Here is a 113,847-nt window from a genome sequence, read left to right as displayed (position 1 = left end):
CGGCCGGCTACACCCACCGGAACGTCACCGTCGTCGGCTACCCCTCGCACCGGCACAACAGCGCCGGACGCGCCGTCAGGTGCACGGTCCCGACCACCCAGCTGCGCGGCTACCGGCAGCTGTCGATGACCTGCGGCGGCTACTACGGCGGTGTCTCCGGCAGCCCGTGGATCACCGACTACCAGGACGACGCCCGCACCGGGCACGTCATCGGCGACCTCGGCGGCTACAACGGCGGCGGCAACGACGCCGACGCCGACTACATCAGCTACGCCGCCGCGTTCGGCGCGGATGCCGCGAACCTCCTCGCCGACGCCGTCGCCGACCAGGCCCCGCCCGCCGACCTGCCGCCGTACCGGGGCCTGAAGGGCAGCCTGCCCGGCGGCGCGGCACGCTGGCGCAAGGCCGCGCTCATGGCGTCCGGCGACTACACCGGCGACCGGCACGGCGATCTGCTCGTGGTCTGGCCGGACGGCGGGGTCACCCTGCACCCGGGCGACGGCAAGGGCGGTTTCCTGGCCGAGAAGCGGCTGCGGCGGGCCAACTCCACCTGGACCCACGCCCGCACCCTGACCGGCGGCACCTTCACCGGCGGCACCCGGTCCGGCCTGCTGGTGCGCTGGTCCGACGGCGAGGTCACCCTCTACCCGCAGCCGGGCCCCTCCGGCCTGGGCCGGGAGATCCGGATGGCACCGCCCGGCCCGGCGTGGAAGAAGGCCGTCCAGTTCACCTCCGGGGCGTTCCGGGCGGACGGGGGCACGGGGCTGCTGGTGCGCTGGGCCGACGGCGCGCTCACGCTGTACCCGCGGATCGGAACCGGTGGCCTCGGCACCGGCACGCGGCTCGTCGCGGCGAACGGCACCTGGACCAAGGCCGCCCTGCTGGCCGGCGGCGACTTCGACGGTACGGCCGGCGGGGACCTGCTGGTGCGCTGGGCGGACGGCGCGCTCGACACGTACACCGGCACCTCGGCGGCGGGTCTCGGCACCAGGACACGGGTGCGCGGCCCGAACAGCCTGTGGCGGCACGCGCAGGCGCTGACCGTCGGCGGCTTCCGCCACGGCGACCCGGGGAACGACCTCGTCGTGCGCTGGTCCGACGGGGAGACGACGCTGTACGCCGACACCGGCACGAAGGCGGTCGGCACCGAGCACACACTGGTCCATCCCGGCACCTGACCGCGCCACCACGTACCGTCCAGGGGGAACCATGCGCGTGACCACTCGCCTCGCCGGCGGCCTGGCCCTGCTGACGGCCGGCCTGACGCTGACGGCCTGCGGCACCGGCACGACCGCCGCACCGGACGCCACCGCACCGCCCTGCCGGACCGGCTCACTGGCCTGGACGCTGTCCCTGCTCGACGGGGACGGCACGGGCGCCGGCCGGGCCGACGCGCGGCTCACCGCCGTCAACAAAGGCCCCGGCGCGTGCGTGTTCGCGGGCTTCCCGGCCCTGGAGATCCACAACGGCAAGGCGGAGAGCGTCGAGGGCACCGGGCAGGGACGTCCGGCCCCCCTCGCCCTGCCCGTCAGGGCCTCCGTGACCGTGGACCTCCGCTACACCCGCCGTGGCACGAAGGGCGCGGACACGCGGTGCGTGCGGCAGACCGAGGTCTCGGTCCGGGCCCCGCACGACACCCGCGGCGCGGTCGTCCCCGTCACGGACGCGCACGGGAAACCCGCCGCGATCGACGCCTGCGGGGAGACCCTCGCCATGGCGGTGCCGCGCCGCACACCGGCCGGGTCCTGAGCCGGCGGGCGTCCGGACCGCGAGCCGCCGCGCGAAGGCCGTCGCCCCGCGGACCGGCCGTCTGGCGCAGTCCGTCCTGCGGGCGGCGGGCGCCCTGTGCCACCGTGCCGTCATGGGTGACCTCTTTCTCGTGCGGCACGGTGAGACCGAGTGGTCGCGGTCCGGGCGGCACACGGGCCGGACCGACGTACCCCTCACCGAGCACGGGCGGGAGGAGGCGCGCCGGCTGGTCCCGCTGATCCGCTCGCACCGGATCGGGGCGGCGTTCGTCAGCCCCTTGCAGCGCGCCCGCGAGACCGCCGAGCTCATCGGCGTCCCGGACGCCCGGGTCGACGCCGACCTCCACGAGTGGGACTACGGCGGCTACGAGGGCGTGACCACCGTGGACATCCAGCGGAGCCGGCCCGGTTGGTTCCTGTTCACGGACGGCGTCGCCCCCGGGCCGCCGGACCACCCGGGCGAGACCCCCGAGCAGGTCGGGGAGCGCGCCGACCGGATGCTGGCCAAGGTCGACGCGGCGCTCGGCAACACCGAGGGGGTCGTCGTACTGATCGCCCACGGCCACTTCCTCCGCGTCCTCACCGCCCGCCGCCTGGGCCTGCCGCCCCGGCACGGCGCCCTCTTCCAGCTCGCGACGGGGGCACTGTGCCGACTCGGCACGGAGCACGGCCGGCCGGTCATCGCGGGGTGGAACATCCGGCCCCCGGGGGAGTGAGGGCCGCCGCGGGTGGAGCCGGCGTTGTCGGACCCGGGCCGTACTCTGCGAGTGGGTCACCCGTTCGGCAGGAAGGAGCCCTCCGTGAGCCGACCGCCCACCCCCGCGCAGCGGCGGGTGATCGAGGACGCCGATCCGGTCACCGGCCGGCTGCGCGGTACCGACGCCCAGCTCGCGGCGCTGGTGAAGCGGGGGCTCGCCTTCCGGCATCCCCGGCCGCCGCACGACCACTTCCTCACCCCGGCGGGCCACCGGATACGGGACGCGGTGCCCGAGCCGCCGGCGGAGCCGGCGCGGGACACCGGCGTGTTCACGGCCCGCGTCGGCGGCGAGGAGGAACCGCCCGCGTCCGGTCCGGCGCGGCGGCGCGAGGTGCACAGTGCCTGGCAGGGGCTGCTGGAGCTGCGCCGGATGACGAATCCCGACGGCGCGGCGGACCGGCCGTGCGGGTGGGAGCGGACGCATCTGGTGCGGGCCGCGGCGCTCGCGCTGGAGGCGGCCGGGCACCGGCCGGCGGACGCGGACGCGGACGGCTACCGGGTCCGGGCGACCCCGCAGCCGGAGGCGGTGGCGGTGTACGCGCCGGACGCGCGGACGCTGGCCGCCTGTGCGGTCACGCTGGAGCGGGCCGGCTGGCAGGCGGGCGAGTACACCGAGCCCCGGACGAGAGCGCGCTATCTGCTGGCCTCGCCGCGCCGGGTGTGACCGGCGTGTCAGGATCGGTCGACCGGAGAACCGAACAGGAGAAGGGCAAGCAGTGGCCGAACCGTTTTCCGTCCGTGTGACCGTCCGCGGCTACGAGACCGATGTGCAGGGGCACCTCAACCAGGCGGTGTACCTCAACTACGCGGAGCACGCCCGCTGGTCGCTGCTCCAGGCGGCCGGGATCAGCCAGGCCCGGCTGGTGGGCCGGGGCGTGGGCCCGGTGGCGCTGGAGACGACCATCCGCTACCGCCGTGAGCTGCTCGCCGGCGACGAGGTCGACGTGACCTGCGCGTTCGAGTGGGGGGAGGGCAAGACCTTCCGGATCCGGCAGGAGATCGTGAAGGCCGACGGCACCCTGGCGGCCGAGGTCGTCGCGGTGGGCGGCCTGATGGACCTGGCCGCGCGCAAGCTGCTGGCCGACCCCCGGGAGGTGTTCGGGGAACTGGCGACGGACCCCGGCCTGTTCGGCCTGTAGGCCCGCCGGGGGCCTACGCGTCGAGCGACTCCGGCCGGTGCTCGGCGTCGTAGGCCGCCCGCGCCTCGGCGACGTACACCCGGTTGCGCTCGGCCCAGTCGGTCAGCCGTTGCAGGGTGTCGTGCAACTCGTGGGCGACGGGCGTGAGTTCGTACTCCACCTTCGGCGGCACCGTCGGATGGACGGTGCGGGTCACCAGGCCGTCCCGTTCCAGGTTGCGCAGGGTGAGGGTCAGCATGCGGCGGCTGATGCCCTCGATGCCGCGCTCCAGCTCCGTGAACCGGATGGGGCCGTGCGCGGCGGCGACGAGGATCTGCACGCTCCACTTGCCGGCCACCCTGTCAAGAACTTCGCGGACGGGGCACGCGTGCGCGTTCACTGCCTGGACGGTAACACCGGTGTTCCCCTGGGACATCGGACTGCCTCCTTACGCCGGCCCTCATGGTCACCCACGATGATCCCCGTTACAAACCGTGCACCAAGGTGCGCGGGAAGAACCGGAGAACGCGGGAAGAACGGGGAGGCGGCACACGATGTCGGCCATGATCGAGAACAGTCCGTCACCGGTGGCGGTGGCCGCGGGAGCACGGTACTCCCGCTGGACTTCCCTCGCCGTGCTGTGCGCGGGCACGCTGATGACGGTACTGGACGGCAACATCGTCACGGTGGCGATGCCCGCCGTCCAGAGTGACCTCGGCTTCAGCGGGCCCGGGCTGGCCTGGGTCGTCAACGCCTATCTGATCGCCTTCGGCGGACTGCTGCTGCTGGCGGGACGGCTCGGTGACCTGGTGGGCCGCAAGCGGATGTTCACGGCGGGGCTCGCGGTGTTCACGCTGGCGTCGGTGCTGTGCGGGACGGCGACCGGGCAGGGCATGCTGATCGCGGCGCGGGCGGTGCAGGGCGCGGGCGGGGCGATGGCCTCGGCGGTGGTCCTCGGGATGCTGGTGGCGCTGTTCCCCGAGCCGCGCGAACAGGCCCGGGCCATCGCGGCGTTCAGCGCGGTCGGCGCGGCGGGCGGCGCGCTCGGCACCTTCCTCGGCGGCGCTCTGACCGAGGCCCTGAGCTGGCACTGGATCTTCCTGATCAACCTGCCGATCGGGGTGGCCGCGTGGCTGGCCGCGGTGCGGGTGCTCACCCCGGAGCCCGGCGCCGGGCTCGGCCGGGGCGCCGACTACCCCGGGGCCGCGCTGGTCACCGGCGCGCTGATGCTCACGGTGTACGTGATCGTCGGCGCGGGGGACCGCTCCCGCACCGTCACCCTGCTGCTGGCCGCCCTCGCCCTCGCCCTGTTCGCGGCGTTCGCCCTGCGCCAGGCCCGGGCCGCGCGCCCGCTGCTGCGGCTGCGGCTGTTCCGCTCCCGGCTGCTGACCGGCGCCAACGCGGTCCAGGTGCTGATGATCGCCACGATGTACGGCTTCCAGTTCATCGGCGCGCTGTATCTGCAACGGGTGCTCGGCTACGGCGCGCTCGCCACCGGCACCGCGTTCCTGCCGGCCCCGATCACGATCGGTGTGCTGATGCTGGGGCTGTCCGCGCGGACCGTGGCCCGGTTCGGCGGGTACCGGGTGCTGCTGACCGGCCTGGTGCTGATCACGGCGGGCATGGCCCTGCTGGGCCGGGCGCCCGCCGACGGCTCCTACGGCACCGATGTGCTGCCGGCGATGCTGCTGCTGTCCGCAGGGTTCGCGGCGGCCATGCCGGCACTCACCGGGCTGGCGATGTCGGGCGCCCGGGCACAGGACGCGGGACTCGCGTCCGGGCTGTTCAACACCACGCAGGTGGTGGGCGGTTCGCTGGGCCTGGCGGTCCTGTCGACGCTCGCGGCGAGCCGCACCGAGGGCCTGCTCGCCGCCGGCACGTCCCTGCTGCCCGCGACCGCCGAGGGCTACCGGCTGGCGTTCACCGTGGCCACGGGCATCGCGGCGGCGGCCCTGCTGCTGGCGGCCCTGGTCCTGCGCGAACGCCGCGCCTGAGGCCGGGCGGCGCCGTGTCGAGCCCAGTCCGTACCTCTCCGCCGGCATCGAGGCCGACGGTCCGACCGCCGAGGGTACGACTGGACGTTCCCGGACTGGTACCTGGTCCGCCCGACCGGGAGCGCGTGGCCGGGGGGACGGCGTCGCCGCCGTCTCCCCCGGCCGGTTGAGCTCCGACCGCCGGCCTCAGTGCGCGGCGGCGATCTCCTGGCCCGACTCCATGGGGTGGGTGACGTCGTGGGCCTCGCGGCCCTTGCCCAGGTGGTTGAAGAGGAGGTTGAGCACCACGGCGGTGACGCAGCCCGTGGAGATGCCCGAGTCCAGGACGATCTTCGCGGTCTCGGGGAACGCGTGGTAGAACTCCGGCGCGGTGATCGGGATGATGCCGACCGCGAGGGACACGGCCACGATCAGGACGTTGTTGTCCCGGTCCAGGCCGGCCCGGACCAGGGTCTGGATGCCGCTCGCGGCGACCGAGCCGAACAGGACGACGCCGGCGCCGCCGAGGACCGGCCGGGGTACGACCGCGATGAGCGAGGCGGCCATCGGGCACAGGCCCATCAGGACCAGGAAGCCGCCGCCGGTCGCGACGACGTACCGGCTGCGGATCCTCGTCATCGCGACCAGGCCGATGTTCTGGGCGAAGGCGCTGCACATGAAGCCGTTGAACAGCGGGCTGATCGCGGAGCCGAGGGTGTCGGCGCGCAGGCCGGCCGCGATGGTCTTCTCGTCCGCGGGACGCTCCACGATCTCGCCGAGCGCCAGCATGTCGGCGGTCGACTCGGTCATCGAGACCACCATCACCACGCACAGCGAGAGGATCGCGGCGAGCTGGAACTGCGGGGCGCCGAAGTGGAACGGGGTGGGGAAGCCGACCACGTCCGCGTGGGCGACGGGGCTGAAGTCCGTGACGCCGAACGGTATCGCGACGAGCGTGCCCACGATCAGGCCGAGCAGGACGGCGATCTGCTTGACGAAGCCGCGGGTGAAACGGCGCAGCAGCAGGACGATGAGCAGGGTGATGCCGGCGAGGGTGAGGTAGGTCGTGGAGCCGTAGTCGTCCGCCCGGGGATCGGGGCCCTGGGCCCAGCCGAAGGCGACCGGCAGCAGGGACACACCGATCAGGGTGATGACGGAGCCGGTGACGACGGGCGGGAAGAAGCGGACCGCCTTGCAGAAGACGGGCGCGGCGAGGAAGCCGAGGAGGCCGGCGACGATGACCGCGCCGAAGATGATCGGCAGGGCGTCGGACTTGTCCTCGGTGGAGGCGACGATCGCGGTCATGGGGGCGACACCGGCGAAGGTGACGCCGTTGACGAAGGGCAGCCGGGCGCCGATCTTCCAGAAGCCGAGGGTCTGGAGGAAGGTGGCGAGGCCCGCGGTGAACAGGCAGGCACCGGTGAGGAAGGTCAGGTCGGTCGCGCTCAGGCCGATGGCCGCGCCGACGATGAGCGGTGGGGCGACGACCCCGGCGTACATGGCGGCCACGTGCTGAAGGCCGCTGGTCGCCATGTTCAGGGCGGGGAGTTTCTCGTCTACGGGATGGTCGGCCACGGCGGGTCCTCCGGGCGGGTAACACGTCGTCGACGACGTGGGTTTCATGGAGGTGGTGCGGGTGGGCATGGGGGCACCTCCCTGTTCGAGCGAAGCCGAGAACTGGGGGAGGGACCTGGGGGGCGAGCGGTGGGGGGCGAGCGGTGTGGGGGTGACCGTCCCCGGGGCGCGTGTGTGCACCCGCCCCGGGGACGGCTGCCGTGGATCCCGCTCGGATCCACGGGTCCCGGCCGGGAGCCGTCCCTCCCGGCCGGAGTCTGTGCGGGCCCGAGCCGGATCAGGCCTGTGCGGCGATACGGGCCAGGCGCTGGGCCTCCGCGCGGGTGGCGACGGCGATGGCGTCCTCGTCCACGGTGAGCAGGCGGCCGTTCCGGACGATCTGCCGGCCGTTCACGAAGGACGCGGTGACCGGTGCCGCGGCGCCGAAGACCAGTGCGGTCACCGGGTCGGCGATGGAGGCGTGGGCGAGGGTGTCCATCTTCCACAGCACCAGGTCGGCGAGTTTGCCGGGCTCCAGCGAGCCGATCTGCTCCGCCCGGCCGAGGACCCGGGCGCCGCCGTGGGTGCCGAGCCGCAGCGCCTGGCGGGCGTTCAGCGCGGCCTCGCGGTGGGCTCCGAGGCGGTTGATCAGGAGGGCGTTGCGCAGTTCGGTGTGGAGTTCGCCGGACTCGTTGGAGGCGGTGCCGTCGACGCCGAGGCCGACCGGGACGCCCGCCTTGAGCATGTCGGGGACGCGGGCGATGCCGGCCGCGAGACGGGCGTTGGAGGACGGGCAGTGGGCGACGCCGGTCTTCGTGCGGGCGAACGCGGCGATGTCGGAGTCGGTCATGTGGACGCAGTGCGCCATCCACACGTCCTCACCGAGCCAGCCGGTGGACTCGAAGTAGTCGGTCGGGCCCATGCCGAACAGCTCGTGGCAGAACTTCTCCTCCTCCACCGTCTCCGAGCCGTGGGTGTGCAGCCGTACGCCGAGACGGCGGGCCAGTTCGGCGCCCTCGCGCATGAGTTCGGTGGAGACGGAGAACGGCGAGCAGGGAGCGACCGCGACCTGGGTCATCGCGTCGAAGGAGGCGTCGTGGTGCTCGCGGACGGTCTCCTCGGTGGCGGCGAGGGCGCCCTCCAGTGTCTCGACGGCGAAGTCCGGGGGCAGCCCGCCGTCCTTCTCGCTGCGGTCCATCGAGCCGCGGGCCAGCGTGAAGCGGACGCCCGTCTCGGCGGCGGCCCGGATGATCGAGCCGGACAGGTCGCCGGAGCCGTGCGGGTAGACGTAGTGGTGGTCCATGGCGGTGGTGACACCGCCCCGGGCCATCATGGCGAGCGATCCCCGCGCGGCGGCGTACGTCATCTGCTCGTCGATGCGCGCCCACGTGGGGTAGAGCGCGACCAGCCAGTCGAACAGGTTGTGGTCGGTGGCCAGGCCCCGGGTGATCCACTGGTAGAAGTGGTGGTGGGTGTTGACCAGGCCGGGCGTGGCCAGGTGGCCGGTCGCGTCGATCCGGCGCACCACGTTCTCCAGACCCTCCGGGGCCTTGCCCGCGCCGACCGACTCGATGCGGTTGCCGGCGAGGACGAGGTGTCCGCAGGCGTACTCCGTGTCGCCCGCGTCCACGGTCGCGATGGCGCAGTTCTCGATGACGGTGCGCTCGGCTGCCGATGGAGCCATCGTGCTTCCTTGTCTTTCGGTGACGGCCCGTGGCCGGGGGAGGTCCACGGGAAGGGCACGGCAGGACCCTAGGAGGATTTGAGTGCCGGGGCGGGCTGCCCGCTCCGGGTGCCGAGGTGGTGGAAGAACAGGTTGAGCAGGACCGCGACGAGCGCGCCGGCGCTGATGCCGGAGCCGAGCACGGTCTGCGCCCAGGCCGGGAAGCCGGCGTAGAAGGTCGGCGCGGCCAGCGGGATGATGCCGGCGCCGAGGGCCACGGCCACCAGGATGATGTTGGAGCTGTCGTCCAGGCCCGCCTCGGACAGCGTACGGATGCCGCTGACGGCGATCGAGCCGAACAGGACGATGCCCGCGCCGCCGAGGACCGGCATGGGGACCAGGGAGACGACCGCGCCGAGGACCGGGAAGGCGCCGAGGACCAGCAGGGCCCCACCGGCGACGGCGACGACGTACCGGCTGCGCACCCGGGTGAGGGAGACGACGCCGACGTTCTGGGCGAAGGCGGAGGTGGGGAAGCCGCCGAAGACGGGGCCGAGCAGGGTGGCGATGCCGTCGGTGCGCAGGCCGCGGGTGATGGTCCGCGCGTCGGCGCGGCGGTCGCAGATCTCGCCGAGGGCGAGCATGCCTGCGCTGGACTCGGTCATCAGGACCAGCGTCACGATGCACAGGGAGAGGACGGCCGCGGGCTGGAACTCGGGGGCGCCGAAGGCGAACGGCGTGGGCAGCGCGGCGACGGGCGCGGACGTCAGGCCGCTGAAGTCGGCCATGCCGAAGGGGATCGCGGCGAGGGTGCCGATGAGCAGCCCGGACAGCAGCGCGATCTGCCGGACGAAGCCCTTGCCGAAGCGCTGGATGAGCAGGATGACGGCGAGGGTGAACCCGGCGAGCGCGAGGTGCCGCATGGCGCCGAAGTCGGCGGCGGTCTTGTCGCCGCCCTGTGCCCAGCCGACCGGCACGGGCATCAGCGTGACGCCGATCAGGGTGATGACGACGCCGGTGACCAGGGGCGGGAAGAAGCGGAGCAGCCGGCCGAAGAACGGGCCGAGGGCCAGGCAGAAGGCGCCGGCGACCATCACCGCCCCGTAGATCGCGGGGAGTTGGTGGCCCTTTCCGTTGCTCTCGGCGATCGCGAGGATCGGGGCGATGCCGGCGGAGGAGGCGGCGTTGACGAAGGGCAGCCGGTTGCCGACGAGGCCCTTGACGCCGAGGGTTTGCAGGACGGTCGCGACACCCGCGATGAGCAGGCTCGCGGCGATCAGCCGGGTGCGGGCCGCGATGTCGAGTCCGCAGGCCTGGCCGATGATGAGCGGAGGAGTGACAACGCCCGCGTACATCGCGGCGATGTGCTGGAGCGCGGCGGGGACGAGCCGCGGGAGGTGGAGCTTCTCGTCCACCGGGTGCACGGACGTGACGGCGTCCTCGGTGTGCTCCGGCGGGGTGGAACTGGGGGCTGTGGCGGGCCCCTTCGCAGGCTGTGCCATTTCGTTCCCTCCGGTGTGGCGGGCCCCCGGGCCCGGTGGCGGGGCCGGGGGCGCGCGTCCCGCGTCAGAGGTTGGTCATGTCGACCGGGATACGGGCCTCACAGCCGTCCCGCAGGATGGTGGCCTCGATGAGGCCGTAGGGGCGGTCGGCGGCGAAGTAGACCTCGTTGTCGTTCTTCAGTCCGAACGGCTCCAGGTCCACCAGGAAGTGGTGCTTGTTCGGCAGCGAGAAGCGGACCTCGTCGATCTCGCCGCGGTTGTTGATGATGCGCGCGCCCATCTGGTACAGCGTCTGCTGGAGGGAGAGGGAGTACGTCTCGGCGAAGGCCTGGAGCATGTGCTTCTTCGTCTGCTCGTAGGACTTCTCCCAGTGGGGCATCTTCTGCTCGTCGTCGGTCCAGTTGAACCGCCAGCGGCCGGAGACCTCGGTGGCCAGGATGCGGTCGTACGCCTCCTGGAGGGTGGTGTACTTGTCCTTGACGTAGCCCCAGAACTCGGAGTTGGTCGAGTTCATCACGACCAGGTCCTTCAGGCCGGAGATGACCTCCCACCGCTCGCCGTCGTAGGTGATCTGGGTGAGGCGGGTCTCCTGGCCCCTGCGGACGAAGGAGTGCTTGACCTCGTCGGCGCCGATGAACCGGGAGTTGGCGTCGGAGGTCTCGATCCGCTCCCAGCCGTACTCCTCGATCCGGATCCGGGCGCGGTGGATCGGCTCCTGGCTGGTGACGAAGTGCCGGGCGAGGTGGATGCCGAACTGCTCGGCGGACTCGATGCCGTACTCCTTGGCGAACGCGTACACCGTGTTCTTGGTGGTGTCGGTCGGCAGGACGTTGGCGTTGGAGCCGGAGTAGTGGACCTCGTCCATGTCGCCGCTCAGTGCGACGGAGACGTTGAGGTCCTTGATGTGGTGGGTGGCGCCGTCCCGCGTGATCTTGACGACTCGGTTCTCGGCCTTGCCGTACTGGTTCTGTCCCAGGATCGTGGGCATGTGTCTGCTAGCTCCCTCGGTAAACGGAGTAGCCGAACGGGTTGAGCAGCAGCGGTACGTGGTAGTGCTCGCCCGGTACGACGGCGAACGTGATCGCCACCTCCGGGAAGAACACGGACGACGCACCGCTGTCCCGGTTCGCGGGGGCGTCCTGCTGCGCATCGGCTTGCTTCTTCGCGAAGTACGGCTCCACCTCGAAGTCGAGCCGTACGTGGGTGGTCCCCTCCGGCAGGGCCGGCAGGTCCTTGCACCGGCCGTCGGTGTCGGTCGCGGAGCCGCCGAGCGCCTGCCAGTCCGCCTTCCGTCCGCTGCGGGCGAAGAGGCGGACGGCGACGCCCTCGGCGGGGCGGCCGATCGAGGTGTCCAGGATGTGCGTGGACACGGAGGCGGTGGTGCTGGTGCTCATGGTGTCAGGCGTCCTCTTCGACGAGTCGGGCCAGCCGGATGCGGTTGATCTTGCCCAGCTCGGTGCGGACGATCTCCCGCTCCTGCTCCGGCGCGTTCCCGATCCGCTCCTTGACCGCGTCCCGCATCTGCTCGCCGGTCCGCCCGGTGGCGCAGATGAGGAAGACGTGGCCGAACTTCTCCTGGTAGGCCAGGTTCAGTTCGAGCATCTCCGCCTTGAGCGCGTCGGAGGCGCCGGCCATGCCGCGCTGTTCGCGGGCGGAGGCCGGGTCGCCGGGCTTGGGCCGCCCGATCGGCGGGTGCCCGGCCATCGCCTCCTCAAGGTCCGCGGTGGTCAGCTCGGCCATGGCGGCGTCGCTGGCGGCGTACAGGTCCTCCGGCGTGGCGTAGGGGCGGGTGGCGAGCAGCCGCCGGGCCCACTCGGTGGAGGCGCACGCCTCGTGGAGGGCGGCGAGGGCCGCGCGCTCCTCCAGATCGTTGAACCGGGCCAGGCCCGGGGGCGTGGAAGTCGACATCACGGGAGCCTCCGTGGCCGCGTTGGGCCGTCGTGCTGATCGGGCTGCCGATAGCTAACGCCCTCGGAAACATCACGTCAACACTTTGTTGAAGATTCCGCGTAACAAGCCGGACCGGGCCCGGACGGCACCACGAACCCCGCTTCCGGCCCGGTCAGGAACCCTTCTCCCGGTTCAGATAGTTGTAGACCGTGAACCGGCTGACGCCGAGCGCGCTCGCCACGGTCTCCACGCCGTGCCGCACGGCGAACGCGCCGCGCGCCTCCAGACTGCGCACGACTTCCTGTTTGGCCTTGCGGTCCAGGTCGGCCAGCGGCCGGCCCTGCCGGCGCTCCATGGCGGCGAGGATGTGGTCCAGGGAGTCGGCGAGCTGGGGCAGGCGTACGGCGACGACGTCGACGCCCTCCCAGGCGAGCACGACGTCCTCGGGGCCGGCCTCGTCGGGCGGGAGCATCTCCCCGCCCATGGCGTCGACCAGGGGCTTCACGGCCGCGATGAACGGCTCGTCCCCGCTCACCTGCCGCCCTCCGCGGTCCCGTCGCCGTGCACGTCGCCGATCACGTTGACCTGGAGCGAGACCCGGGTGGCGCCGGCCTCCAGGGACTTGCGCAGCAGCGCGTCCACCGCGGTGAGCACGCGATCGGCGACGCCCTCGGCCGTGTTGCCGAACGGGCCGACGTCGACGGCGTCCAGCCCGGCCGTCTCGATGACCTCCCGCGCCACCAGGGCGTGCGCGGGCGCCTCGTCCAGGTCGAAGGGTTCGGTCGTGAACTCCACTCTCAATCGCACGCGCTCAACCTAACGCCCGGCGCGGATTTTCGGGCGGCCGGCGACCGGCCCCCCTTGACAAGCTCCGACACCCGACGGCAATCTTCCATTAAGCAGAAACAAACTTCCGCAATACGGAATCTCGACCACGGAAGGGAGCGCGGCCCGAATGCCGGGTTTCGAGTGGAGCACCGCCGCAGACCAGCGCTTCAACGTCAACCTGTCGATCCTCTTCACCGAACTCCCGCTCCTGGAGCGTCCCGCGGCAGCCGCCGCGGCGGGCTTCTCCGCGGTCGAGCTGTGGTGGCCCTGGGTCGACTCCCCCACCCCCGCCCGGTCCGAACTGGACGCCCTGAAGAAGGCGATCGAGGACGCGGGAGTCCGGCTCACGGGCCTGAACTTCTACGCCGGACGGCTGCCGGGCCCGGACCGCGGCGCCCTGTCGATCCCGGGCGAGGAGTCGGAGAGGTTCCGCGCCAACATCGACGTCGCCGCGGACTTCGCGGCCTCCCTCGGCTGCACGGCCCTCAACGCGCTGTACGGCAACCGCGTCGAGGGCGTGGCCCCGGCCGAGCAGGACGCGCTCGCCCTGGAGAACCTGGCCCTCGCGGCCCGCGCGGCCGACCGGATCGGCGCGGTCCTGCTGATCGAGGCCCTCAACAAGCCCGAGTCGCCGCTGTACCCGCTGGTGAGCGCGCCCGCCGCCGTCGCGGTCGTGGACCGGGTCAACGAGGCGACGGGCCTTGGGAACGCGAAGTTCCTGATGGACCTGTACCACCTGTCCATGAACGGCGAGGACCTGCCCGCGGTCATCGACCGGTACGCCGCGAAGACCGGCCACGTGCAGATCGCCGACAACCCGGGCCGCGGCGCCCCTGGCACGGGCTCGCTGCCGCTGGAGGACCTCCTCGGCCGGCTGAGGAAGGCCGGTTACGACGGCTGGGTCGGCCTGGAGTACAAGCCGGGCGACCGCCCGAGCGCCGAGGCCTTCGACTGGCTGCCCCGCGCGGCCCGCTGACCACCCCGCACTGAGAAAGGCACCCCCGATGAGTCTTCCCAAGATCGCCTGGATCGGCCTCGGCATCATGGGCTCCCCCATGTCCGAGAACCTGATCAAGGCGGGCTACGACGTCACCGGCTACACCCTGGAGCGGGAGAAGCTGGACCGGCTGGCCGCCGCCGGCGGTACGGCCGCCGCCTCCATCGCCGAGGCCGTGCGGGACGCCGACGTGGTGATCACCATGGTGCCCGCCTCCCCGCAGGTCGAGGCCATCGCCTACGGCCCGGACGGCATCCTGGAGAACGCCAGGCCGGGCACCCTGCTGATCGACATGTCCTCGATCACCCCGCAGACCTCCGTCGACCTCGCGCAGAACGCGAAGGAGAAGGGCATCCACGTCCTGGACGCGCCCGTCTCCGGCGGTGAGGCCGGCGCCGTCGAGGCCGTACTGTCGATCATGGTCGGCGGCGAGCAGGCCGACTTCGACCGGGCCAGGCCGGTCTTCGAGGCGCTCGGCAAGACCATCGTGCTGTGCGGTCCGCACGGCTCCGGCCAGACCGTGAAGGCGGCCAACCAGCTGATCGTCGCCGTCAACATCCAGGCGTGCGCGGAGGCCGTGGTCTTCCTGGAGAAGTCGGGCGTGGACCTGAAGGCCGCGCTGGACGTGCTGGGCGGCGGCCTCGCCGGCTCGACCGTGCTGGCGCGCAAGAAGGACAACTTCCTGAACCGCGACTTCCAGCCGGGCTTCCGCATCGACCTGCACCACAAGGACATGGGCATCGTCACCGACGCCGCCCGCACCGTCGGCGCGGCGCTGCCGGTCGGCGCCGTGGTCGCCCAGCTGGTCGCGTCGCTGCGCGCCCAGGGTGACGGCGGCCTGGACCACTCGGCCCTGCTGCGGGCCGTGGAGCGCCTGTCCGGCGCCCAGGTCTGACGGTTCCTCGCAGACTTCCGGGCCGCGGCGCCGCCGACACCTGTCCTGTCGCGCCCAGGCGGCGCCGCGGCCCGGAACCACCTTCGCCCCGGCTCGACCCCGGCACCGATTTCGGTTCAACAAACTGTTGACGCTCAGATCGCCCCGCTTCTAGGCTCCACGAAGCGGAAACAGGTTTCCGCTGACACCCGCACGGAAGGTCCACGATGTCGCAGCGCGTGCTCACCACCGAGTCCGGCGCCCCGGTCGCCGACAACCAGAACTCCGCCTCCGCCGGCGTCGGCGGCCCGCTCCTGATCCAGGACCAGCACCTCCTGGAGAAGCTCGCGCGCTTCAACCGCGAGCGGATCCCGGAGCGTGTGGTGCACGCCCGTGGCTCCGGCGCGTACGGCCACTTCGAGGTGACGGACGACGTCACCGGCTACACCCACGCCGCCTTCCTCGGCGAGATCGGCAAGCGCACCGAGGTGTTCGTGCGCTTCTCGACCGTGGCCGACTCGCTCGGCGGCGCGGACGCCGTCCGCGACCCGCGCGGTTTCGCGGTGAAGTTCTACACCGAGGAGGGCAACTACGACCTCGTCGGCAACAACACCCCCGTGTTCTTCATCAAGGACCCGATCAAGTTCCCCGACTTCATCCACTCGCAGAAGCGGGACCCGTTCACGGGCAGGCAGGAGCCGGACAACGTCTGGGACTTCTGGGCGCACTCCCCCGAGGCCACGCACCAGGTGACCTGGCTGATGGGCGACCGCGGCATCCCGGCGTCGTACCGGCACATGAACGGCTACGGCTCGCACACCTACCAGTGGACGAGCGCCGAGGGCGAGGCCTTCTTCGTCAAGTACCATTTCAAGACGAACCAGGGCATCCGCTGCCTGTCCGCCGAGCAGGCGCAGGAGCTGGCCGGCAAGGACCCCGCCTCCCACCAGACCGACCTGCTCCAGGCGATCGAGCGGGGCGTGCACCCGTCCTGGACGCTGTACGTGCAGATCATGCCGGCGGCCGAGGCGGCGGACTACCGCTTCAACCCCTTCGACCTGACCAAGGTGTGGCCGCACGGGGACTACCCGCTCCAGCGGGTGGGCCGCCTGGTCCTCGACCGCAACCCGGACAACGTGTTCGCCGAGGTCGAGCAGGCCGCGTTCAGCCCGAACAACTTCGTGCCCGGCATCGGCCCGTCCCCGGACAAGATGCTCCAGGGCCGCCTGTTCGCCTACGCCGACGCCCACCGCTACCGCCTCGGCGTCAACCACACCCTGCTCCCCGTGAACGCCCCGAAGGCGGTCCCCGGCGGCGCGCGGAACTACGGCCGGGACGGCTTCATGGCGCTCAACGCGCAGGGCCGCCACGCCAAGAACTACGAGCCGAACTCCTACGACGGCCCGGTCGAGACCGGCCGCCCCCTCTCGGCTCCCCTGGCGGTCTCCGGTCACACGGGCACCCACGAGGCGCCCCCGCACACCAAGGACGACGACTTCTTCCAGGCGGGCGAGCTGTACCGCCTGATGTCGCCGGAGGAGAAGTCCCGCCTGGTCGCGAACATCGCCGGCGGCCTCTCGCAGGTCTCCCGCGACGATGTGATCGAGAAGAACCTGGCCCACTTCCACGCCGCCAACCCCGAGTACGGCAAGCGCGTGGAGGAGGCGGTCCGCGCCCTGCGCGAGGACTGAGCACCGGGAACCGCCAAGCGGCGTACGGCATCTGACGGGAGGTCACGATGTCCGCACGCGGCCCGCGCGGCACGCCGGACGGCCCGGATGAGGGGTGGCCGCCGGGCGGAGCGCGCGGGCGGGGCGAGGACCGCGGTGGCCTGCGAGCCAGTGCGGTGGTGAAGGACCCGCGTCCCCTTCTCGACCAGAGGGAAGGGCACCCGGTTCCGTCGCGTCCACCGCGGTCCCACCCGGCCCCTCGCGAGGGGCCCACCCACCCCGTCCGGCGGCGCGAACGACCTGTCGCGCCCAGCCTCGCGCCGTCGGACGGCTACCAAGCGCTCCCGGCACCGGGGTCACGTCCCCCGGCGAGGGAGCGTTCGGCGTTGTCCAGCAGCTCTTTGTAGGTGAGCACCTCGACCCGGGTGACGTGCGAGTTGAAGGTCCGCAGGGCCTCGTTGACCTCCCGTTCCGGTACGTCGGGGTGCAGACCGGGATGACCGACGAGCACCAGCGCGCCGGCGCGCCGGGTCTCGATGCCGAACTCGTCACGGATGCGGGTGCGGTGCTCGTCCAGTCCGACCAGGTAGTTGACGGCCTGACCGACGGCCTCGTGGACCTGCGCCGCCGGCACCCAGGCGTTGCGCTGGCGTTTGACCAGCGGGGGCGTGAGGCTCATGGCCCGCTTGAGCTCGACGACGTACAGCGCCCCGTCACCACGTATGAGCGGGATGTCCACCTCGTCCCCGGGCACCAGCCGGCGCCGCGCGGCCTCGCCGACGAACCGGCCGCCGAAGATCCAGTGGTTCCCTTCGAGGGCGCGTTGGAGATCCGCCTCGGTGGCCGCGCGGTCCTCCACGACAGCCCGCAGCGCCTTCAGCCGCTCGGCGCGACGCCGCAGCTCGGCGGCCCGCAGGACGAGCTGTCCCGCACGGTCGGCGGCGAGCAGGGAGACGGCCTGCGCCGAGCCGGCGATCCTGCGGGCCGACTCCGCCGGGTCCGCGACGTCGATCCGGTCACTCCTGAGCAGCCGCTCCAGCCACAGCGAGATCTCGGCCGCCCCGCGGGGGATCACATAGCGCCCCGGGCGTTCCTCGGGGGCCCGCAGGAACGCGGCGTCCTCCCCCTGGGCCCGGAAATGGTCCAGCGTCTCCTCGGCGCCCGCACCGGGATGATCCCTCAGGTAGGCCTCGCCCGCGGCGACCATCCACTGGTGCATCGCCCGCAGGCTGCTCGCCACGAAGTCACGGGACTGCTCCCTGCGCGCCCCGTCCTGGAAGATCCGGTACCGCTCCTGGAAGTCCTGTTGCAGGATGCGGCCCTCCGCGTAGTCCAGCGAGTCCTGCAAGAGCCGCACGACGTGCCACTCCCCCGCCTCCGCCGCCGTGCCCCGGGCGGCCTCCATGAGCCTGACGAGTTCCCTGCCCTGTCTGCGTCGGCCGCGGCTGCCGCTGCCCATGTAGGTGAAGACCGCGTCCACCGCCGACCGCACGGCCTCGCCGGCGGCCACCCCGCGCACCTGCCCGAGCTGCCGCTCCAGCACCATGTCGCTCCGCACACTCATGGACGGCAGTGTGCACGCCGCCACTGACAGTCGCCGTCCCGGCGTGCAGATCCGCCTCCCGCGCCGCAGGCTGAAGGCATGGCCAATCCGACCGACTACCCGCACATCGTGGTCCACCCCCCGGCCCTGGACGGTTCCCGGCGGGTGACCGAGGGGGACGTGACGCTGGGGATCGCCTCGCATCTCGACGACGTCGTGGAGATCCTGCGGCTGGCCGATCTGGACCGGATCGAGGTGGAGCAGAGCGATTTGATCGAATGGCAGGGCGGCGGCCCGGACGACTGGCCGGGGCTGTCGGAGCACGAGTGGTGACGGCGGCGCGTACGGCAGCGGTCGTAGACCGGGTGCGCAACCCTCAAATCAACCTCTGAAGACCGCGGCGGGGGGCTTCAACCACCCCGGTGCCAGGGCACATTAACGGCACACGGGGCCCGTCGGCACGGGGGCGACGGGCCCCGTACGGGGGGGGGGTGTCTCATGAGCCGTACGACGTCGAATCCGGCGGACCCTCGCGCGGTGGCGCTGTTGCGCGGGGGCGATCGCGCCGCCCTCACCGTCGCCGTGCTCGGGATGCATCTGCGCGGGGCGGTCGAGGCGGGCCGGCCGGGCACGCTGCGCAAGACCGCGACCGGCAGCGCCGAGCCCCTCCGGCATCCGCTGGAGAAGGCCGTGCGCACCGCCCTCTACCGGCCCGCCGGTCCCCGGGAGCTGCCCGCCCGCGCGGTGGTGCGGCGGGCCCTCGCCCGGATGCGGGCCGAGTTGGCGGCGGAGGGGCTGCTGCGGGTGCTGCCGCCCGGCCGCACCCGTGCCGCCCGCCGTCTGCTGGCGGACCTCCGCGAGCGCCGTCCGCTCCCCGAGGGGCCGGACGGACTGGCGGAGGACGAGGTGCTGCTCGCCGTCGCGCTGTACGGCGAGCGGGCCCTGACCGCCCTCGCCCCGCGTTTCGCCCGGGAAGCGGGGCTCACCGGCCGGGGCGCGTTCGCGGACGAGGGCCGCTTCCCGTTCGGCCGGGGCAACAGCCTCCGCCACATCACGGGGGGCGAAGGCGCGTACGACGGCTGGGACGGCGGTGGGTACGGCGGGCACGACCACGGGGGCCACGGCCACGGCGGGCACGACTACGGGGGCCATGACTACGGGGGCGGGTTCGGCGGAGGCGGCGGGTTCGGCTGAGGGCCGGGCGGGTGCGCGTACGACGCGGGGGCGGCCCGTCCGGATGACGGGCCGCCCCCGCGGTGCGCGGTGCGCGCGGTCGGTCAGACCTTCAGCGGCTTGACGGACGTCGGCGCGTGGCCGGGCTCGGTGGCCAGGTCCTCGAACTCGCTGATGTCGCTGATGTCCATGGTGCGGCTCATGGAGATGTTGGTGATCCGCTCCAGGATCGCCTCGACGACGACCGGCACCCGGTACTCGGCGGCCAGCTTCTTCGCCTGCTCGAAGGCGGCGCCCAGCTCGTCCGGCTCGGTGACCCGGATCGCCTTGCAGCCCAGCCCCTCGGCCACCTTGACGTGGTCGACGCCGTAGACCCCGATCTCGGGGGCGTTGATGTTCTCGAACTCCAGGTTCACCTGGAAGTTGATGTCCAGGCCGATCTGCGCCTGCCGGATCAGGCCCAGGTAGGCGTTGTTCACCAGCACGTGGACGTACGGGATCCGGTGCTGCGCGGCGACCGCGAGCTCCTCGATCAGGAACTGGAAGTCGTAGTCCCCGGAGAGTGCGACGACCGGGGAGTCCGGGTCGGCCTTGGCGACGCCGATCGCGGCCGGGATGGTCCAGCCGAGCGGGCCGGCCTGGCCGCAGTTGATCCAGTGGCGCGGCCGGTAGACGTGCAGCATCTGCGCGCCGGCGATCTGGGAGAGGCCGATCGTGGTGACGTAGCGGGTGTCCGGGCCGAAGGCCTTGTTCATCTCCTCGTACACGCGCTGCGGCTTCATCGGCACGTTGTCGAAGTGCGTACGGCGCAGCAGCGTGGCCTTGCGCTCCTGCGTGGCGGCGACCCAGTCGGAGCGGTCGGGGAGCCTGCCTTCGGCCTTGAGCTCCTTCGCCACCTCGACGAAGAGCTCCAGCGCGGCCCTGGCGTCGGAGACGACCCCGTAGTCCGGCGGGAAGATCTTGCCGATCTGGGTGGGCTCGATGTCGACGTGGACGAACGTGCGGTCACCGCGGTACACGTCGAGCTTGTAGCCGGTGTGGCGGTTGGCCCAGCGGTTGCCGATGCCGAGGACGAAGTCGGAGGCCAGGAAGTTGGCGTTGCCGTAGCGGTGCGAGGTCTGCACCCCGACCATGCCGGCGTTCAGCTCGTGGTCGTCGGGCAGCGCGCCCCAGCCCATCAGGGTCGGGATGACCGGGGTCCGGGTCAGCTCGGCGAACTCCACCAGCAGGTCGGTGGCGTCGGCGCCGATGACGCCGCCGCCGGCGACGATGACGGGACGCTCCGACGCGAGGAGGAAGGCGATGGCCTTCTCGATCTGGGCCCGGGTCGCGGCCGGCTTGTAGACGGGCAGCGGCTCGTACGTCTCCGGGTCGAACTCGATCTCGGTGAGCTGGACGTCGATCGGCAGGTCGATCAGGACCGGGCCGGGGCGGCCGGAGCGCATCAGGTGGAACGCCTGCTGGAAGACGCCGGGGACCTGCGCGGCCTCCAGGACGGTCACCGCCATCTTCGTCACCGGTTTGGCGATGGAGGCGATGTCGACGGCCTGGAAGTCCTCCTTGTGGATCACGTGGGTGGGCGCCTGGCCCGTGATGCACAGGATCGGGACCGAGTCGCCGATGGCCGAGTACAGGCCGGTGATCATGTCGGTGCCGGCCGGGCCGGAGGTGCCGATGCAGACACCGATGTTGCCCGGCGCGGTCCGGGTGTAGCCCTCGGCCATGTGCGAGGCGCCCTCGACGTGGCGGGCGAGGGTGTGGTCGATGCCGCCGCCCTCCTGGAGGGCCTTGTAGAACGGGTTGATCGCCGCGCCCGGCACACCGAAGGCGTCGGTGACGCCCTCGCGCTTGAGGATCTCAACTGCCGCGCGGGCAGCGGTCATACGAGCCATCGAGTACTCCTGCTTCGGCTGTCGGATGCGTACTCCCGTCGCGCCCCGCGGTGAGCACCCACACCTTCCGCATAGCGGAAACTGACTTCTACTATCTGGAAGCAATGTAAGGGGGTGGGACAAGGCCGTCAAGAGTGCTCCGGACACCGGCAAGCGCCGGACAGGAGCGGCCGGAGAGGAGCACCATGGGAGCGCCGTCCCGACGCGACGCCTTGGAGTGGGCCATGCCCGAGAGCGTTCCGGTGCGTTGCCCGGCCTGCCGGCGCGCACACGTCTACACCGCGCCGGCGTATCCCTGCGCGTGCGGGGCACCGACCGCGCCCCGGCTGGATCCGGCGGCCGAACCGGCCGTGGCGGCGCACCGCGCCTGGGACGACGAGTGGCTCACGCTGCCGTGCGCCGTCTGCGGGCGCCTGGGCCACTGGCCCCACCCGGAACTGGGCTGCCCGTGCGGCACGGTCCTGCGCATCCCGGTGACGGGGGCTCGGGCGGCGGAGCCGACGGCGGGGGCACGGGGACCGGCCGGCGCATGGGGATCACCGGGGACGCGGGAACCGGTCGGACCCCAGGCCCCGGCGGACCCACAGGGACCCGCCGGCCCGCACCGTCCCCCCTTCCAGCCCCGCACCATCCGCACCGCCCGGGACGCCGTCACCACCGCCGCGCTCTACCTCCGCTGGCTCGGCTACCGGGACATCCGCCGGGCGGACCAACGGCCGCCGAACGGCATCGGACTCGCCGCCCGCGGGCTGCTCGCCCAGGTGGACCCGACCGTGCGGCCGGCCGGGCCGAGGGACGTGGAGTGCCTGTGGCTGACGGCGATGACCGAGTCCGCCGCGTGCGCGTACTTCTCCCTCGCCGGCTACACCGACGCCGCCCGGTGCGGCGCGGACGCCCTCGTCGTCCCGCTGTTCGTGCTCGACCTCGCGGGCGTCCCGCAGCCGGTGAACGACCCCGCCGACACCCTGCGCACCACGGGCGCCCCGGAACGGGGAACGAGGGCCCGGGACGGACTGGCCTGACCTCCCCTTCGCGTGGCGGAGGCGGTAGCCCCCCCCCCGACGCTCCCCCGGCGCTCCCCCGACGCTCCCCGGGCCGAGCGCGCCGCCGACCGTGCGCTCGCCCGGGGACCGCCGTGGAACATTCACCGCCTGCTCGTTCCCGGCCGTTTCACACCCGGGATCACACCGCGTACGTGTCCCGCAGTTCCACCTTGCGGACCTTCCCGGACACCGTCATCGGGAAGGCGTCGAGGAGCTGGAGCCTGCTGGGGACCTTGTAGTGCGCGAGCCGCCCCGCGCAGAAGTCCCGCAGTTCCTCCAGGGTGAGGGGGTCGGCGGGGTCGCTCGGGATGACACAGGCGAGGACCTCCTCGCCGTACCGCTCGTGCGGCACCCCGACGACCTGGACGTCCCGGATCTTCGGGTGGGCGTACAGGAACTCCTCGATCTCGCGCGGGTAGATGTTCTCGCCGCCCCGGATGATCATGTCCTTGATCCGGCCGACGATCTCGACGTACCCGTCCTCGCGCATCACCGCCAGGTCCCCGGTGTGCATCCAGCGGCCCGCGTCGATGGCCTCCGCCGTCTTCTCCGGCTCGTTCCAGTAGCCGAGCATCACGCTGTAGCCGCGCGTGCACAACTCTCCCGCCGCGCCCCGCGGCTGGGTGACCCCGGTGGCCGGGTCGACGACCTTGACCTCCAGGTGGGGCAGGACCCGGCCGACGGTGGCGGTGCGGTGCTCCAGGTCGTCCTCGATCCGTGTCTGCAACGACACCGGGGACGTCTCCGTCATGCCGTAGCAGATGGAGACCTGCTCCATGTGCATCTCGGCCACCACCCGCTTCATCACCTCCACCGGGCACGGGGAGCCCGCCATGATGCCGGTGCGCAGGCTGGAGAGGTCGTAGGAGGCGAAGTCGGGGAGGTTCAGCTCCGCGATGAACATGGTCGGGACGCCGTACAGCGACGTGCACCGCTCCCGCTGCACCGCCTCCAGCGTGGCCGCCGGGTCGAAGGACCGCGCCGGTATGACCATGCAGGCGCCGTGCGAGGTGGCCGCCAGGTTGCCCATGACCATGCCGAAGCAGTGGTAGTAGGGCACCGGGATGCAGATGCGGTCCTGCTCGGTGTAGGCGATCGACTCGCCCACGAAGTACCCGTTGTTGAGGATGTTGTGGTGGGAGAGGGTGGCGCCCTTCGGGAAGCCGGTCGTGCCCGAGGTGTACTGGATGTTGATGGGGTCGTCGCAGGACAGCTCCGCGTACGGCGCCTCGGGCGTCGCCCGTCGCAGCAGTTCGTCCCAGCTCGGGTCGCCGATGTACACGACCTCGCGCAGCTCCGGGCAGTTGCCCCGCACCTGTTCGGCCATCGCCCGGTAGTCGCTCGTCCGGTGGCTGAGGGAGGCCACCAGCAGCGAGACGCCCGACTGCCTGAGGACGTACTCGGCCTCGTGGGTGCGGTAGGCCGGGTTGATGTTGACCATGATGGCGCCGATGCGGGCGGTGGCGTACTGCACCAGCACCCACTCCGGGCAGTTGACCGCCCAGATGCCCACCCGGTCGCCCTTGGTGATCCCGCCGGCCGCCAGGGCCCGCGCCAGCTCCTCGACGTCCGCGCCGAACTCGGCGTACGTCCAGCGCCGCCCGGACGGCACGTCGACCAGGGCCTCGCGGTCCGGCCAGGTCGCCACGGCCCGGTCCAGGTTGGCGCCGATGGTGTCGCCGAGCAGGACGGTGGGACTCGTCCCGTGTGTGTACGACAACCGCGCGGTCACCGGAAGTCCTCCTCGCGGTACTCGCTCTCCGAGCCGGCCGCGGTGGCCTCGCGCAGTTCGATCCGGCGGATCTTGCCGGAGACGGTCTTGGGCAGCGCGCCGAACTCCAGCCGGCGGATGCGCTTGTACGGCGCGAGCACGTCACGGGAGTGCTCGAAGATGACCTTCGCGGTGTCCGGGCCGGGCTCCCAGCCCTCGGCGAGGACAACGTACGCCTTGGGCACCGCGAGCCGCAGCTCGTCCGGGGCGGGCACGACCGCCGCCTCGGCCACCGCCTCGTGCTCCAGCAGGGCGCTCTCCAGCTCGAACGGACTCACCTTGTAGTCGGATGCCTTGAAGACGTCGTCGCTGCGCCCGATGTAGGTGAGGTACCCCTCCTCGTCCCTGGTGGCGATGTCCCCGGTGCGGTAGTAGCCGCCCGCCATGGCCTCCGCCGTGCGGTCCGGGTCGCCGTGGTAGCCGGTCATCAGGCCGACCGGGCGCGCGGCGAGGTCGAGCGCGATCTCGCCCTCGGTCGCGCCGGGCGCGCCGGAGACCGGGTCCAGGAGCTCCACCCGGAAGCCGGGGCTGGGACGCCCCATGGAGCCGGTCTTCAGCGGCTGGCCGGGGCTGTTGGAGACCTGCACGGCCGTCTCGGTCTGCCCGAAGCCGTCCCGGACGGCCACCCCCCAGGCGCGCCGGACCTGCTCGATGACCTCGGGGTTGAGCGGCTCGCCGGCGGCCACGATCTCGCGGGGCGGGGTGCGCAGCTGCCCGAGGTCGGCCTGGATGAGCATCCGCCACACGGTCGGCGGCGCGCAGAACGTGGTCACGCCGGCCCGGTCCATCTCGGCCATCAGCCGGGCCGCGTCGAAGCGGGTGTAGTTGAAGACGAAGACGGTCGCCTCCGCGTTCCACGGCGCGAAGAGGTTGGACCAGGCGTGCTTGGCCCAGCCGGGCGAGGAGATGTTCAGGTGGACGTCGCCGGGCTTGAGACCGATCCAGTACATGGTGGCCAGGTGCCCGACCGGGTAGGAGGTGTGGGTGTGCTCGACCAGCTTGGGGCGGGCGGTCGTCCCGGAGGTGAAGTAGAGCATCAGCGGGTCGTCGGCCAGCGTCGGGCCGTCCGGGACGAACTCGGCGGGGACCGCGTAGGCGTCCTCGTACGGCTCCCAGCCCTCCTGCGGCAGGCCGCCGACGGAGATCCGGGTGTAGGCGCCGGGCACGTCGGCGAACTTGGCGGTGTCCTCCGCCCGGACGACGACGTGTTTCACCCGCCCCCGCTCCACCCGGTCGGCGAGGTCGGCCGGGCCGAGCAGCGGGGTGGCCGGGATGACGACCGCGCGCAGCTTCATCGCGGCCAGCGCGGTCTCCCACAGCTCGGCCTGGTTGCCGAGCATGACGAGGACGCGGTCCTCGGCGGCGACCCCGCGCTCGCGCAGCCACCGGGCCACCCGGTCGGACCGCTCGGACAGCTCCGCGAAGGAGAGCCGGGTCTCGGTGCCGTCCTCCTCGACGATGTGCAGCGCGGTGCGGTCGTTGCCGTCGGCGATCTCGTCGAACCAGTCCAGCGCCCAGTTGAAGTGCTCGGGCCGGGGCCAGCGGAAGCCCTCGTAGGCGGTGGCGTAGTCCTCACGGTGTTCCAGCAGGAAGTCCCGGGCCCTGCGGAACATCTCCGTCGCCGTCGTCATCGGTTCTCCTCCTATGCTCCGGACCATTGCCGGGCGGCTCTCTGGCATCGTCTAATCCGTGATGCGGGTCTCACTACCCCCGAACGGGGGTGTGGGCGGCCGAAAGGGCGAACGGGTGACGGCAGACGCGGTGCAGGCGGTGGAGATCGGTGGCGCGCTGGCACGGCTGCGGCGGGCGACGGGACTCCCCGTGGCCTTCGGCGGCCTGGTGGAGTCCGGCCGGCCGCAGATCCGGATCAGCGAGCTGAGCGGCACGACCACGGCCGCGCTGCGCTCGCTCGCGGTGACCTCCGGCAGCGGGCTCGGCGGCAAGGCGGTGGCGCTGGCCCGGCCGTGCGCGGTGACCGACTACTCCAGCTCACGGCAGATCAGCCACGAGTACGACGTGCCGGTGGCCGCCGAGGGCATCCGCGCGGTGCTCGCCGTGCCGGTGGTGGTGCGGCGCCGGGTGCGCGGGGTGCTGTACGGCGCGCTGCGCTCGGCCCGGCCGCTCGGTGACCGCGCGCTGGGCGCGGCGGTGGCGGTGGCGCGGGACGTGGAGCAGACGCTGGTGGTGCGGGACGAGGCGCGGGAGCTGCTGGCGGCGGCCCGGCCCGAGCGGACCCGCACCGGTGAGAACGCCGTGTGGGAACAGGTGCGCGAGGCGCATGCCGCGCTGCGGGCGCTGGTCCCCCGGATCGCCGACCCGGAGCTGCGGGCCGAACTGCTGGCCGCGTGCGGGCTGCTGACCGCGCCGCCGCGAGCCGGGGGCGTGACCCTGGCGCCACGCGAGGTGGACGTGCTGTCCTGGGTGGCGGCGGGGGCCACCAACGCGGCGGTGGCCGAGCGGCTGGGCATCGGCCCGGAGACGGTCAAGGCATATCTGCGTTCGGCGATGCGGAAGCTGGGCGCCCACACACGAGGGGAGGCGGTGACCGCGGCGCGCAGGGCGGGACTGCTGCCGTAGCCCGAAGCCGGCCGGGAAACCTGACGGTCACGAAACCTGTCGGTCAGGAAACCTGACCATTCATCCGGCGCCGCTTTGAATTTCCCTCTGCTTGACCGTTTGTTATTTCCCTCACCAGGGCTTCCGTCCGAATTTCAAGGATCGTTGCCTAGAATTTGGTCCGGACACGACACACGAGGGGAGCGGTGACCGTGCGACGGGACTTCCAGGAGCCTGCCAGGTGCCGCCCCGACCTGGTCATCGGCCGCGAGGAGCTGTTCGCCGGCGCCCGTGGGCAACTCGCCTCCGGGGGCAGTGTGCTGCTCCACGGCCCCGCCGGAATAGGGAAATCCACCGTCCTGCGGGCTTTGGCCGAGGAATACGGCGCCACCGTGCGCACGGTCTTGCGCTGCTCGGCGACCGAGTCCGAATCCCACCTCCCCTTCCTCGCCCTCGCCGACCTCCTCGGCCTGGTCCTCGACGAGGTCTCCGGGCGGCTGCCCGCCGCCCAGCGCACCGCCCTGGAGTCGGCGCTCACCGGCCGCGGCGAGTCCAGCCTCCAGCGGGACGGACTCGCCCTGCGCCTGGCCGTGCTCTCCGCGCTGCGCGCCCTCGCCGCCCACGGCCCGGTCCTGGTCGTCGCCGACGACCTCCAGTGGCTGGACCCGGCCAGCGCCGAACTCCTCGGCTTCGCCGCCCGGCGCCTGGAGGGCACCCCGGTGCAACTGCTGTGCGCGGTCCGCACGGAGGGCCGGCAGAGCCAGGAGTACGACCGCCACCTGCGCGCCTGCCCGCCGGGCACCCTCGCGGTCCGGCTCGGCCCGCTCTCCCGCACCCAGGTCGCCGAGCTGCTCGACCACCGCGGCCACGGCTGCCTGTCCCGCTCCACGGTCCGCGAGATCCACCGCACCAGCGGCGGCAACCCGCTCTTCGCCCTGGAGCTGGGCCGCGCCCTCGCCGACAGCCCCACCCCGCCCCGGCCGGGCGAGCCGCTGCCCGTGCCGACCTCGCTGCGCGCCCTGGTGCTCAGCCGGCTGGACATGCTCTCGGTGGAGGCCCGCCGCACCCTGCTGGTGGCCAGCGCCGGCGCCCGCCCCACCCCGGCCCTGCTGCACGCGGCCGGCCGGGAGAACGCCGAGGCCGAGTGCGCCCAGGCCGCCGAACTCGGGCTGCTGGCCACCGAACCGGACGCCCCGGCCGTACGGTTCGCGCACCCGCTGATATCCGCCGCGCTGTACGCGGAGGCGCCCGCCCACGAACGGCGGGCCGCGCACGCGGCGCTGTCCACCGCCGCCTCCGACCCGATCGAACGGGCCCGGCACCTGGCCCTGGCCACCACCGGCACCGACCCGGAGGTCGCCACCCGGCTCGCCGAGGCCGCCGCCCTCGCCCGGGACCGCGGAGCGCCCTCGGTCGCCGCCCAGCTGGGGCTGCTCGCCGCCCGGCACACCCCCGCCGACGGCGCCCCCAGCCCGCAGGAGCGCCGGCTGACGGCCGCCGAGGACGCGATCACCGCCGGCGAGGTCGACCTGGCCCGGGACATCGCCCGCGAGGTGCTCGCCCGGGCGACCGTGCCCGCCGACCGGGTGCGGGCCTGGATGATCGTCATCGACACCGCCGGCCACACCATGGCCGAGGTCGACGCCGTCTTCCCACAGGCCCTCGCCGACGCTGGCGACGACCCCCGGCTGCTCGCGCTGGTCCACTACCAGCTGGCCTGGCGGGCGCTCATCGTGGAGGGTGACTTCACCGAGGCCCGGGAGGCCGCCGCGCACGCCGCCGAGCTGGCCGCCCGCGGCGAGGACCGCCGCACCGAGCTGCTCTCCCTCGCCTTCCAGGCGCAGACCGAGACCCTGATGGGCCATCCGGAGGCGCCCCGCACCATCAAGCGGGCCCTGAAGGAACCCCAGGACCCCCGGGTGGCGTGGCATCACAACGGCGCGGGCAGCGCCCGGTTCCGCTGGCTGGTCATGGGCGACCAGCTGGCCGAGGCCCGGACCACCGTCACCGCGCTGCTGCGCGAGGTGCGCCGGCGCGGCTCGGTGGAGAGCGAGGTGCACTTCCTGCGCGGCCTCGCCGAGACCGAACTGCGCGCCGGGCACTGCGGACGCGCCCTGGAACTGGCCCGCGACAGCCTGCGGCTCGCCCGGGACTCCGGGATCGGCGAGACCGCCTCGGCGATGCTCACCTCGCTCGCCGAGGCCTCCGGCGGCGATGTGGACCGCGCCCTGGCCCTCGCCCGGGAGGCGGTGGACCACGCCGAGGAGGACGGCGACCAGATGTACCTGTCCCGCGCGCTGGGCGCCCTCGGGTACGCCCAGCTGGTGGCCGGGGACCCTACGGGCACCGTGCGCTCGCTGCGCCGGGTGCGCACCCTGGAACTGGGCCTCGGCATCACCGACCCGGCTCGTGGCCGCTGGCACGGCGACCTCGCCGAGGCACTCGTCCGGACCGGTGAGGTGGCCGAGGCGCAGGACGTCATCGACGTCAGCCGGGAACACGCGCTGCGGCTCGGCCGGGAGAGCGTCCTCGCCGTGCTCGACCGGTCCGAGGCGCTGGTGCGCGCCGCCCGGGGCGACCTGGAGGCCGCGCTCGCCCAGCTGACGTCCGCTCAGGAACGGCTCGGCAAGCTCGGCTACGGCCTGGAGGAGGCGCGGGCCGCGTTCGCGCTGGCCCGGCTGCGGGGCGGCCCACGGCCCGGATCGGCGGTGTTCGACGAGGCCACCCGGATGTTCCGGCGCTGCCGGGCGCTGCCCTGGCTGCGCCAGGTGGACGAATCCCCGGCCGCCGCCGAACCGGAACCGGAACCGGCCGCACCCCAGGCGCCGGCCGCGCTGCTCGCGCTGGCCGCGATGGAGCGTCAGGTCGCCGCGCTCGTCATGGAGGGCGCCACCAACCGGGAGATCGCGGCCCGGCTGTTCATCAGCGTGAAGACGGTGGAGGCGACCCTGACGCGGGTCTACCGCAAGCTGGGGATCCGCTCGCGGGTGGACATCGTCCGATTGGCGGCAGGTCACCGCGCGCCCTGAGCGGTGCTCTTGTTAACTGAACCGGACCGAGGGTTTTCCCTCACCCAACCCCCTAGGGGGTTCCCTCATTGGGAGCCAAGGGTTCCGGGTCCTAGCGTAATGGGCGTGCCGCTCGCCCGGGCACATGGGGGTCGGTCCCGCGACCCCCATGCAAACCCCCCACACAGACCCGCGCGACCCCCCACCGGTGCAACCCCACTGAGGAGACTCATGTTCGGGCTCACACGTGCAAGAAAGACCGCCGCGACCGTGGTGGCCACCGCCGCCGCGGCGGCGTCCGCGCTGCTCGCCTCCCCCACGGCGAGCGCCGCCCCCCAGCCCATCGTCGGCGGTACCACTACCACGACGACCGCGTACCCGTTCATGATGCAGATCACGGACGCGTCCCAGAACCAGTTCTGCGGCGGCACCCTGGTGGCGCCCAAGAAGGTGGTGACGGCCGCGCACTGCATGGTCGGCGAGACCACGAGCAGCGTCCGCGTGGTCGGCGGCCGGACCTACCTCAACGGCACCAACGGCACGGTGAGCCGGGTCAGCAGCATCTGGATCAACCCGGACTACACGGACGCCACCAACGGCGACGACGTGGCCGTGCTGACCCTCTCGACGTCGATGCCGTACACCGCGGCGAAGTACGTCTCCTCCTCCCAGACGAGCGTGTACGCGGCCGGCACCACCGCCCGCATCCTCGGCTGGGGGACCACCTCGGAGAACGGCGGCTCCTCCAACCAGCTGCGGACCGCGACCGTCCCGGTCGTGTCCGACTCCAGCTGCCGTTCCTCCTACGGTTCGGACTTCGTCCAGTCCGACATGGTCTGCGCCGGATACACGTCCGGCGGCGTGGACACCTGCCAGGGCGACAGCGGCGGTCCCCTGCTCATCGGGGGCGTCCTGGCAGGGATCACTTCCTGGGGCGAGGGGTGCGCGGAGGCCGGTTACCCGGGTGTCTACACCCGGCTGACCACCTTCTCGGACCTGGTGACCGCGCAGGTCGGCTCGTGACCCGGAAGACTTCCCGAGCACCCCTCGGGTGACAGCCGGGGGGCGTTGCGGGCCACCACGAGCGGCCCGCAACGCCCCCTCTCCACCGCTCCGGTCGCATCGGCCGGCGCCCTCACCGCCGTACGACGTCCCCGAACCGGATGGCGTACGCGGACGCGGTCGGCGTGGGAGAGCGGGAGGCCGTCCCGTCCTGGCCGCGGACCGCGCGGGGTCACCCGGACGAGCGGGAGCGTGCAGCGGGCCGCGACGGCGAGGGCCCGCCGGCCGGCTCAGCGCGGCGGTTGTCCCTCCGCCGTCTCCTGTGGTGTCGTACCCGGAGATCGGGGACTTCGCGGAAGGGGCGGACATGGGCGAGGCGTTGGTGCTGGGCGGTGGGGGTGTCGGCGGGATCGCCTGGATGACCGGGGTGCTGGCGGGGCTCGCCGAGGCCGGGCGGGACGTGACCGGCGCCGATCTGCTCGTGGGGACCTCCGCCGGGTCCACCGTGGCGGCGCAGGTGGGCAGCGGGCTGGAGCTGGAGGAGCTGTACGCCCGGCAGGTGGATCCCGCCCGGCAGGCCGCCGAGATCATGGCCGAGATGGACCTGGAGAAGTTCGCGGCGGAGATCGGCGCGGCCATGGAATCGGCCGCGTCCATGACGGAGTTGCGACGCGCGGTCGGGCGGGTCGCCCTGGACGCGCGGACGGTCTCCGAGGCGGAGCGCCGCGCGGTGATCGAGTCCCGGCTGCCGTCCCACGGGTGGCCGGAGCGGGCGTTGAAGATCGTCGCGGTGGACGCGGAGAGCGGTGAGCCGCGCGTCTTCGACCGGGCCTCGGGCGTGCCGCTGGTCGACGCGGTCGCCGCGAGCTGCGCCGTGCCGGGCGTGTGGCCGCCGGTGACGATCGGCGGGCGCCGGTACGTGGACGGCGGGGTGCGGTCCGTCGCCAACGCCGACCTCGCCGCCGGTGCCGACCGGGTGCTGGTGCTGGTGCCGCTGGGCGCCACCGAGCCCTTCCCCAGCGAACGGCCGCTGGAGCGGTCCGTGGCGGAGCTGCGCGAGGGGGGTGCCGAGGTCGTGGTCGTCGCGCCCGACGAGGCGTCCGCCGCGGCGATCGGCGACAACGCCCTCGACCCGGCCACCCGCCGCCCGGCCGCCGAGGCGGGCCGCGCCCAGGGCCGCGCGCTCACGCTCCCCTGGACGCGGGGCTGACCCGGAAGAACGTACGCCGGCCGCTCACGGGCCGCGGTCGCACACGGACGGCAGCCAGGTCAGCCCCGAGGTGTGGCTGAGGGTGTCCAGGGAGTGCAGGAGGTCGTCCAAGCGGCCGGGGTGGGCGAGGAATTCGATCGCCGCCTCGGCGAACGCGTCCCGTACCGCGGGCGGCATCGCGTCGGAGGCGTCGAAGCAGTGCACGGCCCGCCGGTCGCGGAGGGTGAGCGCCAGGGAGCGCCGCCAGTCCGGGTCGGTGCCGCCGGCGGGCGGGACGCCGGTGTGGACGGAGAAGCCGGACTGCTCAGCGCTCCAGGCGCGTTGGGCGTCGGCGGAGGCCAGGTAGCGGATCAGCTTCCTGGCCGCCGGGGTGGCGTGCAGCAGGACGACCAGGTCTCCGGAGACCTCCCACGCGCGGTTGGCGGGGGCGCCGAGGAGCAGCCGGGCGGAGGGCTCGTAACGGCCGTCGACGTCCTTCCAGGCGTGCTGGCGGCCCCGGATGAACGAGGCCTGGTGCTCCAGCGTGCAGCCCCGCGGGCGCGCGGTGACCGGTCGTGACGCCGCCTCGTACGGGGTCTTCAGGGCCCGCCGGACGAGGTCCGGGTCGCCTCCCGCGCCGACCAGGTCGCGCCAGGTGGTCCAGGCCGTCCTGACCTGCTTCGACCTCCAGGGCAGCGCGCCGCGCGCCCACTGCTCGTAGACGCCCGGACCGTACCGTTGCAGCAGGATGTCCTCGATCCAGTCGGTGCCGGGCCAGCCGCTGGTGGCACCGGAGCCCATGCCGACGCACCACGCGGCCGGCCGGTGCGCCGCCTGCCGCCGCTCCTGCTCCCCGACGTCGGCCGGGTACCAGACGATGCTCTTCAGGTCGGCCTTCAGGGGGAACCAGTACACGTGCCCGTCCGCCAGCGGCATGGCCCAGGACGGGCCGAAGTCCGCCTGGTCCACCAGGTCTTCCAGCGGCAGCAGGTGCTTCTGCCGGGCGTACTCGGCGAGTTCGCCGGGGCCGGTGAGCACCACGACGTCGGGCGGTGTCCCGGCCTCGACGTCGGCGCCGAGCACCTGGCTCTCGGCGTTGCTGCCCTGGTAGTCGACATGGATGCGGTACTTCCGCTCGAAGGGCTCGACGACCGCCTTCCGGAAGTCGTTCTCGTCCTCGCCGGTCCAGTTGGCCAGCAGGGTGACGGTCGGCTCCTGCCCGAGGGCGCGTACGCCCACCACGACGGCCGCCGCCAGCAGGGCCAGGCAGCTCGCGACCACCGTGACGATGCGGGCCGGGCGGCGGGAGGGGCGGGACCGGGTGCCGGGGGCGGCCGTCGCGGAGCCGCCGGGGTGCGCGTTCACCGGGGCCTGAACCGGTAGTCGTCGATGTGCCGCCGCAGGCCCGTCTCGGCCAGTGCCATCAGCAGGACGCCTCCTATCAGGATCCACACCGCCGCCGACGCGCGGAAGCCGGTGTGCGAAAGGTACGAGGCGGTGTCCCGCCCCGCGACGGGTATGAGCCGCCCGGGCAGCGGGCTGTCGAGCAGCTGCCGGGTGTCCGCCATCCCCCGCTGGGTCCACACGGTGAACAGCACGGCGGTGGCGACACCGGCCGCCGACAGCACCAGGGCGGCCAGGAGCTGGCGGTTGTACCGGCGCCGGAAACGGCGGCGCAGGAAGAGCTGGGTCTCCAGCAGCGCGGCCCAGAGGGCGAGGGCCAGCAGCAGGGCGACGCTCCAGGCGAGCCACAGCAGCGGCCCGAACGAGGTCTGCCGGTGCACGGCCGCCCGCTGCTGCCGTTGCAGCGCCTTCAGTCGGTCCTGTATGCCCGTGCCCTTCTCCGTCAGGATGCTGGTGGCATAGCTGCGGTAGGCCTCGCGCATCAGGCTGCCGTCCGGCTGGAGCTGCGACTTCTGGACCTTGACCGCGTAGACCGTGATCAGCCCGGCGATCGTCTGGAGGGCCTGCCGGCCCGCCGGCCCGCCCACGTCGTCGTCCGCGGCGGCGGCCGACAGGCTCTGCGCGGCGACCGAGATCTGCTTCTGGAAGTCGCTGGTCGGGGCGGGTGCGCCGGCGTCCCGCTCGGCCTGGCCGAGCGCGTACAGCGCGGTGTCCAGGGACAGGACGGCCGGGGCGGTGGAGGTGCGCAGCGGGTTCGCGTCGCCGTGCACGCCCTGGTACGACACGAACAGCGACAGCGCGAGCAGGGCCGACAGGGCCAGCAGCAGGCGGTGGCGGACGGTCAGGTCGTGGGCGGTCGTGCTGCCGCCGTCCGCCGGGCGCGGCCCGGCACCGGGGAGCCGGACCCACGGGGCCGCCCTGCCGGGGGCGCGGCGGTCGGCGGGGCGGGCCCGTGCGGGGCGTGGGGCGGGCGGGGCCGTCGGCCGCGCGCCGGTCGCGGGGCCGGTGCCGGGTGTCGTCCCCCTGCCGGTGGTCATGCGGGCGCCCCTCTCAGCGGCCGGCCGCACCTGCCGCCGCAGTAGACGGAGTCGGCCGGACCGAGCCACTCGCAGCCCGGACACTCGACGAGTCCGTCGGGGCGAACGGGGAGGGACGGCCCGGCGGAAGCGGGCGGGACGGCTCCCTGCGGCGCGACCGGGCCGGGCGAGGCGGCTCCCTGCGGCACGGCGGAGCCCGGCGGGGCGGCTCCCTGCGGCACGGCGGAGCCCGGCGGGGCGGCTCCCTGCGGCACGGCGGAGCCCGGCGGGGCGGCTCCCTGCGGCCCGATGGACCCCGGCGGGGCGCCGGAACCCGGCGGGGTCCCGGCGGCCTCGGCGCTCCGCGCGGCTGCACCGCCCTCCGCCGGGCCCACCGCCGACGCTTCCGGTGGCGTCGTCAGGGCGCTGGAGAGGATCAGGTGCTGCCAGTCGACGTCCTTCAGCCCGGTCCGGACCCGGCCGGTGCCCGGCGCGGCCTCGACCAGCCGGAGCGCGCCGAGCAGCTGGGTGTCGCCCAGTTCGGCGGCCAGCGCGAGCGCGCGGGTGAGTTCCCGGTCCGCGGTGTCACGGCCGTCCGTGCCGCGCAGCCAGGCCCGGTAGGCACCGGCGACGGCGGCGCCCGCCCGCTGGTACAGCTCGTGCCGGCGGACCCCGGGGTGCTGCCGGGAGGCGTCCAGCGGGTTGTCGGTCCAGCGCACCAGGACGGGCTGCGGCGCGGGCAGCCGTACCGGCCGGCCGAAGTCGGGTACGGCGATCTCCACGGCGGCGAGCTGGAGGTCCTCGCCGGTCTCGCGGCCGGTCGGGTCGGCGGTCAGGACGACCTGGAAGTGCCGTACCTCGTCGCCCCAGGCGCGGGTGACGTACTCCGCGCCGCGTCCGCCGGAGCCGGCCGGGACGGGCGGCAGTTCCTGTTCGCTCGGCACCACCTGCTTGACCTGGCGGATCACCGTGCCCGGGGTGGGCGTGAGCCGGATGCGCAGCTCGGGCACCGCCGTGCCGAGCAGCCCGGCCACCAACTCCTCGTACGCGGTGGTCAGTTCGGACTCGGCGCGGACGGCGCGGGCGCGGCCGTGCAGCCGCCGGGTGATGCGCAGCAGCAGGTCGGCGTCCCAGTCGTCGCCGATGCCCCAGGCGTCGCAGACGAACCGTCCCTCGCAGGCGTCGAGCGCGGTCTCCAGGGACATGGCGGCCCGGTGGTCGTGCTCGTTGCGCCCGTCGGTGAGCAGCAGGACGTGTTTCACCGGGGCGGGGTGGTCCTTGAGCAGCCACCGGGCGAGGTCGAGCCAGGTGCCGATGGCGGTGCCGCCGTCCGCGTCCAGGATCCGTACGGCGCGTTCGGCGGCCTCGCGTTCGCCGGGACCGGCGACGGCGAGCACCGCGCTGCCGGCTCCGGGGTGGACGAGGGTGGCGTCGAACCGTCCGGAGAGCACGGCGAACGCGGTGCCGTCGGGCAGCATCCGGACCGCCGCGACGGTGGCGTCCTTGGCCGCGTGCAGTTTGGCGGCGGGGTGGAGCATCGAGCGGGAGGTGTCGACGATCAGCACCTCGGCGAGCGCGGGCCCGGTGCCGGGCACGGGCGCGCCGGGGCGTTCCGGGCGGCCCCGGCTCCTGACCCCGATCTCCAGGATGGCGTGCATCCGAGGGTCGGGGTGCCGCCCGGCGGGGTCCGGCGCGACCGGCAGTTCCTTCTGCTGGCCGACCGCGAGCGTCACCTCGGTCTCCTCGGCCACGGTCATCGCTGCCTCTTCCCAAGTGGTCCGGAATCTCGTCTCCTCCGGGCGTCGCTCCCGGAGGGCCGTGCGGGTTCAGAACGTGGTGATCGGCCGGACCGCGTGGGCCAGGTCGAGGAGCCGGCCGTGTTCGCCGGCGGTGCGGGCCTGGGCGGCCAGTTGCCGGAACGAGTGCTCCAGCCGGGTGCGCAGACCGTCCTCGTCTCCGGGCCCGAGGAGCTCCCCGGCGGGGAAGTCCGGGCCCCAGCCCTGGGCCGGCCGGCCGTGCAGGGCGTTCTCGCGGACCTCCGCGACCAGCCGGGCCCGGGACTCCCCGGCCGTCGCGCCGCCGTCCAGGCGCAGTTCGGGCAGTCGCCGGACGGCGTCCCGCAGGCCGGCCGGGGTGGGCGGGTCGCCGTGCAGGACGCCGGCGCGGACGCGGACGGCCGCGATGCGGGCGGCGTCGTGGTGCCGGGAGGTGGCGGGCACCTCGTCGAGGACGTGGACGGCGGCGTCCCGGTCGCCGCCGGCCAGGTGGCCGCGGGCCAGGCCGAACGCGGCGGCGGTGTGTGCGGAGTCCCGTTTCCAGACGGCTTCGTAATATCGCATGGCCCGCGTGGGGCGCCCACGGTCCGCGGGCCGGGGGCCGGTGTGTTCGGCGCAGTAGCCGAGGGCGAGCTTGGGCGCGTACTCGCCGGGCAGGGCCCGGTAGACGGCGTCGAAGCGGGCACCGGCCGGCTCCACCTCGCCCTTGCTGAGGTGCAGCACGCCGTGGTGCCAGGCGATGCGCCAGTCATGGGCGGCGCGTTCGCCGAGCTGGGTCTCGGCCTCGGCAAGCCAGCTCTCCGCCGCCTGCTGCTCGCCCTTCCTGAGGTAGGCGCGGCACAGCCACAGCGCGGTCTCGGGGGTGCCGAGGCGGGATTCGCGCGGCCACTGCCGGGCGACGCGGTCGGGGGCGTCGGGCGGGAAGGTGTCCAGGAGCAGGGCGGCGCCGTCGTCGGGGTCGGGCAGCGGCTCGGGCAGGGCGCCGGCCACCTCGGCGGCGGCGGGCGGGGAGACGTCCAGGCCGACGGGCCGCTCGCCGGGGCGGGTGGTCCAGTGGTCCAGGGCGGGGATGGCGCCGAGTCCGGCGTCGAGGCCGGCGCCGGTCGCGCGGAACCGGGTGGAGCTCTCCGGCAGCTGCTCGCCGAACTGGAGCGAGCGGAACTCACGGAGGACTTCCCACAATTGGCGGGACATCTCGGCGGCGGAGCGGAACCGGGCGCGGGGTTCGGCGTGGGTGGCGCGGGCGATGAGGCGGCGGAAGGAGTCGGGGGCGAGGCCGCGGGCGGGTTCGGTGTTCCGGGCCAGGGCCTGGAGGGTCATGCCGACGGTGTAGAGGTCGCTGTCGACGTGCCAGCCGCGCCGGTCGATCTCCTCCTGGGGCGGGGCGTAGCCGGCCGTGTGGACGTGGGCGGAGGTGCGGTCGCCGATGGCGCGGACGGCGCCGAGGTCGATGACCTTCAGCGCCCGTCCGAAGTGGATGACGTTGGCGGGCTTCATGTCGCAGTAGAGCAGCCCGCGTTCGTGCATGTACTGGAGGGCGCCGAGGATCTTGCAGCCGTAGGTGAGGACGTGGTCGAGCCGGGGGCGGCCGTGGAAGATCCGCTCGACGTCGTCGGCGTCGAAGAGCTGTTGCAGGGAGCGTCCGCCGATGTAGTCCATGACCAGGTAGCCGGTGGGCGGACGGCCGGGGGCCCGGTGTTCGGCGTAGGTGATGATGCGGACGATGTCGGGGTGGTGCAGGTCGGTCAGGGAGCGGCGCTCCTCGACGGCGGTGCGGCGGGCGAGGGCGTCGTGGACGTTGATCTGGCCCTTGAGGACGACCCGGTGGCCGGCGGCGCGGGTGTCCTCGGCGAGGTACACCCAGCCGAGGCCGCCGTGGGCGAGGCAGCCGAGGACCTGGTAGTGGTCGGCGACGATGTCGCCGCGGGTGAGCTGCGGCCGGAAGGAGTAGGGCGTGCCGCAGCGGGGGCAGCGGCCGGTGTCGGGAGCGGGCTGGCCGCCGTAGCCGATGCCGATGGTCATGGTGCAGCCGTTCGCGCCGCAGCGGCGGCCCCCGGTGGGCGGTCGCGGGTCCTCGACGAGGACGTCGTCGGGGACGGGGACGTCGGGCAGGACGACCAGTCCGTGCTGGTCGAGTTCGCCGGTGCCGGCGACGGCGTGCACGGCCGCCGGGCCGGGGGGCTCGGGCTCCTCGGCGGTGCCGGCCGGGGGCCGGGCCGGCGGTGCGGTGCGCGGTTCGGCGTGCCGGTGGCCGCAGGTGTCGCAGTAGCCGGTGCCCATGATGCGGCCCGCGCAGCCGGGCCGGACGCACGAGGTCACGAGGCGCCCTCCTCACCGGGTGGGGTGGCGGAGCAGAAGCCGACGAACCGCTCGACGGCGGCCTCGGCCCGCTCGATGTCGCAGGGGGTCTGCCGCAGCAGCGAGACGGCCTGTTCGTAGAGCCGGTACGCCGCCACGACCCGGTCGCCCTGCGCGGCGGCCCGCTGCCGGCACAGCGGCCACTCGGCGCCGACGCGGCCGAGGAGTTCCTCGCGGCGGCGCAGCCGGGCGTCGAGCAGGTCGACGGCCTTCTCCAGGCGGCGCCGGCGGCGGCCGACGGCGTCCTCGAAGGTGAACAGCAGTCCGGCGCGCGCGGGTGCGCGTTCCTGTTCGGGAGCGTGGTCGATCCAGGCGCGCAGCATGCGGCTGCGCCGGACGCCGGCCTCGGCCCGGTCGATCAGCTGCCGGGTGCCGGGCGGGGGCAGGACGCGGTCCCGGCGGGTGTCCAGCTCGGGCCCCAACGCGTCGGTGATGCGATCGAGTTCGGTGTGCAGGCGGGCCCAGCGTGCGCGCAGCGGCCGGTGCACGAGGAACTCGGCGGCCTGCTCGGCGCGTTCCGCCTGGCCGCGGAAGACCAGCAGCAGCCGTGCCCCCTGCCGGGCGAGCCGGTCCAGCAGACCGAGCAGCGCGTCGGGTTCGGCGGCCTCGTCGACGGCGACCAGGACGGCGGCGAGCGGGAGGCGCAGCGTGCCGAGCCGTTCGGGCCGGGGGTCGTCGCGGATGCCGAGGCGTTCGGCGATCCGGTCCATGACCTCCGCGGCCGTCAGTCCCCTGACGTCCAGGGCGAGGTCGTGGGCGCCGGCGGGGGGCACGGTCTCGGGCGGGTCGTGGCTGACGGCGCTGGTGTTGCGGTGGGTGCGCAGTTCGCGGTCGGCAAGGGTGACGGCCCGTTGCAGGGTCCAGGCGCGGTCGCCGCGCGCGGGGACGACGGTGACGAGCACCGGCCAGCCCTCGCCGCGGAACCAGGAGGCGAGTTCGGTGGCGAACGGGACGTCGAGCCAGCCGGCGCCCGCGCCGGTGCCGGTGCGCAGCCGGGGGTCGACGGCCTCGGCGCCGTCGGTCCAGGCGGCGACCTGCGGCAGATGGCTGAGGATGGTCTCGGTGGGGCTCATGTAGCTGAAGGCGGAGCCCGGGCCGTCGTCCACGCTCAGGACGATGCCGATGACCTGGTCGGTGGCGTGGTCGACGACGCCTCCGCCGCTGAAGCCGTCGTCGGCGAGTTCTTCGGGGGTGAGCGGGCGCAGTTGCACCTGGCTGTCCCGGCCGCGCGCGGCGACCAGGGTGGCGCCGTGCCAGCGCCCGCCGTCGTCGCCGCGCGGGAATCCGTACATGCTGACGGGGCCGTGGGGGGCGGCGAGCCGGTAGAGCCGCGTGGTGTGCTCGGCGGGCAGTGGTGCGTCCAGGCGCAGCAGGGCGAGGTCGCCGCTGCGGTCGCCGAAGGTGTCCTCGCTCTGCGGTACGTGTTCGTCCGGGCGGACGGCGGCGGTCACGGCGGCCAGGCCGGGCACGCCGACCAGGCGGACGGTGTAGCGGTGGCCGGGACGGACGACGTGCGCGGCGGTGAGGACCCGCTCGGCGGCGAGCAGCACGCCCGCGCCCAGGACCCGGCCGTCCGGTGTCTCGATGCGCGCGATCCAGGACGGTGTCCGTAAGCGCGATGCGACGACTCGCTCCCCCGTGCGCGTCATGGTCGTGAGGTTACTCCGCGTACCCGTCCGGTACTACTGGTGTGCACGGGGTCGTCGCGGAAGCCGTACGGCAGGGCTCGAACGCGTGCACTATACACACGGTGTATAGTCCCGGCATGCCTCTGACGACCGACACGAACTCGACGCCGCCGCACGCGACCACCGACGCACCCGGGAAGATGCGCACGACGGGCCGGAGGTTGCGTGGCTGGGCGCTCGCGTCCGCCGCCGCCTGCCTGGCGCTCACCCTGTCCGGCTGCGCCCAGGTCGACACGACCGCCCCGAGCACCGCTCGCGCCGAGGCGGCGCACGGGGCACCGGCCCGGTTCGGGACCGTCGACTGCCGCCAGGCCAAGTGCATCGCGCTCACCTTCGACGCGGGCCCCAGCGAGAACTCGGCGCGGCTGCTCGACATCCTGAAGGAGAAGAAGGTCCCGGCCACCTTCTTCCTCCTCGGCAAGCGGCACATCGAGAAGTACCCGGAGCTGGTCAAGCGGATGGCGGCGGAGGGCCACGAGGTCGCGAGCCACACCTGGGACCACAAGATCCTCACCCGGATATCGGACGAGGAGATACGTGAGGAGCTCAACCGGCCCAACGAGGCGATCGAGCACCTCACCGGGCACAAGCCGACGCTGATGCGCCCTCCGCAGGGCCGCACCGACGCCAACGTGCACGAGATCTGCAAGGAGCTGGGCCTGGCGGAGGTGCTGTGGAGCGTGACCGCCAAGGACTACACCACCGACGACTCGGCGCTCATCACCAAGCGGGTCCTCGACCAGTCGTCCCGGGACGGGATCATCCTGCTGCACGACATCTACCCCGGGACCGTGCCGGCCGTGCCCGGCATCATCGACGCGCTCAAGGCGCGGGGCTACGTCTTCGTGACGGTCCCCCAGCTACTGGCACCCGGCAGGGCCGAGCCCGGCAAGGTGTACCGCCCGTAGCCCCCGCCCCGGCTCAGAACACCACCGACCAGCCCTCGCGGGATGCCTGTTCGGCGGTGTAGGAGACGCCGTGCACCTTCAGGCCGGCCGCGTCGAGGAGCGTGATCTCGCCGCCCTGGTTGCCGAGCGGTGCCTCGGCGGTGAGCGGCACGGTGAGGCAGTCGCCGGGCGCGAGCGGGGCCGTGGCCGGGACCGGTGAGCCGTGGCCGAGGCGGCTGACGAGCCGCCAGCCGGTGAGATCCGCGGGCTCCGGCGAGGCGTTGAGGAGGGTCACGGTCTCCGTCTCGGGGGCGGGGCCCTTCGGGTTGACCCTCGCCGCGATGATCATCACGGGCTGCGCGCCGGTCGTGGGGCGGGTGCCGTCGACGTCCTCCAGGGTGTGCCCGGTGGTGTCGTCGGTGTGCCAGGACTGGCTCTGGAAGGCCAGGAAGATGCCGACCCAGCGGGACTGCGCGGGGAAGCGCAGCAGGAGTCCGCCGTCCTGCCACACCCCGTCGTCGCCCTTGAAGCGCCGGCTGTTGCCCTGGTTCATGTGGACGTCGTGCACGCCGTTGCCGGGCAGGAAGCCGAACACCTTGTCCTTGACGGCGGGTTCGGGGCCGAAGCGGGAGCCGAAGACGTACGCCCGCGCCTGCGGGTCCGCCACCGCGCGCTGTACGTAGTGGTCGAGGAGGTCGGCGAGGTCGTTGTCCGGTCCCTCGACGTCCGGTGGGAGCGTGCGCATCCCGGCCGGGTCGAAGAGGTTGCCGCGCACGAAGTCGAGGGTCGGGCCGCCGGGGCCGGCCGGCAGGGTGTTCCAGCCGCCGGGCAGGCCCTCCAGGGCGGCGGTCAGCGGGTGGTGGAAGTCGTCGGCGACCAGGTAGAGCAGTTCGGAAGGGTGCTCCTGGGAGAGCACGTTGACCGCGGCGCGGTAGTGCGTGCCGTGGTCGTCCGTGAGGTGGATCTGGTAGTGCGGCGTCTCCCGCGCGCCCTCACGCCGTGTCTCGACGGCGCGGGCGATCAGAACGCCGTAGTTCTTCACCGGCATGACGATCAACTCCCCCGTACGACGGGCCGCTTGACCGGCCCGTGGCAGGAAGCGTAGAAGCAGGATCCCCGTGGCGCCGCCCCGCGCACCCACTGTTCCAGAATACGACTCCCCCAGGACACCTGCTACGCGAGCGGCACGGCGCGGCGGGTGAACGCGCAGGTGACCGGCGCCCCTTGCCTACGATCGTGCCGTGCCCACCTTCTCCTTCGCACGCACGGTCCCGCTCCCGCCCGACGAGGCGTGGCGCCGGCTCACGGACTGGCCGCGCCACGCCGAGGCGGTCCCGCTGACCCGGATCCGTGTGCTCACGCCCCCGCCGACCCGCGAGGGCACGCGCTTCGTGGCCCGGTCGGGGTTCGGCCCGCTCGCCGTCGACGACGTGATGGAGGTGACGGTGTGGCGCCCGCCGGCCGACGACGCCCCCGGCCTGTGCCGCCTGGAGAAACGCGGCCGGCTCGTCCTCGGCTGGGCGGAGATCGAGGTCCACCCGGAGCCCGGGGGCCGCAGTCGCGTGGTGTGGCGGGAGGACCTGGGCGTCCGCTTCCTCCCCGGGGCCTTCGACGGCCCGTTGAAGTCGGCGTCCCTCCTGCTGTTCGGCCGGGCGGCGGACCGGCTGCTGACACGGGGGTGAGCCGGGGCGGGTGCGTCCGTGCCCTCAGTCCTTGCGGCCTGTCAGGGCCACCGTCACGCCCAGGCCGATCATCGTCAGGCCGCCCGTGCCGCCGACCGCGGACAGGCGGCGGGGCGAGCGGGCGAACCAGTCGCGGGCGGCCGAGGCGGCCAGGCCCCAGACGGCGTCGGAGATCACCGCGATGGCGTTGAAGACGAGCCCGAGCAGCAGCATCTGCGCGGGCACGTGACCCTGCTCGCGGTCCACGAACTGGGGCAGTACGGCGGCGAAGAAGACCATCGTCTTGGGGTTGGCCACGCCGACCGCGAACCCCTCCCCCAGGGTGCGCAGGCCGCCGCGCGGCGGGCCGGACTCCGCGACCGAGGCGCGCAGCGAGCCGCGCTGCCGCCACGCCTTGACGCCGAGGTGCACGAGGTACGCGGCGCCCGCGAGCTTCAGCGCGGTGAAGACGAGGACCGAGCGCTCGACGACCGACCCGATGCCGAACGCCACCGCGACGACGAGCAGGTACGCGCCGAGCGTGTTGCCGACGACGGTGGTCAGCGCGGCGCGGCGGCCGTGGGCCAGGGCCCGCCCGATCACGAACAGCACGCTGGGGCCGGGGACGATGACGAGCAGGAAGGAGAGGGCGGCGAAGGCCGCCAGACGGTCGGGGGGCACCATGCCGTCATGCAACACAGGGGCGACGGCGGCCGGCAAACGCTTTTCAGGCCACCGACCCGATCCGCCCCGCCAGCCGCGTGGCCGTGTCGTGGTGAATGGGGGTGTGCGCGCCGGTCAGCGACACCCCGCTGCCCCCGCGCCGGCCCGCGACGATCTCCGCCGCGATGGACAGCGCCGTCTCCTCGGGTGTGCGGGCGCCGAGGTCCAGGCCGATCGGGGAGCGCAGCCGGGCCAGCTCCAGCTCGGTGACGCCGACCGCGCGCAGCCGCTCGGCGCGGTCGAGGTGGGTGCGGCGGGAGCCCATCGCGCCGACGTAGGCGACCGGCAGCCGCAGCGCCAGCTTCAGCAGCGGTACGTCGAACTTGGCGTCGTGGGTGAGGACGCACAGGACGCTGCGGCCGTCGACCTCGGTGCGCTCCAGGTACCTGTGGGGCCACTCGACGACGATCTCGTCGGCCTCGGGGAAGCGGGCGCGGGTGGCGAACACCGGGCGGGCGTCGCAGACGGTGACGTGGTAGCCGAGGAACTTCGCGATCCGGACCAGCGCCGACGCGAAGTCGATCGCGCCGAAGACGATCATCCGGGGTGCGGGGACGGAGGACTCGACCAGGACCGTGAGCGGGGCGCCGCAGCGCGAGCCCTGTTCGCCGATCTCCAGGGTGCCGGTGCGGCCCGCGTCCAGGAAGGCTCCGGCCTCGGCGGCGACCGTGCGGTCCAGCTCGGGGTGGGCGCCGAAGCCGCCGTCGTACGACCCGTCGGGCCGGACCAGCAGGGCCCGGCCGCGCAGCTCCGCCGGGCCGGCGGCGATCCGTGCGACCGCCGCCGCCTCCCCCCGGGCGGCGGCGGCCAGCGCTGCCGCGAACACCGGCCGGGCGGGACCGTCCGCCCGGACCGGTGTGACGAGGATGTCGATCACACCGCCGCAGGTCAGGCCGACGGCGAAGGCGTCCTCGTCGCTGTACCCGAAGCGTTCGAGGACGGTGTGGCCGTCCTCCAGCGCCTGTCGGCACAGCTCGTACACGGCGCCCTCCACGCATCCGCCGGAGACCGAGCCGATCGCCGTGCCGTCGGCGTCCACCGCGAGGGCGGCGCCGGGCTGGCGCGGGGCGCTGCCGCCGACGGCCACCACGGTGGCGACGGCGAAGTCACGGCCCTGCTCGGCCCACCGGTCGAGCTCCTCGGCGATGTCCAGCATGTGTCGGTCTCCTTGAACGGGGTCGCAGGTATCAGGGTGGCTAGTGCACGCCGAGCCACGCCTCGATGGGATGGAGGGCGAAGTAGACCAGGAAGACGGCCGTCAGGCCCCACATGAAGGCGCCGGTCTCGCGGGCCCTGCCCTGGGCCGCCTTGATGGCGGTGTAGGAGATGACGCCCGCGGCGACACCGGTGGTGATGGTGTACGTGAACGGCATCAGGACGACGGTCAGGAAGACCGGGATCGCGGTCGCCCGGTCGGCCCAGTCCACGTGCCGGGCGTTCATCAGCATCATGGCGCCGATGACGACCAGCGCGGCGGACGCGACCTCCTGCGGCACGATCGCGGTGACCGGGGTGAAGAACAGGCAGGCCGCGAAGAACAGGCCGGTGACGACGGAGGCGAGGCCCGTGCGGGCTCCCTCGCCGACGCCCGTCGCCGACTCGATGAACACGGTCTGGCCGGAGCCGCCCGCCACACCGCCGATCGCACCGCCGGCGCCGTCGATGAACAGTGCCTTGGACAGGCCCGGCATCCGGCCCTTGTCGTCGGCCAGCCCGGCCTCGGTGCCGACGCCGATGATGGTGGCCATCGCGTCGAAGAAGCCGGCGAGCACCAGGGTGAAGACGATCATGCCGATCGTCATCGCGCCGACCGCGCCCCAGCCGCCGAACCCGACGTGACCGAAGAGCGAGAAGTCGGGCATCGAGACGGCACTGCCGTGCAGTTCGGGGGCGCCGCCCGCCCACTGCCCCGCGTCGATGACGCCGAGGCCGTTGAGGAGGGCGGCGACGACCGTGCCGGAGACGATGCCGATGAGGATGGCGCCGGGGACGTTCCGGGCCTGGAGCATGAAGATCAGCAGCAGGGTTCCGGCGAAGAGCAGCACCGGCCAGCCGGCGAGTTCCCCGGCGGGGCCGAGGGCGAGCGGCGTGGCCTTGCCCTGGTGCACGAAGCCGGACTTGTAGAAGCCGATGAGGGCGATGAACAGGCCGATGCCCATGGTGATGCCGTGCTTGAGCGCGAGCGGGATCGCGTTCATGATCATCTCGCGCAGGCCGGTGACGACCAGCAGCATGATGACCACGCCGTACAGCACGCACATGCCCATCGCCTGCGGCCAGGTCATGGCGGGGGCGACCTGCGAGGACAGGACGCCGGAGACGGAGAGGCCGGCGGCGAGGGCGAGCGGCACCTTGCCGACGAGACCCATCAGCAGCGTGGTGAAGGCCGCCGCGAACGCGGTCGCGGTGATCAGCGCCTTCTGGCCGAGCGTGTCCCCGGCCGCGTCCTTGCCGGACAGGATGAGGGGGTTGAGCAGGAGGATGTAGGACATCGCCATGAAGGTGGTGATGCCGCCGCGCACCTCACGCGCGACCGTGGATCCTCTTCCGGATATGTGGAAGTACCGGTCGAGCCAGGACCGCCCGGCCGGGACGCGGCTGCCTTCGCCCGCGTCCTCGGCGGCGGTCCCGGGCTCCACTGACTGCTGGGTCATGGGCCAACTCCCAAGGTTCACAGGTGCACCCGTGCGGCGCCTCGCGGCACGGGATTTGGGAATGGACGACCCGGGGGACGGCCCGAGACGAACAGGGGGGCCGGGGGGACGGGGTCCCCCCGGGAGATCACCGGCTGGATCCCCGGAGGGTCACGTTCCGGTCAGATGCTCGGGCCGCACCGGCGTGCGGTTGAGCTCCAGCCCGGTCGCGTTCCGGATCGCCGCGAGGACGGCCGGGGTGGACGACAGGGTCGGGGCCTCGCCGATGCCGCGCAGCCCGTACGGGGCGTGTTCGTCGGCGAGTTCGAGCACGTCGACCGGGATGGTCGGCGTGTCGAGGATGGTGGGGATCAGGTAGTCCGTGAAGGAGGGGTTTTTGACCTTCGCGGTCTTGGGGTCCACGACGATCTCCTCCATCACGGCCACGCCCAGGCCCTGGGTCGTACCGCCCTGGATCTGGCCGATGACGGAGAGCGGGTTGAGCGCCTTGCCGACGTCCTGGGCGCAGGCCAGTTCGATGACCTTGACCAGGCCGAGTTCGGTGTCGACCTCGACGACCGCGCGGTGGGCGGCGAAGGAGTACTGGACGTGTCCGTTGCCCTGGCCGGTGCGCAGGTCGAAGGGCTCGGTCGGCCGGTGCCGCCACTCTTCCTCGACCTCCACGGCCTCGTCTTCGAGGACGTCGGCCAGGTCGGCGAGGACCTCGCCGCCGTCGGTGACGACCTTGCCGCCCTCCAGCAGCAGCTCCGCCGTGGCCCAGGCGGGGTGGTAGGAGCCGAACTTGCGCCGGCCGATCTCCAGCACCTTCTCGCGGACCAGCTCGCAGGCGTTCTTGACGGCTCCGCCGGTGACGTACGTCTGCCGGGAGGCCGAGGTCGAGCCGGCCGAGCCCACCTGGGTGTCCGCCGGGTGGATCGTCACCTGTGCGACGCCCAGCTCGGTGCGGGCGATCTGCGCGTGGACGGTGACTCCGCCCTGGCCGACCTCCGCCATCGCGGTGTGCACGGTGGCGACGGGCTCGCCGCCCACGACCTCCATGCGCACCTTGGCGGTGGAGTAGTCGTCGAAGCCCTCGGAGAAGCCGACGTTCTTGATGCCGACCGCGTAGCCGACCCCGCGTACGACGCCCTCGCCGTGCGTGGTGTTGGACAGGCCGCCGGGCAGCTGCCGTACGTCGGCGCCCTCGCTGGACTCCCACTGGCGCTCCGGCGGCATGGGCATCGCCTTGACGCGGCGCAGGAGTTCGGCGACCGGGGCCGGGGAGTCGACGGGCTGCCCGGTCGGCATGACGGTGCCCTGCTCCATCGCGTTGAGCTGCCGGAACTCCACCGGGTCCATGCCCAGTTCCTTCGCCAGCTTGTCCATCTGCGCCTCGTAGGCGAAGCACGCCTGAACCGCGCCGAAGCCGCGCATGGCGCCGCAGGGCGGGTTGTTGGTGTAGAGGGCGATGGCCTCGATGTCGACGTCGTCGATCACGTACGGGCCGACGCTCAGCGAGGAGGCGTTGCCGACGACCGCCGGGGAGGCGGAGGCGTAGGCGCCGCCGTCCAGGACGATCCGGCACTTCATGTGGGTCAGCTTGCCGTCGCGGGTGGCCCCGTGCTCGTAGTGGAGCTTGGCCGGGTGGCGGTGGACGTGCCCGAAGAAGGACTCGAACCGGTTGTAGACGATCTTCACCGGCTTGCCGGTGCGCAGCGCCAGCAGGCAGGCGTGGATCTGCATCGACAGGTCCTCGCGTCCGCCGAAGGCGCCGCCGACGCCGGCCAGCGTCATGCGCACTTTCTCCTCGGGCAGGCCGAGGACGGGCGCCATCTGGCGCAGGTCGGAGTGGAGCCACTGGGTGGCGATGTAGAGGTGGACGCCGCCGTCCTCCTCGGGCACGGCGAGGCCGGACTCGGGGCCGAGGAAGGCCTGGTCCTGCATGCCGAAGGTGTACTCGCCCGTCACGATCACGTCCGCGCGCCCGCGTGCCGCCTCCACGTCGCCGCGGACGATCGGCTGGCGGTGCAGGATGTTGGGGTGCGGCACGTGCCCGGCGTGGTGGTCGTCGCGGTTCTCGTGGACGAGGATCGCGTCCGGGGCGGTCGCGGAGGCCTCGTCGGTGACGACGGGCAGCTCCTTGTAGTCCACCTTGATCTTGGCCGCGGCCCGGCGGGCCGTCTCCGGGTGGTCGGCGGCGACGATCGCGACCGGCTCACCGTGGTGGCGCACCTTGCCGTGCGCGAGGACCGGGGTGTCCTGGATCTCCAGGCCGTAGTTCCTCACCTCGGTGGGCAGGTCGTCGTACGTCATGACGGCGTACACGCCCGGCATGGCGAGGGCCTCGGAGGTGTCGATGGAGACGATCTCGGCGTGCGCGACGGTGGAGCGCAGGATCTGGCCCCACAGCATGTCCTCGTGCCACATGTCGGACGAGTACGCGAACTCGCCGGTGACCTTGAGGGTGCCGTCCGGGCGGAGCGTGGACTCCCCGATGCCGCCCTTGGTCTGCGATCCCTGGGTGATCTTGGTGGGTGCGCCGTTGGCCGGCATGCTCAGACCCCCTCGGACTGCCGTGCGGCCGCCAGGCGGACCGCGTCCATGATCTTCTCGTAGCCCGTGCAGCGGCACAGGTTGCCCGACAGCGCCTCCCGGATGTCGGCGTCGGTCGGGTTCGGGTTGCGTTCCAGCATCTCGTCGGCGGCGACGAGCAGGCCCGGGGTGCAGAAGCCGCACTGGACGGCGCCGGCGTCGATGAACGCCTGCTGGACGGGGCTCAGTCCGGTGCCCTCGCCGGTCTGCGAGTCGGCGCCCTTGGCCTGCCATCCCTTGGCCTCGTCCAGACCCGTGCCACCGCCGGCACCCGTTCCGCAGGAGCGCTGCCTGGCGTAGTCCGCCAGCCCCTCGACGGTCACGACGTCCCGGCCCTCGACCTGGCCGGCCGCGACCAGGCAGGAGCACACGGGCACGCCGTCGAGGCGGACCGTGCAGGAACCGCACTCGCCCTGCTCGCAGGCGTTCTTCGAGCCCGGCAGGCCGAGCCGCTCGCGCAGCACGTACAGCAGGGACTCACCCTCCCAGACGTCGTCGGCCTCCTGCGGACGTCCGTTGACGGTGAAGTTGACGCGCATCACGCAGCTCCCTCGGTGGCGTGGCGGGCGCCGCGGTACGACTCCCAGGTCCAGGTCAGGGTCCGGCGGGCCATCACGCCGACCGCGTGCCGGCGGTAGCTCGCGGTGCCCCGGACGTCGTCGATCGGGTTGCAGGCGGCGGAGCACAGGTCCGCGAACCGCTTGGCGACCGACGGGGTGATGATCTTCCCGTTGTCCCAGAAGCCGCCCTCCTCCAGGGCCGCGTTCAGAAACTCCTCGGCGGTCTTCGCCCGCACCGGGGTGGGCGCGGCCGAGCCGATGCCGGTGCGCACGGTCCGGGTCCGCGGGTGCAGGGCGAGCCCGAAGGCGCACACGGCGATGACCATGGCGTTGCGGGTGCCGACCTTCGAGTACTGCTGCGGGCCGTCGGCCTTCTTGACGTGCACCGCCCGGATCAGCTCGTCGGGCTGGAGCGCGTTGCGCTTGACGCCCGTGTAGAACGCGTCGATCGGGATGAGGCGGGTGCCCCGGGCCGCCGACGCCACCTCGACCTCGGCGCCGGCGGCGAGGAGGGCGGGGTGGGCGTCGCCGGCGGGCGAGGCCGTGCCGAGGTTGCCGCCGACGCCGCCGCGGTTGCGGATCTGCGGGGAGGCGACCGTGTGCGAGGCGAGCGCGAGGCCCGGCAGCTCGGCACGGAGGTTCTCCATGATCGCGGTGTACGGGACGGAGGCGCCCAGCCGTACGGCGTCCTCGCCGACCTCCCACTCGTAGAGGTCTGCGACGCGGTTCAGGTCCAGGAGGTACTCGGGCCGGCGGTGATCGAAATTGATCTCGACCATCACATCGGTGCCGCCCGCAATCGGCACAGCGGCGGGGTGCTCGGCCTTCGCGGCGAGCGCCTCCTCCCAGCTGGCGGGGCGAAGGAAGTCCATGACCGGCTCTCTTCTTCGTCTCGGTGCTCTTGAAGTCCTGCGGATCGAGCCAATCCGTGTGCGGCGGGCCCGGCTCGTTCATGTGCTGTTCACGCGGAGCGGACTCAGTACACCGCCCTGTGCTCCGACGGGGTCAGTCACCGAAACCATGAAGGAGTTCGCTGGCCAGCACGAGCATCTTGTAGATTCGTATGAACGGAGGTCATCGCTCACCTCTCCGTTTTCCCGAGGAAACACGGGTGACGGCACGGCGACCCCGGACTCCGGCCGGTGCGGCCCCTCACCGGACCACTTCCCGGCTCCCCTCCAAGATTCATCGTAGGTTTCGAGACACAGAACGGCGGCGACGAGATGCGGCTGCGCGCACTGCTGGACACCGATGCGCTGGGCCTGCGGCTGCTCGGCGGCGAGGACGAGCTGGACCGTGCGGTGCGCGGGGTCATGACCACCGACCTGCGCGACCCGAGCCGCTACCTCTCCGGCGGTGAGCTGGTGCTCACGGGGCTGGCCTGGCGCCGGGACGCCGCCGACTCCGAGCCCTTCGTACGGATCCTGGTGCAGGCCGGGGTGGCCGCCCTCGCGGCCGGCGAGGCCGAGCTGGGCGATGTGCCGGAGGACCTGGTGCTGGCCTGCGCGAAGCACCGGCTGCCGCTGTTCGCCGTGCACGAGTCGGTGGCCTTCGCGACGATCACCGAGCACGTGGTCCGGCAGGTCTCCGGGGAGCGCGCCGGGGACCTGGCGGCCGTCGTGGACCGGCACCGCCGGATGATGACCTCGGGCCCGGCCGGCGGCGGCCCGGACGTCGTCCTGGACCTGCTCGGCTCCGACCTCGACCTGCGCGCCTGGGTGCTCTCCCCCACCGGCCGGATGATCGCCGGCTCCAAGGTGGCGGGCCCGGCGCTGCCCGCCGACACCTGCGCCCGGCTGGCCGCCGAGCACCTGGCGGCCACCCGCACCGGCCGCCGCGGCCCGCACCGCGTCCACGTGCACGGCACCACCTACTCCCTCTTCCCGGTCCGCTCCTCCGGCCGCTCCCCGCAGGCCGCCCGCGATGTCCGCGAGACGGTCCTGTCGGACTGGCTGCTGGCCGTCGAGGCGGACGCCGGCGACTGGCCCGGTGAGCGCCTGGACCTGCTCCAGGGCGTGACCCAGCTGATCGCCGTCGAGCGGGACCGCCGGGACGCGGCCCGCACGGTCCGCCGCCGGCTCGCCCAGGAGGTGCTGGAGCTGGTGCAGACGGGCGCCGCGCCCGCCGAGATCGCCGCCCGCCTCAGGGTGGCGGCCCCGGTGCTGCTCCCCGGGCTCGGGGCGGCCCCGCACTGGCAGGTCGTGGTGGCGCGGGTGGAGTGGGAGGACGGCGAGGTCGAGGGCGGTCCGGTCGCCCAGTCGCTGCTGGAGGAGGTGCTGGTCGACCCGCTGGCCACCGGCCCCGAGCCCTCGGACCGCATCGCCGTCGCGCACACCGGCGACGAGGCCGTCGCCCTGGTCCCGCTGCCCGCGGTCGCCTCCGAGCACGACGGCTCGGAGGCCGGCCTGCTCGCCGACGCCCTGCTGCGGGCGGTGCGCGAGCCGCTGTCGGCGGGCCTGGACGACGACGGCCGGCTCACCCTCGGGGTCAGCGCGGCCGTGCACTCGGCGGAGGGCCTGCGCGGCGCCCTGGAGGAGGCCCGGCACGCCCGCCGGGTCGCCGCCGCCCGTTCCGGCCGGGTCTGCGCGGCCGGCCACCAGGAGCTGGCGTCGCACGTCCTGCTGCTCCCGTTCGTCCCGGACGACGTCCGGCGCGCCTTCACGGCCCGCCTGCTGGACCCGCTGAAGGACTACGACCGCCGGCACCGGGCCGAGCTGATCCCGACCCTGGAGGCGTTCCTCGACTCCGACGGCTCCTGGACGCGCTGCGCCACCCGCCTGCACCTGCACGTCAACACGCTGCGCTACCGGGTCGGCCGGATCGAGCAGTTGACGGGACGGGACCTGTCCCGCCTGGAGGACAAGCTGGACTTCTTCCTGGCCCTGCGCATGAGCTGAGGTCAGCGGGGGCGTGCGCGGCCGGAACAGGTCACGGCCGCGCCCCACTACTTTGTGAAATCTTTCACCCACCCTCTTGGCCGGGCCCCGCGATTGGTGCTGGAATGCCGCCACCACTCAACAGCTCGATGGCGTGCTCGGGGAGGGCAACGTGGCGCATACCGCCATGTCTGGTAACGGAACCACCGGTGACGATCCGCTCCAGACCGCGGTATGGCGGTTGCGCAGCCGGGCCTGCTGGGCCGACGCGGCGGCCCTGCTGCCCGCCGACCGCCCCGCCCCGGCGTTGCAGCGGGCCGCCCTGCTGGCCGAACGGTGCCTGTACACCGAGGGGGGCTGGGAGGAGGCGGAGGACGCGCTGCGCACGGCGGAGGCGGTCGCGCACAGCGACGAGGAGCGGGGGGCCGCCGCGTGCGAGCGGGGCTACCTGGCGTACGCCGCCACGCTGCTCGGCGTGCGCGACCGGGCCGACGAGGCGCGGGCCGCGCTGGGCCGGGCGGCGGCGCTGATCCCGCCGGGGGCCGCGGGGCGGGCCCTGCTGGACTTCCGGCGCGGGCTGGTGGCCCAGAACCTGGCCGGCGCCCCGCAGGCGGCCCGCGCCGCCTTCCGCCGGGCGCACGCGGGTGCCACGGCGAACGCCGACCCGTTGCTGCTGTCCTTCACCTGGCGCCACCTGGCGGGACTGGCGCTGCGGGACGGCGAGTTGACGGAGGCGCGGCACGGCTTCGCCGAATCCCTCCGCATCCGGGAGGAGCTGGGGTACCTGGTGGGCACGGCGCCCGCGCTGGTCTCCCTGGCCGACACGGAGGAGGAACCGGAGGCGTCCCGGCTGCGCGAGGAGGCCCGCCGCCTGTTCCGTTTGCTGGGGGGTGTGCCGACGTGGCTGGCGCAGCAGCTGGCACCGCCCGCGCCGGGGGCGGCGACGGCGTAGCGGGGCGGGGGTCCGTCACCGGGTGCGGGCGCGTGGTGCTCGCCCGCACACCTCCGGTGCGCGTCGGCCGCACCCCTCAAGGGGCGCGGGGAACCGCGCGTCCGGCCACGACGTACCCGCGGCACGGCCCGCACCCCGACGGCGGCACCCCGCGAAGGCTCAGCCGGCGCCCGCGAAATGCCCGCCCACCAGCCCCCGCACCCGCTCCACGTCGCCGGAGGCAAGGGCGTCCAGCAGGGCGAGATGCTCCGCCGCGTCGGCGACCAGCTCGGCACGTCCCCGCCGCACCGGGGGCCACTGGGAGCGCCGGTGCAGGTCCTCGGCGATGCGGACCAGTTGCTCGTTGCCCGACAGGGCGAGCAGCGTCCGGTGGAAGGCCCGGTCGGACTCCGCGTACGCCGCCGGGCAGCCGGTGGCGGCCACCCGTACCGTCTCCTCCGCGAGCGGCCGCAGCTCGGCCCAGCGCTCGGCGGGCGCCGTGCGCGCGAGCCGCAGCATCACCGGCACCTCGATGAGCGCGCGCACCTCCGCCAGCTCGGCCAGCTCCCGCGCGCCCCGCTCGACCACCCGGAAGCCACGGTTGGGCACGACCTCGACGGCGCCCTCCAGCGCGAGCTGCTGCATGGCCTCCCTCACCGGCGTGGCCGAGACGCCGAAGCGGTCCCCGAGCACCGGCGCCGAGTAGACCTCGCCCGGCTTCAGCTCGCCGGTGACCAGCGCCGTGCGCAGCGCGTCCAGGATCTGCCCGCGCACCGAGGAGCGCTGCACCGCGGCCCGCGGCTCCGGGACCGGCCGCTCGCCGTGGGTGTGTTCGCCCCGCGCCGTGCCCGGCACCGCGGCGTCCCGTTCCCGGCCCGGGTCGGCGCCGGCGGCGGGCCGCTGCCGCTGCTGCGCGGGCACCGGGGCGGCGGCCGGCGCGCCCGGGGAGCCCTGCACGCCCTGCTTCACGGCTCCTCCTGGCGGCTTGTCGGCACTTGGGGTCATTAACGACGGGTTGTCGCTTGTCCGTCAAGCACCTTAGGCGCACCGGGCGGCAGTTCAAATTCCGACAACTCCGGGTAAGGTAAGGCTTACCTGTGCAGCCCAGTCCGTGCTGACCGCGGACGCGTCCAAGGACCGGTGGTCCCGCCATGCCCGCTGCGGCCTCGCCGCTCACCGCCGCGTACGACCGCCTCGCCACGGCCTTCCCGGGCCTGGCCGTGACCGAATTGGGCCCGGACGACCCGGCACCCGCGGGCGGGGACTGGACCGCCGCCGCCGGGCTCGCGGCGGGCGGCGCGGAGCTGGACGCCTTCCTCGCCTGGGACGCGGACCAGGTGGTGCGGGACTACGGCCGGCCGGCCCGCCCGGACGTCGTCGCGAGCTTCGGCCTGCACCGCTACGCCTGGCCGGCCTGCCTGCTCATCACCGTTCCGTGGTTCCTGCACCGCCGGGTGCCCCGGCTGCCCGTGACCCACGTCTGGTACGACCGCACGGCCGGCCGGATGGCCGTACGGCCCCCCGTCTCCGTCGCCTGCCTGCCGGACGACCCCGCCGCCGCACTGCCCGGCGCGGTCGTCGTACCGGACGAGGAGGCGCTGCGGGCCGAGGTGCGGGCGGCCGTGGCCGGGCACCTGGAGCCGGTGCTCGGCGCCTTCGGGCCCCGGATGCGGCGGCGCGGGCGCGCGCTGTGGGGCATGGCGACCGACGAGGTCGCGGAGGGGCTGTGGCACGTCGCCCGGCTGTTCGGCGAGCGGGAGGCGGCGCGGGCCGTGCGGGAGCTGGAGCTGCTGCTGCCTGGGGCGACCCCGCCGTACGCCGGTTCCGCCGGGTTCCGGACGCCGACCGGGCCGGACGGCTCACCGCTGCCCACCCGGGACCGGGTGAGCTGCTGCATGTTCTACACCGTCCGCCCGGAGGACATCTGCGCCACCTGCCCGCGCACCTGCGACGGCGGGCGGATCGCCGAACTCGCCGCGTCCGCCGCCGCTTGAGGGGCCCTCAGGGACGGAGCACGCCCCAGGGTCCACTAAGATCACCGGCACAGGACCGCCCACCCTCGGCCCGGTTCGCGGACAGGTGATTCACAACTTCCTCACCCGTCACGGGAACTTTCCGAGGAACCACCCGTACGGGTAGTCTTATTCGAACTCAACTCCCGCCCCTCAAGCGGCAGTTCGAGCAGAACGCCGTCCCTGGGCATTCCCTTGCACCTTATTGGCGGCCTCTTGCCCCGAAACCCCCTGAGGGCCCTCGGGAGTGGGCCACTATGGCGGGCGTTACGCCCTATCCCAATGCAAGGGACCCCTGATGAGACTGACCGACATATCGCTGAACTGGCTGCTTCCGGGCGCCGTACTGCTCCTGGGCGTGCTGGCGGCGGTGGCGGTGCTCGCGCGCGGCAAGCGCTCCTCCGGGGAGAACGCGAGCGCGGACGACTCGTGGGAGCGCAGCGAGGAGCGCCGCAGGCGCAAGGAGGCCATCTACGGCACGGCCTCCTACGTACTCCTGTTCTGCTGTGCGGCGGTGGCGGCGGCCCTGTCCTTCCACGGCCTCGTCGGCTTCGGTGAGCAGAACCTCGGACTGACCGACGGCTGGCAGTACCTGGTGCCGTTCGGCCTGGACGGCGCGGCGATGTTCTGCTCCGTCCTCGCGGTCCGCGAGGCCAGCCACGGCGACGCGGCGCTCGGTTCCCGGATACTCGTCTGGCTGTTCGCCGCGGCGGCTGCCTGGTTCAACTGGGTGCACGCGCCGCGGGGCGCGGGGCACGCCGGTGCGCCGCAGTTCTTCTCCGGCATGTCGCTGTCGGCGGCCGTGCTGTTCGACCGGGCGTTGAAGCAGACCCGCCGGGCCGCGCTGCGCGAGCAGGGCCTGGTGCCGCGTCCGCTGCCGCAGATCCGGATCGTGCGCTGGGTGCGGGCGCCCCGCGAGACGTACAAGGCCTGGTCGCTGATGCTCCTGGAGGGCGTGCGCAGCCTCGACGAGGCCGTCGAGGAGGTCCGCGAGGACAAGCGGCAGAAGGAGGAGACCCGGCAGCGCCGGCGCGACCAGCAGCGTGTGGAGCGCGCCCAGCTGAAGGCGATCAGCCGGGGCCACCGCGGCTTCGCCGGCCGGAGCGCCGGCCGGCAGGTGGAGGTGCAGGCCGTGGAGCGCGGCCCGGCTCCCGCGACCGCGGAGCCTGCCATATCGACCGCGGAACAACTGCCCGTCCGCGCACGGCCCTCCCTTCAGCGGGTCCCCAGCGGAAGTGAGCCGGTGACCGTCGACCTCACCGCCGAGGACGACACCATGGCCCTGCCGCGCCTGGACTCCCTGGAGCGCAAGCTGAAGGACCTGGAGCAGCAGTTCGGCTGACGGGACCCGCGGTGCGACCGCGGTACGGGACGGGGGCGTGACCGCGCGGGTCACGCCCCCGTCCCGTCGCGCTGTGCCTCACGCCGCCTCGGCGCCGAGTTCGAACCACACCGACTTGCCCACCTCGTGCGGCCGTACGCCCCAGGCGTCGGCGAGGGACTGCACCAGCAGCAGGCCCCGGCCGTGGGTGTCGTCGTCCGTCTCCGGCGCGTGCGGCTCGGGTCTGCGGGCCACGAAGTCCCGTACTTCCACGCGCAGTCCGCCGGGGTCCACGACGGCCGTGAGCACGGCGTCATCGTCGGTGTGGACGAGTGCGTTGGTGACGAGTTCGCTGGTGAGCAGTTCGGCGATCTCCGAGCGGCCCGGTTTGCCCCAGTGCCGCAGCAGTTCGCGCAGCTCCCGGCGGGCCTCCGGCACCGCCCTGAGGTCCGCCCGGCCCAGCTCGCGCCGCAGCCGCCGCGCGTGTTCGGTGATGGTGTCGGTCCGTTCCCCCGTTGTCGCCGAGAAGGCCCCTACCGTCACGGGACCGCCCCCTCGCGCCTGCCTCTTCATGACCCCCGCCCGCACGCCGCCGGTCCCTGCCCCTCCTGGTCGAACACGTTCACGGGGGGATGCTTGCCCAGCAGGCTCCCGGGCAGTCCTGGCGCATGCCCGATGACCGGTGGTTCAGCCATATCCGTACCCCGCCCGGTCCGGCTGCCGGACACCGCGGCGGCCGGACCTCGCGCTCACCGGACGCCGCCGGACGCCACGGACGTCCCGGGACACCGGTCCGGCCGCGTCCGGCACCGGTTGACGTCGTATCGTCACGCCACATGAAACTGGCCGAAATCACTCCCCTCAGGGCCGCGGTACGTTGCGCAGGTTGGAGCGGGCCATCTGGAGCATCCGGCCGACCCCGCCGTCCAGCACGATCTTGGAGGCGGACAGCGCGAACCCGGTGACCATCTCGGCGCTGATCTTCGGCGGGATGGACAGCGCGTTGGGGTCGGTGACGACGTCCACCAGGGCCGGCCCCTTGTGCCTGAAGGCGTCCTTGAGGGCCCCGGCGAGCTGCTTGGGCTTCTCCACGCGCACGCCGTACGCGCCGCAGGCCCGGGCGACGGCGGCGAAGTCGGGGTTGGTGTTGGTGGTGCCGTACGAGGGCAGTCCGGCGACCAGCATCTCCAGCTCGACCATGCCGAGGGAGGAGTTGTTGAACAGCACCACCTTGACCGGAAGGTCGTACTGCACGAGGGTCAGGAAGTCCCCCATCAGCATGGAGAATCCGCCGTCCCCGGCCATGGCGACCACCTGCCGGCGCCGGTCGGTGAACTGGGCGCCGATCGCCATCGGCAGCGCGTTCGCCATCGACCCGTGCGAGAAGGAACCGATGATCCGGCGGCGGCCGTTGGGCGAGACGTACCGGGCGGCCCAGACGTTGCACATCCCGGTGTCCACGGTGAACACGGCGTCCTCGTCGGCGACTTCGTCCAGTACGGCGGCCACGTACTCGGGGTGGATCGGGATGTGCTTGTCGACCTTCCGGGTGTACGCCTTGACCACGCCCTCCAGCGCGTCGGCGTGCCTCTTCAACATCCGGTCGAGGAAGCGCCGGTCCGTCTTCTCCTTCACGCGCGGGACCAGGCACCGCAGCGTCTCGCGGACATCGCCCCACACGGCCAGGTCGAGCCGCGAGCGGCGGCCGAGCACCTCGGGCCGCACGTCGATCTGCGCGATCCGCACGTCGTCCGGCAGGAACGCGTTGTACGGGAAGTCGGTGCCGACCAGGATCAGCAGATCGCACTCGTGGGTGGCCTCGTAGGCGGCGCCGTAGCCGAGCAGTCCGCTCATGCCGACGTCGTACGGGTTGTCGTACTGGATGAACTCCTTGCCGCGCAGCGCGTGCCCGACCGGCGCCTTGATCTTCCCGGCGAACTCCATGACCTCGGCGTGGGCGCCGGCCGTGCCGCTCCCGCAGAACAGGGTGACCTTCCCGGCCGCGTCGATCATCTCCGCGAGCGCGTCGATCTCGGCGTCGCCCGGCCGCACGGTGGGCCGGGAGGTCACGAGCGCGCTCTGCGCCGCCTTCTCCGGGGCCGGTTCGGCGGCGATGTCGCCGGGCAGGGCCACCACGCTCACCCCGCTGCGGCCGACCGCGTGCTGGATGGCGGTCTGGAGCAGCCGGGGCATCTGCTTCGGGCTGGAGATCAGCTCGCAGTAGTGGCTGCACTCCTGGAACAGCCGGTCCGGATGGGTCTCCTGGAAGTAGCCGAGACCGATCTCGCTCGACGGGATGTGCGAGGCGAGGGCCAGCACCGGGGCCATCGAGCGGTGCGCGTCGTACAGGCCGTTGATCAGGTGCAGGTTGCCCGGACCGCAGGAGCCGGCGCAGGCGGCCAGCTTCCCGGTGATCTGTGCCTCGGCGCCGGCCGCGAAGGCGGCGGTCTCCTCGTGGCGCACGTGGATCCAGTCGATGGCGGCGTTGCGGCGGACGGCGTCCACGACCGGGTTGAGGCTGTCGCCGACGACGCCGTACAGGCGCCGCACCCCGGCGCGGACGAGGATGTCGACGAACTGCTCGGCGACGTTCTGTTTGGCCATGGCGCGCGTCAGCCCCTTCACTGTCCCGGGATACGGCCTTCCCGTTCCATCAAGTCACAGGGGCGGTGGTCACGCCTCCCACACGGCCGCCGCCGTACGGTCGTCGGCGTAGCCCTTCACCCGTACCTGGGCGTCGGCGAGGAAGGCGGCGAGGCCCGGCGGGGTGCCGCCCGACCAGCGGCGGGCCAGGTAGGCGCAGAGGGCGGGCTCGTCGCGCAGCGGGCCGGCCAGGCCCGCCGTGCACATCACCAGCGCATCACCCGAGCGGGCTACCGAGGCCCGGAACCGGAACGGCTCGCGGAGCGGCTGAGGGGCCGGCACCGCGGGCTCGAACGGGCTCGGCGGGGCGGGCAGGCCGAGGTCCGTCGTCAGCCGGTCGCCCCCGGGCGTCCGCTCCGGCGGCGCGCCGGGGCCGATGAGGGGTGCGCCGGTGCCGTCCTCGGGCGCGACCTGCGGCTCGATGTCCTGCCAGGTGTCGTCCCGCAACCGGAACAGCCCGCCGTCGCCGACGCCGAAGAACACGCGGGTACGGCAGTCCGGGTCGGCGGGCAGCAGCAGACAGCGCAGGCTCGCGGTGTACTCCTCGGGGTCCAGGCCCTGTTCGGCGGCGCTCGCGCGGAGCTTGCCGAGGCTGCGGTCGGTCAGCCGGTGCAGACCCGACCTCAGGTCGCCGCGCCGGGCCGCGCGGATGTCCGCCACGAGCCGCTGGTGGCTGCGGCCCACGGCCCGCCCGATCCAGCGGCACGCCTCGGCCGCCGCCAGGTGCGCCCCCGGCACCCCCCGGGCCCCGGTGGCCATCGCGACCAGCACCAGGGCCTGTTCCCCGGTCCCGAACCGCGCGGTGAGCAGCGCGTCCCGGCGCGGTTCGCCCCGGTACCGGGCCGAGTCCCCGCGCAGCGACACGGCCCGCAGTGTGCAGGCGCCGTACCGGGCCCCGTCCAGCACGGTGTCCGCGACCAGCCCGCCGAGCCCGTCCGGCTCGGCGAGCGGAAGCGCGGTGGGCTCGGGGTCGTAGGTGGGGGGACCGGAACCGACGTAGTCGACGGAGGGCGGTGGAGTACTCCCGGTGGGCGGGGCGGACTCGGCGGGGAGGGCGGGTTCTGCCGGTGGCGGCGGCGCGGTCCGCTGGGCCGGCACCGGCGCCTTCGCGGGAGCCGGTGGCGGCGCCGGCTCGGCCGGTACCGCGTCAGCCGGTTCGGGATCCACCGGTCCGGGCTCCGCCGTGTCCGCCGGCCGTCCCCCCACCGCGTTCCGCGCCGAGGCGAAGCGGTCGTCCAGGGAATCGGGCGCTGCCGTGGGACCCGTGTCCGCGGTGGAGTCGTCGTACAGCTGCCCCCACCAGTCGTCGTCGTGACGGGCGGGGCTTCCCCCCTGCTGGCTCATGCCCTTCATTGTCCACCGCACGGGCGGTGGGAAAACGGGGCATCAGGAAAATTCGGCGCATCGCCCCCGTCGAACGGCGTGTCGAGTGAGCGGGTGAACTGCCGTACGAGCGGCGGCTGGTGGCCGCCGGGTGGCCCCACCCCCCACGGGAGGACCACCCGGCGGCGTCCGCACCCACCCTGGCAGAGTCCCCACCGGTACGGCGATGATGTCCGGCGGCGGGTTTGCGCCGTGGCCGGTTTCCGCCAGGCCGTTCCGCTTCCGTCGGTTCGTGCACAGGGGAGGGACGCGGGGCGATGCTGGCAGCGATAGGGCTGGACGAGACGCACGAGGCGGCGTACCGGGCGCTGGTGTCCGTGGGCGCGGCCGACGTCACCGATCTGGCGCGGCGCCTGACGCTGACCGAGCACGACACCGAGCGGGCGCTGCGCCGACTGGAGCGGCAGGGTCTCGCGGCCCAGTCCTCGGCGTGGCCGGGCCGCTGGGTGGCGGCTCCGCCCGGGGTGGCGCTGGGCGCGCTGCTCACCCAGCAGCGGCACGAGCTGGAGAAGGCGGAGCTGGCGACGGCGCTGCTCGCGCAGGAGTACCGGGCGGCGGCGGCCGAGCCGGCGGTGCACGACCTGGTGGAGGTGGTGACCGGCGCCTCGGCGGTCGCGCAGCGCTTCCTCCAGCTCCAGCTGGGCGCGGCCGAGGAGGTGTGCGCGCTGGTGACCGGGAACCCGGTGGCCGTCTCCGGCACGGAGAACGACGCGGAGGAGCAGGCGGCCGGGCGCGGAGTGCGCTACCGGGTGGTGGTGGAGCGGGCGGTGCTGGACCTGCCGCACGGGCTCACCGAGCTGACGGCGGCGCTCGGCCGTAACGAGCGGGTGCGGGTGGTGGACCGGGTGCCGACGAAGCTGGTGGTGGCCGACCGGTCGCTCGCGATGGTGCCGCTGACGTCGAGGACGGCGGAGCCGGCCGCGCTGGTGGTGCACGCCAGCGGGCTGCTGGAGCTGCTCGCCGGGCTGTTCGAGTCGGTGTGGCGGGAGGCGCTGCCGCTGCGGCTCGGCGCCGCCGGGGTGACCGAGGGCGAGCCGGACGGCCCGGACGCCACCGATCTGGAGGTGCTGTCGCTGCTGCTGGCGGGGCTGACCGACGCGAGCGTGGCCAAGGCGCTCGACCTGGGCCTGCGGACCGTGCAGCGCCGGGTACGGCGCCTGATGGAACTGGCCGGGGTGACGACCCGGCTGCAACTGGGCTGGCACGCCCGCGAACGCGGCTGGGTGTCCCGCGGAGCCGGCGGCTGACCACCGGTGTGCCGGTGCGGCCTCACCTGCCTGCCGGTCGCGGGCGCGGTGCGGTGCGGGTGACCGGCGCCGTGGCGTGGGCGCGGCCCGTCAGGCCGGACCCGAGCGGCCCCTGGGTCAGCACGCGGTGGACGGTGTCGGCCACGGCGGCCATGCCCGCGTCGTTGAAGTGCAGATGGTCGCCGGGGTCGTAGGCGGGCAGGATGCGGCCGGGGTCGTCGGGGTCCCGGACGGTCGCGTCGACGTCGGCGACCGCGTCGAAGGCGCCGCCGTCCCGGATGAAGGCGTTCACCCGCTGCCGTACCGCCTCGCCGGCGGCGGTCCAGGCGGGGTACCCGGCGTACGGGGTGAGGGTGACGCCGACGACCCGGACACCGCGGGCGTGGGCGCGGGTCACCACGGTGCGGTAGGCGTCCGCGAAGGCGGCGGTGTCGTTCGCCTCCGGGGTGCCCTTGATGTCGTTGATGCCCTCGAAGACGACCAGGACCCGCACCCCGGCCCGGTCCAGCGCGTCCGCGTCCAGGCGGGCGAGGGCGCTCGGTCCGGCGCCGTCGAGCAGCAGGCGGTTGCCGGCGATGCCCGCGTTGAGGACGCCGAGCCGCTGCTCGCGCAGCCGCTGGGCGAGCCGGTCGGGCCAGCGGCGGTTGGTGTCGGGGGTGGAGCCGTTGCCGTCGGTGAGCGAGTCCCCGAACGCGACGACACTGCCGGCGGCGGGCCCGCGCACGTCGACGCCGGTGACGTAGTACCAGCGGCTGGTGGTCGCCGTGTACGCGGTGCCGTCCTCGTCGGCGGCCCGGCCGGCGCCGGCCGGGGCCACATAGCTGGTCTGGAGGGCGGTGCGGTGATAGGTGGCGGGTCCGGAGTTCTCCGGGGTGTACACGGTGACGAGCAGGTCGGCTCCGGCCGGTACGCGCAGCGGCACCGGGTCGGTGACCGCGTCCGCGCCCGCCGGGACGGTCAGCTCCGTGGCACTGCGGAAGGTGGCGGTGCGCAGGGTGCCGGGTACGGCCTCGGGGCCGGCCGCCCGGCTCAGCGCGACGGTGACCGCGCCGAGGCGCAGGGGCGCGGTGCCGAGCCGGTTGCTGAGCCGGACGCGGACCGCGGTGCCGCCGACGCTGAGGTGGACGACGTTGCGGACGGCGGCGCCGGGCAGCGCGGCGGCGGTGCCGGAGGGCGCGGTCTCCCAGCTTCCGGTCCAGGGCAGCGGGGCCGGCTCGGCGACGGCCGGTGCCGTCAGGCCCGGCAGCAGCGCCGGGAGGAGGACCGCGAGGACCCGTACGACCTTGGCCATGTCTGCCCGCCCTTCCCCGTCGGCCGTCGGAGGCGACCGTGCCACACGGGCGGGCCGTGCCGCCGGAACATCGACGGGGGTCCACCCGCTCGGCGCAACGGGGCACCGGGGAGCCACGGGACGGCGGGCGCGGGTGGAGAGGCGCCGGCGGACGCGGGGCGGCAGGCGCGAGGGACGCGGGGCGAGAGATGTGGCGGGGCGGGGGCGCGTCAGGGGAGCACGCCCTCCAGGGTGAGCAGCCGGACCTTGCGCTCAAGTCCCCCCGCGTAGCCGGTCATCGATCCGTTCGCGCCGATCACCCGGTGGCAAGGGCGCACGATGAGCAGCGGGTTGGCGCCGATCGCCCCGCCGACGGCGCGAACGGCGGCGCGGGGCGCGCCGATCCGGGCGGCGATCTCGCCGTAGGTGGCGGTGGCGCCGTACGGCAGCTCGTCCAGCGCGGCCCAGACCCGCTGCCGGAACTCGGTGCCGGTCGCCCGGAACGGCAGCCGGAACTCCTTGAGTTCCCCGGCGAAGTAGGCGGCGAGCTGGTCGGCGGCGGCGCGGAACGGCCCGGGGTCGTGCCGCCAGCCGTCCTGGACGGTCCGGCCGCCCTTCTGTCCGGGCACGGACAGGGAGGTGAGCGCGCCGTCCGGGTCGGCGGTGAGCAGCAGCCGCCCGACGGGGGCGTCCAGGTGAGTGCAGTAGACGGTGGTCATCGCAGCGGATTCCTCGGCTCGGCGGTGGTCGGGGGACGGGCGGACAGGGCGGTGCTACGGCCGGCGGTCACCGGACCGGCTCCCCCGCCACCAGCAGATGCCGGACGGCGTACGACCGCCAGGGCCGCCAGGTGTCGGGGACGTCGGCGCCGGGCGGGGCGACGTCGGGATCGCCGAGGGCGCGGACGCGGAGGGTGGCGACGGTGGCCGGGTCCATGCCGGGCACGGCGAGCAGGGCCTCCTCGGCGTCGTGCCGGTCGGCGCCCGGGTCCAGCCGTACGGTGCCGTCGGCGAGGGCGGCGGCGAGCGCGCCCAGCGGGCCGCCGGGCTCGGCCTCGGCGAGGACGGCGGGCTCCGGGAAGAGGTGGGTCAGGCCGCCGTGGGGCGCGTCGAGCACCTTGCCGTACCGGCGCACCAGTTCCCCGGCGCCGCGGATGCCGGCCAGGGCGCGTACGGCGGGCTCCAGCGGGTCCACGGCGCCGGGCGAGCGCAGTCCGGGCCGGGCGGCGACCAGCGGGGCGAGCCGGGGGTCGGCGCCGAGCCGTTCGTCGACGGCGTACGGGTCGGCGTCCAGGTCGAACAGCCGGCGCAGCCGCTGCACGGCGGTGGTGAGGTCCCGGGGGTCGGTGAGGTGCAGCCGGGCGTCGAGCCAGCCGCCCGGGCGGGTGCCGGTGCCGGCCCGCGGGGTGCGGGCGCGTTCGTCGACGGCGGCGAGGCCGGTGCCGTACGGCAGTCGCAGGGTGCGCCGGTAGGTGCGGGCGCCGGGGGCGCCGGTCACCTCCTCGACGCCCGGTACGGCCTCCCGCGCGAGCTGGTCGAAGACGGCGGCGGACTGGTAGGGGCCGCGGTGGGCGAGCCGGAGCGGGATGCCGGCGCCGGGCGCGGCCCGGCGGGTGGCGCGGTTCCGGGGGGCGGCGGCCCGCACCTCGGTGGGGGTCGCGGCGTACACCTCCCGGATGGTGTCGTTGAACTGCCGCACGCTGGCGAACCCGGACGCGAACGCGATCTCGGTGACCGGCAGGTCGGTGGTCCGCAGCAGCACCCGCGCGGTGTGCGCCCGCTGGGCCCGGGCGAGCGCCACGGGCCCGGCGCCCAGCTCGGCGGTGAGCTGCCGCTGGACCTGCCGGGCGCTGTAGCCGAGCCGCGCGGCGAGCCCGGCGACGCCTTCGCGGTCCACGACGCCGTCGGCGATCAGGCGCATGGCCCGGCCGACGACGTCCGCGCGGACGTTCCACTCCGCCGAGCCCGGCACGGCGTCCGGCCGGCACCGCCGGCAGGCCCGGAATCCGGAGCCCTGCGCGGCGGCGGCCGTCGCGAAGAACCGCACGTTGCGCCGTTTCGGCGTCACGGCCGGGCAGCTGGGCCGGCAGTAGATGCCGGTGGTCTCGACGGCGAAGAAGAACACGCCGTCGAACCGCCCGTCCCGGCTGCGCACCGCCTCGTACCTGCTGTCTTCGTCCTTCACGTGGTCCAGTGTGGGACGGGCGGCAGGGACGGGCCAGCGGAAATCGGACGTGGAGTTGGCGGCGCGGCCGGGGTGTCCCTACGCCCACCGCCCCCGCTTGGCCTCCATCGCCGCCTTCCCTTCGGCTCCCTTCCGCCTCCACTCCCGGCGCAGCTCCGCACGGACCCTGGCGTCCGTCTTGGCCACGATCCACTGGTTCTCCCGCAGCAGCTTCCGGTAGCTCTCCAGCCGCCGCTGCGGAAGCTCCCCGTTGTCCACGGCGGACCGCACCGCGCAGCCCGGTTCGGACTCGTGGGCGCAGTCCTGGAACCGGCACCGCTCGGCCAGTTCCTCGATCTCGGTGAACACCTGCCCGACGCCGGTCCCGGCGTCGAAGAGGCCGACGCCCCGCAGGCCGGGGGTGTCGATGAGCACCCCGCCGGAGGGCAGGGCGAGCAGGTTGCGGGTGGTCGTGGTGTGCCGCCCCTTGCCGTCGACGTCGCGGGCCGCCTGCACGTCCATGACGTCGGCGCCGACGAGCGCGTTGGCGAGGGTGGACTTGCCCGCGCCGGACTGGCCGAGCAGCACGCTCGTACCGGAGCCGACGAGCGCGACGAGCACGTCGAGTCCGTCGCCGTGCAGGGCGCTGACGGTGAGGACGGGCACGCCGGGCGCGCTGGTCTCCACGTCCTGCACGAGGTGGGCCAGGGTGACGGGGTCCGGCACGAGGTCGGCCTTGGTGAGGACGACGACGGGCTGGGCGCCGGACTCCCAGGCGAGCGCGAGGAAGCGTTCGACGCGGCCGAGGTCGAGTTCGACGGCGAGGGAGACGGCGACGACGGCGTGGTCGACGTTGGCGGCGAGGATCTGCCCCTCGGACCGCTTGGAGGAGGTGGAGCGGACGAAGGCGGTGCGGCGCGGCAGGTAGGCGCGCACGTACCGGGGGTCGCCGCCGGGGTCGAGGGCGACCCAGTCCCCCGTGCACACCACCTTCATCGGGTCGCGGGGCACGACGAACTCGGTGTCGGCGCGGACGGTCCCGTCCGCGGTGACGACGTCGCACTGTCCGCGGTCGACCCGGACGACCCGGCCGGGCAGCAGCCCGTCGGCCTCGAACGGGGCGAACGCCTCGGCCCAGGAGTCGTCCCAGCCGTAGGGAGCCAGTGCGGAGAATTCAGCGGAGGTGGAAGTCAAGGGAGACCCTTCACAAGGGTGGCCCCGGGCAGGCGCGTACGGTGCGCGGTCGGTTCAGCCGGCGGCCACGGAGGTGGACTTGATGAGTTCCTGGATGAGGGCAGCGCCCAGCGCAGTGACAGCCATCTGTCGACACCTCCTCGTCCTCGCTCGCGCGTCCGCACACCACCTCGGCGTGCCAGGCAACTGTAGCCCGTGGACGGGCCGGTGCGTCAAAGCATTTTCCGCACGCCCGGGAATTCCGCGCCCGCGGTCAACCGACCGTGCAGGGCGAGCCGTTGAGCGTGAAGCGGTACGGCGTGCGGTTGGCGCCGGTCAAGGAGCCCAGGAAGCCGAAGGACAGGGTGCCGTGCGCGGCGACCGTCCTGTTGTAGTCGGCGGCGGTGGCGGTGACGCGGGGGCCGTCCTGGTGCACGGTGGCGTCCCACATCTGGCCGACGTGCTGGCCGTCGCGGAAGGCCCAGGACACCTCCCAGCCGGTGAGGGCCTGGTCGGTGGTGACGCTGACGGTGGCCTGGAAGCCGTCGGGCCACTGGCTGTCCAGTTCGTAGGCGACCCGGCAGCCGGCCGGCCGGGTGGTGGCGGGGGCGTTCGTCGGGCCCGCGCGGTGGGTGGCGGAGGAGGTGCCCTGGGGTTCGGGGTCGGGCTTCCGCGGGGCGGGCCGGCGCTCGGTGCGGGTCGCGGAGGCCGGGGCGGAGGGGGAGTGCGTGGCGGTGGGGGAGTGCGTGGCGGTGGGGTGGGCCGCGGTGCGGGAGACGCCGGGGTCGGCGACCGGCTGCCGGTCGTCCTGGGCGGCGGCGGTGTCTTCGCCGGAGCCGCCGAACGGCATCATCGACACACCGAGCGCCAGCGCCGACAGCAGCACCGCGGCGGCGAGGAGTCCGCCGCGCAGCACCCGGCTGCGGCCCGTGCCCTCCTCGCGGTCGTCGGCGTCGGCGCCGCCCGGACGGCCCGCGCCGAGGCGGACCTCGGTGGCGCGGCGGCGCCGCTCCAGGTAGGCGAGGCCGCCCCAGCCGATCACGCCGCCGGCCAGCGCGCCGGGCAGTCCGCCGCCGTGCAGGCGCAGACAGGCGGCGGCCTCGGCGCACCGCACGCAGGTGGCGAGGTGCCGGGAGAGGTCGCCGGGGGTCTCGGCGACGGTCGAGCGGGTGACCGCGTCCAGCAGGCGGGCGTAGCTGCGGCACTGCGCGTCCAGCGGGGAGTCGAGGTGGGCGCGGTGGCAGCGGTCCCGGAACAGTCCGCGGACCTGGTCGAGTTCGTCGGCGACGGTGGCCGGGTCCAGGCCGAGCCGGCGGGCCACGGTGGGCAGCGGGAGCGCCTCCACCTCGGCCAGCCAGAGCAGCGCGGCGTCGGCCTCCTGCATGTCCCGCAAGCCCCGCAGCGCGACCGGCCGGCCGAGCGGCGGCCCGGAGAACCGGGCCGCGCTGCCGGAGTTGAGCCACAGCCGCAGCTCGGGGTCGAGCTTGTGCCCCTGCCCGCCGGCCTCCCAGGCGGCGGCGGTGGCGCGTACGGCGGTGAGCAGCGCCGGGATCGTCGGCAGCCGTGCGGTGCGGCTGCCGGCGCCGCGCACATGGGTGCTCGCGGCGGCGCGGACCTCGCGCATGCCGAGCGTGAACGCCTCGGTGGCGAGCTGGTGGGCCGTCAGGGACCCGGAGGTGCACAGGTCCGCGTAGGAGAGCACCGCGTCCCAGCACTCGGAGAACAGCGCGGCCTCGGTGTCGTCCTGAGGGGTCGGCAGGTCGGGCATGGGACTCCTGCATCCACGAGCGAGGGCAACTCACCAAAGGGGAAAGAGAGTTGCGGGGAACCCCGCGGCAGGGCACAGAGCCTTTCACGCTCCCGCCACAACTGACAAGCGGCCTGTTCACATCCGGCTACCGACAGTGGCGGCGGGCGCGCGTGCCGCGATCAGCCCGCGACTCCGGCCTCTGGTACGGACGCGGACGCGGTTCTGCTCACGGGTCGGGCGCGGACCCCACCGGATCGCCCGCGGACCTCACGGAGTCACACCCGGACCTCACGAGCTCACACCCGGACCTCATGGGCTCACACCCGGACCTCACCGGGTCACACCCGGACCGGCTCCTCCCCCGTCTCCGTCCCCTCCGCGCCCTCCGCGCCCTTGGTCGACGTGTCGTCCGCGGGCAGGCTGTCCATGAAGGAGCTGACGGAGAAGACCGCGCGGCCGGGGCCGGGCGGGCCGTAGCCGGGCGGGGAGGACAGGCCGAAGTCGTCCATGGTCTGCCGGTAGGCCTGGAGCAGCCGGATGTGGTACTCCAGCGGCGCGCCCTGCGGGTTGGCCTTGCCGAGCGGGGTGGTGGGCTCCGGGCACCAGGTGGTGAAGCGCGGGGTGATGCCGTGCGACATGAAGAAGCGCAGGCCCTCGGTGGTGGAGGCGATGGCCTCGTCGACGGTGGTGAAGCCGAACGGTTCGGCCATCTCCACGCCCGCCACGAAGTTCGGGATCACGTTGCGCGCGCCGAACACCTCGGCGGAGTCCAGGATGCGGCGGTGCCACTCGTCCCGGCCGACGTAGCGCTCCTTGCCGGGGCAGTACAGCTCGAACAGCCGGCGGTCCCACACCTCGAAGTTGGGGTGGTAGATCTGCACGCCGTAGTCCTTGAACCGCTGCACGTCCGCCTTGGGCAGCGCCTGGGCGACGACCTTGCCGATCCAGCGGCCCGGGAAGCGCTCCTCGATGGCCTTGGCGTAGTGGCCGTAGAAGTCGGCCTCGTCCCGGCCGGCCACCTTCGACGTGATCGCGCCGCCGGTGAGGGTGTAGGCCGTCGACGCCTTCTGGGTGTCGTACCGGTCGATGATCTCCAGCGCCTCCAGGACCTCCTCGACGTCCTTGACGCCGGTGTAGGGCCGGCCGGCGGCCTTGTGCTGGCGCCAGTTGTGGTTGATGTCGCAGTACTGGCACTCCTCCTTGGCGCCGAAGTACTGGCAGACCCGGAAGACGGTCAGATAGATCAGGTAGCCCCACTGGATGGTGGGCGCGACCTCCATCACGGACTTCCCGTTGGAGAGGGTGTGCCGGTAGTACTCGGGCATCGGCGGCACCCCGACGTCGGCGATGCGCCGGCCGTCGAGGTACAGCCCGAGCAGCCCTTCCTCGTCGGCGGCGACCCGGTACGGCGAGGCGGGGTTCACCCGTACGGAGACGACCGTGCGCCTCAGGTCGTACGGGCCTCCCGTCAGGATGATCTCCTCCGGGGGCCGGCGCAGCGCGGCCTCGCCCAGCTCGGGCAGGGTGCCGTGGTCGAAGGAGAAGATGAAGTACGACTTCGGTTTGACGTCCCCGTCCTCATTGTCGCTGAGAGCGGATTTGTCGAAGGCGACACCGCCCCGGAGCAGGTCCTCCTTGAAGACGGCCTCCCGCGGCACCTGCGGGAACCGCTCCATCAGATCCTCGACCAGCGCGGTACGACTGCCCATCCGTCTGTCTCCTCCCGGCTCAGGCGTACGCCTCTCACCGTATGCCCCCGCCACCGGCGCCCCCGTGCCGGGGCCCCGGCGATCCTACCGGTACACCCCTTTTGTCAACTTTGGTGATGGAATCAACAGGGCGCGCCACTCCCCCGGCCGGCACGTTCAGGCCGTTCGCCCCAGTTCCGCGGGGTCGACCGCGTGCAGCAGACCGTCGCCGGCCGAGAGCCGCTCGGCCTCCTCCACGACCACCCGCCCCAGCCGGGCCACCTCGTTACCCTGCGAGCCGGCCAGGTGCGGGGTGAGGAAGGCGTTCGGCAGGTCGTACAGCGGGGAGTCGGCGGGCAGCGGTTCGGGGTCGGTCACGTCCAGCACGGCGCTGAGGCGTCCGGCGCGCAGCTCCGCGATCAGCGCCTCGTGGTCGACCAGGGCGCCGCGCGCGGTGTTGACGAGCACGGCCCCGGCGGGCATCAGGGCGAGTTCGCGGGCGCCGATCAGATGGCGGGTCTCGGCGGTCTGCGGGGCGTGCAGCGTCACGATGTCCGAGGTGCGCAGCAGTTCGTCCAGCGGCAGCAGCGGTACGCCGAGCCGGGCGGCCTCCGCCGCGTCCACGTACGGGTCGGCGAGCGTGACCGCGAGGTCGTACGGGCGGAGCAGTCCGAGCAGGCGGCGGCCGATCCGGGAGGCGCCGACGATGCCGACGCGGCGGCCGTGGTTGCCGATGCCGGGCAGGATGTCGCCGTAGGGAAAGACCCGCCGGTCGCGCAGCCGGTCGCGGAGGGCGAAGACGTCCTTCCCGGCGAGCAGGATCATGGCGAGGGTGTACTCGGCGACGGGCACGGCGTTGGCGGCGGCGGCCGTGGAGACGGCGATGCCCCGCCGCCACACCTCGGGCGTGGCGAACCCCTTGACCGAGCCGGCCGCGTGCAGCACGGCGCGCAGCTTCGGCGCGGCGTCCAGGACGGCCGCGTCCAGGCGGGGACAGCCCCAGCCGGTGATCAGGATCTCGGTGCGGGCGAGGACCTCCCGCACCCGGGCCCCGGTGAAGTCGTGCGCCACCAGAGCGGGGTCGATGTCCACGCAGGCGCGCAGCCGGGCCAGCAGTTCCGGCGGGAAGACGAGCGGCACGTTCCGGGCTGTCATGGCGAACAGCGCCTGGGGACGCTCGGGCAAGGAAGTGACCTTCCGGCTCGGTGACGCTCGGACAGCAACCGGTCTCTACGGTAGGTGGCGCCGAATGAGAGGGTCAACGCAGACGCAACGCTCCGGGAGAGGACGCAGGGATGGCTGAGACCGCAGGGACCACGGGGACGACGGGGAGGACGGGGACGACGGGGGCCGGGGCCACCGGCACGGGCGCGGTCACCAACTGGGCACGCACCGTCACGTACGCGGCGCGCGAGTTCCACCGTCCGCGCACGCCGGAGGAGCTGGCGGCGCTGGTGGCGGAGAACGCGCGGGTGCGGGTGCTGGGCAGCGGGCACTCCTTCAACCGGATCGCCGATCCGGGCCCGGACGGCGTCCTGGTGTCCACCGCCGGGCTGCCGCGGACGATCGACGTCGACACGGCCGCGCGCACGGTCCGGGTGGCGGGCGGGGTCCGCTACGCCGAACTGGCCCGCACGGTCCACGCGCACGGTCTCGCCCTGCCCAACATGGCCTCCCTGCCGCACATCTCGGTGGCCGGTTCGGTGGCGACGGGCACGCACGGCTCGGGTGTGGCCAACGGCCCGCTGGCGTCGGCGGTCCGCGAGGTGGAGATGGTCGTCGCGGACGGCACGACCGGGACGATCGGCCGGGACGACGCGCGCTTCGGCGGCGCGGTCACCTCCCTCGGCGCGCTGGGCGTCGTCACCGCGCTCACCCTCGACCTGGAGCCGGCGTACGGGGTGGAGCAGCGGGTCTACACCGAACTTCCCCTGGACGGCCTGGACTTCGAGACCGTCGCCGCCGCCGGGTACAGCGTGAGCCTCTTCACCGACTGGCGGCGGCCCGGCTTCCGGCAGGTGTGGGTCAAGCGGCGCACGGACCGGCCGGCGGTGGACTTCCCGTGGGCGGCGCCCGCGACGGAGCCGCTGCACCCGGTGCCGGGCATGCCCGCGGCGAACTGCACGGAGCAGCTCGGGGTGCCGGGGCCCTGGCACGAGCGGTTGCCGCACTTCCGGGCCGAGTTCACGCCGAGCAGCGGGGAGGAGATCCAGTCGGAGTACCTGCTGCCGCGGCCGGCGGCCCTCGACGCGCTGCACGCGATCGACGGCATCCGGGAGACGGTCGCCGGCGTGTTGCAGACCTGCGAGGTGCGGACGGTCGCCGCCGACCCGCAGTGGCTGAGCCCGGCCCACGGACGGGACTCGGTCGCGCTGCACTTCACCTGGGTGAAGGACGAGGCGGCGGTGCTGCCGGTGGTGCGCCGGCTGGAGGAGGTGCTGGAGCCGTTCGACCCGCGCCCGCACTGGGGGAAGGTCTTCCTGACCCCCTCGGCCGTACTGCGCGGGCGGTACGCGCGGTTCGCCGACTTCCGGGACCTGGTCCGCGCCCTGGACCCTTCCGGCACGTTCGCCAACGCCTTCGTACGGGATCTCCTGGACCGCTGACGGCCGTTCGCCGGGGCCCTCCCCGACTTCCTCCAGCCCCTTTCCAAACCCCTTGTCGAAAGTCCCTCCCAGCCCATAGCCTGACGCCCGCGCCGGTGCCGGAGCCGCCCCGGCCCGCACTCGTCCGCACGGGAGGGGAGGGGCAGCCGCGTGAAGCGCACCTCACGTGACATCCGCACCGCGAACCGCTACGAGGTGCTGCGCCAGATCATCGCCGAGTCCCCCACCTCCCGTCAGGAGCTGGCCGCCGCCACCGGGCTGAGCCTCGCCACGGTGGCCACGCTCGTCGGTGAGCTGCTGGACCTCCGCATGATCACCGAGGTCGGGTTCGAGGACTCGGCCGGGGGCCGCCCCCGCGGGCTGGTCGCCGTCGACGCGTCGGGCGGCGCGCTGATCGGCGTGGACATCGCCGAGACGTACGTCCACGTGGAGCTGTTCGACCTGGCGTTGAACGTGCTGGCCCGGGCGGACGAGGACATGCGGCCCGGCGAGAGCCGGCCCGAGCAGGTGGTCGGGCACGTCGCCGCCGCGGTCGGCTCGGTGGTCGCCCAGGCCGGCGTCGAGGCGGCCCGGGTGCTGGGCGTCGGGGTGAGCGTGCCGGGCCAGGTCGACCGGGACACCGGGGTCGCCCAGTACGCGCCCAACTGGGACTGGCACGACGTGCCGTTGCTCGGTCTGCTCGCCGAACACATCGCCCACCCGCTGTACCTGGACAACCCGCTGCGCGCCTGCACGGTGGCCGAACTGTGGTGCGGGGCGGCGCGGGGCCGCGGGGACGCCGTCGTGGTCAACCTCGGCACCGGTGTCGGCGCCGGTCTGGCCCTCGGCGGCGGTCTGCACCGCGGGGTGAGCAACAGCGCCGGCGAGTGGGGGCACACCACGCTCGTGCTGGACGGCCGGCTGTGCCACTGCGGCAACCACGGCTGCGTGGAGACGTACGTCGGCGCACCGGGCATCATGCGGAACCTGCGCGAACTCGACCCGCACTCGGCCCTGTTGCACCCCGGGGACCAGACGGCCACCATCGACGCCCTGGCCCGCGCGGTCGCCCAGGACGACCCGGTCGCGCTCAAGGTCGTCCGGGACACGGCCCGTTACCTCGGCGCCGGCATCTCCGACCTGATCAATCTCCTCAACCCCGAAGTGGTCGTCCTCAGCAGCTGGGTGGCCTCCCGGCTGGGCGAACCACTGCTCGGGGAGGTCCGCCGGGCGGTCGCCCGGCACGCCCTGGGCCGGCCGCTGGCCGCCACCGAGATCGTCCTCTCCCCGATCCCCACCGACCCGGTGTCCCTCGGCGCGGCCACGTTCGCGCTGGAGGGGGCGCTTCAGTTCGTCGGACAGCGGACCAGCGCCAAGCGCACCACCGCACCCGCAAGGAGCCGTACCGCACCGCCTTCGTGACGACGGAAGGGATGCACGTGTCTCACCTCCGCACCTCCCGGTCCCCCGCTTCCCGGCCCCGCACCCGCCGACCGGTCCTGCTGACCGCCTCGGCCGCGCTGGCCGTCACCGGAGCCCTGCTCGGCTCCCCGCCCGCGAGTGCCGCCGGCACCGCCGCCACCCCGGCCGCCGAGGTCTCCCCCCACGCCGCCCAGACCATCGACGACATCGGCGCGTCCGGCGCCTGGTGGGTCAACGACCTGAAGAACTTCGACCCCGAGGTCCGGGCCCGGGTCGCCCGGCTGCTGTTCTCCGAGGACGGCCTGGACCTCAGCTCGTACCGCTACAACATCGGCGGCGGCGGGACCGGCGTGACGTACGCGCCGCGCGCCGCGGAGGACTTCCTGGACCCGGACGGCGGGTACGACTGGAGCAAGGACGAGGCCGGCCGCTACTTCCTCTCCGCCGCCGCCCGGTACGGCGTCGAGGACCTGATCGGGTTCGTCAACAGCGCGCCCGCCGCGTGGAAGACGAACGGCAAGAGCTGCGGCGGCCATCTGAAGACGGAGAACGAGCGGGACTTCGCCAAGTACGTCGCCGATGTCACCGACCACTTCGCGCACCAGGGCGTGCGGCTCGACTACATCAGCCCGTTCAACGAGCCGACCAACAGCTTCGACGCGTGCGGCCAGGAGGGCATGCTCGTCGACGTCCCCCAGCGCGACGACATCGTGCGCGCACTCGGCGCCGAACAGCGGGCCCGGCACCAGAAGGCGTCGATCATCGCCGACGAGTCGACCAGCACGGTGAAGTTCAACTCCGAGGTCCCCCAGTGGCTGGCGCAGCCGGGCACGGCCCAGTACGTCGCCAGGCTGGCCCACCACACGTACGACAACCCGGGCGACGGCGACCGGGCGCAGGTGTACGAGACGTCCAGGGCGGCCGGCAAGGAGTCCTGGTCGACGGAGATCTGCTGCTTCGGCAAGGGCGGCACGGGCTGGGCGCAGGAGTACGACCCGACGATCGACGGCGGGCTGAACCTGTCCCGGATCATCTACAAGGACTTCGCCACCGCCCATGACTCGGCGTTCCAGTGGTGGGTGGCGCTGTCCGAGATGATCGGCAGCGATCCGACCGCCCGGAACGACGAGGGCTGGAACGACGGCCTGATCTACTACGACCCGGACTACGCGGAGAACGGCAACCAGACCCTGTACTTCACCAAGCGCTACTACGCGCTCGGTCAGTACAGCAAGTTCGTCCGGCCCGGCGCGGCCCTGCACGACGTGACCGGCGCGCCGGACGGCGTCGAGGTGTCCGCGTACGACGGGAACGGCGGCTGGGTGGTCGTGGTGAACAACCACAACGCGACCGACACCGCGCTGAACCTGCACTTCGACAGCGGGACGCCGGTGCGGGCCACGCGGGCCGTGCGGACCTCCGCCGACGAGAACTGGGCGAAGGCGGCGAGTCCTTCGGTCGTGCGCGGCACGATGTCCGCGACGCTCGCGGCCCGTTCGATCACGACGTACGTCCTCGACCGGAAGGGTCACGGGAGTTCGGCGCCGGCCGGCGCCCTGGTGGGCCGGCAGTCCGGCAAGTGCCTGACGGCCGAGGCCACGGGTGCCACGATCACCGGCTGCACGGGCGCCGCGGGGCAGTCCTGGTCGTACGACGCGAGGGGCACGCTGAAGGGCGCCCACGGCTACCTGACCGCCGGGAGTCAGGGGCTCACGACCACAGCCGCGTACAGCGGTGACGGCACGCAGCGCTGGCTGCTGAACGCGAGCGGGCAGATCGTGAACGAGGCGTCGGGCAGATGCCTGGACGTCAGCGGACAGGCGACGGCCGACGGCTCCGAGGTGATCCTCTACCGCTGCACCGGCGGCGCCAACGAGGCCTGGACCAGGCGGTAGCCCGACCGCTTCCCCGACCGGGGCCACCGGTCACTCCCCTGACCCGGCGGCCCCCGCCCCGCCCGCACCGCCCGATCTTCACGGCGACCACCGTCCCGGTCCGCCCCCGCTGTTCGTGTTCGAGGACTGAGCTAGGAGACCGATGTCTTTCCCCACCCGCACCGACTACGTCGAGGACGTCTCCCCGGGGTCCGGGGCGCTGCCGCCGCGCGCCTGGTACGCCTCCTCCGACGCCGCGTCCCTCCCCCTCGGCGGAAGCTGGCGGTTCCGGCTGTCGGACACGGCCGACGCCCAGGACGACTCCTTCGCGGCGCCGGGGTACGACGCCGGTGACTGGGCGGAGGTCTCGGTCCCCGGCCACTGGGTGCTCCAGGGCCACGGCTCCCCCGCCTACACCAACCACCTCTACCCGTTCCCGGTCGACCCGCCCCGGGTACCGACCGAGAACCCGACCGGCGACCATCTGCGCGTCTTCGACCTGCCCGCCGACTGGCCGGCCGACGGCGACGCCGTGCTGCGCTTCGACGGCGTGGAGTCCTGCGCCCGGGTCTGGCTGAACGGCGCCGAACTGGGCGAGTTCAAGGGCTCCCGGCTGCCGCACGAGTTCGCGGTCGGCCCCCTGCTGAGGACCTCGGGCAATGTGCTGGCGGTGCGTGTCCACCAGTGGTCGGCGGGCTCGTACCTGGAGGACCAGGACCAGTGGTGGCTGCCGGGCATCTTCCGGGACGTCACCCTGCTGCACCGCCCGGCGGGCAGCGTACGGGACTTCTTCGTGCACGCCTCCTACGACCACGTGTCCGGCACGGGCACCCTGCGCGTCGACTCCGACGTGGCGGGCCGGGTGACCGTCCCGGACCTCGGTGTCGACATCCCCACCGGTGAGCCGGTGACCGTCCCGGTCGAGCCGTGGACGGCGGAGACGCCGAGGCTGTACGACGGCCTGCTGGCCACCGGGGGCGAGCGGGTGCCGCTGCGCATCGGCTTCCGCACGGTGGAGCTGTCGGACGGTCTGATCAAGGTGAACGGCCGCCCGGTGCTCTTCAAGGGCGTCAACCGGCACGAGTGGCACCCGGAGAAGGGCCGGGCCCTCGACCTCGCGACCATGCGCGAGGACGTGCTGCTGATGAAGCGGCACAACATCAACGCCGTCCGCACCTCCCACTACCCGCCGCACCCGGCCTTCCTCGACCTGTGCGACGAGTACGGCCTGTGGGTGATCGACGAGTGCGACCTGGAGACGCACGGCTTCACCGAGCAGGGCTGGCGGGACAACCCCGTCGACGACGACCGCTGGACCCCGGCCCTGCTGGACCGGGCGGCCCGCATGGTCGAGCGGGACAAGAACCACCCTTCGGTCGTCATCTGGTCGCTCGGCAACGAGGCCGGCACCGGCCGGGGCCTGACCGCGATGGCCGAGTGGATCCACGCCCGTGACGCCTCCCGGCTCGTGCACTACGAGGGCGACCACACCTGCCGGGACACGGACGTCTACTCGCGGATGTACGCGAGCCACGCCGAGGTCGAGCGGATCGGCCGGCACCTGGACGGCGGACCGGTCAGGCGCCGTGAACTCCCGTTCATCCTCTGCGAGTACGCGCACGCCATGGGCAACGGCCCCGGCGGACTCGCCGACTACCAGAGGTTGTTCGAGGCCCACGACCGGCTTCAGGGCGGCTTCGTCTGGGAGTGGATCGACCACGGCATCGCCCACCCCGAGCTGGGCTACGCCTACGGCGGCGACTTCGGGGAGGAACTGCACGACGGCAACTTCGTCTGCGACGGCCTGCTGTTCCCGGACCGGCAGCCCTCCCCGGGCCTGGTCGAGTACAAGAAGGTGATCGAACCGGTCGCCATCACCGGCGACGGCGCGGCCGGCACGGTCCGTGTCACCAACGCGTACGACTTCGCTGACCTGTCGGCGCTGGCCTTCTCCTGGTCGTACGAGGTCGAGGGCGAGACCGTGGACTCGGGCAGCCTGCCGGTGCCCGCGCTGGCGCCCGGCGAGTCCGCCGAGGTCAAGCTGCCCGTCGTACCGGCCGCTGCCCCGGCGGGCGAGGCCCACTGGACCGTCCGGGCGGTGCTCGCCTCCGGCACCGCGTGGGCGCCGCGGGGCCATGTCGTCGCCTGGGGCCAGCTCCCGGTGTCGGCGCGCCGGACGCCGTACGTCGCCGCGACCGCGCGCCCGGCCCCCGGTGACGGGGTGATCACGCTCGGCCCGGCCGTCTTCGACGCCCGCACCGGGGCGCTGCGGACGATCGGCACGGTACCGGTCACCGGTCTGCGTCTGGACGTGTGGCGGGCCACCACCGACAACGACGAGGGTGCCGCCTGGCAGAGCGACCTGCGCTACGGCCCGCTGTGGCGGAGGCTCGGCCTGCACCGGATGCGGCACCGCCTGGACGCGGTGGAGGCCGGCGAGGACGCGCTGACGGTCCGCACCCGGGTGGCGCCGGCCGGCCGGGAGCTGGGACTGTCGGCGGTGTACCGCTGGACCTCCGACGGAGACCGGCTCCGGCTGACCGTGTCCACCGTCCCGGACGGCGACTGGACCGTCCCGCTGCCCCGCCTCGGCATCCGCTTCGGGCTGGCCGCGGCCGACCGGGTGCGGTGGTACGGCGGCGGGCCCGGCGAGGCGTACCCGGACACCCGCACGGCGTCCCGGATCGCCCGCTGGCAGTCGACGGTGGACGAGCTCCAGACGCCGTACGTCCGCCCCCAGGAGAACGGCGCCCGGATCGACGTCCGCTGGGTGGAGCTGGGCGGCCTGCGCGTCGAGGGCGACCCGGCGTACTGGTTCACCGCCCGCCGCTGGACCACCGAGTATCTGGACGCGGCGGCCCACCGCACCGACCTGGTGCCCGGCGCCGCGTCCGACGGCGGCTCGGCGGCGGGCGTCTGGGTCAATCTCGACCACGGCCAGCACGGCATCGGCTCCCAGTCCTGCGGTCCGGGCCCGCTGCCCCGGTACCACCTGCGGGCCGAGCCGGCGGAGTTCTCCTTCGTCTTCTCCCCGGCCGCCCCTCCAAAGGCCGGGTGACCGGCACGGTCCTGACGCCCACCGCGGCCGGCCGGCTCTTCTCCCGGCCGGCCGCGGTCGCGTCCTGCGTGGGTTTCGTCCCCATCGGCATGCTCCAGGCGCCCGCACTTCACCGGGGGCGTGGTGGGCGTCCTCGCTTTCGACGCCGGGCGGCGGGCGCCGGCCGGGTTCGCGCCGGCGCCGGCCGGCACACCCCCGGCGGCCCTCTGACTGATGCTGACGGCGGGCCGCTTCCTCGCCGTACCGCTCACCCCGCGGCACCCGCCGGAGCGGATCCTCACCGTGTGCGCGGCCGGGACGACCGGGTGCCCGCTGCTGTCCCTCGTGAAGCCGGTCGCGCCGATGGCGTACGCGGGGGTCGGGCTGGTCGTCCGGGTGACGGCGCGGAGCCTTGACACCCCGCTGCCTAGGGGGTCTAGGCTGCGGCCTAGGAATCCAAGGGAGGTGGGCGTTGGCCCGGGTGGGAGTGACCGTCGAGCGGCTGGTGGCGGCAGCGGCGGAGCTGGCGGACGAGGCCGGCTTCGACCGCGTCAGCATCTCGGCGCTGGCGCGCCGCTTCGGCGTCAAGGACGCGAGCCTGTACTCGCACGTCCGCGGTCTCAAGGACCTGCGCACCCGCCTCGCCCTGTACGCGGGCGGGGAGCTGATCGACCGGATCGCGGCGGCGGTGGCCGGCCGCTCGGGCAAGGAGGCGCTGCGGGCCTTCGCCGGCGCCTACCGGGACTACGCCCTTGAGCACCCGGGCCGGTACGCGGCCACGCAGATCCGCATGGACCAGGCCCTCGTCGCCGACTCCCCCGCACTGCGCCGCACCGCGCAGATCACCTACGGCATGCTGCGCGCGTACGGCCTGGAGGAACCGGACCTGACGGACGCGGTACGCCTGCTGCGCAGCACCTTCCACGGCTACTGCCTCCTGGAGGGCGCGGGCGGCTTCGGCGCGGACCGGGACGTACAGGCCTCCTGGGACAAGGCCGTCGACGCCCTGCACCTCGCCCTCGTCCACTGGCCCCGGGAGCGGGAGAACGATGACTGACACACCCTGCTACGACGTCACGGGCCGAGGTCCCGTGCTGCTGCTCGTACCGGGCGGAGCCGGGCATCCGATGGGCCTCGGACCGCTGACCGAGCGGCTGGCCTCGCGCTTCACCGTGGTGACGTACGACCCGCTGGGCCTCGCGCACGGCCGGCTCGGGCACCCGGTCGCCGAGCAGCGGGTCGCGGACTGGAGCGAGGGCGCGCGGCGGGTGCTGGAGGAGGTGCTGCCGGAGGGCGAAACGGCGTCGGTGTTCGGCACCAGCTCCGGTGGCATCGCGGTGCTGGACCTGCTGGCGCGCCACCCCGGACGGCTGGCGCACGTGGTCGCGCACGAACCGCCGTGCGTGACGGTCCTGCCGGACGGGGCGGCGCGCCGGGCCGAGCTGATCGAGCAGTTGGACGGCCCCGGACGGCCGCCCGCCGAGGGCGGGTCGGCGACCCCGATGGGCGTCTTCCTGGCGCGCGTCCTGCGCCCGTTCACCGCGTACGCGCCCGCCCTGACCCCGCCCCCGGGCCGGCTCACCCTCGCCGCCGGCGCCGCGTCGCGCGGTCAGCTCCTGCACCGCACGGCCGAGTTCCTCGCCGCGCGCATGGGCTGCGCCTTCACCGAGTTCCCCGGCGGGCACCTCGGCACGCTGGATCACCCCGTGGAGTTCGCCGACTCGCTCGCCGGGACACTGCGTTCCAGCGCGCGGACCTCGGCGTAGGACGGGGTCGTACCGGCCGGGGCGCGCCCGGCCGCGATGTCGGTCACCGCGTCCAGGGCCGCGCCCAGCGCCCGCCGGTACAGCAGCGAGCCGAGGCTGACGCGGCGCACACCGAGCCCGGCGAGCTGACCGAGCGTGGGTCCGGTGGGCGAGTGGAGGACGTTGAGGGGGACGGCGGTGTGCCGGACGAGGGCCGCGATGTGCCCCGGGTCGGTGACGCCGGGCACGAACACCCCGTCGGCGCCCGCTTCCTGGTAGGCGTCGAGCCGGCGCAGGGTCTCCGTCTCGTCGCCGTCGCCCGACCAGTAGGTGTCGGTACGGGCGTTGACGAACAGGCCCGGTACGGCCGCCTTGACGGCGGCGATCTTCGCCGCGTGCCGCCGGACCGGGCCCAGGCCGTCCTCCAGGTTGACGCCGACGGCCCCGACGGCCCACAACCGGCGTGCCAGCTCGGCGACTTCGTCCGGGTCCCGGCTGAAGCCGTCCTCGGCGTCGACCGAGAGGAGGTAGGGCCCGGAGCCGAGGATCAGGGCGAGACCCACGGTGTGCTCGCGGGTCGCGCCCTGCCCGTCGGGCAGCCCCACGGCCGCCGCGACCGCCAGGCTGGTCGTGCCGACCGCCGGGAACCCCCGGGCCGCGAGGGCGGCTGCCGAGGCGTGGTCCCAGGCGTTGGGCAGCAGCAGCGGCTCGCCCGGACGGTGGTGGAGGCCGGCGAAGGAGGGGGCGGGAGCGGGCTCTGCGGTCATACGGCCATGCTCCACCCCGGTTGGTTCGGCGCCCGCCGAAACGTACGGCGCCCCTCCCCGCCGCCTCAGCGAGGTGACACCGACCAGGACGGGCCGGCGGACGCCTCGTCCTCCGCCGTGAACCGGAAGGCCGCGGCCGGCCCCCCGGACCAGCTCACCCGCACCTCGTGGCCGTGCTCGTCGCCGTCCGTCTCCACGCACACCAGCTCCGCCGGCGGCAGCGGGTCCGGCTCCCCGGTGAGCCGGGCGAGCGCCACGAAGAGCGTGGCCGCGCCGTCCCCGGTCACCCCGGTCAGCTCCGCCGACAGGCCGGTGACCGGGGTGAGCTCGGCGCGCAGGCGCTTCCCGCCCGGCCAGCCCCTCACCCGTACCGGCGTGCCGGGTGCCGCGCCCGCCACCAGATGGGCCCGCACCTCCATCGCTCCCCGGACCGCCACCAGGCTGGTGACGGTGATCCCGGGGCGCACGGTGTGCCGGGAGGCGATCCACCCGTCGCCGGTGCCGAGCGGCACGATCCGCGTACGGCTGGGATCGCCGTCGACGATCACGCTGTTGTCGTACGACGGCACGGGCGCGGTGGCGGTCGAGTAGGCGAGCCGGGTGTAGTAGGGGTCGTAGCGGACGTCCTCGCTGCCGTGGTTGTGCAGCCGGACCACGCCGTCCGAACGGGTCGTCTGGAGCAGCCAGTTGGCGGCGGGCACGGGGTGCGCCCCGTCGGCGCGGTCGGCCGGGCCCGGCTCCTCCCGCGCCGTCCACACCTCGTGCCCGGGCGGCAGCAGCAGCCCGAGGAAGCCCTTGCTCGCCCAGTACGGGGAGGCGGGGCCCGAGTAGGCCTGCGCGACGGACTCGTCGGGGCCGAGCCAGCCGAGCGGCAGCAGGCCCCGCTCGTCGACCGCGCCGCCGTCGAGGAAGTACCGCAGCGTTCCGGAGGCCAGCCGCCGTGTCTCGCCCGGGGGCAGCGGGGTGTGTCCGGTCAGGGCCCCGAGCCAGAGCGGGGCCGTCGTCGCGAAGCGGTAGGTGAGGGAGCGGCCCTGGTGCAGGGGGGCGCCGTCGGCGCCGAACAGCCGGGCGTAGTCGGCGAGGTGGCGGGAGAGCCGGCGGCCGTAGCGGGCGAGCAGTTCGGCGTCGTCCGCGAGCCATGCGTGCAGGACGGTGTACAGGTGCATGGCCCAGCCGTTGTAGTAGTCGAACTTCCGGCCGTCGCCGTCCGTGTACCAGCCGTCGCCGACGTACCAGCCCTCGATCCGTTCCAGCCCCCGGTCGATCGCCTTGCGCGCCGCCTCCTCCCGGTGGCCGGTCTCCGCGAGGAAGCCGCCGACGGTGACCGGGAACAACTCCCAGTTGCACGGCCAGGGTTCGGCGGTGAGCGCGTCCGTCAGCCAGGCGGCGGTCCGCTCGCGGACGGCGTCGTCCAGGCGGTCCCACAGCAGGGGCCGGGTGAGCCGCAGGGCGAGCGCGATCGAGGCGGCCTCGACCAGTGGCTGGCCGCGGTCCGTGATCCGTGGCCAGACCCCGCCGGGCCCGGCCGCGAGGCCCTCGGCGTACCGGCCGAGCGCGGTCTCGTCACGGCGGAACGCGGCCAGCAGCAGTGTGCGCGCGTACCCTTCGAGGCCGTCGGAGAGGCGGCCGGCGTGGCTCACACGGTCGCCGGGCAGGTGGTAGAGGGCGCGGTCGGGGGTGGCGTACGGCTCGACGGCGGCGAGCAATGCGTCGGCGGCGGCCTCCCAGTGGGCGCGGGTGAAGCCGGTGTACGGGCTCGACACCCGGTCGTCGGCGGGCAGTTCGATCACGGCGGTGACTGTCCTTCCTCGCGGGACCCTGGACGCCCCGGTTCCGGTCGGGGCGCCCCGGGGGCTCACCCCACCCTTACCTCGCCGGGGGGCACCGGACGCAGGCCGCGCAGGATCGCGTGCACGCGTCTCGTCTCACGCGCCCTCCCGCACGGTGTCGGCGACGGGTACGCCGAAGTCCGGCGTGCCGTCCGGCTTCCAGCCGAGCTTCTGGGCGCGGGTGTGCCAGTTGGGGTCGTGCAGCGGGTCGCCGGTGAGGGCCGGGACGGGCGACTTGGCCCAGCTCCGCGCGTCCAGCAGGTCGGCCGGCGCCACCGACCAGCCGACGCACTGTCGTACTCGGTCAATGGGCCCGACGGAGAAAGCGCGACCGGAGGGAAAGCCCTTTCTCCCGGTCGTTCGACTAGCGTCGTGACCATGACCAGCCACACCTCCCCCAGCCTCGCCGACGCCCTCGCCGCCGGGACCGTCGTGCTCGACGGCGGCATGTCCAACCAGCTGGAGTCGGCCGGGCACGACCTGAGCGACGAACTGTGGTCGGCACGGCTGCTCGCCGAGCGGCCCGAAGCGGTCACCGAGGCCCACCTCGCCTATTACCTCGCGGGCGCGAGCGTGGCGATCACCTCCAGCTACCAGGCCACCTTCGAGGGCTTCGGCAAGCGCGGCATCGGCCGGGACGAAGCCGCGCGGCTGCTCGGGCTGAGCGTGGAACTGGCCCGGGAGGCGGCCCGGCAGGCCCAGGGAGCGGGTGTCCCGCGCCCGCTGTGGGTGGCCGCCTCCGTCGGCCCCTACGGGGCCATGCTCGCGGACGGCTCCGAGTACCGGGGCCGGTACGGGATGAGCGTGGACGAGTTGGAGCGGTTCCACCGGCCCCGGATGGAGGTGCTGGCCGCTGCCGCGCCGGACGTGCTCGCCCTGGAGACCGTCCCGGACGCCGACGAGGCCGCCGCGCTGCTGCGGGCGGTGCGGGGGCTGGGGGTGCCGGCCTGGCTGTCGTACACCGTCGAGGGCCTGCGGACGCGGGCCGGGCAGCCCCTGGAGGAGGCGTTCGGCCTCGCCGCCGATGCGGACGAAGTGATCGCGGTCGGCGTCAACTGCTGTGCCCCGGAGGATGTGCGGGGCGCGGTGGAGATCGCGGCCCGTGTCACCGGCAAGCCGGTCGTGGTGTACCCCAACAGCGGCGAGGCCTGGGACGCGCGGGCCCGGGCCTGGCGCGGGCGCACCACGTTCGGCGCCGAGCAGGTCAAGGCATGGCGGGAGGCGGGAGCGCGGCTGATCGGAGGGTGCTGCCGGGTCGGGCCGCAGGCGATCACGGGAATCGCCGGAGCGCTCGCCGCGTAGGCGAACCGAGCCGGTCGCTTCCCGTGCGCGACGCTGCACACGTCCAGGGCGACGCCGGGCGTCCACCCGGCGAGCACACACGACCGGGCCGCAACCGTCCCGGAGAAGGCCCCGTTCTTCTGCGGCGAGCCGGATCACACCAACGGCGACTTAGGGGGACCGCTGACGCGGCGGCTGGGGTGCGCGGCGGTGGTGGCCGTCACCGGCAGGGTCGGGGCGGGCGCGCGGACCGCGCTGCGCGCGGCAGGTCCGGACGTGCCGGGGACGTGTCGTCGGCCAGGCATGACGGCATCCCGTCCGCCCGCGCCTCGCGTTCGGCGACTCGCGTGGACCGGCCGGGTGCCGCGTCGCCCCTGCGGTGGCCGGGCGGGCGGCTCGGCGCGTGTGATGTGCCGTGACCAGGGGCCGCCGACAGCCGGCCCCCCGCCGGAGCAACCGCTGCGGCGGGCAAGGTTGTCGAAGGCCCTCAGCGGCGCCGGGCCACCACCGAGCGCCGCAGACGCCGTACCGCCGCCGCCAGCTCGGCCCCCGGCGCCCGGACCCCGGACGCGGGGACGGGGGCGAGGGCGGGCTCCGGGGCGGTGCGGGCAGTCGGCCACAGGCCGGTCTCCGCGTCCCGGGGACCGTGCACGGTATGCGGTTCCCCCTCGCCGAAGACCCGCACCGGATGGGTCGCGTCCCAGGCGGCCCAGCCGGGGTCCCCGGTGGCCGCGAACCGGACCCAGGCGGCGTGCATCGCGTCGCCCAGCTCCTGCGGGGCGCCCTCACCGGCCAGCATCCGCGACTCGGGCACGTGCCCGCTGTCGAAGACGAACCCCAGCTCCAGGGCGTGGCAGGCACCGAGGCCGGGCAGCCGGGAGGGCCACGCGAACTCGTAGAGGTGACTGGCGCCGGGGCGGGCGTCGGCGAGCCGGTGCAGCGGCACCCGCAGCAGGTGGTCGGTGACCATCTGGCCGACGATCTCGGCGGTCCCGGCGTCCGGGTGGAGCGCGCGGTAGCCGCGCGCCACCTCGTGCCCGGCGTGGCAGCGGGCCATCGCCCCGGCCAGGGCGACCGCCCCGAGCCGGTCGACGTGCTCCAGCAGTCCGCCGGGCACCAGCCACAGCCGGTACTCGTCCCGGGTCCACCCCATGAGCAGGTCGACGTCCCGGGCGGCGGCGCCGTCGGTCAGCGCCTTCAGCGGGTCGCGGGGCACGAGGTCGCCGTCCACGACGATGCCGAACGAGGGCCCGCCCAGCACCGGGCTGCTGAGCCGGCCGACCTCGGCCTGCGTGCGCAGCAGCAGTGCGCGGTCGACCTGGGCGAACGCCTCGGCGGTGGCGGGGACCTTCAGCCGGGTGGCCATCCGGCGCACCATCCGCCGTACCTTGTCGCGGTCGACGGCCTCGGGCGCGCCGCTTTGCAGGACCGCCCGCCGGATCAGGCCCCGCGTCTGGGGGGCGGCGAGGAGGACGCCGACGCTGATGGCACCGGCCGACTGGCCGCACAGGGTGATCCGGCCGGGGTCGCCGCCGAAGGCCTCGATCGACTCGTGCACCCAGCGCAGCGCGGCGAGCTGGTCGCGCAGGCCGGGGTTCGGGGGCGCGTCGGGGAACAGGCCGTAGCCCTCCACCCCCAGTCGGTAGTTGACCGAGACGAAGACGACCCCGTCGCGCGCGAAAGTCCTGCCGTCGTACACCGGCACCGCCGACGAACCCCTGGTCAGCGCGCCGCCGTGCAGCCAGACCAGGACCGGGAGCCGGGCGCCGGGCCCCGGCTCGGGGGTCCAGACGTTCAGGTTGAGGCAGTCATCGCCGGGGATCACGGGGTCGGACAGGTACTGGGCGAACGCCTCGGAGTACGGCGGTTTCGGCGCGGTCGGCCCGAACGCTCCGGCGTCCCGGACCCCGTCCCAGGGCTCGGGCGGGCTGGGCGGGCGGAACCGCAGGGGGCCGAAGGGCGGGGCGGCGTACGGGATGCCCCGGAAGACCGCGATTCCCCGCTCGTACCGGCCGCGTACGGCCCCGTGGGGCGTTCTGACCACGGGGCCCGTCTGGTCTGCCGTCATCGCCCACCAGCCCTTCGCCACGCACGCGTGCCTGTTCCCACCAAGAGCACTGCGGCGCCCGGACCTATTCCGGTGCACCGGCCGGGTGCGGTGCTGCACGAGGGGGAGGCGGCGGCGTACGAGGCGGCCCTGGAGATGGTCGTCCCGGCCGGCCGGGCCCGGCTGGACAAGCCCGGCCATGCGCGGCTCCTCGGGCGTGCCGGTCGACCGGGCGGAGCCGTCCGCCTCCCAGTACGCCTGGCTGGACCATCACCGCATCCCGTACGTACTCATCGACCCGGCGCACGACGGCCGATGCCGCCCGGGTGGCCGGCTGCCGCTCGGCGCTCGGCCGGACGGCGCGGTTCACGGGCGGCACCCGGTGGGGACCTTCCCGGGTGGGGCCGTGCTCGCGCGCCGCACCAGCCGTGTCGACAGCTCCGTCCGCGTCCCCTCGGGCGGTTGCCCCGCATCATCCGCGCGAGCAGCCGCAGAGCCGTCGCCGCCCTCTCCGCCAGCGGCCGGCGCACGGTCGTCAGCGCCGGGCGACCCAGCACGCCTCGGGCAGATCGTCGGACCCCACCACGCTCACCTCGGCCGGCGCCGCGTACCTGCTCCGCCGGGCCGAGCGGCCGACCGCGTGATCCCGGCGGCGGGTCGGGGCGCGGGAGGTGACCCCGCGCCCGTGGTGGTCGTTCGCCGGGCATGAAGCACTCCACGCGTATCGCAGCGGCCCTCTTGGTGGCCGCGGTCGCCCTGGTCACCGCCTACGGCACGGCCCATGCCGCCTGCCGCACCCTCGCTCCGGGACAGCAGCGCGCCACCGTGGCCTCGCCCGCCGACGAGCACGACCCGAAGGAGGACGTCGAGCTCGACGAGAACGGCCGTCCCGACCTCAAGGAGGACTGAGTCCGGCGACCGGACGCCAGGAGCCGATGCGACGGTGACGGCCGGGCACCTCCCGCGGGGGGTGCCCGGCCGTCGTGTCGTCCGGTGGCCGCTCAGTCCTCCTCGCCCCGGTCGGCCCCGACGAGCGCCTCGACCACGTCCACGGCGCTGCCGTCGTGGTCGCTGCCGGCGGTGCCGCTGCCGGTCTGGAGGTTGGCCGCGCGATCGACTTCGAGCCATGAGTCGGCGTGGGAGTTGTCGATCACGGTGATCAGGCTCCCGGACGCGACGGCGGGTACGGCACCGGCCCCGAGGAGCACGGCGGCCACCGCCGTGGCCATGCCGAGCCGCGGTACGCCACCGCTCACACGCCCACGCCCTCGGGGGTGAGCCGCTCGCGGGCGATGTTGCGCTCCAGCAGGCTGGTGGCGGCCTTCACGCCGACGCCGCTCGCCGGGTCCACCTCGGGCAGCCGGCCGTCGGCCGCCTTCAGACCGGCGAGCGCGGAGTCCATCGCCTCGTGCGCGGCGAACAGGCACGGGGTGCTGTAGATGGCGACGTCCACGCCGAGGTCGGACAGCTCACCGAGGGACAGCCGGGGCGACTTGCCGCCGGCGATCTGGTTGAACAGCAGCGGTTTGTCCCCGACGACCTCGCGGATCCGCTTGATCCACTCGACGCTGCGCACCCCGTCGACCAGCACCACGTCGGCGTCGGTGGCCGCGAGCCGTTCGGCGCGGTGCAGGATGTCGTGCTCGTCGGTGGCGTCCGTGCGGGCGACCACGACCAGGTCCTTGCGGGTCTCCAGGACCTTGTGCAGCTTCTCCAGGTATTCCTCCAGGGGCAGTACCTGCTTGCCGTCGGCGTGGCCGCAGCGGCGGGGCCGCTTCTGGTCCTCCAGGATCACGCCGGAGGCGCCGATGCGCTCCAGCCCCTCGACGACGTGGCAGGCGACCTCGGGGTCGACGTACCCGTCGTCGATGTCGACCAGCAGGTGGTGGTGGGGGAACGCGCCGCGCAGCCGCTGTACGAAGGCCACCATGTCGGGCCAGGCGATGAATCCGATGTCCGGCAGTCCGTAGTACGAGGCCGCGAAGCCGAAGCCCGATACGAACATCCCGTCGTAGTGCTTGGCCGCGATCGACGCCGAGTACATGTCGTACACACCGATCAGCGGTGTGGTTCCGGGACCGGCGATGCGCTCGCGCAGCTTATTACCGTAGGTCAAGGTCCGGCTCCTCCTGTGGGTGGGTGACGCGGGGTGGAAGGGGGGCCGCCGCGTCTCGACGCCCTTTGCCAAGACAAGAGCATCTCTAGATACTCACGTGACCTTCCTCCTACGCCAGCTTTACTCACTCCAACGGCGCAACCGTTTCACCGCAGAAACGTCACTGGGCGGCCGTTGCCGCCCAGGTGAGGCCACCGTTCAGGTGGGCCAGGAAGACCGGGTCGCGGTAGGCGTCGGCGGCATGGCCGAGGGCCGTGTAGAACACGCGTCCGCCTCCGGGACCCCGCTCGTAACACCAGGCCAGCGGATGGTCCGCGCCCATCCCGCCGCCGTCGTACGACGTCTCGTCGGCGCGCAGCAGCACGCGTGCCCCGCCGCTCGGGGCGTGGTCGAAGTCGTACCACTCGTCGGTGAACTCCCAGACGGGCGGCAGCCGCCGGGTGGCGGGGTGGGCGGGGTCGGCGACGAGGGCCCGGCCCGGCTGGCAGGCGGGGTGCCGGGTGAAGCGGGCGCCGAGGAGTTCGCCGTAGTACGGCCACCCGTACTCGGTGCAGGCCGCCGCGTGCACCCCGGCGAAGCCGCCGCCCGACCGGACGTACCGCTCCAGCCGCTCGCGCCCGGCCGGGGTCAGCACGTCCCCGCTGGTGGAGAGGAAGACCACGGCCGCGAACCCGTCCAGCGGCCGTTCGAGGTCCGCGGGGTCCTCGGTGTGCTCGACGGCGAACCCGCCCAGCGCCCGGACGGCGGCGACCGCGTCCGGGATGGAGTCGTGGCGGTAGTCGGCGGTGCGGGTGCAGAGGAGGAGACGAGGAGGCATGCCACGGGACTCTAGGCGCACGCCCGACGGCCCGGCAGGCCGGTCGCCGTGCCCTGGCCCGGCACCGCCGGGTCGGGAGCCGTTGTCGTCAACCGCCTTCGCCCACGCTGTTGTCGGGTGCTCCGTCGCCGTACGACGGCAGGTCACCGCGCCGCACCGGTGCCGTCGCCGTGGGAGCCGGCGGCAGCAGCGCGGCGAGCTCCGCCGGCGCGGGGCGGTGGACGGCGTCCGCGGCTTCGCGGAGCACGTCGGCCGCGACCTTCTCGCCGCTGATCCGCACCACCCGGCCCTTCGCCGGTGCCACGCAGGCGGAGCCCTCCGGGCAGTCGGCCGCGCTGCCCCGCTCGGCGTAGAGGTGGAGCACGGCGCCGTTCTCCGCCCAGTACGCGGCGGAGAAGCCGTCGTCGCCGTTCACGCCGACGGACTGCTGCGCGAGCGTGAAGCCGGGCACGTCGGTGACGTAGACGAGTTCGGGGGCGATGCCCGACGCGCGCAGCCTGGCGTCCAGTTCGGCGCGCGGCACGCTCGACGGGGACGCCGGGCCCCGGGTACCAGCGGACGCCGGGGCCCGGGCGTCGCCGGTGTCCGCCTTCTCGGTGCCGCACGCCGTGAGCAGTGCGGGAAGGAGCAGGAGCAGCGGCAGGACGCGTACGGTGCGGATCACGCGCCCATGGTGCCGCACGGGCGTTCCCGGGGACGGTCCCGATCCCGTAACCTCCTGCGCGATGAACGCGATTCCGCCACTGCTGGACCATCTCGTCCTGGCCACGCCCGACCTGGGCGCGACGGTCACCGCGTTCGCGCGGCGGACCGGGGTCACTCCGGCGCCCGGCGGGGTCCACGTCGGGCTGGGTACGCGCAACCACCTGGTGGGGCTGGGCGGCCGGAGCTACCTGGAGATCCTCGGGCCCGATCCGGAGCAGCCCGAGCCTGCCGGGCCGCGGCCGTTCGGCGTCGACCGGCTGGCCGGGCCGACCGTGCTGACCTGGGCGATCAGCCCGCCCGACCTGGACGCGGCGATCGCCGGGGCGCGGGCGCGGGGCCATGACCCGGGCCCGGTACGGCCGATGAGCCGCCGCACCCCGGACGGCACCCTGCTGCGGTGGCGGCTGACCGACGCCGGTCCCGGGGAGACGGGGGGCCTGCTGCCGTTCCTCATCGACTGGGGCGACTCCCCGCATCCGGCCGGCTCGGGCCTGCCGGTCACCCCGCTGCTGGCGGTGTCGGCCTCGGCGCCCGACCCGGAGCGGGTGCGCGGCCCGCTGGCGGCCCTGGGCACCTCGCTGCCGCTCACCACGGGCCCGTTCGCGCTCTCCTTCACCGTGGACACCCCGAACGGACCGGTCGCCTTCGGCTGAGCGCCGGACCGTGGTCGACGGTGGCCATCGGGGCCCAGGCGATCTCTCGCACGCGGCCGGAGAAGGTGTCCCGCACGTCGGAGAACGCGCTGACCCTGGTGATGGGCAGGGGGTGCGCCTCGCCGGCGGGGGATCAGCGGGGGGCGGGGAGTTCGTCGGCGGTCCGGTCGGCGGGTACGCCCGCCGCGGCCACCGCGACCGCCGGCCGGCCGCGCAGTCCGAGGGCACCGATCAGTGTGGCGAGCAGGGCCGCGGCGAGGGGGACCCACAGGGCCGCCCGGTAGCCGTCGAGCAGGGCGGCCGGTGACGACGACGCGGTGGCCGACACATTGACGGCGGTGGCCGCGGAGAGTCCGATCGCGGCACCGAACTGGAAAGCGGTGTAGAGCAGTCCGCCGGCCAGGCCCTGCTCCTCCTCCCGGACGCCCTCGGTGGCCACGATGGTGAGGGGGCCGTAGGCGAGGGAGAAGGCGATGCCGAGGGTCAGCAGGCTGGGAAGCATCGCCAGGTAGGTCCAGTCGGCACCGACCGGGAGGAACAGCGCGTACGACAGCGAGGCCAGCAGCAGTCCGCCGAAGATCACCCGGGCGTTGCCGAAGCGGTTCACCAGCTTGGGGGTGAGGACCGGGGAGAGGATCGCGTCGGCACCGATGACGATCATCGCGAAGCTGGTCTCCACCGTCGACCAGTCACGCAGCTCCCGGAGGTAGAGGACGACCAGGAACTGGAATCCGAAGAAGCCCGCCGCGAAGAGCAGTCCGATGAGATGGGCGCGGACCAGGGCGCCGCTGCGGAAGATGCCGAGCCGGACCAGCGGGGATGCCGAGCGGCGCTCCATGGCGATGAACACGGCGAGGAGGACGAGGCCCGCGCCGAGTGTGCCGAGGGTCCGCACGGGGCTCGTGTGGGCGGCGCGCTCCACACCGAGGACGAGCAGGACGACGGCGGCGGTGATGGTGAGGCCGCCGGCCAGGTCGGCACTCCGGCCGGTGCGGTCGGGACGCGGTGTCCTCGGCACCAGGGCGAGCGCCGCGGCGAGGATCAGCGCGGAGAGCACGACCGGTGCGAAGAACACCCAGCGCCAGCCGGCCGAGGTGAGCAGCCCGCCGACGACCAGGCCGATCGAGAAGCCGCCGGCCGCGGTGCCCGAGTAGAGGAGCAGGGCCTTGTTGCGCCGCGGGCCCTCTTCGAAGCTGGTGGTGATGAGGGAGAGGCCGGCCGGGGCCATGAAGGCGGCGGCGACTCCGGTGACGAACCGGGCGGCGATCAGCGTCCAGCCCTCCGTGGCGAATCCGCCCAGTCCGGAGAAGAGCAGGAAGACCGAGAGCCAGAGGACGAACATCCGGCGGCGGCCGAAGAGGTCGGCCGCGCGTCCGCCCACCAGCATGAAGCCGCCGTATCCGAGGACGTACGCGCTCATGACCCATTGCAGGGAGCCGGTGGACAGACCGAGGTCGGCCCGGATGGACGGCAGGGCCACATTGAGCATGGCCACATCGATGCCCTCCAGGAAGATCGCGCCGCACAGGACGAGCAGGACCCCCCAGTCCCGCGCACTCAGAGCAGCCGCCGCTTTCGCTGAGCTCATATCAGTTCCTCGATGGTGTAGGGCTGTTGTCGGCTGAACCACCCTCGATCAGGCGCAGGGAGAGGAACAACGGCGAAGATCGCGACGTTCGTTCAACCAGGCTTACCGATCCGAGGGACCGGGGGACGTCGATGGAACGCGATGAGCTGGTGTGCTTCCTCCTGCTCGCCGAGGAACTGCACTTCGGGCGCACGGCCGACCGCATGAGGCTGTCCCGGGCCCGGGTGAGCCAGCTCGTGCGGCGCCTCGAACGCCGCGTCGGCGCACCGCTGTTCATCCGTACCAGCCGCCGCGTCGCCCTCACCTCGCTCGGCCGGCAGTTGCGCGCGGACCTGGAACCGCACCACCGCGCGATCGAAGCCGCCCTGGAGCGGGCCGCCGCCACCGCGCGCGGCATCGACACCGTGCTGCATGTCGGTTTCCCGAACCCGCTGACCGGCGAGATCGTGATGAAGACGACCGAGGCGCTGCGCGCCAGCCACCCCGGGCTCGCCGTGGAGATCTGCGAGGTACCGCTCGCCGATCCGTACGGGCAGCTGCGCAAGGGCGAGTTCGACCTCCAGATCGCCGAACTGCCCGTGCGTGAGGAGGATCTGGGCGAGGGCCCGACGCTGCTCACGGAGGAGCGCGTTCTCGCCGTCGGCTCGGCACATCCCCTCGCCGCCCGGGACGCGGTCCGTCTGGAGGACCTGGCCGACGTACCGCTGCTCTCGATCATCGGCGACGTGCCCGACTACTGGCTCGCGCACCACCTCCCCGCTCACACACCGAGCGGCCGGCCGATCGCCCGCGGCCCCGGCATGACCACCATGCAGGAGGCGCTGATGCTGGTCGCCGCCGGCAAGGGCGCGGTGCTCGCACCCGCGCACACGGCCCTGTACCACGCCCGCCCCGGTGTCGCCTACGTCCCGTTCACGGACGCGGAGCCGACCGGCTACGGCCTGGTCTGGCGGGCCGGGCACACCACCGGCGCGGTACAAGCCTTCGTCAGCGCCGCCCGCGAGGTCGCGAGGAGCATGGCACGGCCGGCTCCCGGGCACCGCACCCCGCACAATTGAACACGTTCAAATGCACGCCTAGTATCGGCCCCCTCGCTGTCGCGCGAAGGAGGGGGCATGCGCAAGGGGGAGAAGTCCGCCGCGAGTGGGCTCCGGCACGGGCTCGGGCAACTGGTGCGGTTCGGGGTGGTCCAGGCCCGCGCCTGCGCCTTCGCCGTGGCGCTGTTGGCCGGGATCGGCGCCTCCCGGCTGCTGCCCCCGCTGCCGGTGGCGCGCTACGACCTGGTCCTCGTCTACGGCGTGCTGCTCACCCTCGTCGCCCGCCGGGTGGGCTGGGAGACCCGGCGGGACACCGCCGTGATCGCCGTCTGCCATGTGCTGGGTCTGCTGTTCGAGCTGGTCAAGGTGCACCTCGGGTCGTGGAGTTACCCCGAGGACGCTCTCACCAAGGTCGCCGGAGTGCCGCTGTACGGCGGCTTCATGTACGCGGCGGTCGCCAGTTACGTGTGCCGGGCCCGGCGGCTGATGGAACTGCGCTTCACCCGCTACCGCGCCGCCGCCACGACCCTGGTGGCCGCCGCCGTCTACCTGAACTTCTTCACCCATCACTGGATACCGGACCTGCGCTGGCCGCTCGCGGCGGCGATGACCGCCGCGACCGCCGGGACCTGGGTGGGCTTCAGCGTGGGCGCCCGCCGCTACCGCATGCCGCTCACCGTCTCCTTCGTGCTGATCGGCTTCTTCCTGTGGGTCGCCGAGAACGCCGCGACCTATGCGGGCGCCTGGAGCTACCCGCAGCAGCTCGGCGGCTGGCAGCCGGTGCCGCTGACCAAGTTCGGCGCCTGGTCCCTGCTGATCAGCGTGACGTTCGTACTCGTCGAACACCTCGGCACGGCCGGCCGGGACCGCCGCGCGGCCCGCCCGGAGCCGGCTCCGCGACCGTGCCCGCCGCCGGTGTCCGATTCCTTCAAGACCGGCTGACCGGCCGCTGCCTACGGTGGCCGCATGACCGTACGATTCGCCGTGATCGGCCTGGCCGCCTCCGACCTGGCCGCCTCCCTCGCCTTCTACCGCCGCCTCGGGCTGGTCTTCCCCGACGGAGCCGAGGACCAGCCCCATGTCGAGGCCGAACTGCCCGGCGCCCTGGTGCTCGCCCTGGACACCGAGGAGACCGTCCGCTCCTTCCATCCCGGCTGGCGGCCGTCCGCCGGCGGAGGGCGGGTCGCGCTCGCCTTCCGCTGTGACTCCCCCGCCGAGGTCGACGCCCGCTACCAGGAGCTGGTGGCCGCCGGTCACCACGGGGAACTGGGGCCGTGGGACGCCTTCTGGGGGCAGCGCTACGCCACCGTGCACGACCCCGACGGCAACGCGGTCGACCTGTTCGCCCCGCTACCCGCGCCCGGCGAATAGTTCCCCGAGCGGCATCCCCGCCAGCTCCCGCACCTCCCGCGCCAGATGGGACTGGTCCGCATAGCCCGCGCGGACCGCCGTCTGCGCGTACGGCGTCCCGGAGCGGGCCAGGGCCAGCGCCCGCTGGAGGCGCAGGACGCGGGCCAGGGTCTTCGGACCGTACCCGAAGGCGGTCAGGCAGCGGCGGTGCAGCCGGCGTTCACCGAGGCCCAGTGCGGCGGCCGTCGCGGCCACCGTGCGGCCCTCGTCCAGGCACTCCACCACCCGGCGCAGCAGCGGGTCCGGGGCACCCGCCTCCGCCGCCCGGTCGAGGGCGATGTCCTCCAGTGCGCTCGCCGGGTCGGGGGCCGCCGCGACCCGGTCGCACAGCCGGCGGACGCTCGCGGCGGGCCAGAGGTCCGCCAACTCCACGCGGCGGTCCCGCAGTTCATGCGCCGGAACGCCGAGCAACGCGGGTGCCGTGCCGGGGAAGAAGCGGATGCCCGCCCAGGAACGCGCCGGGCCCTCGGGGAGGTAGGGGCGGGTGTCGGGACCGGCTACCAGCAGCCGCCCCTCGCTCCACAGCAGATCCATGCACCCATCGGGCAACACGGGCCGGGCGCCGACACCGACCGGAGAGTTCCTCCACACGACCGCACCGGCCAACCGGGACATCCGCTCCGCATACACGACGGCCAGCGTACGCCGCCCACGGATGACCGCTGGGCCTCCTCGGACGGCCCGAAGGGCGGACCGGGAAGGCGAGCACACGCGGGCGGAACCGCCGCCGGGTGACCTGGCGAGGTGGCCGGGCCGCCCGGACGGGGCGCGCCCGGGTGGTCTGCGGAAGGCGAGGGTGCCGTCAGCTCGGACGCGGGGACGCCGGGGAGGGGCTGCCTCGGTGGACCGTCGCCGGTGCCGGGGTTCCGAACAGCGGGAGGGCGTGCCGTATGCGGAAGCGGCGGGTGTACACGGCGGTGGCCCCGGCGGTCAGGACCAGCAGGAGCAGCGAGAGGGCACGGTCCAGCAGCGGCACCGCGTCGGTCGGCAGCGTCGCGGCGGCGGCCGAGCCGAGGGCACCGTCGAGGAGCTGCTCGGCCCCCCACAGCGCAGTGAGGACACGCAGGGCTCGGCGGAACGGGGCACTGTCCTGCCAGATCCTGTCCCGTGCGCGGGCCGCGCCGCCCCGGTGCAGTCGCTGTCCCACCTGGAACGCCAGGGGTCTGCCGGTGAACGCGGTGCCGAGCGCCCAGCCGCCGACCGCGAGGGACAGTGCCGCGTTCTTGAACAGCAGGACGCGGGGGCCGCCACCGATCAAGGACACCAGCGCGGCGGCGGCCAGCAGGACCGTGAAGAACAGGTCGACGCCGTCGATCCGGCGGTGCCGGGCCGCGCCGGCCAGCAGACGCAGCGCCGGTGGCGCACCGCTCAGCAGCAGGGCCGACGCCTGACCGGCGCCGAGTGCCCGGGCCACGTAGTAGACGAGGAGCGGGAGGACGAGGTCCACGGCGAGGGAGAGCAGGGCGCCGCGAGCGGTCCCGGACGGCCTCGCAGGCTCGGGAGGCTCGGCGGACGCGGACCCGTCCGTCGCGTCTGTCCCACGGAAGCCGCCGGTCCCGGCACTCCCGAGCGTCCTGGTGCTTCCGAGCCTCCCGGTGGTCCTGGCGCTCCCGATCCGCCCGGCGGCGGCCCCGCCGATCCCGGCAGTCCCGACGCTCCCGATTGCTCCCGGTGGCCCCACCGATCCCGCAATCCCGACGTTCCTTCCAGGGGCCCCACAGATACCGGCTGTCCCACCGATCCCGGCGGTCCCGGCGCTCCCGATCCGCCCAATGGCCCCGCCGACCCCGGTAGCCCCGGCGTCCCCGCCCGTGCCGCCCGCCCTCCCCCTCGTACCACTGCGTCCCGTGTGTCCCGTCGGATCCGCCATGTCCGCCGCCTCCTCGCCCGGTGCCGAAAGCCGTACCGGGCGGCGTGACGAACCACGGCGCTGCCCGGCTGTCCGCACTGGCCGGACGCCCCGGCCTGCGCGTGCACGATCTTCACGCTAGGTGCGAGGCGGTGCCCGGCGGATCGGCGCAGGGGTGGAGTGCCGGGTGGACATTCCGGGGACAAGCGCAGCCGCCTTCTCCACCGCAGGGTCCACACCCGGGGGTGGAGACGGCCCGACGGGGGTCAGGGAAGGCCGCCCCCCTCATACGGTCACTGCACCGGGTGCGTCGTACCCCCGTCCCCGTCCTCGCCCCCGGCGCGCCCGGTGCCCCCGGCCCGCCCGTCCCCCTTGTGCGCGTGGTGCGGGTTCTTCGCGTGGGTGCGCAGGCGGGCCGTCACGTCCTCCGGGGGCAGGAAGCGGGACCAGCGCTCGGGGAACTCGGAGGGCATGTCGGGGTCGTCCGGGTCGGTCTCCCGGGCCGCCGCGGCGCGGGCGACGTACTCGGCGACCTGCGCGTGCCGCACCCGCTCGTTGGCCTCGCGCGCGGCGGCCGTGGCCGCGGCCGGCCAGACCCGGTCGATGGCCGCGTTCACGGCCGCGCCGACGAGCACGGCGAACGCGGACACACCGATCCACAGCAGGACGGCGACGGCGGCGGCGAGGGAGCCGTAGATGGTGGCGCCCTCGATGGTGCTGGTGAGGTAGATGCGCAGCAGGAAGCTGCCGAGGACCCACATGGCGAGGGCGACCAGCGCGCCGGGCACGTCCTCGATCCACGGCGAGCGGACCGGCACCGAGACGTGGTACAGGGTCGTCAGGAAGACGATGGACAGGACGATCACGACCGGCCAGTACAGGACCTGGACGACCGTCTCCGACCAGGGCAGGATCCGCACCACCGCGTCGGGCCCGGCCACCATCAGCGGCAGTGCCACCGAGCCGATCAGCAGCGCCACGATGAACAGCAGGAACGCCATGATCCGGGTCTTCACGATGCCCCGGACGCCGTCGAGGCCGTACATGACGGTGATGGTGTCGATGAAGACGTTCACCGCGCGCGAGCCCGACCACAGGGCGAACAGGAAGCCGATGGAGATGACGTCGGGCCGGCCGCCCTTCATCACGTCGTGCAGGATCGGCTCGGCGATGTCCTTGACGCCCTTGTCGGACAGCACCGTGCGGGAGGCCTCCAGGAGGTTGGTCTCCAGGCTGTGGATGGTGTCGGCGCCGGTCCAGTCGTCGACGTAGCCGAGCAGTCCGATCAGGCTCAGCAGCAGCGGCGGCACGGACAGCAGCGTGAAGAACGCCGCCTCGGCCGCCAGGCCCAGGATGCGGTACTCCATGCAGGAGTTGACGGTGTCCTTGAGCAACAGCCAGGCGGTCCTGCGCTTGGAGACGTTCCGGTAGAGGGCTCTGGCGCGGTGGAGCCGGCCGGCCGGCCGCTCGGGGGTTTCACTTGCTGGCTGCACGACCTAACGGTAGCCGCCGCACCGGGCCGCCCTCACCTTCCGGGGGCGATCACCGAGCGGACGCATCGATTTCCGGCGCTGTGCCACTCCGCCAGCCATCACCGCCGCCGTCCCGGGTAGGTTCGCTTTCATGGCAGGCACCTCCACCCACACCGTGACGAACCAGCCGCCTCCGCTGGCCGGCTACGACGTCTTCACCGCCGACCGGGCCCTCGCCGAGGCCGTCGACCGGTACACCGGCGCCGATGTCCTCAAGGAGGTGCGCGCCGAGCTGTCCGCGCTGGGCCGGGCCGCCGGTTCGGCGCAGCTCCAGGAGTGGGCGGTGCAGGCGAACGAGCATCCGCCCCGGCTGCGCAGCCACGACCGGTACGGCCACCGGATCGACGAGGTCGACTTCCACCCGGCCTGGCACCGGCTGCTCGGCAAGGGCGTCTCGGCCGGGCTGACCGGCGCCTGGACGCGCCCGTCGGGGCACGTGCGGCGGGCGGCCGGGTTCCTGGTCTGGACGCAGGTCGAGGCGGGCACCTGCTGCCCGCTGTCGATGACGCACGCGGCGGTGCCCGCCCTGCGCGCCGACGCGGAGCTGGCCGCCGAGTGGGAGCCCCGGCTGACGTCCACGGTCTACGACCGGGAGCTGCGGCCCGCCGGACAGAAGCCCGGTGCCCTGTTCGGAATGGGCATGACCGAGAAGCAGGGCGGCAGCGACGTCCGCGCGAACACCACCGCGGCACGGCCCCTCACGGAGGACGGCACGTACGTGCTGACCGGGCACAAGTGGTTCTGCTCGGCGCCGATGTCGGACGCGTTCCTGGTGCTCGCGCAGGCCCCGGGCGGGCTCACCTGCCTCCTGGTCCCGCGGGTCCTGCCCGACGGCACCCGCAACGTCTTCCGGATCCAGCGGCTGAAGGACAAGCTGGGCAACCGCTCGAACGCCTCCGCTGAGGTCGAGTTCGACGGCACCTGGGCGCGCCGGGTCGGCGAGGAGGGGCGCGGGGTCCGCACGATCATCGGGATGGTCGCCGCGACCCGGCTGGACTGCGCGCTCGGCTCGGCGGGCCTGATGCGGCAGGCGGTGGCACAGGCCGTGCACCACTGCGCGCACCGGGAGGCATTCGGCGGGAAGCTGGTCGACAAGCCGTTGATGCGCAACGTCCTCGCCGATCTCGCGCTGGAGTCGGAGGCGGCGACCGCGCTCGCGCTGCGGCTGGCCGCGGCCTGGGACGACGGTGGCGAGCAGGAGCGCGCCTTCCTGCGGCTCGCGGTGCCGGCCGCGAAGTACTGGATCACCAAGCGCTGTGCCCCGGTGGCCGTGGAGGCCGCCGAGTGCCTGGGCGGCAACGGGTACGTGGAGGAGTCCGGTCTGCCCCGGCTGGTGCGGGAGTCGCCGCTGAACTCCATCTGGGAGGGCGCGGGGAACGTGCAGGCGCTGGACGTGCTGCGGGCCCTGCGGCGGGAGCCGGGCGCGCTGGACGCCTGCCTCACCGAGATCGGCCGGGCGCACGGCGCGGACCACCGCCTGGACCGGGCGGTGAAGGACCTGTTCACCGAACTCGCCGACCTGGAGGGCGTCGAGGGGCGCGCCCGGCGCCTGGCGGAGCGGCTGGCGCTGGTCCTCCAGGGCTCTCTCCTGGTGCGGTTCGCCCCGCCGGAGGTGGCCGACGCCTTCTGCGCCTCCCGTCTGGGCGGCGACCACGGCGCGTCCTTCGGCACGTTGCCGGCGGGCCTTGACCTGGAGTCGGTGGTGGATCGAGCGCGTCCGGTCTGACCCGGCGTACCCGGCCGGGGCCCCGGAGGGAGGGGGTGGTGCTGCGCCGACACAGCACCACCCCCCACCACCTGGGTCAAGTCTCGGCCACGCTCCGGTGGTTCACCAGGGTTGCAGGGGGTTGCAACTCTTGGGGGCACATGCGCGGAGTCTGTGCCTCCGCCATGTCCGGAACGGCAGTATGAGACGCACAGCCGGTCCGGAAAGCGCCGCCCGGACGGCTCTACACGTGTGTTCGACGCCCCTTTCCGGGAGGACCGCAGTGGGGAACCCGCCGATGAACGTGGCGCGTCTGGCCGCCGTGGACGCGGCGCAGGCGGCGCGGGTGCTGAGCGAGGTGCGCGAGGCCGCGCTCGCCGGGCAGCGTACGCGGCTCGCGCCCCGTCCGGTGATCGAGCAGTCGTGGGGACGGATGCTGCGCAGCGGTGTCGACCCCGAACGCGACTTCAGGTCCGGGCTGCTGCCCTCGGACGAGGTGCGGCGCCGGCGGGAGGAGTCGCCGCTGCGGCATGTCCTGCCGGTGCTGCGGGAGGGGCTGCTTTCGGTCGCGGACGTCGCCCAGCACATCATGGTCGTCGCGGACGCCGACGGGCGCGTGCTGTGGCGGGAGGGTGTGCCGTCGGTACTGCGGAAGGCCGACGGGCTGGGCTTCGAACTCGGCGCGGACTGGCGGGAAGACGTCGTCGGCACCAACGGGGTGGGCACCCCGGCGGTGGTACGGCGGCCGGTCCAGGTGTTCGCCGGCGAGCACTTCGTGCGGTCGCACGTCTCCTGGACCTGTTCGGGCGCGCCGATCACGGATCCGCGGGACGGGCGGCTGCTCGGCGTGGTGGACGTCAGCGGCCCGCTGGAGACCATGCATCCGGCGACCCTCGCCTGGGTGGACTCGGTCGCCAAGCTGGCCGAGGCCCGGCTGCGGGAGCTTCATCTGGCCTCGCTGGAGCGGCTGCGGGTGGTGGCGGCGCCGGTGCTGGCCCGGCTGGCCGGGCGGGCGCTGGTGGTGGACCGCGACGGCTGGGCGGCGGCCGTGACCGGGATGCCGTACGTGCGGCGGGTGACACTGCCCGGGGCGCTGGCGCCGGGCCGCCGTTGGCTGCCCTCGCTCGGCTCCTGCGCGGTGGAGCCGCTGGCCGGGGGGTGGCTGCTGCGGGCGGAGGAGGAGCCGCGGGCCGGTGCCCGCCGGATCGTGCTGGACCTCGCCCGGCCGGGCCGCCGCACGGTGACGGTCACGGCGTCGGCGGGTTCCTGGTCGCGGGAACTGAGTCCGCGCCATGCCGAGTTGCTGTTCCTGCTCACCGAGCACCGTGCCGGGCGCGGGGCGGCGGGGCTGGCCGAGGATCTGTTCGGCGATCCGTCCCGGACCGTGACGGTACGGGCTGAGATGTCCAGGATCCGGAGGTATCTCGGGGAACTCCTCCAGCATCGGCCGTATCGTTTCCGCGACGATGCGGAAGTGGACGTGATCCTTCCAGAAGATCCGTCCCACCTGCTTCCCCAGTCGACGGCACCAGCGGTGACCCGGAAGCGGAATGCTGTGCTCGACGCCCGGACCGAGCGGCCCGGACAGGGGTGACCGTCCAGCCGGCCCCGGCCCCGCACGCGCGTCTTCCACCGATCTGCGCGGTCCTGGCCCTGCGCGGCCCGTTCCTGCCGTAGCATCCCGTACGGGCCTCCCCACCTGTTCCTCGCGTCAACCCACGGATCGCGCGGCACAGTTGGCCCGTCCTCTGGAGGAGAGATGAAGCATCGCGGCAGACACCGCCGACGCAGACGGGGCGCTGCGCTGCGCGCTGTCCTGACCGGCACCGCGCTCGCGCTCACCGCCGCGGCCACCCTGATCAGCGCCTCCCAGGCCGACGTCACCGACGACCCGGGCGCGCTGAAGCCGCTGACCTCCCCGGCGGACACCAGCCGGCTCCGCCTCCAGGAGCACCTGGTCGCCGCGCGCTCCCTGGACCGGCTCACCAGCGCGATGGGCCGCCCGGTCGGCGTGGACGCCGTGCTCCGGAGCACCGACCGAACCCTGCGCCAGGGCGAGGACTGCGCCACCGGCGACCGGGCCTCGCTGCCCGTCGCCCCGGCCGCCACCCGCGCCTACTGCTGGGACTCGGCCGACACCACCACCGGCGACTGGCGGCCGGCCTCGGTGACCACCTCCGGGGACGCCGACGAGGACGGCGTCTGGGGCACCCACCGGGTCGTCCTCGCCGGCTGGTCCCACAGCACCACCACCGGCCGCCCCGCCGAGCGCGGCCTCGCCCGGGTCGCCTTCGTCGACGCCGACGACCCGGCCCACCTCTCCTACCGCTGGGTGCTGCTGGTGGTGCCGGTCGACGGCGGCCGGGACTACCGGGGCCTGGCCTCCGGACTCTCCGGCATGGTCTGGTACCAGAACAAGCTGCTGGTCACCACCACGGCCGGCGGCGCCGACGCGCTGTACGTCTACGATCTGGACCACATCCAGCGCACCACGGTCGACGGGCCGGCGATCGGCCGCGTGGCCGGCGGCTGGTCCGCCGACGGCCACGCCTACGTACTGCCCGCGGTCGCTTCGTACCGCTTCACCTCCGGCCGCTGCGCCCCCTCCGGGCCGCCCTGTCCCGGCGCGCTCGCCCTCGACCGCGGTACGACACCCGACAGTCTGGTCGCCGCGGAGTGGACCGCGCCCGGGGGCCACCGGCGCGCCCGGCTGTGGCGGTACGCGTTCAGCGACGACCCGGCGCGTGCCGGGCTGCTCGCCACGGACCCCTGGGGGCGGGCGGACGCGGTGGAGGCGTACCGGACCCGTGCCGACGGGATCCGGGGCCTGCTGTCGTACCGGAAGCCCGGGGCGGACCGGCCGTCCTGGTATGTGGGACGGCTGCCCGAGTCGCAGGACGGGCACGGCGGACTGTGGCGGCAGGACACCCGGGGCGCCCGGGCGGCCCGCTGCGGCGCCGACGCCTCGGACCGCTGCTGGGCGCAGGACGCGGGCTCCCTCTCCTACTGGCAGGAGACCGGCGAGGTGTGGTCGCTGTCCGACCGCATGCTGTTCGCGCTGCCCCTGGCCGAGCTGGACCGCTCCCTGGACTGACGGCGCTCCTGCCGACCGGCCCCGGGGGCCGCGTCACCGCTCGCACCCGCGGGCGATGCGCCGCCCGGCTGCGGCGGGCGCCCCCGGACCCGATCGACAGACCGGGCCGCGGGATGGTTCCCTGGCCCGCATGAGCAGCACCCCTGTCACCACCTGGTCCCTTGAGCAGACCTCCCCGGCCGATCTCCTGCCCGCCGCCGCCCCCGACGGCGACGTCCGGATCGTCCGCGCCGAGGTGCCCTCCCCCGAGTTCAGCCGGTTCCTGTACGCCTCGGTCGGCGGCGACATCCGCTGGACCGACCGGCTGGGCTGGACGTACGCGCGGTGGCAGGAGTTCCTGGAGCGGCCCGGCGTGGAGACCTGGGTGGCCTACGACCACGGCACCCCGGCCGGCTACGTCGAACTGGAGCCGCAGGACGAGGGCGCGGTCGAGATCGTCTACTTCGGGCTGATCCCCGCCTTCCGCGGCCGGCGCATCGGCGGCCACCTGCTGGCGTACGGGACGGCCCGCGCGTGGGACCTGGCCGAGCGGTGGCCCGGGCGGACGCCGACGAAGCGGGTGTGGCTGCACACGTGCAGCAAGGACGGCGAGTTCGCGATGGACAACTACCAGCGGCGCGGCTTCAAGCTGTTCGACACCAAGGTGGAGCTGGAGCCGGATGTGGCCGCGCCGGGGCCCTGGCCCGGTGCATACCCCGCCTGACCTGCCAGGACAAGCCTTTCGGCGACGCATGTGAGCGACGACACCCTTGTCCCACATTCCGGGACAAGGGTGTCCACATGATGGATGAAGCTGGACTGCGTTCAGATCGCCGTGACACGCTTCCGTCATGTCCGGAACTGGAATTGCCTTGGTGAGTCGGCGGCACGTCGACCTCGGCCGCATGTCCAGCGCCATCTGTCCGGCGAGCTGACGCCTCCCAGCACCGCCGTTCCCCCCCTCGTACCGATCATGTGTGCGCAATGCCGCGCACCCATGCCGCATGCGCACGTACGCGCAGGTCAGCCGCATTCCCGCCTGTCCCGAAGGACGTACATCCATGGCCGCCACCCCACAGAACCCCGCCGCCTCCGCGCCCCGCCGCAAGGTGAGCCGTCACCGCGGTGAGGGCCAGTGGGCCGTCGGCCATTTCACGCCCCTGAACGGCAACGAGCAGTTCAAGAAGGACGACGACGGTCTCAATGTGCGGACACGCATTGAGACGATCTACTCCAAGCGCGGCTTCGACTCCATCGACCCGAACGACCTGCGCGGCCGGATGCGCTGGTGGGGGCTGTACACCCAGCGCAAGCCCGGGATCGACGGCGGCAAGACCGCGATCCTGGAGCCGGAGGAACTGGACGACGAGTACTTCATGCTGCGCGTCCGCATCGACGGCGGGGCGCTGACCACGGCGCAGCTCAGGGTGATCGGCGAGATCTCGCAGGAGTTCGCGCGCGGCACGGCGGACATCACCGACCGGCAGAACGTCCAGTACCACTGGATCCGGATCGAGGACGTGCCCGAGATCTGGGACCGGCTGGAGGGCGTCGGCCTGTCCACCATCACGGCCTGCGGCGACACCCCGCGCGTGATGATCGGCTCCCCGGTGGCGGGCATCGCCGAGGACGAGATCATCGACGCCACGCCGGCGCTGGAGGAGATGAAGCGCCGCGTCCTGAACAACAAGGCGTACTCGAACCTGCCGCGCAAGTTCAAGACGGCCATCTCGGGTTCGCCGCTGCTGGACGTCGTGCACGAGATCAACGACGTCGCGTTCGTGGGCGTCCGCCACCCCGAGCACGGCCCGGGCTTCGACGTCTGGGTCGGCGGCGGTCTGTCCACCAACCCCAAGCTGGGCGTGCGCCTCGGCGCCTGGGTACCGATCGACGAGGTACCGGACGTCTACGAGGGCGTCATCTCGATCTTCCGTGACTACGGCTACCGCCGGCTGCGCAACCGGGCCCGGCTGAAGTTCCTCGTCGCCGACTGGGGCGCGGAGAAGTTCCGGCGGGTGCTGGAGGAGGAGTACCTCAAGCGCGAGCTGACCGACGGTCCCGCTCCCGAGCAGCCGGTCCAGCAGTGGCGCGACCACATCGGTGTGCACCGGCAGAAGGACGGCCGGTTCTACGTCGGTTTCGCGCCGCGCGTCGGCCGGGTCGACGGCGCCACGCTGACGAAGGTCGCCGACCTCGCGGAGGCGCACGGCTCGGGCCGGGTCCGCACCACCGTCGAGCAGAAGATGATCATCCTCGACGTCGAGCAGGACAAGGTCGACTCGCTGGTGCAGGGCCTGGAGGCGCTGGACCTCACCGCCCGGCCGTCCTCCTTCCGGCGCGGCACCATGGCCTGCACCGGCATCGAGTTCTGCAAGCTCGCCATCGTGGAGACCAAGCAGCGCGGCTCGACGCTGATCGACGAACTGGAGCGCCGGCTGCCGGACTTCGACGAGCCGATCACCATCAACCTCAACGGCTGCCCGAACGCCTGCGCCCGCATCCAGGTCGCGGACATCGGTCTCAAGGGCCAGCTGGTCCTCGACGACCGAGGCGAGCAGGTCGAGGGCTACCAGGTGCACCTGGGCGGCGCCCTCGGGCTGGAGCCGGGCTTCGGCCGCAAGGTGCGCGGCCTGAAGGTCACCGCGGAGGAGCTGCCCGACTACATCGAGCGGGTGCTCAAGCGGTTCCAGGCCGAGCGCGAGGACGGCGAGCGGTTCGCGACCTGGGCGGCGCGGGCGAGCGAGGAGGCGCTGTCGTGAGCGAGCGGGCCGCGCCCTTCTACTGCCCCTACTGCGGCGACGAGGACCTGCGTCCGAACGACGAGGGTCACGGCGCCTGGGAGTGCGGGGCCTGCAACCGCGCATTCCGGCTGAAGTTCCTCGGGCTGCTCTCCCGAGGGCTCCGGCGAGCCGACAACGGAGGGGACGAGCTGATATGACGACGGCTCAGGACGAACGGACCACCGAGGAGTTGAAGGCGCTCGCCGAGCAGGCGGGCCGTGACCTGGAGGACGCCAGCGCCCTGGAGATCCTCCAGTGGGCGGTGGACACCTTCGGCACGAAGTTCTGCGTCACCTCCTCCATGGAGGACGCCGTGGTCGCCCATCTCGCCTCGCGCGTGCTCAAGGGCGTGGACGTCGTCTTCCTCGACACCGGCTACCACTTCCCGGAGACCATCGGGACCCGGGACGCCGTGGAGGCCGTGATGGACGTCAACGTCATCACCCTCACGCCGAAGCAGACGGTCGCCGAACAGGACGCCGAGTACGGCCCGAAGCTGCACGACCGCGACCCCGACCTGTGCTGCGCGCTGCGCAAAGTGCGGCCGCTGGAAGAGGGCCTGGAGAACTACCAGGCGTGGGCGACGGGACTGCGCCGCGACGAGTCCCCGACCCGGGCGAACACCCCGGTCGTCGGCTGGGACGAGAAGCGGCGGAAGGTCAAGATCTCGCCGATCGCCCGCTGGACCCAGGACGACGTGGACGCGTACATCGCCGAACACGGCGTGCTCACCAACCCGTTGCTGATGGACGGATACGCCTCCGTCGGCTGCGCCCCGTGCACCCGCAGGGTCCTGGCGGGCGAGGACGCGCGGGCCGGCCGCTGGGCGGGCCGGGCCAAGACCGAGTGCGGGCTGCACGGATGACGAACGAGCGGATTCAGGAGAACCACGTGACGACCGGAGCCACCGTCTGGCTCACGGGTCTGCCGAGCGCCGGCAAGACCACCATCGCGTACGAGCTGGCGGACCGGCTGCGCGCCGGGGGCCACCGGGTGGAGGTGCTCGACGGCGACGAGATCCGCGAGTTCATCTCGGCGGGCCTCGGCTTCTCCCGGGAGGACCGGCACACCAACGTGCAGCGGATCGGCTTCGTCGCCGAACTACTGGCCCGCAACGGCGTCAAGGCGCTGGTGCCGGTGATCGCGCCCTACGCGGACAGCCGGGACGCGGTGCGGGGGCGGCACGAGGAGAACGGGACGCCGTACCTGGAGATCCATGTGGCGACCCCGGTCGAGGTGTGCAGCGTGCGCGATGTGAAGGGGTTGTACGCCAAGCAGGCCGCGGGCGAGCTGACCGGGCTCACCGGGGTCGACGACCCGTACGAGGAGCCGAAGACGCCGGACCTGCGGATCGAGTCGCAGTACCAGACGGTCCAGGAGTCGGCCGCGTCGGTGTACGCGCTGCTGAGCGAGAGGGGACTGGCATGACCACGGTCGCCAAGGTGGACGAGGGCACGGACAGCCCGTACGCGCTGTCGCACCTGGACGCGCTGGAGTCCGAGGCGGTGCACATCTTCCGTGAGGTCGCGGGCGAGTTCGAGAACCCGGTGATCCTGTTCTCCGGCGGCAAGGACTCCATCGTCATGCTGCACCTCGCGCTGAAGGCCTTCGCCCCCGCGCCGGTGCCGTTCGCGCTGCTCCATGTCGACACCGGACACAACTTCCCGGAAGTCCTTGAGTACCGGGACCGTGTGGTGGCCGCACATGGGCTGCGCCTCCATGTGGCCTCCGTCCAGGACTACATCGACCGCGGTGTGCTCAAGGAACGCCCCGACGGCACTCGCAACCCGCTCCAGACCCTTCCCCTGACGGAGAAGATCCAGAGCGAGAAGTTCGACGCCGTCTTCGGCGGTGGCCGCCGCGACGAGGAGAAGGCCCGCGCCAAGGAGCGGGTGTTCTCGCTGCGCGACGAGTTCTCCCAGTGGGACCCGCGCCGCCAGCGCCCCGAGCTGTGGAACCTGTACAACGGCCGGCACGCCCCCGGTGAGCACGTCCGGGTCTTCCCGCTGTCCAACTGGACCGAGCTGGACGTCTGGCAGTACATCGCCCGCGAGGGCATCGAGCTGCCGGAGATCTACTTCGCCCACGAGCGCGAGGTGTTCCAGCGCGACGGGATGTGGCTGACGGCCGGGGACTGGGGCGGGCCCAAGGACGGCGAGACGGTCGAGAAGCGGCAGGTGCGCTACCGGACCGTCGGCGACATGTCCTGCACCGGCGCGGTCGACTCCGGCGCCGACACGATCGAGAAGGTCATCGCCGAGATCGCCGCGTCCCGGCTGACCGAGCGGGGCGCGACCCGCGCCGACGACAAGCTGTCCGAGGCCGCGATGGAAGACCGCAAGCGCGAGGGGTACTTCTAAGCATGAGCACGACCACGACCGAGGCGCTCTCGGACACCACCCTGCTGCGGTTCGCCACCGCCGGCTCCGTCGACGACGGCAAGTCCACGCTCGTCGGACGGCTGCTGCACGACTCCAAGTCGGTCCTCGCCGACCAGCTGGAGGCCGTCGAGCGCGCCTCCGCGAGCCGGGGCCAGGACGCCCCGGACCTCGCGCTGCTCACCGACGGCCTGCGCGCCGAACGCGAGCAGGGCATCACCATCGACGTCGCCTACCGCTACTTCGCGACCCCGCGCCGCCGGTTCATCCTCGCCGACACCCCGGGCCATGTGCAGTACACCCGCAACATGGTCACCGGCGCCTCCACGGCCGAGCTGACGGTGATCCTGGTCGACGCCCGCAACGGCGTGGTCGAGCAGACCCGCCGGCACGCGGCCATCGCCGCGCTCCTCCGCGTCCCGCACGTCGTCCTCGCCGTCAACAAGATGGACCTCGTCGGGTACGAGGAGGGGGTGTTCGCCGCGATCGCCGAGGAGTTCACGGCGTACGCGACCGAGCTGGGCGTCCCGGAGGTCACCGCGATCCCGATCTCGGCGCTGGCCGGCGACAACGTGGTGGAGCCGTCCGCGCACATGGACTGGTACGGCGGCCCGACCGTGCTGGAGCACCTGGAGACCGTGCCGGTCAGCCACGACCTGGCGCACTGCCACGCGCGGCTGCCCGTGCAGTACGTGATCCGGCCGCAGACCGCCGAGCACCCGGACTACCGGGGCTACGCGGGCCAGATCGCGGCCGGTACGTTCCGGGTGGGCGATCAGGTCACCGTCCTGCCGTCCGGCCGTACCTCGACGATCTCCGGGATCGACCTGCTCGGCGAGCCGGTCGACGTGGCCTGGACGACGCAGTCGGTGACGGTGCTGCTCGCGGACGACATCGACGTCTCGCGCGGCGACCTGATCGTGCCGACGAAGGACGCCCCGGCCACCACGCAGGACGTGGAGGCGACCGTCTGCCACGTCGCCGACGCGCCGCTGACCGTCGGCCACCGGGTGCTGCTCAAGCACGGCACCCGCACGGTCAAGGCGATCGTGAAGGACATCCCGTCCCGGCTGACCCTCGACGACCTGTCCCTGCACCCGCACCCGGGACAGCTCGTCGCCAACGACATCGGCCGGGTGAAGATCCGTACCGCCGAGCCGCTGCCGGTCGACTCCTACGCCGACTCGCGCCGCACGGGCTCCTTCATCCTGATCGACCCCGCCGACGGCACCACGCTCACCGCGGGCATGGTCGGCGAGTCCTTCGCGTCCCCCGAGCCGGTCAAGGACGCGGCCGACGACGACGGCTGGGACTTCTGAGCATGAACTCCACCGATTTCTACGCGACGTTCGCCAAGGAGGGCGGCCGTGTCGGCAGCGGCGCCCTCGGCAGCGGGCAGGGCGGGGTCGCGCGATGTGCGCCGTGACGTACGCGCACTGCCTGCGCGCCCCGTCCCCCCACCTTCCCCCACATGCTCGGCTTCGCTCGCAAGCGGGGGGACCCCCGTCCCGGAAGCGACGAAGACCCTTTGCCGACTCCCGGCCACGACCTGAGAGACCGTGACCGCCGGGCCAACGAGAGGAAAGCCTCCCGTGCCTGCCAACCGCTCCGCTCTGCTCCGCCGCGGACTCGCCGCGATCGCCGCACTGCCCCTGCTGTCCCTCGCTGCCTGCGGCTACGGGTCCGACTCCAAGGACGACAACGCGGGCGCCAAGATCGCCACCGGCGCCAAGAAGATCGACGGTCTCGACTCCGTCAAGATCGGTTACTTCGGCAATCTCACCCATGCCACCGCCCTGGTCGGCAACCAGAAGGGCTTCTTCCAGAAGGAGCTGGGCGCCACCGAGGCCAAGTACCAGATCTTCAACGCCGGTCCGTCCGAGATCGAGGCGCTGAACTCGGGTGCCATCGACATCGGCTGGATCGGTCCCTCCCCGGCGATCAACGGCTACACCAAGTCCGACGGCAAGAGCCTGCGGATCATCGGCGGTTCGGCCTCCGGCGGCGTGAAGCTGGTCGTCAACCCGAAGAAGATCACGTCCCTGAAGGACGTCAAGGGCAAGAAGATCGCGACCCCGCAGCTCGGCAACACGCAGGACGTGGCGTTCCTCAACTGGGTGGCCGAGCAGGGCTGGAAGGTCGACGCGCAGAGCGGCAAGGGTGACGTGTCCGTCGTCCGCACGGACAACAAGGTGACCCCGGACGCCTACAAGTCCGGCTCCATCGACGGCGCCTGGGTGCCGGAGCCGACCGCGTCCAAGCTGGTCGCCGAGGGCGGCAAGGTGCTGCTGGACGAGTCGGCGCTGTGGCCGGACAAGAAGTTCGTGATCACGAACGTCATCGTGTCGCAGAAGTTCCTCAAGGAGCACCCGAAGGCCGTCGAGGCGGTCCTCAAGGCGTCGGTCGAGACCAACAAGTGGATCAACGCCAACCCGGACGAGGCGAAGGCCGCGGCGAACAAGCAGCTGGGCGTCGACTCCGGCAAGGAGCTGCCCGCGAAGGTGCTGGACCCGGCGTGGAAGTCCATCCAGTTCACCGACGACCCGCTCGCCGCGACCCTCGACACCGAGGCGAAGCACGCCGTCAAGGCCGGCCTGCTGGAGAACCCCAAGCTGGACGGCATCTACGACCTCACCCTCCTGAACAAGGTCCTCAAGGCCGAGGGCGAGCGCAGCGTCAGCGACGCCGGACTCGGCGCCGAGTAAGTCCCGTAGCCGATGAGTTCCCAGGAGGTGACGACCATGGCAACGACCTTCGCCGAGGCCGCCGAGACGGTCGAGCACGCGGCACGCATCGAGCACGTCTCGAAGTCCTTCGCGACCCCGGGCGGACAGCAGCTCGTCCTGGACGACATCAGCCTCGATGTCGCACCGGGTGAGTTCGTCACCCTCCTGGGGGCCTCGGGCTGCGGCAAGTCGACGCTGCTGAACCTGGTGGCGGGGCTGGACCGGCCCTCCGCCGGCAGCATCGCGACCGACGGGCGGCCGGCCCTGATGTTCCAGGAGCACGCCCTGTTCCCGTGGCTGACCGCGGGCAAGAACATCGAACTCGCCCTAAGACTCAGGGGCGTGCCGAAGAACGAGCGCCGCGAGCGGGCCGAGCAGCTGCTCGAACTGGTCCGGTTGCAGGGCTCGTACGGCAAGCGGGTGCACGAACTGTCCGGCGGTATGCGCCAGCGCGTGGCCATGGCCCGCGCGCTCGCGCAGGACAGCCAACTGCTGCTGATGGACGAGCCGTTCGCCGCGCTGGACGCGATCACCCGGGACCTGCTGCACGACGAGCTGACCCGGATCTGGGCGGAGACCGGCGTGTCCGTCCTGTTCGTCACGCACAACGTGCGCGAGGCGGTACGGCTGGCGCAGCGGGTGGTGCTGCTGTCGTCCCGGCCGGGCCGGGTGGCCCGTGAGTGGCGGGTGGACATTCCGCAGCCGCGGCGCATCGAGGACGCGCCGGTCGCCGAACTGTCCTTGGAGATCACCGAAGTCCTGCGTGGGGAGATCCGGCGTCATGGCCAGCACTGAGACCAAGACCGTCACGGACGCGGGGAGCGTCGAGGCGGGCCTGGACGCCCTGGAGGTCGTCGCCACCGGCCGTACGCCGTTCCGGCAGACGTTCACCAGCAAGATCCTGCCGCCGGTCATCGCCACCGTGGTGGTGCTGGTCGTGTGGCAGGCGCTGATCTCCTTCAAGGTCGTCGACGACCCGACGAAGCTGCCCTCCCCCGCCGACGTCGGCGGCGAGTTCAAGCGCGCCTGGCTGGAGGGCACGCTGCTGGGCTACATCTGGACCAGCGTCTCGCGCGGTCTGCTGGGCTTCCTGTTCGCGCTGGCCATCGGCACCCCGCTCGGTCTGCTGGTGGCGCGGGTGAAGTTCGTGCGCGCCGCCATCGGCCCGGTGCTGTCCGGTCTTCAGTCGCTGCCGTCGGTGGCGTGGGTGCCGCCGGCGGTGATCTGGCTGGGCCTGGACAACTCGATGATGTACGCGGTGATCCTGCTCGGCGCGGTCCCGTCGATCGCCAACGGCCTGGTCTCCGGCATCGACCAGGTGCCGCCGCTGTTCCTGCGGGCGGGCCGCACGATGGGCGCGACCGGGGTGAGGGGCGCCTGGCACATCGTCCTGCCGGCCGCGCTGCCGGGCTACCTCGCGGGCCTGAAGCAGGGCTGGGCCTTCTCCTGGCGCTCGCTGATGGCCGCGGAGATCATCGCATCCTCCCCCGACCTCGGCATCGGCCTGGGCGCGCTGCTGGAGAACGGCCGCAACGCCAGCTCCATGTCCATGGTGTTCGAGGCCATCTTCCTGATCCTGTTCGTCGGCATCGCCATCGACCTGCTCATCTTCAGCCCGCTGGAGCGGTGGGTGCTGCGCAGCCGCGGTCTGCTGGTGAAGGGCTGACCATGCGCCGTCCGGTCCTCCTCGTCATCGCCCACGGCAGCCGCGACGCGCGGCACGCGGCGACCGTGCACGCCCTGGTGGAGCGGGTGCGGTCGCTGCGGCCGGGCCTGCGCGTGGAGACCGGGTTCCTGGACTTCAACGTCCCGTCGGTGCACGGGGTGCTTCGGTCGCTGGCGGCGGAGGGGGTACGGGACGTCGTCGCCCTGCCGCTGCTGCTGACCCGCGCGTTCCACGCCAAGGCCGACATCCCCGCCGTACTGCGGGACGCGCCGGCGCGGCTGCGGATACGGCAGGCGGACGTGCTCGGCCCGTCCCCGCTGCTGCTGTCCGCGCTGGAACGGCGGCTGTCCGAGGCGGGCCTGTCGCCCGCCGACAAGTCCTCGACCGGGGTCGTACTGGCCTCGGCGGGGTCCTCCGACCCGGAGGCGATCGCGGTGATCGCCGACATCGCGCGGGAGTGGTGGCACACCGGTTGGTGCGCCGTGCGACCCGCGTTCGCCTCCGCGTCCCTTCCGCGCACCGAGGACGCGGTACGTGAGCTGCGCGCCCTCGGCTGCGAGCGGGTCGCCGTCGCGCCGTACGTCCTGGCCCCCGGCTTCCTGCCGGACCGGATCGCGCGCGGCGCGGCCGGGGCGGACGTGCTCGCCGAGGTGCTCGGCCCCGCCCCGGAGGTGGCGCGGGTGGTGCTGGAGCGGTACGCCGCGGCCTGCCGGCCGGCCGTGGCGGCCCTCGGCGCGTAACCGCCGCCGTGCCGTGCCGTGCCGTTGGCGTGCGCGGACGTCGGCGGTTCCGTGGTGGCTGGGCGCGCGGTCCGCGCCCCTGGCCTCGGGGTGATGCCTGCGGCCGGCACCGGTGGATTTCGGGTGCTGGACGGGCTGTTGGTGCCCGCCGGGACGCGTGGCCGGCGCCGGGTGGACGCGCCGCTGCCGGAGGGCCTGACCCGGTCCGCGGGTCCCGCCGTCGCCCCGCTCGCCGCGCGACTGGCCGAGTTGCACCGCGCCGACCCGCGGGCGCCCCGCCGGATCGTCCTCTACCAGCTGATCAGCCTGCTCCAGGAGCGCCCCGAGGAGGACCGCGGTTCCGCCGGGCGGCGAGGCAGGCGTCCACCCCGACGAGGCGGCCGGTCTGCTCGCAGCGGCCCGACTGCGCCCCTCGCTCGACCGGCGGGCAGCGGGACGCCGCCGAGTGCCTGGCGGACGCGCCGGCGCAGACGCGGCCGCACCGCCCGCGCACCCCACTGGGCGGGCTGCCGCCTCGTGCGGGCGGCAGAACATGACAGAGCCGGGCGAACCCGCCGCCGCGGGACCGCTGGGGGGTGCGGGGCCGGCCGGCGCTGCCGCCGGTGACCGCTCCCCTGCCGCGCACCGAGCGCCACGTCCGGCTGCGCCGCGCCGCCCTGGTGCAGGCCCGCCGTCTGCTGTCCGAGCCGACGCGGCACGGCCGTTCGAACGCGGCGCTCCTCGCGGAGCTGGTCGAACACCTGAGGAATCCAGGGCGGTCCGGGCTCGCCAACCGTTCGCGGGAGACCTGGACGGGGACCCGCTCGGACGGCACCGCGCGGAAGGTCGGGCCCGGCCGGACGGTGCCACTGCGGTCGGGGCTCGGCCTCGGCGGCGGGGTCCGGGCGGGGGTGCGGGCCCGGTGACGTGCCGTGGCCGAAGCTCCGTGGCGACGGGGCTCCGGCCGGTCACAGCCCGAGGGCGTTGATCATCTGCTGGGT

99 protein-coding genes and 2 pseudogenes (2 of these 101 only partly in view) are annotated in these 113,847 nt (G+C 73.6%); 51 read left to right on the top strand and 50 right to left on the bottom strand.

Translation table 11 applies throughout. The annotated features are described in order from the left end of the window. The 5 genes from AQJ11_RS04915 to AQJ11_RS04895 all read left to right on the top strand — a co-directional run. On the top strand, positions 1-1,178 hold the 3' portion of the coding sequence (locus AQJ11_RS04915; protein ID WP_244218109.1) for a trypsin-like serine peptidase. It extends 649 nt beyond the left edge of the window; 1,178 of the gene's 1,827 nt are visible here — the last part of the coding sequence; its start codon lies beyond the left edge, outside the window; its stop codon occupies positions 1,176-1,178. 31 nt (positions 1,179-1,209) lie between these two features. Continuing rightward, complete coding sequence (locus tag AQJ11_RS04910) at positions 1,210-1,749, top strand: DUF4232 domain-containing protein (protein ID WP_244218108.1); 540 nt, start codon at positions 1,210-1,212, stop codon at positions 1,747-1,749. A gap of 112 nt (positions 1,750-1,861) precedes the next feature. Further along, the gene (locus tag AQJ11_RS04905; RefSeq protein WP_059262000.1) at positions 1,862-2,464 is read left to right on the top strand and encodes a histidine phosphatase family protein; all 603 of its coding nucleotides are present in this window, start codon (positions 1,862-1,864) and stop codon (positions 2,462-2,464) included. Positions 2,465-2,548: 84 nt separating this feature from the next. Next, positions 2,549-3,169, top strand: a complete 621-nt coding sequence (locus AQJ11_RS04900; protein WP_014675830.1) for a hypothetical protein — start codon at positions 2,549-2,551, stop codon at positions 3,167-3,169. A 52-nt stretch (positions 3,170-3,221) separates the two neighbouring features. Then, positions 3,222-3,644 carry an acyl-CoA thioesterase gene (locus tag AQJ11_RS04895; protein ID WP_014675829.1) on the top strand — a complete coding sequence of 141 codons (423 nt, stop codon included), beginning with the start codon at positions 3,222-3,224 and terminating at the stop codon, positions 3,642-3,644. A 13-nt stretch (positions 3,645-3,657) separates the two neighbouring features. On the opposite strand, the gene AQJ11_RS04890 is transcribed toward AQJ11_RS04895, so the two are convergent. Then, a complete protein-coding gene (locus AQJ11_RS04890) occupies positions 3,658-4,059 on the bottom strand; it encodes a winged helix-turn-helix transcriptional regulator (protein ID WP_175252304.1) in 402 nt (133 codons plus the stop codon). Between the two features lie 118 nt (positions 4,060-4,177). Between AQJ11_RS04890 and AQJ11_RS04885 the strand changes: the two genes are divergently transcribed. Beyond that, positions 4,178-5,617 carry an MFS transporter gene (locus AQJ11_RS04885; RefSeq protein WP_059261999.1) on the top strand — a complete coding sequence of 480 codons (1,440 nt, stop codon included), beginning with the start codon at positions 4,178-4,180 and terminating at the stop codon, positions 5,615-5,617. A 186-nt stretch (positions 5,618-5,803) separates the two neighbouring features. Here AQJ11_RS04885 and AQJ11_RS04880 read toward each other — a convergent pair whose 3' ends face one another. From AQJ11_RS04880 to AQJ11_RS04845, 8 genes are all read right to left on the bottom strand, one after another. Continuing rightward, positions 5,804-7,171: a nucleobase:cation symporter-2 family protein gene (locus tag AQJ11_RS04880; RefSeq protein ID WP_059261998.1), complete on the bottom strand. Its 1,368-nt coding sequence runs from the start codon at positions 7,169-7,171 to the stop codon at positions 5,804-5,806. Between the two features lie 277 nt (positions 7,172-7,448). Then, entirely contained in the window at positions 7,449-8,834 is a 1,386-nt protein-coding gene (locus AQJ11_RS04875; protein WP_059261997.1) for an 8-oxoguanine deaminase, read from the bottom strand. Between the two features lie 68 nt (positions 8,835-8,902). Further along, entirely contained in the window at positions 8,903-10,315 is a 1,413-nt protein-coding gene (locus AQJ11_RS04870; RefSeq protein WP_059261996.1) for a nucleobase:cation symporter-2 family protein, read from the bottom strand. A gap of 64 nt (positions 10,316-10,379) precedes the next feature. Beyond that, the gene (pucL, locus tag AQJ11_RS04865) at positions 10,380-11,303 is read right to left on the bottom strand and encodes a factor-independent urate hydroxylase (protein WP_059261995.1); all 924 of its coding nucleotides are present in this window, start codon (positions 11,301-11,303) and stop codon (positions 10,380-10,382) included. A 7-nt stretch (positions 11,304-11,310) separates the two neighbouring features. Beyond that, positions 11,311-11,709, bottom strand: coding sequence for a hydroxyisourate hydrolase (gene uraH, locus AQJ11_RS04860; RefSeq protein WP_014675822.1), 399 nt, complete (start codon positions 11,707-11,709; stop codon positions 11,311-11,313). Positions 11,710-11,713: 4 nt separating this feature from the next. After that, positions 11,714-12,226 carry a 2-oxo-4-hydroxy-4-carboxy-5-ureidoimidazoline decarboxylase gene (uraD, locus tag AQJ11_RS04855; protein WP_059261994.1) on the bottom strand — a complete coding sequence of 171 codons (513 nt, stop codon included), beginning with the start codon at positions 12,224-12,226 and terminating at the stop codon, positions 11,714-11,716. 151 nt (positions 12,227-12,377) lie between these two features. Then, entirely contained in the window at positions 12,378-12,689 is a 312-nt protein-coding gene (locus tag AQJ11_RS04850) for a helix-turn-helix domain-containing protein (protein ID WP_078611993.1), read from the bottom strand. A 47-nt stretch (positions 12,690-12,736) separates the two neighbouring features. Continuing rightward, a complete protein-coding gene (locus tag AQJ11_RS04845) occupies positions 12,737-13,012 on the bottom strand; it encodes a YkoF family thiamine-binding protein (protein WP_079082220.1) in 276 nt (91 codons plus the stop codon). 148 nt (positions 13,013-13,160) lie between these two features. On the opposite strand from AQJ11_RS04845, the gene AQJ11_RS04840 reads away from it, so the two are divergent. The 3 genes from AQJ11_RS04840 to AQJ11_RS04830 all read left to right on the top strand — a co-directional run bounded on the left by AQJ11_RS04840 (position 13,161) and on the right by AQJ11_RS04830 (position 16,595). After that, the gene (locus AQJ11_RS04840) at positions 13,161-14,009 is read left to right on the top strand and encodes a TIM barrel protein (protein ID WP_059261993.1); all 849 of its coding nucleotides are present in this window, start codon (positions 13,161-13,163) and stop codon (positions 14,007-14,009) included. Between the two features lie 28 nt (positions 14,010-14,037). Next, a complete protein-coding gene (locus AQJ11_RS04835) occupies positions 14,038-14,925 on the top strand; it encodes a 2-hydroxy-3-oxopropionate reductase (protein ID WP_014675817.1) in 888 nt (295 codons plus the stop codon). 206 nt (positions 14,926-15,131) lie between these two features. After that, positions 15,132-16,595 (top strand): catalase, encoded by a 1,464-nt coding sequence (locus AQJ11_RS04830; protein ID WP_059261992.1) that lies wholly within the window; start codon positions 15,132-15,134, stop codon positions 16,593-16,595. 310 nt (positions 16,596-16,905) lie between these two features. On the opposite strand, the gene AQJ11_RS04825 is transcribed toward AQJ11_RS04830, so the two are convergent. Continuing rightward, positions 16,906-18,138 (bottom strand): Shedu anti-phage system protein SduA domain-containing protein, encoded by a 1,233-nt coding sequence (locus AQJ11_RS04825; RefSeq protein ID WP_244218107.1) that lies wholly within the window; start codon positions 18,136-18,138, stop codon positions 16,906-16,908. Positions 18,139-18,216: 78 nt separating this feature from the next. On the opposite strand from AQJ11_RS04825, the gene AQJ11_RS04820 reads away from it, so the two are divergent. Continuing rightward, positions 18,217-18,450 (top strand): hypothetical protein, encoded by a 234-nt coding sequence (locus AQJ11_RS04820; protein WP_014675814.1) that lies wholly within the window; start codon positions 18,217-18,219, stop codon positions 18,448-18,450. A gap of 165 nt (positions 18,451-18,615) precedes the next feature. Continuing rightward, positions 18,616-19,311 carry a DUF2207 domain-containing protein gene (locus AQJ11_RS04815; protein WP_059261990.1) on the top strand — a complete coding sequence of 232 codons (696 nt, stop codon included), beginning with the start codon at positions 18,616-18,618 and terminating at the stop codon, positions 19,309-19,311. 83 nt (positions 19,312-19,394) lie between these two features. Here AQJ11_RS04815 and gcl read toward each other — a convergent pair whose 3' ends face one another. Then, on the bottom strand, positions 19,395-21,182 hold the full coding sequence (gene gcl / locus AQJ11_RS04810) for a glyoxylate carboligase (protein WP_107120785.1): 1,788 nt from the start codon (positions 21,180-21,182) through the stop codon (positions 19,395-19,397). Between the two features lie 224 nt (positions 21,183-21,406). On the opposite strand from gcl, the gene AQJ11_RS04805 reads away from it, so the two are divergent. Beyond that, complete coding sequence (locus AQJ11_RS04805; RefSeq protein ID WP_244218106.1) at positions 21,407-22,204, top strand: hypothetical protein; 798 nt, start codon at positions 21,407-21,409, stop codon at positions 22,202-22,204. A 160-nt stretch (positions 22,205-22,364) separates the two neighbouring features. Here the strand turns inward: AQJ11_RS04805 and AQJ11_RS04800 are convergent, their stop codons facing one another. Together AQJ11_RS04800 and AQJ11_RS04795 are read right to left on the bottom strand one after the other, a co-directional pair. After that, a complete protein-coding gene (locus tag AQJ11_RS04800; protein ID WP_059261988.1) occupies positions 22,365-23,957 on the bottom strand; it encodes an AMP-binding protein in 1,593 nt (530 codons plus the stop codon). Next, complete coding sequence (locus AQJ11_RS04795; protein ID WP_059261987.1) at positions 23,954-25,627, bottom strand: AMP-binding protein; 1,674 nt, start codon at positions 25,625-25,627, stop codon at positions 23,954-23,956. The genes AQJ11_RS04800 and AQJ11_RS04795 overlap by 4 nt, the downstream gene beginning before the upstream one ends. A 115-nt stretch (positions 25,628-25,742) precedes the next feature. Between AQJ11_RS04795 and AQJ11_RS04790 the strand changes: the two genes are divergently transcribed. The 4 genes from AQJ11_RS04790 (at position 25,743) to AQJ11_RS04775 (ending at position 31,772) form a co-directional block, all read left to right on the top strand. Next, positions 25,743-26,573 (top strand): helix-turn-helix transcriptional regulator, encoded by an 831-nt coding sequence (locus AQJ11_RS04790; protein WP_059262260.1) that lies wholly within the window; start codon positions 25,743-25,745, stop codon positions 26,571-26,573. Positions 26,574-26,758: 185 nt separating this feature from the next. Beyond that, positions 26,759-29,581 (top strand): ATP-binding protein, encoded by a 2,823-nt coding sequence (locus tag AQJ11_RS04785; RefSeq protein ID WP_167360848.1) that lies wholly within the window; start codon positions 26,759-26,761, stop codon positions 29,579-29,581. A gap of 210 nt (positions 29,582-29,791) precedes the next feature. After that, positions 29,792-30,583, top strand: coding sequence for a S1 family peptidase (locus tag AQJ11_RS04780; RefSeq protein ID WP_014675804.1), 792 nt, complete (start codon positions 29,792-29,794; stop codon positions 30,581-30,583). Between the two features lie 346 nt (positions 30,584-30,929). Beyond that, positions 30,930-31,772 (top strand): patatin-like phospholipase family protein, encoded by an 843-nt coding sequence (locus tag AQJ11_RS04775; protein WP_059262258.1) that lies wholly within the window; start codon positions 30,930-30,932, stop codon positions 31,770-31,772. Between the two features lie 24 nt (positions 31,773-31,796). On the opposite strand, the gene AQJ11_RS04770 is transcribed toward AQJ11_RS04775, so the two are convergent. The 5 genes from AQJ11_RS04770 to AQJ11_RS04750 form a co-directional block, all read right to left on the bottom strand. Beyond that, positions 31,797-33,116: an ABC transporter substrate-binding protein gene (locus tag AQJ11_RS04770; protein WP_059261986.1), complete on the bottom strand. Its 1,320-nt coding sequence runs from the start codon at positions 33,114-33,116 to the stop codon at positions 31,797-31,799. Then, positions 33,113-34,192 (bottom strand): hypothetical protein, encoded by a 1,080-nt coding sequence (locus tag AQJ11_RS04765; RefSeq protein WP_059261985.1) that lies wholly within the window; start codon positions 34,190-34,192, stop codon positions 33,113-33,115. The genes AQJ11_RS04770 and AQJ11_RS04765 overlap by 4 nt, the downstream gene beginning before the upstream one ends. Further along, complete coding sequence (locus tag AQJ11_RS04760; RefSeq protein ID WP_059261984.1) at positions 34,189-35,928, bottom strand: VWA domain-containing protein; 1,740 nt, start codon at positions 35,926-35,928, stop codon at positions 34,189-34,191. Before AQJ11_RS04760 ends, AQJ11_RS04765 begins: the two co-directional genes overlap by 4 nt. Before the next feature lie 69 nt (positions 35,929-35,997). Continuing rightward, positions 35,998-38,265 carry a serine/threonine-protein kinase gene (locus tag AQJ11_RS04755; protein WP_059261983.1) on the bottom strand — a complete coding sequence of 756 codons (2,268 nt, stop codon included), beginning with the start codon at positions 38,263-38,265 and terminating at the stop codon, positions 35,998-36,000. Then, the gene (locus tag AQJ11_RS04750; protein ID WP_059261982.1) at positions 38,262-39,953 is read right to left on the bottom strand and encodes a S1 family peptidase; all 1,692 of its coding nucleotides are present in this window, start codon (positions 39,951-39,953) and stop codon (positions 38,262-38,264) included. Before AQJ11_RS04750 ends, AQJ11_RS04755 begins: the two co-directional genes overlap by 4 nt. A gap of 179 nt (positions 39,954-40,132) precedes the next feature. Here AQJ11_RS04750 and AQJ11_RS04745 point away from each other — a divergent pair, with 179 nt between their 5' ends. Continuing rightward, entirely contained in the window at positions 40,133-40,900 is a 768-nt protein-coding gene (locus AQJ11_RS04745; RefSeq protein ID WP_059262257.1) for a polysaccharide deacetylase family protein, read from the top strand. Between the two features lie 13 nt (positions 40,901-40,913). Here AQJ11_RS04745 and AQJ11_RS04740 read toward each other — a convergent pair whose 3' ends face one another. Further along, complete coding sequence (locus AQJ11_RS04740) at positions 40,914-41,927, bottom strand: DUF2278 family protein (protein ID WP_014675796.1); 1,014 nt, start codon at positions 41,925-41,927, stop codon at positions 40,914-40,916. A gap of 193 nt (positions 41,928-42,120) precedes the next feature. Here AQJ11_RS04740 and AQJ11_RS04735 point away from each other — a divergent pair, with 193 nt between their 5' ends. After that, positions 42,121-42,561, top strand: coding sequence for an SRPBCC family protein (locus AQJ11_RS04735; RefSeq protein ID WP_059261981.1), 441 nt, complete (start codon positions 42,121-42,123; stop codon positions 42,559-42,561). A 24-nt stretch (positions 42,562-42,585) separates the two neighbouring features. Here AQJ11_RS04735 and AQJ11_RS04730 read toward each other — a convergent pair whose 3' ends face one another. From AQJ11_RS04730 to AQJ11_RS04705, 6 genes are all read right to left on the bottom strand, one after another. After that, on the bottom strand, positions 42,586-43,224 hold the full coding sequence (locus AQJ11_RS04730) for a LysE family translocator (protein ID WP_059261980.1): 639 nt from the start codon (positions 43,222-43,224) through the stop codon (positions 42,586-42,588). Positions 43,225-43,267: 43 nt separating this feature from the next. Next, complete coding sequence (locus AQJ11_RS04725; protein ID WP_059261979.1) at positions 43,268-44,419, bottom strand: XdhC family protein; 1,152 nt, start codon at positions 44,417-44,419, stop codon at positions 43,268-43,270. A 40-nt stretch (positions 44,420-44,459) separates the two neighbouring features. Further along, on the bottom strand, positions 44,460-45,917 hold the full coding sequence (locus AQJ11_RS04720; RefSeq protein WP_014675792.1) for an NCS2 family permease: 1,458 nt from the start codon (positions 45,915-45,917) through the stop codon (positions 44,460-44,462). 150 nt (positions 45,918-46,067) lie between these two features. Next, positions 46,068-48,449 carry a xanthine dehydrogenase subunit D gene (gene pucD / locus AQJ11_RS04715; RefSeq protein WP_059261978.1) on the bottom strand — a complete coding sequence of 794 codons (2,382 nt, stop codon included), beginning with the start codon at positions 48,447-48,449 and terminating at the stop codon, positions 46,068-46,070. Between the two features lie 2 nt (positions 48,450-48,451). Beyond that, a complete protein-coding gene (locus tag AQJ11_RS04710; protein ID WP_014675790.1) occupies positions 48,452-49,027 on the bottom strand; it encodes a (2Fe-2S)-binding protein in 576 nt (191 codons plus the stop codon). Beyond that, entirely contained in the window at positions 49,027-49,920 is an 894-nt protein-coding gene (locus AQJ11_RS04705) for an FAD binding domain-containing protein (protein ID WP_014675789.1), read from the bottom strand. The genes AQJ11_RS04710 and AQJ11_RS04705 overlap by 1 nt, the downstream gene beginning before the upstream one ends. A 351-nt stretch (positions 49,921-50,271) precedes the next feature. Between AQJ11_RS04705 and AQJ11_RS04700 the strand changes: the two genes are divergently transcribed. Further along, a complete protein-coding gene (locus tag AQJ11_RS04700; RefSeq protein ID WP_059261977.1) occupies positions 50,272-51,945 on the top strand; it encodes a PucR family transcriptional regulator in 1,674 nt (557 codons plus the stop codon). A 166-nt stretch (positions 51,946-52,111) separates the two neighbouring features. Then, complete coding sequence (locus AQJ11_RS04695; RefSeq protein ID WP_059262256.1) at positions 52,112-52,876, top strand: hypothetical protein; 765 nt, start codon at positions 52,112-52,114, stop codon at positions 52,874-52,876. 159 nt (positions 52,877-53,035) lie between these two features. On the opposite strand, the gene AQJ11_RS04690 is transcribed toward AQJ11_RS04695, so the two are convergent. Beyond that, positions 53,036-53,824 carry a GntR family transcriptional regulator gene (locus tag AQJ11_RS04690; RefSeq protein WP_058082471.1) on the bottom strand — a complete coding sequence of 263 codons (789 nt, stop codon included), beginning with the start codon at positions 53,822-53,824 and terminating at the stop codon, positions 53,036-53,038. Positions 53,825-54,006: 182 nt separating this feature from the next. Here AQJ11_RS04690 and AQJ11_RS04685 point away from each other — a divergent pair, with 182 nt between their 5' ends. Both AQJ11_RS04685 and AQJ11_RS04680 read left to right on the top strand, forming a co-directional pair. Continuing rightward, on the top strand, positions 54,007-54,849 hold the full coding sequence (locus tag AQJ11_RS04685) for a (2Fe-2S)-binding protein (RefSeq protein WP_059261976.1): 843 nt from the start codon (positions 54,007-54,009) through the stop codon (positions 54,847-54,849). 316 nt (positions 54,850-55,165) lie between these two features. Then, entirely contained in the window at positions 55,166-56,209 is a 1,044-nt protein-coding gene (locus AQJ11_RS04680) for a DUF2637 domain-containing protein (RefSeq protein ID WP_014675783.1), read from the top strand. Positions 56,210-56,287: 78 nt separating this feature from the next. Here AQJ11_RS04680 and AQJ11_RS04675 read toward each other — a convergent pair whose 3' ends face one another. The 3 genes from AQJ11_RS04675 to AQJ11_RS04665 all read right to left on the bottom strand — a co-directional run bounded on the left by AQJ11_RS04675 (position 56,288) and on the right by AQJ11_RS04665 (position 60,175). After that, the gene (locus AQJ11_RS04675) at positions 56,288-56,731 is read right to left on the bottom strand and encodes an ATP-binding protein (RefSeq protein WP_014675782.1); all 444 of its coding nucleotides are present in this window, start codon (positions 56,729-56,731) and stop codon (positions 56,288-56,290) included. Positions 56,732-57,049: 318 nt separating this feature from the next. Further along, positions 57,050-58,792: a pyruvate dehydrogenase gene (locus tag AQJ11_RS04670; RefSeq protein WP_059262255.1), complete on the bottom strand. Its 1,743-nt coding sequence runs from the start codon at positions 58,790-58,792 to the stop codon at positions 57,050-57,052. A gap of 69 nt (positions 58,793-58,861) precedes the next feature. Then, positions 58,862-60,175: a protein phosphatase 2C domain-containing protein gene (locus tag AQJ11_RS04665; RefSeq protein WP_059261975.1), complete on the bottom strand. Its 1,314-nt coding sequence runs from the start codon at positions 60,173-60,175 to the stop codon at positions 58,862-58,864. A gap of 296 nt (positions 60,176-60,471) precedes the next feature. Here AQJ11_RS04665 and AQJ11_RS04660 point away from each other — a divergent pair, with 296 nt between their 5' ends. Beyond that, positions 60,472-61,461 carry a helix-turn-helix transcriptional regulator gene (locus AQJ11_RS04660; protein WP_059261974.1) on the top strand — a complete coding sequence of 330 codons (990 nt, stop codon included), beginning with the start codon at positions 60,472-60,474 and terminating at the stop codon, positions 61,459-61,461. Between the two features lie 22 nt (positions 61,462-61,483). On the opposite strand, the gene AQJ11_RS04655 is transcribed toward AQJ11_RS04660, so the two are convergent. The 7 genes from AQJ11_RS04655 to AQJ11_RS04625 all read right to left on the bottom strand — a co-directional run bounded on the left by AQJ11_RS04655 (position 61,484) and on the right by AQJ11_RS04625 (position 70,690). Next, a complete protein-coding gene (locus AQJ11_RS04655; RefSeq protein WP_058082466.1) occupies positions 61,484-62,752 on the bottom strand; it encodes an SGNH/GDSL hydrolase family protein in 1,269 nt (422 codons plus the stop codon). 209 nt (positions 62,753-62,961) lie between these two features. Beyond that, positions 62,962-63,450, bottom strand: a complete 489-nt coding sequence (locus tag AQJ11_RS04650; protein WP_059261973.1) for a methylated-DNA--[protein]-cysteine S-methyltransferase — start codon at positions 63,448-63,450, stop codon at positions 62,962-62,964. A gap of 67 nt (positions 63,451-63,517) precedes the next feature. After that, positions 63,518-64,915 (bottom strand): bifunctional transcriptional activator/DNA repair enzyme AdaA, encoded by a 1,398-nt coding sequence (locus tag AQJ11_RS04645; protein WP_059261972.1) that lies wholly within the window; start codon positions 64,913-64,915, stop codon positions 63,518-63,520. A gap of 78 nt (positions 64,916-64,993) precedes the next feature. Continuing rightward, complete coding sequence (rsgA, locus tag AQJ11_RS04640; protein WP_014675773.1) at positions 64,994-66,088, bottom strand: ribosome small subunit-dependent GTPase A; 1,095 nt, start codon at positions 66,086-66,088, stop codon at positions 64,994-64,996. Positions 66,089-66,341: 253 nt separating this feature from the next. Further along, entirely contained in the window at positions 66,342-67,835 is a 1,494-nt protein-coding gene (locus AQJ11_RS04635) for a cellulose-binding domain-containing protein (RefSeq protein ID WP_059261971.1), read from the bottom strand. A 320-nt stretch (positions 67,836-68,155) separates the two neighbouring features. Beyond that, entirely contained in the window at positions 68,156-69,526 is a 1,371-nt protein-coding gene (locus AQJ11_RS04630; protein WP_014675771.1) for a radical SAM protein, read from the bottom strand. 156 nt (positions 69,527-69,682) lie between these two features. Beyond that, on the bottom strand, positions 69,683-70,690 hold the full coding sequence (locus tag AQJ11_RS04625) for a hydroxyacid dehydrogenase (RefSeq protein WP_059261970.1): 1,008 nt from the start codon (positions 70,688-70,690) through the stop codon (positions 69,683-69,685). Between the two features lie 110 nt (positions 70,691-70,800). On the opposite strand from AQJ11_RS04625, the gene AQJ11_RS04620 reads away from it, so the two are divergent. From AQJ11_RS04620 to AQJ11_RS04595, 6 genes are all read left to right on the top strand, one after another. Continuing rightward, complete coding sequence (locus AQJ11_RS04620) at positions 70,801-72,111, top strand: FAD-binding protein (RefSeq protein WP_059261969.1); 1,311 nt, start codon at positions 70,801-70,803, stop codon at positions 72,109-72,111. Between the two features lie 150 nt (positions 72,112-72,261). Beyond that, entirely contained in the window at positions 72,262-73,512 is a 1,251-nt protein-coding gene (locus AQJ11_RS04615; protein ID WP_059261968.1) for an ROK family transcriptional regulator, read from the top strand. An 11-nt stretch (positions 73,513-73,523) separates the two neighbouring features. Continuing rightward, entirely contained in the window at positions 73,524-75,407 is a 1,884-nt protein-coding gene (locus AQJ11_RS04610) for a glycoside hydrolase (protein WP_208616441.1), read from the top strand. 142 nt (positions 75,408-75,549) lie between these two features. Next, positions 75,550-78,444: a glycoside hydrolase family 2 TIM barrel-domain containing protein gene (locus AQJ11_RS04605; protein ID WP_059261967.1), complete on the top strand. Its 2,895-nt coding sequence runs from the start codon at positions 75,550-75,552 to the stop codon at positions 78,442-78,444. Positions 78,445-78,895: 451 nt separating this feature from the next. Next, positions 78,896-79,480, top strand: coding sequence for a TetR/AcrR family transcriptional regulator (locus tag AQJ11_RS04600; protein ID WP_175252302.1), 585 nt, complete (start codon positions 78,896-78,898; stop codon positions 79,478-79,480). Beyond that, positions 79,473-80,189 (top strand): alpha/beta fold hydrolase, encoded by a 717-nt coding sequence (locus tag AQJ11_RS04595; protein WP_059261966.1) that lies wholly within the window; start codon positions 79,473-79,475, stop codon positions 80,187-80,189. Before AQJ11_RS04600 ends, AQJ11_RS04595 begins: the two co-directional genes overlap by 8 nt. Here the strand turns inward: AQJ11_RS04595 and AQJ11_RS04590 are convergent. From AQJ11_RS04590 to AQJ11_RS04580, 3 genes and pseudogenes are all read right to left on the bottom strand, one after another. Then, a complete protein-coding gene (locus tag AQJ11_RS04590) occupies positions 80,123-80,935 on the bottom strand; it encodes an isocitrate lyase/PEP mutase family protein (protein ID WP_059261965.1) in 813 nt (270 codons plus the stop codon). The genes AQJ11_RS04595 and AQJ11_RS04590 overlap by 67 nt on opposite strands. Before the next feature lie 65 nt (positions 80,936-81,000). Further along, complete coding sequence (locus tag AQJ11_RS04585) at positions 81,001-82,722, bottom strand: DUF2264 domain-containing protein (protein ID WP_208616453.1); 1,722 nt, start codon at positions 82,720-82,722, stop codon at positions 81,001-81,003. 138 nt (positions 82,723-82,860) lie between these two features. Then, positions 82,861-83,055 (bottom strand): annotated as a pseudogene (locus AQJ11_RS04580) (family 43 glycosylhydrolase); the annotation flags it as partial. An 87-nt stretch (positions 83,056-83,142) separates the two neighbouring features. On the opposite strand from AQJ11_RS04580, the gene mmuM reads away from it, so the two are divergent. Beyond that, complete coding sequence (gene mmuM / locus AQJ11_RS04575; RefSeq protein WP_059262253.1) at positions 83,143-84,066, top strand: homocysteine S-methyltransferase; 924 nt, start codon at positions 83,143-83,145, stop codon at positions 84,064-84,066. A 466-nt stretch (positions 84,067-84,532) separates the two neighbouring features. Here mmuM and AQJ11_RS04570 read toward each other — a convergent pair whose 3' ends face one another. Both AQJ11_RS04570 and AQJ11_RS50745 read right to left on the bottom strand, forming a co-directional pair. Beyond that, the gene (locus tag AQJ11_RS04570) at positions 84,533-86,113 is read right to left on the bottom strand and encodes a carboxylesterase/lipase family protein (RefSeq protein ID WP_208616452.1); all 1,581 of its coding nucleotides are present in this window, start codon (positions 86,111-86,113) and stop codon (positions 84,533-84,535) included. 345 nt (positions 86,114-86,458) lie between these two features. Beyond that, positions 86,459-86,693: pseudogene (locus tag AQJ11_RS50745) on the bottom strand (substrate-binding domain-containing protein); the annotation flags it as partial. A gap of 104 nt (positions 86,694-86,797) precedes the next feature. On the opposite strand from AQJ11_RS50745, the gene AQJ11_RS04565 reads away from it, so the two are divergent. Next, complete coding sequence (locus AQJ11_RS04565; protein ID WP_059261962.1) at positions 86,798-87,001, top strand: hypothetical protein; 204 nt, start codon at positions 86,798-86,800, stop codon at positions 86,999-87,001. A 92-nt stretch (positions 87,002-87,093) separates the two neighbouring features. On the opposite strand, the gene AQJ11_RS04560 is transcribed toward AQJ11_RS04565, so the two are convergent. The 4 genes from AQJ11_RS04560 to AQJ11_RS04545 all read right to left on the bottom strand — a co-directional run bounded on the left by AQJ11_RS04560 (position 87,094) and on the right by AQJ11_RS04545 (position 89,689). After that, on the bottom strand, positions 87,094-87,348 hold the full coding sequence (locus AQJ11_RS04560) for a hypothetical protein (RefSeq protein ID WP_244218105.1): 255 nt from the start codon (positions 87,346-87,348) through the stop codon (positions 87,094-87,096). Further along, positions 87,345-88,208: an isocitrate lyase/PEP mutase family protein gene (locus AQJ11_RS04555; protein ID WP_014675756.1), complete on the bottom strand. Its 864-nt coding sequence runs from the start codon at positions 88,206-88,208 to the stop codon at positions 87,345-87,347. Before AQJ11_RS04555 ends, AQJ11_RS04560 begins: the two co-directional genes overlap by 4 nt. Positions 88,209-88,368: 160 nt before the next feature. After that, on the bottom strand, positions 88,369-89,025 hold the full coding sequence (locus AQJ11_RS04550; RefSeq protein WP_059261961.1) for a ThuA domain-containing protein: 657 nt from the start codon (positions 89,023-89,025) through the stop codon (positions 88,369-88,371). 88 nt (positions 89,026-89,113) lie between these two features. Beyond that, entirely contained in the window at positions 89,114-89,689 is a 576-nt protein-coding gene (locus AQJ11_RS04545; RefSeq protein WP_059261960.1) for a hypothetical protein, read from the bottom strand. Between the two features lie 61 nt (positions 89,690-89,750). Here AQJ11_RS04545 and AQJ11_RS04540 point away from each other — a divergent pair, with 61 nt between their 5' ends. Continuing rightward, on the top strand, positions 89,751-90,383 hold the full coding sequence (locus tag AQJ11_RS04540; RefSeq protein WP_059261959.1) for a VOC family protein: 633 nt from the start codon (positions 89,751-89,753) through the stop codon (positions 90,381-90,383). 133 nt (positions 90,384-90,516) lie between these two features. Here the strand turns inward: AQJ11_RS04540 and AQJ11_RS04535 are convergent, their stop codons facing one another. Continuing rightward, on the bottom strand, positions 90,517-91,971 hold the full coding sequence (locus AQJ11_RS04535) for an MFS transporter (RefSeq protein WP_059261958.1): 1,455 nt from the start codon (positions 91,969-91,971) through the stop codon (positions 90,517-90,519). A 131-nt stretch (positions 91,972-92,102) separates the two neighbouring features. Here AQJ11_RS04535 and AQJ11_RS04530 point away from each other — a divergent pair, with 131 nt between their 5' ends. Genes AQJ11_RS04530 through AQJ11_RS04520 form a run of 3 tightly spaced genes read left to right on the top strand, consistent with a single transcriptional unit; the run spans position 92,103 to position 94,379 of the window. After that, complete coding sequence (locus AQJ11_RS04530) at positions 92,103-93,029, top strand: LysR family transcriptional regulator (RefSeq protein ID WP_059261957.1); 927 nt, start codon at positions 92,103-92,105, stop codon at positions 93,027-93,029. Positions 93,030-93,086: 57 nt separating this feature from the next. Then, the gene (locus AQJ11_RS04525) at positions 93,087-93,950 is read left to right on the top strand and encodes a DUF817 domain-containing protein (RefSeq protein ID WP_059261956.1); all 864 of its coding nucleotides are present in this window, start codon (positions 93,087-93,089) and stop codon (positions 93,948-93,950) included. 24 nt (positions 93,951-93,974) lie between these two features. After that, on the top strand, positions 93,975-94,379 hold the full coding sequence (locus AQJ11_RS04520; RefSeq protein WP_059261955.1) for a VOC family protein: 405 nt from the start codon (positions 93,975-93,977) through the stop codon (positions 94,377-94,379). Here AQJ11_RS04520 and AQJ11_RS04515 read toward each other — a convergent pair. The 3 genes from AQJ11_RS04515 to AQJ11_RS04505 all read right to left on the bottom strand — a co-directional run bounded on the left by AQJ11_RS04515 (position 94,359) and on the right by AQJ11_RS04505 (position 97,760). Further along, positions 94,359-95,048, bottom strand: a complete 690-nt coding sequence (locus AQJ11_RS04515) for a helix-turn-helix domain-containing protein (RefSeq protein ID WP_208616440.1) — start codon at positions 95,046-95,048, stop codon at positions 94,359-94,361. The genes AQJ11_RS04520 and AQJ11_RS04515 overlap by 21 nt on opposite strands. A gap of 172 nt (positions 95,049-95,220) precedes the next feature. Continuing rightward, the gene (locus AQJ11_RS52355) at positions 95,221-96,288 is read right to left on the bottom strand and encodes a VC0807 family protein (RefSeq protein WP_341846273.1); all 1,068 of its coding nucleotides are present in this window, start codon (positions 96,286-96,288) and stop codon (positions 95,221-95,223) included. Positions 96,289-96,560: 272 nt separating this feature from the next. Beyond that, on the bottom strand, positions 96,561-97,760 hold the full coding sequence (locus tag AQJ11_RS04505) for a YihY/virulence factor BrkB family protein (RefSeq protein WP_244218104.1): 1,200 nt from the start codon (positions 97,758-97,760) through the stop codon (positions 96,561-96,563). 130 nt (positions 97,761-97,890) lie between these two features. On the opposite strand from AQJ11_RS04505, the gene AQJ11_RS04500 reads away from it, so the two are divergent. The 16 genes from AQJ11_RS04500 to AQJ11_RS04425 all read left to right on the top strand — a co-directional run bounded on the left by AQJ11_RS04500 (position 97,891) and on the right by AQJ11_RS04425 (position 113,772). Next, entirely contained in the window at positions 97,891-99,525 is a 1,635-nt protein-coding gene (locus AQJ11_RS04500) for an acyl-CoA dehydrogenase family protein (RefSeq protein WP_059261951.1), read from the top strand. A gap of 277 nt (positions 99,526-99,802) precedes the next feature. Then, positions 99,803-101,098, top strand: coding sequence for a GAF domain-containing protein (locus tag AQJ11_RS04495; protein WP_208616439.1), 1,296 nt, complete (start codon positions 99,803-99,805; stop codon positions 101,096-101,098). Between the two features lie 165 nt (positions 101,099-101,263). After that, on the top strand, positions 101,264-102,598 hold the full coding sequence (locus tag AQJ11_RS04490; protein ID WP_059261949.1) for a hypothetical protein: 1,335 nt from the start codon (positions 101,264-101,266) through the stop codon (positions 102,596-102,598). A 130-nt stretch (positions 102,599-102,728) separates the two neighbouring features. Next, positions 102,729-103,301: a GNAT family N-acetyltransferase gene (locus tag AQJ11_RS04485; protein WP_014675742.1), complete on the top strand. Its 573-nt coding sequence runs from the start codon at positions 102,729-102,731 to the stop codon at positions 103,299-103,301. 127 nt (positions 103,302-103,428) lie between these two features. Then, the gene (locus AQJ11_RS52350; protein ID WP_309486338.1) at positions 103,429-103,512 is read left to right on the top strand and encodes a putative leader peptide; all 84 of its coding nucleotides are present in this window, start codon (positions 103,429-103,431) and stop codon (positions 103,510-103,512) included. Positions 103,513-103,638: 126 nt separating this feature from the next. After that, positions 103,639-105,336 carry a nitrite/sulfite reductase gene (locus tag AQJ11_RS04480; protein WP_014675741.1) on the top strand — a complete coding sequence of 566 codons (1,698 nt, stop codon included), beginning with the start codon at positions 103,639-103,641 and terminating at the stop codon, positions 105,334-105,336. Next, the gene (locus AQJ11_RS04475; RefSeq protein ID WP_059261948.1) at positions 105,333-105,515 is read left to right on the top strand and encodes a hypothetical protein; all 183 of its coding nucleotides are present in this window, start codon (positions 105,333-105,335) and stop codon (positions 105,513-105,515) included. Before AQJ11_RS04480 ends, AQJ11_RS04475 begins: the two co-directional genes overlap by 4 nt. Further along, a complete protein-coding gene (locus AQJ11_RS04470) occupies positions 105,512-106,222 on the top strand; it encodes a phosphoadenylyl-sulfate reductase (RefSeq protein WP_059261947.1) in 711 nt (236 codons plus the stop codon). Before AQJ11_RS04475 ends, AQJ11_RS04470 begins: the two co-directional genes overlap by 4 nt. Positions 106,223-106,248: 26 nt before the next feature. Next, positions 106,249-106,785: an adenylyl-sulfate kinase gene (cysC, locus tag AQJ11_RS04465; protein ID WP_014675738.1), complete on the top strand. Its 537-nt coding sequence runs from the start codon at positions 106,249-106,251 to the stop codon at positions 106,783-106,785. Further along, complete coding sequence (cysD, locus tag AQJ11_RS04460) at positions 106,782-107,717, top strand: sulfate adenylyltransferase subunit CysD (protein WP_014675737.1); 936 nt, start codon at positions 106,782-106,784, stop codon at positions 107,715-107,717. The genes cysC and cysD overlap by 4 nt, the downstream gene beginning before the upstream one ends. A gap of 2 nt (positions 107,718-107,719) precedes the next feature. Further along, a complete protein-coding gene (locus AQJ11_RS04455; RefSeq protein ID WP_014675736.1) occupies positions 107,720-109,054 on the top strand; it encodes a sulfate adenylyltransferase subunit 1 in 1,335 nt (444 codons plus the stop codon). Positions 109,055-109,327: 273 nt separating this feature from the next. Continuing rightward, the gene (locus AQJ11_RS04445) at positions 109,328-110,440 is read left to right on the top strand and encodes an aliphatic sulfonate ABC transporter substrate-binding protein (protein ID WP_014675735.1); all 1,113 of its coding nucleotides are present in this window, start codon (positions 109,328-109,330) and stop codon (positions 110,438-110,440) included. A gap of 36 nt (positions 110,441-110,476) precedes the next feature. Then, a complete protein-coding gene (locus AQJ11_RS04440) occupies positions 110,477-111,256 on the top strand; it encodes an ABC transporter ATP-binding protein (RefSeq protein ID WP_041665544.1) in 780 nt (259 codons plus the stop codon). Continuing rightward, positions 111,243-112,127, top strand: a complete 885-nt coding sequence (locus AQJ11_RS04435; protein ID WP_014675733.1) for an ABC transporter permease — start codon at positions 111,243-111,245, stop codon at positions 112,125-112,127. Before AQJ11_RS04440 ends, AQJ11_RS04435 begins: the two co-directional genes overlap by 14 nt. Positions 112,128-112,129: 2 nt before the next feature. Next, positions 112,130-112,867, top strand: a complete 738-nt coding sequence (locus AQJ11_RS04430) for a sirohydrochlorin chelatase (protein WP_014675732.1) — start codon at positions 112,130-112,132, stop codon at positions 112,865-112,867. A 602-nt stretch (positions 112,868-113,469) separates the two neighbouring features. After that, positions 113,470-113,772: a hypothetical protein gene (locus AQJ11_RS04425; protein WP_059262251.1), complete on the top strand. Its 303-nt coding sequence runs from the start codon at positions 113,470-113,472 to the stop codon at positions 113,770-113,772. A 42-nt stretch (positions 113,773-113,814) separates the two neighbouring features. On the opposite strand, the gene AQJ11_RS04420 is transcribed toward AQJ11_RS04425, so the two are convergent. Continuing rightward, positions 113,815-113,847: the end of a hypothetical protein gene (locus AQJ11_RS04420; RefSeq protein ID WP_014675730.1), read on the bottom strand. The gene runs 291 nt beyond the window's last position; the window shows 33 of its 324 coding nt (coding positions 292-324); its start codon lies off the right edge, out of view; its stop codon occupies positions 113,815-113,817.

The sequence above is a fragment of the Streptomyces corchorusii genome, assembly GCF_001514055.1.
In the GTDB taxonomy this organism is placed as follows: domain Bacteria; phylum Actinomycetota; class Actinomycetes; order Streptomycetales; family Streptomycetaceae; genus Streptomyces; species Streptomyces olivaceoviridis.
Note: the sequence above shows the minus strand (reverse complement) of the source record. Positions and strands in the feature narration are given on the sequence as shown.

Excerpts from the sequence above, each read along its gene's own strand:
- AQJ11_RS04910 (WP_244218108.1), top strand. The coding sequence starts at position 1,210 with ATGCGCGTGACCACTCGCCTCGCCGGCGGCCTGGCCCTGCTGACGGCC.
- AQJ11_RS04905 (WP_059262000.1), top strand. The coding sequence starts at position 1,862 with ATGGGTGACCTCTTTCTCGTGCGGCACGGTGAGACCGAGTGGTCGCGG.
- AQJ11_RS04890 (WP_175252304.1), bottom strand. The coding sequence starts at position 4,059 with ATGTCCCAGGGGAACACCGGTGTTACCGTCCAGGCAGTGAACGCGCAC.
- AQJ11_RS04885 (WP_059261999.1), top strand. The coding sequence starts at position 4,178 with ATGTCGGCCATGATCGAGAACAGTCCGTCACCGGTGGCGGTGGCCGCG.
- AQJ11_RS04875 (WP_059261997.1), bottom strand. The coding sequence starts at position 8,834 with ATGGCTCCATCGGCAGCCGAGCGCACCGTCATCGAGAACTGCGCCATC.
- AQJ11_RS04870 (WP_059261996.1), bottom strand. The coding sequence starts at position 10,315 with ATGGCACAGCCTGCGAAGGGGCCCGCCACAGCCCCCAGTTCCACCCCG.
- pucL (WP_059261995.1), bottom strand. The coding sequence starts at position 11,303 with ATGCCCACGATCCTGGGACAGAACCAGTACGGCAAGGCCGAGAACCGA.
- uraH (WP_014675822.1), bottom strand. The coding sequence starts at position 11,709 with ATGAGCACCAGCACCACCGCCTCCGTGTCCACGCACATCCTGGACACC.
- AQJ11_RS04850 (WP_078611993.1), bottom strand. The coding sequence starts at position 12,689 with ATGGGCGGGGAGATGCTCCCGCCCGACGAGGCCGGCCCCGAGGACGTC.
- AQJ11_RS04840 (WP_059261993.1), top strand. The coding sequence starts at position 13,161 with ATGCCGGGTTTCGAGTGGAGCACCGCCGCAGACCAGCGCTTCAACGTC.
- AQJ11_RS04835 (WP_014675817.1), top strand. The coding sequence starts at position 14,038 with ATGAGTCTTCCCAAGATCGCCTGGATCGGCCTCGGCATCATGGGCTCC.
- AQJ11_RS04830 (WP_059261992.1), top strand. The coding sequence starts at position 15,132 with ATGTCGCAGCGCGTGCTCACCACCGAGTCCGGCGCCCCGGTCGCCGAC.
- AQJ11_RS04825 (WP_244218107.1), bottom strand. The coding sequence starts at position 18,138 with ATGAGTGTGCGGAGCGACATGGTGCTGGAGCGGCAGCTCGGGCAGGTG.
- AQJ11_RS04820 (WP_014675814.1), top strand. The coding sequence starts at position 18,217 with ATGGCCAATCCGACCGACTACCCGCACATCGTGGTCCACCCCCCGGCC.
- AQJ11_RS04815 (WP_059261990.1), top strand. The coding sequence starts at position 18,616 with ATGAGCCGTACGACGTCGAATCCGGCGGACCCTCGCGCGGTGGCGCTG.
- gcl (WP_107120785.1), bottom strand. The coding sequence starts at position 21,182 with ATGGCTCGTATGACCGCTGCCCGCGCGGCAGTTGAGATCCTCAAGCGC.
- AQJ11_RS04805 (WP_244218106.1), top strand. The coding sequence starts at position 21,407 with ATGCCCGAGAGCGTTCCGGTGCGTTGCCCGGCCTGCCGGCGCGCACAC.
- AQJ11_RS04795 (WP_059261987.1), bottom strand. The coding sequence starts at position 25,627 with ATGACGACGGCGACGGAGATGTTCCGCAGGGCCCGGGACTTCCTGCTG.
- AQJ11_RS04780 (WP_014675804.1), top strand. The coding sequence starts at position 29,792 with ATGTTCGGGCTCACACGTGCAAGAAAGACCGCCGCGACCGTGGTGGCC.
- AQJ11_RS04775 (WP_059262258.1), top strand. The coding sequence starts at position 30,930 with ATGGGCGAGGCGTTGGTGCTGGGCGGTGGGGGTGTCGGCGGGATCGCC.
- AQJ11_RS04765 (WP_059261985.1), bottom strand. The coding sequence starts at position 34,192 with ATGACCACCGGCAGGGGGACGACACCCGGCACCGGCCCCGCGACCGGC.
- AQJ11_RS04760 (WP_059261984.1), bottom strand. The coding sequence starts at position 35,928 with ATGACCGTGGCCGAGGAGACCGAGGTGACGCTCGCGGTCGGCCAGCAG.
- AQJ11_RS04750 (WP_059261982.1), bottom strand. The coding sequence starts at position 39,953 with ATGACGCGCACGGGGGAGCGAGTCGTCGCATCGCGCTTACGGACACCG.
- AQJ11_RS04745 (WP_059262257.1), top strand. The coding sequence starts at position 40,133 with ATGCGCACGACGGGCCGGAGGTTGCGTGGCTGGGCGCTCGCGTCCGCC.
- AQJ11_RS04740 (WP_014675796.1), bottom strand. The coding sequence starts at position 41,927 with ATGCCGGTGAAGAACTACGGCGTTCTGATCGCCCGCGCCGTCGAGACA.
- AQJ11_RS04730 (WP_059261980.1), bottom strand. The coding sequence starts at position 43,224 with ATGGTGCCCCCCGACCGTCTGGCGGCCTTCGCCGCCCTCTCCTTCCTG.
- AQJ11_RS04725 (WP_059261979.1), bottom strand. The coding sequence starts at position 44,419 with ATGCTGGACATCGCCGAGGAGCTCGACCGGTGGGCCGAGCAGGGCCGT.
- AQJ11_RS04720 (WP_014675792.1), bottom strand. The coding sequence starts at position 45,917 with ATGACCCAGCAGTCAGTGGAGCCCGGGACCGCCGCCGAGGACGCGGGC.
- pucD (WP_059261978.1), bottom strand. The coding sequence starts at position 48,449 with ATGCCGGCCAACGGCGCACCCACCAAGATCACCCAGGGATCGCAGACC.
- AQJ11_RS04710 (WP_014675790.1), bottom strand. The coding sequence starts at position 49,027 with ATGCGCGTCAACTTCACCGTCAACGGACGTCCGCAGGAGGCCGACGAC.
- AQJ11_RS04705 (WP_014675789.1), bottom strand. The coding sequence starts at position 49,920 with ATGGACTTCCTTCGCCCCGCCAGCTGGGAGGAGGCGCTCGCCGCGAAG.
- AQJ11_RS04700 (WP_059261977.1), top strand. The coding sequence starts at position 50,272 with ATGCGGCTGCGCGCACTGCTGGACACCGATGCGCTGGGCCTGCGGCTG.
- AQJ11_RS04695 (WP_059262256.1), top strand. The coding sequence starts at position 52,112 with ATGTCTGGTAACGGAACCACCGGTGACGATCCGCTCCAGACCGCGGTA.
- AQJ11_RS04685 (WP_059261976.1), top strand. The coding sequence starts at position 54,007 with ATGCCCGCTGCGGCCTCGCCGCTCACCGCCGCGTACGACCGCCTCGCC.
- AQJ11_RS04680 (WP_014675783.1), top strand. The coding sequence starts at position 55,166 with ATGAGACTGACCGACATATCGCTGAACTGGCTGCTTCCGGGCGCCGTA.
- AQJ11_RS04670 (WP_059262255.1), bottom strand. The coding sequence starts at position 58,792 with ATGGCCAAACAGAACGTCGCCGAGCAGTTCGTCGACATCCTCGTCCGC.
- AQJ11_RS04665 (WP_059261975.1), bottom strand. The coding sequence starts at position 60,175 with ATGAGCCAGCAGGGGGGAAGCCCCGCCCGTCACGACGACGACTGGTGG.
- AQJ11_RS04660 (WP_059261974.1), top strand. The coding sequence starts at position 60,472 with ATGCTGGCAGCGATAGGGCTGGACGAGACGCACGAGGCGGCGTACCGG.
- AQJ11_RS04655 (WP_058082466.1), bottom strand. The coding sequence starts at position 62,752 with ATGGCCAAGGTCGTACGGGTCCTCGCGGTCCTCCTCCCGGCGCTGCTG.
- AQJ11_RS04650 (WP_059261973.1), bottom strand. The coding sequence starts at position 63,450 with ATGACCACCGTCTACTGCACTCACCTGGACGCCCCCGTCGGGCGGCTG.
- AQJ11_RS04635 (WP_059261971.1), bottom strand. The coding sequence starts at position 67,835 with ATGCCCGACCTGCCGACCCCTCAGGACGACACCGAGGCCGCGCTGTTC.
- AQJ11_RS04630 (WP_014675771.1), bottom strand. The coding sequence starts at position 69,526 with ATGGGCAGTCGTACCGCGCTGGTCGAGGATCTGATGGAGCGGTTCCCG.
- AQJ11_RS04620 (WP_059261969.1), top strand. The coding sequence starts at position 70,801 with ATGGCTGAGACCGCAGGGACCACGGGGACGACGGGGAGGACGGGGACG.
- AQJ11_RS04610 (WP_208616441.1), top strand. The coding sequence starts at position 73,524 with ATGCACGTGTCTCACCTCCGCACCTCCCGGTCCCCCGCTTCCCGGCCC.
- AQJ11_RS04605 (WP_059261967.1), top strand. The coding sequence starts at position 75,550 with ATGTCTTTCCCCACCCGCACCGACTACGTCGAGGACGTCTCCCCGGGG.
- AQJ11_RS04595 (WP_059261966.1), top strand. The coding sequence starts at position 79,473 with ATGACTGACACACCCTGCTACGACGTCACGGGCCGAGGTCCCGTGCTG.
- AQJ11_RS04590 (WP_059261965.1), bottom strand. The coding sequence starts at position 80,935 with ATGACCGCAGAGCCCGCTCCCGCCCCCTCCTTCGCCGGCCTCCACCAC.
- mmuM (WP_059262253.1), top strand. The coding sequence starts at position 83,143 with ATGACCAGCCACACCTCCCCCAGCCTCGCCGACGCCCTCGCCGCCGGG.
- AQJ11_RS04570 (WP_208616452.1), bottom strand. The coding sequence starts at position 86,113 with ATGACGGCAGACCAGACGGGCCCCGTGGTCAGAACGCCCCACGGGGCC.
- AQJ11_RS04565 (WP_059261962.1), top strand. The coding sequence starts at position 86,798 with ATGAAGCACTCCACGCGTATCGCAGCGGCCCTCTTGGTGGCCGCGGTC.
- AQJ11_RS04550 (WP_059261961.1), bottom strand. The coding sequence starts at position 89,025 with ATGCCTCCTCGTCTCCTCCTCTGCACCCGCACCGCCGACTACCGCCAC.
- AQJ11_RS04540 (WP_059261959.1), top strand. The coding sequence starts at position 89,751 with ATGAACGCGATTCCGCCACTGCTGGACCATCTCGTCCTGGCCACGCCC.
- AQJ11_RS04535 (WP_059261958.1), bottom strand. The coding sequence starts at position 91,971 with ATGAGCTCAGCGAAAGCGGCGGCTGCTCTGAGTGCGCGGGACTGGGGG.
- AQJ11_RS04530 (WP_059261957.1), top strand. The coding sequence starts at position 92,103 with ATGGAACGCGATGAGCTGGTGTGCTTCCTCCTGCTCGCCGAGGAACTG.
- AQJ11_RS04525 (WP_059261956.1), top strand. The coding sequence starts at position 93,087 with ATGCGCAAGGGGGAGAAGTCCGCCGCGAGTGGGCTCCGGCACGGGCTC.
- AQJ11_RS04520 (WP_059261955.1), top strand. The coding sequence starts at position 93,975 with ATGACCGTACGATTCGCCGTGATCGGCCTGGCCGCCTCCGACCTGGCC.
- AQJ11_RS52355 (WP_341846273.1), bottom strand. The coding sequence starts at position 96,288 with ATGGCGGATCCGACGGGACACACGGGACGCAGTGGTACGAGGGGGAGG.
- AQJ11_RS04500 (WP_059261951.1), top strand. The coding sequence starts at position 97,891 with ATGGCAGGCACCTCCACCCACACCGTGACGAACCAGCCGCCTCCGCTG.
- AQJ11_RS04495 (WP_208616439.1), top strand. The coding sequence starts at position 99,803 with ATGAACGTGGCGCGTCTGGCCGCCGTGGACGCGGCGCAGGCGGCGCGG.
- AQJ11_RS04490 (WP_059261949.1), top strand. The coding sequence starts at position 101,264 with ATGAAGCATCGCGGCAGACACCGCCGACGCAGACGGGGCGCTGCGCTG.
- AQJ11_RS04485 (WP_014675742.1), top strand. The coding sequence starts at position 102,729 with ATGAGCAGCACCCCTGTCACCACCTGGTCCCTTGAGCAGACCTCCCCG.
- AQJ11_RS52350 (WP_309486338.1), top strand. The coding sequence starts at position 103,429 with ATGTCCGGAACTGGAATTGCCTTGGTGAGTCGGCGGCACGTCGACCTC.
- AQJ11_RS04480 (WP_014675741.1), top strand. The coding sequence starts at position 103,639 with ATGGCCGCCACCCCACAGAACCCCGCCGCCTCCGCGCCCCGCCGCAAG.
- AQJ11_RS04470 (WP_059261947.1), top strand. The coding sequence starts at position 105,512 with ATGACGACGGCTCAGGACGAACGGACCACCGAGGAGTTGAAGGCGCTC.
- cysD (WP_014675737.1), top strand. The coding sequence starts at position 106,782 with ATGACCACGGTCGCCAAGGTGGACGAGGGCACGGACAGCCCGTACGCG.
- AQJ11_RS04455 (WP_014675736.1), top strand. The coding sequence starts at position 107,720 with ATGAGCACGACCACGACCGAGGCGCTCTCGGACACCACCCTGCTGCGG.
- AQJ11_RS04440 (WP_041665544.1), top strand. The coding sequence starts at position 110,477 with ATGGCAACGACCTTCGCCGAGGCCGCCGAGACGGTCGAGCACGCGGCA.
- AQJ11_RS04435 (WP_014675733.1), top strand. The coding sequence starts at position 111,243 with ATGGCCAGCACTGAGACCAAGACCGTCACGGACGCGGGGAGCGTCGAG.
- AQJ11_RS04430 (WP_014675732.1), top strand. The coding sequence starts at position 112,130 with ATGCGCCGTCCGGTCCTCCTCGTCATCGCCCACGGCAGCCGCGACGCG.